Raw genomic sequence first — 115,343 nt, 5'->3', positions numbered from 1 at the left:
TCCTTTATTTCTACAAACAAGTCATAGGCTTCGGGGTGCGCAAAATGATCCTCCATGAAAATCATGATGGAATCGGGCAGCAACTCCCGCAGTTTCAGGCGCGTGCGCAACCGGCTTTCCGAGTCGTGGCTGGCCAACGCCTTGTCCAGGATCAGAATGTCGGGGCGTTTGATGCCTGCGCGCGAAAAAGCGGCACGCTCCTGAAACACGGTTGGAAGGTTGTTGCCGCCCAGCCCGGACGGAAGGTCATAAATAATGGCCGCTGCTCGACGGCGCAGACCGGCTTCGTTCATGGCCTCTGCAACGATGTCTTCGATATCTTCGGCATGGGCACCTGCCATCAAAGATATCCGGCCATAGATCGCGTTTTCCATCACGGTCAGGCGCGGCACATAGATGTCAGGCGCCACAGACATGAACAAACCGTCCATTGCACCACGCAACCGTTCAGCCTGGGTCTTGCGGATAGCAAGGATTTTTTCCTTGTATTCCTCTGGGAAATCAGGACCGATCTGTTCTGCGGTCAGAAGGAAAGGCACTGTCAGTAGCAAGGCGCGCTCCTGATCGCTCAGCGCAGCATTCCCTTTGGCTTTGCGCCGGTCCTGGATGTCAAGCAGCCGATGATACATGTCCTTGGACATGCCAAGCCGCAGAAACAGGGGATGGTCAGCCCCATCCCGCCCAAATGTCTTGCCAAGAGTATCCATGACGGCATTCGATATGCTGATCGCGTCATCTGCAAGATCATGGGTGCTGAGCAATTGTACAAACCGCGCGTCGCCAGCCAGAATGTCTGGAGAGATGTCGCGCGACGGTGCCGCGAACAACAGGTTTCCCCCAAGCGGGACAGCCGGGTTGAACTGGTTGGGATCGAACCGATAAACATACCGATCCAGTCCTTTTGCCTTCAACCGTTCAGCGATGGAGTCTCTCAGCCTGACTATTTCCTGTGCCAGTATCGGGTGTATCTCTGGATCAAACTGGGTGCGCAGAGTGCGCCGGAACATGAACTCGTCAATCCCCATGGCTTCCACCAGTTGGAACCACCAATCACGTATTCCATCAATATCGTCCAGACCGGCCAGTCCCGGATCGATCCACTCATCTTCCAGCGAGTCTGGTGGGTTACCGGCCCGAACAGACTCGATCTGACGACGGGACGGGGTTCTTATGGCATCTGCCTCGTGCTGTGGATGGGTGCGCAATGACATCATGAGGTTATCGCCCAAAGTCCCGTCAAACAGATACGGGCGTGAATAGGCATAACCGATCCGGGCCGCGATAACTGATTGGTGCAATTCGTCCAGCCTGTGGCCAGCTATGATCACATCGCCCTGAACAGGCAGAACCTCGCGGGTCAGCAACTGGCCCAATGCACTGCGTTCCGACGCATGGGTGGATTGAATCGCCACACGCGCGCCACGTGGGATAGTCAGATCAATATCCTCTAGAATGGTTTTGCCATCGCCATCGCGTACGGTCACATTGCGCAATTCGATATCACCGGTCAGATGCGGAATGGTTTCCGGCTCACCGATGAACAGCTCTTCGGGAATCATGTTGTCCGGGGCAAATCTTTCAGTAACCACTTCCCATCGCAGGGACATATCCTGTACCTGGTTGTAGTAGGTCAGAAGGTCTTTCCAGGGCCCGCTAAGGTCTTTGTACGCGCCCAACGCGGCAACCAATGCACCTACTGTCACCTCGCCCGTGATCGCCAGGTATCCGCCCACCGAATAAAACAAAAAAGGCGTCATCTGAGTGATCAGATTGTTCAGGAACTTCATAAAGAATTTCTTTTTGTAGATCTTGAACCGGATCTCGAACAAGGTTCCCAGCCTATGGCTGAACTGTGCCAGACGATACCGCCAGCCGCCATTCGTGCGCAGGTCGCTGATGCCCGCCGCGCTTTCCCCGATTTCCGAGCTCAGGCGCCGAACCTCCTGAATACGGTCCTTGTTCAGCAAATTGATCTGGCGTTGCAACTTGGGGATCAACCAGGCCTGAAGCGGGATCAGCGCGATGCTTGCCAGACCAAACCAGAGGCTTTGCATGAACAGAAAGGTGACGATTGTCATCATTTGGCCGAACTGAAACACCGGTTGCGCAATCGCATCCCCCATCAAGCCGCCCATCGGCTCGGCCTCGGATGTGATCATCGAGACCAGCTCTCCTTGGCTGGTGGTCGCGAAATAGGACTTTGGGAACCGCATCGAGCGTTGAATCAGGGTATAGCGAAGACGGCGCAGCATACGTTCGGACAAGATGCCTTTCATCGTATTGATGCGCATCTTCATCAAACCACTGGCGATCACAGTGGCCAGAAATAGAAAGCACAGTATCATCAGATACTGAACTTGAGACACTGTGATGCCCCAGACTGTCACCGTGTCGCCCGGCGCACCAATAGCGTCATTGATGATTTGTTTAGGCAGCTCCAGCGATGCATATAGAAAAGGGAAGGACAGGACCGTTAGCAGCAACAGGACAAGTTGCTGTTTTTTTGAATACTTCCAAATAAAAGAAAATAATGTGGGCTCCATAACCTGGCCTTATCGATAGCTGAACTGATGTTTGGCTGTTCTGGGGTAACCCATTTTTAGGAAACAGACGGTAAGCACTGACCCGACGTATTGCAAGAATTGACGGCATCAGCCCCCCAATCCGGCACCTATCTTTTTTACGCTTACCCACCAACCTGAAAACGTAGCGCTCAAGTAGTGTTTTTGTGATTGCGGGTTTATTCCTACTCATTTCTTTGACTAAAGAAGGACATTATCGGACGAAGAGACCATGCGCAGGATTCTGGATCGCTATATTCATCGCCGGACGCTCGGCCGCTGGAGCCGGGCTGTGCGGCAGGCGCCAGATTCGGCGCAAGCCGAGTTGCGATTGAAACGCGATCAGGCACGCAGTCTGCGTGGGCAACTGGATCGCCTGATCCAACTGGCGGATGCGCGCCTGCTCCGTCCGAAAATAGGATCAACTCAGTTTCACCGGCCTGTCGGCACCGACTGGAGCTGGCGGCCCGGACTTTGGCGCGCGCCGTTTTTGCAATCCGGCATGGCCTCTGTTCCCCGTAGAACGGTTATGGACGATCAGGTCAGCTTGTTTCACGACTGCCCATTGACCGAAATCGTCGTGCGGCAAATCCGCAACCGGGGGGCAAGTGATCTGGCTCCGTTCAGTCTGGAGGTCGAGGTCTTTGGTTTCGAGGGGTCGTTCCTGTCGGTATCGATCGACTTGCCGCGTGAGGCCGCCCGCGACCTGACACGCGAGCATCTGATCCGGTTAGAAACCCTGATTGACTGCGAAAAACCATCGGGTGTGTTCGCACGTCTCAATGTTCAGCACGGACCCAATATGGAGCAGGTTTTGCGGCAACTGAACCCTTCTGACGCCGTGAACGCAGTTGAGTTTGACTTGGCTCACCTGCCCCTGAATGAACGCAGGATCGAAAAGATCTGGCTGGATCTAATTTTTGAAAAACCGGAAATGAACCGTATGAGTGTACGAGACCTTACGTTTTGCCGTTTCCATCGCGCCGACTTGTGAGACGATCAAAGATGACACAAACATCCCTGACCTTCATTCGGTTCGAAAGCGGTATTTGGCACGGTCATGTTGAGGCCGAGCGGCAACCAGGATTGGAGGTTCTATATCTGGGGAAAGCTCTGGAGGGAGTTGAGCTTTCGCCCGCAGACAACGGATGGGACCTGAATGTTCCGGTACCCGTGACAGCCCTGTCCGAAGGCGTGCACAGCTTCGTCATAGTCGACGCAGACGGTGTCGAGAAACTTGGGAGTTTCTCCATTATTGCAGGTGAACCAGCCGCCGATGATCTCAGGGCTGAAGTGGATCTTTTGCGCGCGGAGCTGGATATGCTGAAACGCGCTTTCCGACGGGTAAGCCGAGGAGACGGCTGAAACGCTTGCGAAATCCGATGATCCATTCAGTTATGTGCACTAAGCGCGGTGCCTGCGTATTGCGCTGCTGGATGATGAAATAATATCCCGCGAGCCAGAAAGAAAAGGGCCGCGTTATACGCGGCCCATTGGTTTGGTTATTGGGACGGCCCGTGCGGGGTGAACGCTGACAAGCCTTTAAGGATGTCTATGGCATATGCCAGTTGATAATCCTCTTTCCGCAGCTCGGCCGTGGCTTCGGCCCTTGCGCGATCTTCCTCAATCTGGCGAACTTCATCCTCGCTCAGGCTGTCATTGTTCAGGCTGCCGCGCAGGTCAGCTTCGGACCGGGTCCGCAAATTACTCTCATCCTCTTCTTGTGCAGGTGCCGGGCGAGGCTGCTCAACAATGATGTCCGGGCTGACGCCAAGGGCCTGGATTGAGCGTCCTGATGGCGTGTAATAGCGCGATGTGGTCAGGCGCATGGCACCGTCACCGCGCAGTGGCATGACCGTCTGCACGGATCCTTTACCAAAGCTCTTGGTGCCCACGACGATAGCGCGGCGATGATCCTGCAACGCACCGGCCACAATCTCGGACGCCGAGGCCGAGCCACCATTGATCAGCACCACAATCGGCTTACCTTCGGCCAGATCCCCGGGGGTTGCATTGAACCGCTCACCTTCGTTCGGATCGCGGCCGCGCGTAGAAACGATTTCGCCTTCGTTCAGGAACGCGTCCGACACTTTGATCGCCTGAGTCAACAGGCCGCCTGGGTTGTTGCGCAGGTCCAGAACAAAGCCGTTCACCTTGTCGATGCCACCTGCTTCGGCAATCTGCTCCTGCAAGCCTTCTTTCAGGTTCGGGAAGGTCTGGTCGTTGAACGTGGTTACACGCAGCACGACACTGGGGCCTTCGGTCCGTGCGCGCACAGCGGTCAACTTGATTGTGTCACGGATAATAGTGACGTCGAAGGGATCAGGTTCACCCTCACGTACGACGGTGATGACAATTTCGGACCCGACCGGGCCGCGCATCAGGTCAACCGCTTTGTCCAGCGTCAGGCCCAGAATGCTTTCACCGTCCACATGGGTAATGAAATCCCCGGCTTCGATTCCGGCTGCGTCGGCGGGGGTATCGTCAATGGGTGAGACGACTTTGACAAAGCCTTCTTCCTGCGTGACTTCGATACCCAACCCACCAAATTCGCCCCGGGTCTGCACGCGCATTTGTTCGGCATCGTCAGGAGAAAGATAACTCGAATGCGGATCAAGTGATGTCAACATGCCGTCAATCGCCGCCTCGATCAGTTCTTCGGGCTCAACCTCTTCGACATACTGTGCGCGGATACGTTCAAAAATGTCGCCGAACAAATCCAGCTGTTCATAGACGCTTGCCTTGTTCTCGGCCTCCTGCGCCAGCAGGGGTCCTGCGATCTGAGTTGTTGCAAGAATACCTGCCACAGTTCCAGCCAGACCGGCCACCACAAATTTCTTCATACGCGTTTATCCATCCTTGTCGGTCCGAAACCACGATTCCGGGTCCACGGGGCGATTATCTTCTCTTACCTCTATATAGAGCGTTTCTGAGCGGTCAGTTCCAGTGCCATCACTGCTTGTTGACAAAATTGCGCCGATTTCCGGCATTTCACCGGGCATCAGGCCAACCGGAGTGCCCTCCGGGATCACCTGACCTGGCTGGCCATAGACCTCCTGCAAACCGGAAAATACGAACAAAAGACCCGATTGAGGCTCAAGGATGATTAGGTTCCCCAGGTCCAGCAGCGGCCCGCGATAGCGAATTGTCGCCGCGGTGGGCGAGGTGACCAAGGCGCGCGGGCGTGTACCCACAATCAGGCCGGGGCGCGTTACACCGGCGGCGTCCGTTTCACCGGCCTTGTGCAGCAAGATTCCCTGTACCGGCATTGATATCCGGCCTTTCCTGTCCAAGACACTGGCATCGCTGTCGAGGATCTCTCCTTCCGAGATCTCGGACAGACCACTTGCAAAGCCATCCAGTGTTTCGGTCGACGAGATCAGAATGGCCGTACGCACCGGGTCTTCCACGAAACGGCGGGGCAAATCCGTGCGGTCGGCGATTGCCTCGCTCAGACGGGTACGGGCCTCCTGAACGCCCGTCAGACCCTCTGTCAAAGTTTCCGAGGCCTTTTGCTGCAAGACACGCAATGTCTGCACTTCATTCAGGTCCTGCGCCAGTTCCTGCGCGCTGGCGTTCAGGCCAGGGGTGACCTCGGACAGCATAATACCTGCACGGGCCGCCCCCAAAGGGCCGGACGGATGTAACATCAAGACGGGTGGTTCGGTCGTTTCAATGGTTTGCAGAACACCAAGCAATCGCCGGATTTCCTTTTCGCGCGCCCGCAATTCGGCACTCAGTTGCGCCTCGCGGGTTGCCGCTTGGCGCAATCCCACCCGCATCGCGCCCAACCCGGCCTCATAGGCATGGATCGTCTCCGTAAGAGCATGGACCCGGTCCCGGGCGCTTTCAGCCTCGGATAACGCGATGGACGCCTGTTCGAGCATCTGCGCTGCGTCCAAAGCGGCCTTGGAGGCGTCTGGCTGGGCCAGTGCCGGCAAGGCTAAAAACAGACACACTGCCAGAGCAGCCATTTTCATGACAGCAGGCTTTCCCCGGTCATTTCCGGCGGCTTCGGCAATCCCATCAGCTCAAGCAGGGTCGGGGCAAGATCGGACAAACGACCTTGGCGCAATTTCGCACCTTCAGGCCCGCCAACCAGCGCCATTGGAACAGGATTGAGCGTATGGGCCGTATGCGGGCCGCCGGTCACAGGATCGACCATGACTTCGCAATTACCGTGATCGGCCGTGATAATCATCGCTCCCTTGACCTTTTCAATAGCCGCAATGACTTGCGCCAACCCCTCATCGACGGCTTCACACGCTTTGATCGCAGCATTCAGATCACCTGTATGACCAACCATATCGGGATTGGCATAATTTGTAACAATCAAGTCATACCCTCCTTCGATGGCTTCGATAAATTTCGCCGTAACCTCTGCGGCCGACATTTCGGGCTGTAGATCGTAGGTCGCCACTTTCGGCGAGCTCGGCATAAAGCGATCCTCGCCTAGTTCGGGCGTCTCCTTACCGCCATTCAGAAAGAACGTAACATGCGGGTACTTCTCGGTTTCAGCTAGTCTAAACTGCCGAAGCCCTTGCTTGGCGACCCATTCGCCCAGAGTATTCACAATCGAGCGCTTTGGAAAAACCGTGGTCATGTAAGCATTGTGCCCGTCAGAATATTCGACCATGCCCAGCAGAGCTGAAAGCTTCGGGCGCGGTCCTGTCGCAAACTCGGAAAATCCTGGCTCTCCGATGGCGCGCAGAATTTCACGGGCACGGTCGGCGCGAAAGTTCAGGCAAAAGAAACCATCGCCATCGTTAATACCGTCATACCCCGTTAATACGGTTGGTGTGACGAACTCGTCAGATTCGGACTGGTTATAGGCGTGATCAACCGCGCCATGGGCACTGCCTGCTGTTCGGCCCTGCCCGTTGACCATTGCAGCATACGCTTCACTGACACGCTCCCAGCGATTGTCGCGATCCATGGCAAAGTACCGCCCGCTTACGGTGACGATGCGTGCGTTTTCGGGCAAGCGTTCTTCCAACTCAGCGATGTAAGTCAGAGCTGACCTTGGCGCGACATCACGCCCGTCCGTCACTGCATGTAGTGCAACCGGGACACCGGCATCCGTTATGGCAGTGGTTGCGGCAACGATATGGTTCAGATGACCATGCACCCCACCATCCGAGATCAACCCCATCAGATGCGCAGTACCGCCAGCGGATTTGACGCTGACGATGAAAGCTTGCAGCGCTTCGTTTTCAAAGAAAGTCCGGTCTTCAATGGAAAGATCGATCTGGCCCAGATCCATGGCGACCACACGCCCTGCACCGATATTGGTGTGCCCGACCTCTGAATTTCCCATCTGTCCGCTTGGCAGACCCACATCGGGGCCGTGGGTGATCAGGGATGAATGCGGACACTCAGACAGGATCGCGTCAAACGTCGGCGTGTTTGCCAGATAGGGTGCGTTGGCTTTTGTGTCTTCGGACAGGCCCCAACCATCAAGAATGCACAGGACAACAGGTTTGGGGGTGGCCATTGATGTACTCCGTTTTCTGCTCTTGGGTCACCTTCTATCCTTTGGACTTCAACGGGTGAACCACCTTTGCAATGATGAACAATTTTAACCGACACAGAGTGTGTTAGTCATTTAGATAGCTCTGGAAAGGGCGCGCCTTGCGATTGCGGTATTTGACGGTCAGGTCCAACGGCGCATCGTTTTCATCATAGACGCCCAGAACAACACCCCTGCCCCGACTTTTGGTTCGCATTTCAATCAATTGCTGCTCGGACCGGGTTGTGCGCTGTGACGCCCGCCGCGTCCAGGCGAACAGGTGCTCGTACATTTCAGCGATCATACCGGCATGCTCCGCGCTGTCACCCAGGTCGTTCAACTCATCAGGGTCGTTTTCCAGATCGAACAGGATTGGCCGGTACCCACCTTCACAATGGATCAGTTTCCATTTCTTGCTTGCGGCCATGAACATCACCGCATCGCGGACCGACACGTCCAAAACATTTGCGATTGGTGAAGCCGAGTAGTCATATTCGCAGATCACCACATCGCGTGGCAATGCGTCCTTCTCCCCATAGAGAATAGGCAACAGGGAGTGACCTTCCAGAATATGCGTCGCCACTTCCCCGCCAGCCGCATCGACAAAGGTCGGTGCAAGGTCGATGGATTCCACAAGCGCATCGCTGACGGTACCGCGTGTCGCGTCCGCCTCGGGCGACGGGTCATAGATGATCAACGGCACCCTGGTGGAGGCGTTGTGGAAGAAGGTCTTTTCCCCCATCCAGTGATCGCCCAGAAAATCACCATGGTCTGATGTCAACACGATCATCGTGTTTTCCATCCGCCCGGTTCTCTCCATCCAGTCCAACAGGCGGCCCATCTGGTCATCTGCTTGCTTGATCAGCCCCATATAGGCTGGGATAACCGCCTCACGTACGTCCTGCCGCGAAAAGGTCTGGCCGATCTTTGTGTCCATGAAGGCTTTAAGCACGGGATGCGCATTCTGACGTTCCGCCTCGGATCGCACCACAGGCAGCACATGTTCCGGTCCATACATCGAGGCGTATGGGTCCGGTACGATGTACGGCCAATGCGGCTTGATAAAACTCAGATGACAGCACCACGGGCCATCATGCGTTTCCATGAACTCTATCCCGCGACCGGTCAGATAGGGCGTTTCGCTGTCTTCCTCGGCAATATTAGCGGCTTCGGGTGAATTCTTCAGAAACCAGCCTGACAGAACGTTGCCATTCGCATCCAGCCCGGAATTGGCAAAGTCATGCCAGGGATTGTCGCTCTCATACCCTTTGGCCTCTAGGAATTTGTTGTATTCCTTTGCCCCTTCCGGGTCATAATACCCATCCGGACCTTCGGGCAGCATACCGTCATCCCGTTCGTACACGTCGAACCCACATTCGGCGACGCGGGCCCCGATCAGGCTGTCAGGCTCCAAGCCCAACCTCGCCATCCCTTCGGCATCTGCACGCATATGAGTTTTGCCAACCAGCCAGCAATCCATCCCCGCCTTACGCAGGTGATCGCCCATTGTAATCTCACCGACTTTCAACGGAATTCCGTTCCACGACGCCCCGTGAGAATGCACATAGCGCCCGGTATAAGTGGACATGCGGGAGCTGCCGCAGATCGGTGATTGGATATAGGCGCGGTTGAAGCGCACGCCTTTGGCTGCCAGACGATCGATATTTGGGGTATGCAGATGCGGATGGCCGTAACAGCTCAGATAATCCCATCGCAGCTGGTCGAACATGATGAACAGGATGTTTCTTGCCTTGGCCAAGTTGACGCCCTTCCCCACAAGTCACGAGGACCTAGTTAGCCATTTCTATCCGCAGAGCGAAGCAAAACCTGCGTCAGGCCTGGCGGTCCATTTGCTCCAGCATCTTCTTGGCACGTTTGCATTGCAGCTTGTCGCGCAGTGGGCTGTCGGGGTCGATGTCTTTTTGGCAAACAACGCATTTATCCGCGCCCGAGATCGCGTTTAGACCACCGCAGCTGCCTTTGATGGTCTTGCCCATCAGCATGACACCCAATGACATGCCCACCATGACGAGAGCGAGAAGAATGAAGGCCAGAATAAAGGTACTCATCTCAGCTCCAACAGTCAGTTCGATCCCAGCGCGTCTTTGAACGCTGTGCTATGGGCAGTGATATAGGCATCTTCGCCGCCTGTCACATCCCGCGAGATGAAATACACTGCAAGTTTATGCTCCTCTGCCAGAGCTAGCCCTTTTTCCTGCCCCAAGGCCAGCATGGCTGTTGCCCAGGCATCGGCCATCATCGCGTTTTCGGCCAGCACGGTGACCGAAGTGGTGCGGTGCGTGATCGGACGGCCTGTTGTCGGATCGATGATATGCGAATATCGCACACCATCTTTTTCAAAGAAATTCCTGTAATCGCCCGAACTGGCCATGCCCCTGTCATTCAAAGAAATGATCAACTGGATGGTTTGCGAACCCGTTTCAGGTTTCTCGATACCAATGAGCCACGCTTCGCCCTTGTCATTCTTACCTTTGGCCACAAGATCGCCGCCAATTTCAACCAGATAGTTTTCGATGCCAGCGGCCTGCAAGGTTTCTGCAACAGCGTCAATTCCATAGCCTTTTGCAATCGCGGACAGGTTAATGCCCACACTGGCGTTTGACTTGGCAAGCGTACCAGCATCGGTATCGAGCGCTAGCAGGCGTTCTTGACCTACACCATTCAGCGCGGCGTTGATATCCGCATCTGATGGCACCGGGTCTTCGGGCTTGCGTGGGCCAAAACCCCAAAGTTCGATCAGAGGGCCGAGGGTTACGTCGAAAATGCCTCCGGATTTCGAGTGCACTTCGTTCGCAGCGGAAAGAACCAGCGCGAGTTCGTTGGACACAGGCATCGGATCTGTGCTGGTCGACGCGGAAATAACAGAAACTTCCGAGTTCGGATCCCAGTTGGACATCTTGGCATTCACAGCTGCCAACTTATCACTGACGGCCGCGGCCAGTGCGTCTTTGTCAAGGTCCTCGCCAATTGCGGTGATATTGTAGGTCGTGCCCATTGTCTCGCCGGACAGACGAACTTCTTCGGGTTCCTTGTCAAAAAGACAGCCTGAAAGAAGGGTGAAAAAGGCCAGTACGGGCAAAAGACGCATTGGACGTTCTCCGGGACATTCTGTGCCCGGCATATGACAGCGGTCCCCGCCAGAGTCAAATTGGCATTACAGTTTCAATGGAAGGAAACCCAACAGCAGAAGACCAGTTCCAGCCGGAATTCCGAACAACCACGCGCGTTTCCGCCACCCGGGCTTCTGTTGCTTCCACGCCATACGAAAGTTGTGACCGCACACAACAGCCGCAAAGAAGATCAGCGCGGCAACCGGGGGCGTAAGATAGAGTTCATTCAAAGGCTTAAGCTCCCTCTGCTGACCTGCGTTTGGCCAACTCGTGCAATTGTACCCTATACAGGTCGTTTAGCTGCGCTAAAGTGAAAGGGAAAGACTTTGCAAGAACCATAAGGAGATTGCCCATGGCCCCAACTTCTTATCAGTCGCCGTCGCGCGGTGACAAGGCTGACAAGACAACCTACAGCCAATCAGCGGAATCAAACCTGTCGCATTCGCAGACGACCGTGGCCAAACTGCTTGAGGGTAAAGGGGATGCGGTGTTCTCGGTGCGACCTAATGATACCATCCATTCGGTGGTGAACACGCTCAAGGACAAGCGAATTGGTGCTGTTCTGGTGACCGATCAGAACGGGGCATTGAAAGGAATTTTGTCGGAACGCGACATCGTGAGGCGCATGGCCGATACGCCGGGACAGACCCTGCCACAGTCGGTCGAAGACCTGATGACCAGGGATGTAAAAGCCTGTATGCCCGAGGATACGCTGAATGACGTGCTGAAGACTATGACCGAGGGACGTTTCCGCCATATGCCGGTTCTGCGTGATGGCAATTTGTGCGGTGTCATCACTATCGGTGACGTAGTGCATTTCCGCCTGAGGGAATTGGAGTATGAAGCGCTTCGCATGAAGCAGATGATCGTAGGCTAGTTTCAACCGGTTGAAAGAAACCCGATGCTACCGCCGTCTATTTCAACGGCAGTTAATCTGCCCGAGGCAAAGGCACCGGTATCAATCGACACAACCCGGTTTTTAACCCGGGGTTGGTTTACAATTGTATGACCGTGTACAACCCATTGCGCGTCGCTGCGTGCAAGCCGTGGAAACATCGGATGACCCCATAGACAGATTTGGCGATCCTGGGATTGAATGGATTGCCGCGGATCAAGCGCCGCGTGGACAAAGGTGACGTTGCCGCTGGTCCAGGTCAGCGGCAGATTTGCAAGCCAGTCCAGCAAGCTGTCGCCCATCTTATGCCGCAGACGCTCTGCCAGTTCAGGCAGATGCTTGCCACCGTCCAACTCGTCGGGACATTCGAGACCGAAAGATGCCAAAGTTTCCGCTCCTCCGTTATGAAACCAAAGCCTGGCGTATCGTTCCGGGTCGTTTGCAAATTGCAGCAGCATCTCTTCGTGATTGCCAAGCAGGCATTGCACCCGCCCGTCTGACGCTTCACTCAGGTGATGCAAATGCCGCAGTACCTGCGCGCTGTATGCCCCCCGGTCGATGTAATCGCCCAGAAAAACCAGCGGGCTTTGATCGTCGAGTCGTGGCAAAACCGCCTGAAGCAGATCAAGACGACCGTGAATATCGCCGACAGCTGTCACTTTTTCTGCTGGTGCCACGTCGCATGGCATCGCATTGGAGCTTTCCCTCGCCGCGGATTGGAACCGCCGTCTGATCCAGTCTTTCATCATGGCATTTGATCCCTACCCGCCCCGCTCGGTGGTCGCAATCAACAACTGTTTGAATAGGCAAAGTGTTGACCACGAGCCTTAGATTGTCCGATATGCCCGCAGGATGTTCGCAAGCAGTTGATCTGATGATAGGATCAGCCTTCCAGCCAGCGATGAATTTGCAGTGAGTTCTGAGGGTTTTATGAAACGAGTATTGATTACAGGTTCTGCCGGGTTCATCGGATTCCATCTGGCCAAGTTGCTTTTGGCAGAAGGGTTTCAGGTACACGGCTACGACGGGATGACCGACTATTATGATGTGACCCTGAAACAGCGTCGACATCAGATACTGCTTCAAACCTCAGGATTTACGGCAACTGAAGACCGTTTGGAAAACTTTGATCGGCTTGTGCAGGTCGCTGAGGAGTTTCAGCCCGATGTCATCGTACATCTGGCCGCGCAGGCTGGCGTGCGGCACAGCCTTGAATATCCCCGCAGCTATATCGAGTCGAACGTTGTGGGCACGTTCAATGTGATGGAAATTGCGCGTCAGCATAAGGTGGAACATCTTTTGATGGCGTCGACCTCATCGATCTACGGTGCAAACGAAGACATGCCGTTCATCGAAACAGAAAAAGCCGACACCCAACTGACGATCTATTCCGCCACCAAAAAGGCGAATGAGGCGATGGGGCATTCCTATGCCCATCTGTGGGATTTGCCGACCACGATGTTTCGGTTTTTCACCGTTTACGGCACTTGGGGGCGCCCCGATCTGGCCTATTTCAAGTTCGTCGCTGCAATACTGGATGGCAGACCAATAGACATCTACAATCATGGCGATATGTATCGCGACTTCACGCATGTAGAAGACCTTGTGCGCGGGATCAGGTTGCTGATCGATGTTCCACCGGTTCGCCCGATCAGCCGCGCGGATATCGAAGACGGTGACAGCTTGTCGCCAGTTGCACCGTACCGCATCGTCAACATTGGCAACGGAGACAAGGTGCGTCTGATGGATTTCATAGAAGCCATCGAAGAGGCTGTTGGCCAGAAAGCGGTCAAAAACTTCATGCCAATGCAGATGGGCGATGTTCATGCCACCTGGGCTGACAATCGGCTGTTGCAGCAGCTGACGAATTATCGCCCGCAGACCGACTTGAAGGACGGCATTGCCCAATTCGTCGCCTGGTATCGGGACTATTACGGAAAATAGGTCGACCTGGTGCCGGAATGAAAAAACCGGCGCACTCAGCGCCGGTTTCATTATTTACCCGCCAAAATCGTCGAGCATGATATCTTCTCGATCCACGCCCAGATCCAGCAGCATGTTGATAACCGACTGGTTCATGATTGGCGGTCCACACATGTAGTATTCGCAATCCTCAGGTGCCGGGTGGTTCTTGAGGTATTCTTCGAACAGAACGTTGTGGATGAAGCCGGTATAGCCTTTCCATTCATCCTCGGGCTGGGCGTCTGACAGAGCGACGTGCCATTCGAAATTTTCGAACTCTTCCGCCAGCTGATCGAAGTCCTCGACAAAGAACATCTCTTTCTTGGATCGTGCGCCGTACCAAAAACTGATCTTGCGGTCGCGGTTCTCAAGGCGTTTGAGCTGGTCAAAGATGTGGCTGCGCATCGGTGCCATGCCGGCGCCACCACCGATGAAGACCATTTCCTTCTTGGTTTCACGCGCGAAAAACTCGCCAAATGGACCCGAAATAGTAACTTTATCGCCCGGCTTCAGGTTGAAGATGTAGGACGACATCTGGCCCGGCGGAATTCCTTCTGAGCCCGGAGGCGGTGAAGCTACCCGGACGTTAAGCATGATCATGCCCTTTTCATCCGGATAGTTGGCCATCGAATAGGCGCGTTCGATCGGTTGTGTCACAACCGACTCATATTGCCACAGATTGAAGCGATCCCAATCCTCGCGGTATTCTTCCTGCACGTCGAAATCGGTGTATTTCAACTGATGAGCGGGCGCTTCGATCTGGATGTAGCCCCCGGCACGGAATTTCACGTCCTCTCCTTCGGGCAGGTCCAGAGTAAGGGCCTTGATAAAGGTCGCAACGTTGTCGTTCGAGCGAACGGTGCATTCCCATTTCTTGACGCCGAAGACCTCTTCTGGAACTTCGATTTCCATGTCCTGCTTGACCGCCACCTGACAGGACAGACGGTCGCCACAGGAGGCTTCGCGCTTTGTAATGTGACTTTCTTCGGTCGGCAGGATCGAACCGCCACCCGAATGCACTTTCACGCGGCACTGGGCACAGGTACCACCACCACCGCAGGCTGACGGAACAAACAGTTTTTCGGCCGCCAATGTTTGCAGCAGTTTGCCACCCGCCGGAACCGAGATAGTCTTTTCACCGTTGATGGTGATGTTGACGTTGCCGGTTGACACCAACTTTGACCGAGCAGCCATAATGATGGCCACCAGCGCCAGAACAATCAGGGTGAACAGGACAACGCCGAGCGAAAAGGTTTCCATTCTCTCGCCCCCCTTACAGTTTCACGCCTGAGAAGGACATAAAGGCCATCGCCATCAGCCCGGCGGTGATAAAGGTGATGCCCAGCCCCTGAAGCCCGTCCGGCACATCCGAGTATTTGAGCTTTTCGCGCACGCCCGCCATCGCGGTGATCGCCAACGCCCAACCGAAGCCGGATGAGATGCCATAGGTGGTCGCCTCGGCAAAGTTATAATCCCGTTCGACCATGAACAGCGAACCACCTAGAATGGCACAGTTCACAGTGATCAAAGGCAGGAAGATCCCCAGCGCGTTGTAGAGCGGCGGGAAATACTTATCGAGAATCATTTCGAGGATCTGAACCATCGCTGCGATCACGCCGATATAGGAAATCAGCCCGAGAAAGGTCAAATCCACATCCGGGAACCCGGCCCATGCCAATGCGCCCGGTTTCAGCAGGAAGGACAGCAACAGGTTGTTGGCGGGCACGGTGATGGCCTGCACCACCATGACCGATATTCCCAGGCCGATGGCAGTCGAAATCTTTTTCGACACGGCGATGAAGGTACACATGCCAAGGAAAAAGCTGAGCGCAAGGTTTTCGATAAAGACGGCCTTCACGGCCAGAGAGATAAGCCCTTCCATCAGTGCGCCTCTACCTGCTGGATTTTGTATTCACGTTCTTCGACCTGGTTCGGCTTCCACGTGCGGAAAGCCCAGATCAGCAGGCCGATCACAAAGAACGCCGACGGCGGCAGCAGCAACAGGCCGTTGGGTACGTACCAACCGCCATTATTGACCGTTTGCAGGATTGTCACGCCAAACAGGCTGCCCGATCCAAACAACTCCCGGATGATGCCCACCAGCATCAGGATCAGGCCATAGCCCATGCCGTTGCCAAAACCGTCGATGAACGACGCTACCGGCGGGTTTTTCATGGCGAATGCCTCGGCTCGGCCCATAACGATACAGTTGGTGATAATCAGGCCGACAAACACCGACAGGGTCTTGGAAATCTGAAAGGCATAAGCCTTGAGGATCTGATCCACCAAAATCACTAGCGAGGCGATGATCACCATCTGCACGATGATCCGGATCGAGCCCGGGATCTGGTTGCGCAAAATCGAAATGAACATCGACGAAAACGCAGTCACAAAGGTCACCGCCAGCGCCATGACAAAGGCCACCTGCAACGACGAAGTCACCGCCAAAGCTGAACAGATGCCCAGCACCTGCAGGGTGATCGGGTTGTTGTCGACAAGGGGGTCGACCAACAGCTCTTTCTTGGTCTGCGACATCAGATCTCTCCTGCTTGCAGCTTGGCCAGGAACGGAGCGTAACCCGCGTCACCCATCCAGAATCTCACCAGGTTGTCGACACCGACAGTGGTCAGGGTCGCACCTGCCAGGGCGTCGATGTAATAGTCGGGCCCGGCCGCAGGCTGCGACTTGGCGACGGTGATCTGCAACACTCCCGCGTCGTCGCGCAGCTTCTTGCCGTTCCACAACGTCTTCCAGCGCGGGTTGTCCACCTCAGCACCCAAACCCGGTGTCTCACCATGCTGATAGAATTGCAGGCCGAAAATGTCGTTGCCGTTCTTTTCCAGCGCGATGAAGCCGTAGAGCGTAGACCACAACCCATAGCCATGCAGCGGCAGGATCACCTTGTCCAACGCTCCGCTGTCGTCGCGCAGCAGATAGATGACCCGATACTTTGCCTTGCGACCAATGCCTGCGGGATCGTCGTCAAGCGCGACGCTCAGGTCCGGATCGCCGGCAGCGGCCAAATCGTCAAAGGTGGCCGGCTCGAACTGATCGTCCACAAAATCGCCCGTTGCCAGGTCCAGCACATGCGGCTCGAATGCGGCAAATGCTTCGGTGACATTGACGCCGGGTTCATACACCCCCGCCACCTGCAGGATATTTACCTGCTTGTCCTTCAGCTTGTTGGCCTCCTGCACCGGGCGCAGGCTGACCGCGGCGGCCGACACGATCATCGAGGCAACGAGACAGACCGCGACAGCAATAAAGATCGTTTTGCCAACTGAATCTGGTGAGGCCGCCAGAAACCGGGCAATCGCGCCCTTGCGTTCAGGGGATTGCGTATCAGACATGGCGACGCGCCCTCCGTTTGATGTTGGCCTGAACGACAAAATAATCGATCAGCGGTGCAAAGACGTTGCCGAACAGTATGGCCAGCATCATACCTTCGGGAAAGGCTGGGTTGATCACACGTATTAACACAACCATGACACCAATCAGGGCGCCATAGACATAGCGACCGGCATTGGTGTGGCTGGCCGAGACCGGCTCGGTCACCATGAAAGCCAGACCAAAGGCGTAACCACCCAATACGACATGCCAGTACCAGGGCATAGCGAACATCGGGTTCGTCTCGGACCCGATCAGGTTCAGCAGCCAGGTGAACGCAATTGTGCCTGCCAGACATCCCACAATCAGCCGATAGTTGGCGATCTTGGTGATCAGCAGGAAGGCTAGACCGATGATGCAGGCCAGCGTCGAGGTTTCCCCTATACTGCCTTGGATGGTGCCATAAAACGCGCTCCACCAGGTGATACCGTCAGCGGCCAGCGCCTGATAGCCTTCGGCAGCCGACACAGCCAGAGCCGTCGCACCGGAAAACCCGTCGACCGGGGTCCACACGGCATCGCCCGACATCTGCGCGGGATAGGCAAAATACAAAAACGCCCGCCCCACCAAGGCAGGGTTGAGGAAGTTCTTACCAGTGCCGCCGAAAACCTCTTTGCCGATCACGACACCAAAAATAATTCCCAGGGCAACCTGCCACAGAGGCGTAGTTGCTGGCATGATCAGGGCGTAAAGCATCGAAGTGACAAGAAAGCCTTCATTCACCTCATGCCCGCGGACCGTTGCGAAAATGACCTCGAAAATACCGCCTGCCACCAACGTGACGACATAGATCGGCAGGAAGTACATGAGCCCGTGCATGACATTAGCAAAGATGCTGTCCGGACTAAGCGAAATGCCAAAAACCTGAAGAATTGCAATTCGCCAGCCGGTTGCCGACTCTGGGCCAAGCGCGGCAATGGCCGAATTTGCCTGATAACCGGTGTTCCACATTCCCCACAGGATGCAAGGAATAGTGGCAATCACGACATATGTCATGATCCGCTTCATATCTACATAAGACCGCGCATGAGGAGCAACGGTGGTTACGGTTTTCGGAGTGTAGATGAAGCTTTCCACCATCTCGTAGATCGGAAAAAGCTTCTCGTACTTGCCGCCCTTGGTAAAGTTCGGCTCGATCCGGTCAAAGAAGTTACGCAATCCCATTCGGATCAGCCCTCCTTTTCAATCTTGTTCAGGCAGTCGCGCAGTGCCAGCCCGTATTCGTATTTCGCCGGACAGGCAAAGCCCACAAGGCCCAGATCCTCTTCGTCCAGTTCAAGCGCACCCAGTGCCTGAGCTGTATCCGTATCCATCACCAGCAAGGCCCGAAGCAATTGTGTGGGCAGGTAATCCTGCGGCATCAGCTCTTCGAACACGCCTGTCGGCACCATCGCGCGGCGGCCACCGTTCAGGTTGGACGTGAAAGCATAGAGTTTTCTGGAAAAGGCCGAGCCCAATACAGGCTGGACGGAAAACTTGGAAGGCATTGGTCGGATCCAGCCCATCGGAATCTGATCGTGATCCTCTCGGATGATACAGATTTGACGGGCAAACCGCCCCAGATATGCGGTCGGCCCGTCGGCATGTTTACCCGACAGGATCGAACCCGAGATAATGCGGGGAGTTCCGTCCACATTTACCTCATCCCGTGTCAAGTCGTCCGTGGAGGCGCCCATCACGGTGCGGATCAAGCGCGGCTGACGCGCACCGGGTCCGGTCAAGGCGATCACAACACTCGGGTCCAGATGCCCGGTCTGCATTAAGCGACCAATCGCGATGACGTCTTGATAACCGATGGTCCAGACCTGCTTTTCCCCTGCAATCGGTTCGAGGAAGTGAATATGGGTTCCTGCCAGGCCCGATGGATGTGGACCGGAAAACGCTGCGGCCTCGACACCAGCAACATCCGCGCCGGGGATCGTGTCGCCTTGTTTCTGGCAAAGATAGGTCTTGCCTTCGGCCAGCTTGCTGACCGCTGCCATTCCAGCGGCAAAGGCTTCGGGTGCCTCGGCAATGATCGTGGCGGCATCAGCCGCCAAAGGGTCACTGTCCATGGCTGTCACGAAAATCGCGTTCGGTTTGGCACCGGGTTCCGGCATTTTCGAATAAGGTCGCGTGCGGAATGAGGTCCACAGTCCAGCGGCGCACAGTTTTGCAGTGACGCCTTCGGCGCTATGCGCATCGCCCACGCTCGAAAAAACCAAGCCCGTGTCATTGGCGTCGGACACTTCGATGACGACGCTCTGCAACACCCTGCGGGCACCCCGGTTGATGGCAACAATCTTGCCAGTCACCGGTGCGACCATCATCGCGTCAGGCGCATCTTTGTGACAAAAGAGCGGTGTACCCCGCTCGACACTATCACCTTCCTGCACCAGCATCTTAGGTTTCAGGCCAATGTAATCCCCACCCAGAACGCCAACGGTCGAGTATTCCGGACCCGGATGAATGGTTTGGTCGGGAGCGCCTTCTACCGGCAGGTCCAACCCTTTTTTCAGTTTGAAAGTTTGCATGCCGCTACGTTCTTCCAAGCCTCTTTCCTGCGCCAGCCTTGCTGACACCCTTACGGGGTCATGCAATAACGCGGTTTTTTCAGGTGCCCATCGCAAAAGCGTCAGATTGGGTCCAAATTCCGCAGGCGTAATTCTGATCACGGACCCTTTACGCGCGGATGCCCGTAAACGCAAACCTGTTACCGCCAAAAGTTAAGTTCAAACCGCAAAATCTTGGAGTTTTTCCATTAAGCTGGCTAAAAAAACTGCCCAAAATTGCGTGTCGCGCTCGCTGAGCTTCCAGTGTAAGCAACCGGAATGGAAAAAGACACAGACTTCGAAATCTTTCTTGTAGCCACTCCGGGTCTTGAAGCCCCCCTCGGTGCCGAGGCGCAATCCAACGGATTCGCTCAGGTCAAAACGATGCCTGGGGGTGTCACCTGCCGTGGCTCATGGACCGAGGTCTGGCGCGCCAACCTGACCTTGCGCGGCGCAAATAAGGTCCTGGTGCGTCTGGGCAGTTTTCCAGCCGTGCATCTGGCCCAATTGGACAAACGCGCGCGCAAATTTCCGTGGGGCGAGTTCCTGCGGCCCAATGTTCCGGTCAAAGTCGAGGCCACCAGCCGCAAATCCAGAATTTATCACGCCGGTGCTGCGCGGCAGAGAATTGAGCATGCGATATCAGAAACTCTGGGTGTTCCGATATCTTCCGACGCCGAAATCAGGATCTTGCTGAGAATCGAAAAAGACATCTGCACCATATCGGTCGACAGTTCGGGAGAGCTTTTGCACAAGCGCGGCCACAAAGAGGCAATTGCCAAAGCGCCAATGCGCGAAACGATGGCAGCCATGTTTCTACGAGACTGCGGGTTTAGCGGCACTGAACCGGTGTTGGACCCGATGTGCGGCTCGGGTACTTTCGTGATCGAAGCCGCCGAGATTGCCCTAGGGCTGCACCCCGGTCGGACCCGCAGCTTTGCGTTCGAAAATCTGGCGGGCTTCGACCCTGACCGCTGGCAAGACATGCGCAGCGAGTCAAACGTCGCTGAATGTTCTCTTACATTCTGCGGCTCAGACCGCAACGCCGGAGCAATCGAAGCCGCGACAGCCAATGCAGAGAGAGCGCAGGTAAACGCCAATACTCGATTTCAACAGCTTTCCGTCAGTGACATCAAACCCCCTGCGGGACCCGCCGGGCTGGTCATTGTGAACCCTCCCTACGGGGCGCGAATTGGAGATGAAAAGCGTCTGCGCTCTGTCTACGGCGTCTTGGGTAAGTCTCTGATGACCCGGTTTCGCGGATGGCGTGTCGGGGTGGTCACCAGCGCCCCGGCCCTGGCTCGGGCGACCCGTCTGCCTTTTCTGGCACCCGGTCCGGTGGTAGACCACGGAGGCACCAAGATCCGTCTGTACAAAACGAATCCGCTGCCATGAGAGTCGCGTGGCCTGCTTAGCCCATCCGATACCGGTTCAAAGACGGAAGATTCAGATGACCGCTTCTCAAAATCCTCTTGCGCATCGGAAAAGCCCCGTATAGATCACCCGCCACGGTCGGAGTGTAGCTCAGCCTGGTAGAGCACTGTCTTCGGGAGGCAGGGGCCGGAGGTTCGAATCCTCTCACTCCGACCAGTAAAACAAGGCGCCCGAGGGCGCCTTTGTTGTTTTCAAGACAGTGATCCGAGGTTCGTTGAACCTGAGCATTAGTCGAACTCCAAGGCATTGGCAGCTCTACGTAGGTGCTCGGGGCTATAGCGTGCATAAACGGACGCGGTGATCCGAGAGTCTGAATGACCGAGAAACTGAGCGATCTCATCCATCGGAGTCTGGTTTTACGACATGAAAGCGGACGGCTATTCACTGGACGACAAGCGCACGCCACTGTTGGAAGCGGGGAAACTGGGCCCGCTGTACCCATCAAGCAGATCCAGCTGTTGCTGGTCTCCATTTTTTCACACCCGAATTGTCCCTTCGATTCACGCTCTGGCCGACCACAACAGAGCCAATAACTATGGCTGCTCCTATGGACTGAGTGAAGCTAAGCGTTTGTCCCAAGTATACCCAGCCGAGCACGACAGCTGTAAAAGGACTCATCATGCCGAGCATCGAAACTGCACTGGGCTCCAAGCGCGCTATGCCACGAAACCAAAGAGCATAGGTTGCTGCAGCACCAATCAACCCAAGCCAAACAAGGCCGGCGACGTTTGTCGCACTGAGCGCAGGTAGAGGCGGCTCAAGGAACAGTGCGACTGGCAGCAGTATCAAACCACCGGCTGTTAATTGCCACGCTGTGAAACTCAGCGCCGAGACTGGAGGTTGCCATTTCCGGCTGAGAACAGTGCCAGCAGCCATTGACGCGGCTCCTCCCAAACCCGCTGCTATACCGATCCAATCAAGTTGTGCTTCTGGTCCGATCAGCAGCAGCGATACACCGATTACGCCAGTCGCGGCGGCGCCGAGCGCACCAAGTCGGATTGGGGTTCCCAGCCATCCCCAAGCCATCAAAATCACGATCATTGCTTGCAACGATCCCAGGGTGGCGGCCACACCACCAGGTAACCTATACGCAGCAACGAAGAGGAGCACCCAGAACAGAGCGAAATTGAGGCTGCCTAAGACGAAAGTTCGACCGAGCCATTCGCGTGGTGGAACGCAGCGCGTCAATGCAAGCAACAATAAACCAGCAGGCAGAGCTCGTAACGCTGCCAGGGTAATCGGATAGCCAGCCGGGAGCGCTTCCGTAGTTACCAGATAAGTGCTTCCCCATACCGCTGGGGCGAGTGAAGTGAGCAGAATATCGGTTGAGCGTGACATGGTATGTCTCCCGGCCAAGGCGTTTGAGAATTTGAGTGAGACGTCAGAGGCGCGCGGGTTAAGCTGCTTCCGCTTGGAGGTTTGATCCAACGAGGCACGCTGCAATCCTTGCAACATGAGCGCCCTGGAACCGCGCTCCGGCAAGGTCAGTTTCGGTAGGCGTGCGGGAACCATCAGCACCGGCGATCGTTCCGGCACCATATGGTGCGCCGCCAATGATTTCTTCTGATGTAGTCTGGCCAGCAAAGGTGTAGGGCATTCCGGCAATCAGCATCCCAAAGTGTTGAAGCGGGACTTGCGTTGTCAGAAGGGTCGCCTCATGGCCACCGTGTTGCGAACCTGTTGATGCAAAAACCGCTCCGACCTTACCAACCAGTGCGTTCCTGGCCCAAAGCCCTCCAGCCTGGTCAAGGAAGGACTTTATTTGGCCAGCCATCATGCCAAATCGGGTCGGTGTTCCTAAAATTATGGCATCATAGTTTTCCAGATCTGCCGGCAAGGCGACAGGCGTATCATCCACGACATAGCCAGCCTGCTGGCGGACTTCCTCAGGGACAGTTTCGGGCACACGCCGAACGTCAACTTCAGTGCCCGGAACACTTCTGGCGCCTTCAGCTTCGGCATCGGCCAATGTGCGGACGTGGCCATAGCTTGAATAGTAGAGAACGAGAATACGTGACATAGGATACCTCTCAGGGCTGCGACTTGTTCCCTGAGAGAATGGAATTTGTTGCGCCGCCAATTAAGTCGCGCTCTTTGACATCACTCTTTACCTGTATTGAATAATGTCAGGACCTGAGAGCCGGGCGCAGATGATCAAGAAAGGCTGTAACCTTTGCGTCCATTCCCAAGCGAGATGCTGTAACGGCGAATACTTCCGGCGCGGGCAGTTCGTGGTCAGGAAGAACTCGCACCAAGGCCCCGCTGACTTCGGGAGCATCAGAGACGAACTCGGGCAGAGTCCCGATACCTTGCCCCGCTATCAGCAGATCCCGCAAAACGAGGCTGTTGCCGACGCGCACGCGCGGATCAAGCTCTAATGTTGTGACATCTTCGGCGGCCGAGAGCTTCCAGCTCGTCAAATGATCAGCAAGCAAAAAGCCGATGATCGCGTGGTTTTTCAGATCCACCGGCTGGGTCGGCGTCCCGCATCGCTCCAAATAGTCTGGAGACGCAAATATTCTTTGCCGCATCACGCCGATCCGTTGGGCAACTAGTGCCGAATCCGGCATGGCAGCACGGATACGTATTGATAGATCGAACCCGCCCTCGACCATATCGATCACCTTGTCGTCCATCGAAAGAGTAAATCGCAGATCTGGATAGGTTTCCAAGAACTCTGGAAGCATCGGTGCGATAACGGTTTGGCCGAAGGAACTTGACGCATTCACCCGAAGGTGTCCACGCATCGCTTTTGCACCTTCTCTAATGGTCTGTTCCGTTTTTTCGACCGCGTCGAGAATTTCAATTGCATCTTGGTAATAGAGACTGCCGGTGTCAGTCAGTGACATGGATCGGGTCGTTCTGGTGAGGAGGACGGTTCCCAGACTTTCTTCCAGAAGCTTGATTTCTCTGCTGAGAAGCGCAGGAGAAACACCAAGGTCTTCCGCCGCACGGGCAAAGCTACCGCGTTCAACGATACGGCGAAAAGCTTGCATGACTGACAGTTTGTCCAACTCCAGGCCCCCGAACAATTTTTTTTGAGCCGCCCAATTGGGCGTAACGAACTGCAAGTTATACAACTGCGCCCTTGGTGCGAAAGGGCGACGCGCCTAGTTTGATGAGACTAGTTTTTGAAGGATCGCTATAGATGCGGTAAAGCGAATAATACGATCAATGGAGCTTCTTTCCTGATGGTAACGTCAGAAGCTGCCTCATGATGCGGCGCAACTTGTCAGATTGCCGGTTGTGTATTTTGTTGCCAAATTATGATAATTTACTGATCTATTGAGTTAATTGTTTGCTGGAAAGTTCCTGCTGTGTCTCATAGGCGCTTTATTGGTCGTAGACATTTCATTGCTGGCAGCGCAACACTTTTTGGTGGTCTTGCTGCTCGCGCGCTGCATGGACAGCCAATACCTGCAGGCCTACGTCGCGTGGCCATTTGTATCGGGATTGATTCCTATGAGGACGGCTTAATCTCGCTGCGCGCCGCTGTTAAGGGCGCACAGGATATGTCGGAACTTTTGAGCAATGAAGGTTTCGAAGTAACACGGCTCTTGGGCAACGGCCGCGACACTGACAAAATGGTCACCGGCCAAATGGTTTTTAATGCCGTCGACCGGGCTGTAATGGACGGTAATGTGGGTCAGTTGGTGATCTACTTCTCCGGACACGGTGTTCTGACAGGCCAGACGGAATACTGGTTGCTGTCAGGCGCGCCTCGAAGCTCTAGCGAAGCGATCGCAGTCTGGCCCACCGCGGGCCGAGCACGTAATTCGGGTATATTTAACGTCGTCTTTATTTCCGATGCGTGCCGGTCACCGGCTAAGACATGGGGAACGAACCAACTCGGCAACTATAACATTTTTCCCGGTGACGTTCCTCGCGGGCGCAGTGACGTCGACGTATTTTACGCTACTGGCACAGGTGATGAGGCGGTCGAGATGTCATTGGAAGAGCGTGCGGGCGCTTATGAGGGCGTCTATACGTCAGCGTTCTTGAAAGCCTTTAGAGAACCGTTACCCGGCATGGTTGTAACTCTTCCCGATGGTCGCCGTGTGGTGCCTAATAAGCGTCTGAAAGCGTTTCTGCTCAATGAAGTTCGCGAGGCATTACGTGATCGTCCACGCTACACTCAGACGCCGGATGCATGGCTATCAGCTGATGAGCCTGTATATATAGCTCAGGTGCATCAAAACTGGTCTTCTACAGCACCATATTCAGTCTGCGACGGATCAAACCCTCCAAATTGCAGACAAGTGATACCGCCAAGTGCTTCGACTTTGCCCGAACCAAAGAGGATTTCCCTACCGGCGGCAATTCAGTCCGGCATTGAGAACGCCACACGTGGAGACGATCCATTTCCGTCGCTTCAGAATGCGGATCCGGGTGAAGCCACACTGGAGGCAGCCGCTCTCGTTGACAGATCGGTCTCCCAGCAACGGGAAGACACTGTCTTAGATTTCCCTGGCGTTGTTGTTTATGGCGACAAAATTGCGGAGGTGAAGGGACTTGGCGCAGACACCCAATTATCTGGTGATGAAGGTCAAGGGCCAGACCTGTTGAAGGTTTTTTTCAATCGTCCTGGCGCTTCGGTTGTCGTGCGTTTCTATAGTGGCACAGGCACCATCCTGCCAGTGCTGAGTCAGTTCAGCACGCACGTAGTTCTAGGGGAATCTGGCATTAGCGACATTCGCTTTAATCCGCTTGGTCTGAGTATTGAAGACGACTACCTACTGTATTTGCGCGCGTTGTCGGCGGAGGCGACCCGAGCGGGTGTTCTTCGCTTTGAAGGTAGCGCGGAGGAACGCCGCGATGCTGCGGCCAAATTTGCCGGCACTGTTCGAATGGGCAAGGGCACCGACCCGACTCTGGGGCTTTTCGCGACTTATGCGTATGCGAACGCATTAATTCCAGAGGGCGCGCGCTCGGTTCACCAAATTATGCGAGAGGATCTGAATGTTGATCTATTCGACACGGCATTCCTTTCTGGGCAGCTCGATGAAACCTGTGGCAATAGTAGTCTACTGCCACCGTTCCCGATGCTGAGGCAAGGTTGGGAACTGCTTGAGCCATTTGGAGTTAGTTTGCATCCATCACTTGTCGAAACTCGACCCAATTTGACAGAAGCGCTTTGGACAACGTTTGATGAGGAAGGCACGTCTCGGCTTTTGAGCTTAGCATCTGAAGGAGTGTTGCCATGCTGACCCGTCGTGGTGCCATGATTGCCACTGGTGCCGCTTTAGCTATGCCCTATGTCGCTCGCGCTGCGACCTCTTTGCGAATAGTGATGATCCACGGTCGCGCTCAAGAGGGGCGCGATCCGGACGAAATCTATGTGGAATGGACCCGAGCGCTGGCGGCAGGCGCCGCCGCCGCCGGGCATGATTTGCCCGACACGCTTGATATAGCTTTACCATTTTACGGCGATAAACTTGACGCGTTGACTCAGGCCTATGAAATGCCGCTGGCTCACGAGATCACGACCAAGGGCGATGCGCTGCAGGACCGCTACATTGCTTTCCAAGCTGAGGTCGCGGACGACATAAGGCGCAAGGCAGGCATAACAGATGCTGAAGTCAATGCGATTTATGGCGATAACCCTCGCCCCAAAGGGCCGCTAAACTGGGAATGGGTGCAAGCCATGATTGGGGCGATAGACGCCTGGAGTGGAGACAGCAGTCAATTTGTTATCGAACTAATGATGCGCGATGTTTTCCTTTACACGACGGCGCCAGCCATCCGGAGCGCAGTGAATGAAATTGTTCTGGAGGCGTTCGACGATCGGCCCACCGTGGTGATCGCTCATTCTCTGGGCTCGGTCGTGGCGTATGATCTTCTACGTTATGCAACCGCGCCAGAAGTGCCCTTGCTAATCACGGTCGGTTCGCCGCTTGGTATTAATGCAATTCGCCGCGAAATCCAGCCCGTGCTGCACCCTTCTACGGTGGAGAATTGGCTGAACGGATATGACGAACGTGACGTGGTCGCTCTCTTTCCGCTGGATCAAGACAACTTTGCTGTGACACCGCCGATCGTGAACATAAATGATTTGCGGAACCAGACGGACAACCGGCACGGTATCTCAGGTTACCTGGACAAGCCAGGTATTGCGGGGCCCGTTGCCGCGATGTTCTGAAACTTAGACGTTCTAACCTAAGGCGATTGTATATTTGACAAACCAGCCGGGAATTAGCTGCGGTGCCAGGCGTCCCGCATCACTGCCTTGTCTGTGGCCCTTGGACATTTGAAGGAACCTAGGCTGCAATGGGACAAAGAACGAGTGTTGGCGGGCGCGACTGCCGGACCTCCTCCTTACGATCAGCTTCCACAGTCCTTTACGCTCTAATTTGCAGCCAATCCGTCACATCGCTCACTTATCGGCGTCTCAAACACTCTCACTCACCTACGAGCCGCCTGTGTCATTCGGGGGCGTGCGCGCTCTAGGTCAGTGTATTCCGTATCTAGGGGCAATCGTCGGTTTCTGCTCTCCGGAGTAGCTCAATAGCTTTGCTGGCCTGATCCTGTGTGTTTGCTCTCTATGAAGTTTATGCTCAGGCTTACTGTGCGCTGGCCTGAATGCTGTCCGTGTTCTTTTGTGAATCAGGGGTTAGCTGGCCTGTGTATCGCTGCTGTTTGAGCGTTTCAGGCCTGTGTTTGGATATCTGTTTTCCAGATAGCCATGTTTTTTTTGGGTTTGCTTCGATCAAAGGTTTACATCTTGGTCTGAAAAAGTGGATTCCGGGTGAAATCTGTCAACTTAATGTAAACTTAGTGTAAACCTTTTGGGCTGATTTGGGGTGTCTGAGAGGTCGAAAGGTTTACATTCCGTCGACCCCGTGAGGGCGGACGTAAACCTTTGTCAACTTTATGCAACCTCTGAGGTTGCGCGAAATCCACATTACGCAGAGCAATCTGGAACGCATCTTCTTTTTTTTCGGCAATCCGGTAGCTATCAGAAAGAATAGAAAAAAGAGAATATGGCGAGCAATGATAACGAACGGTCAGGCGGAAATTTCGCGCTTTCTTGCGCGCTGCGTTTCGATTGATCTGGAGGTTGATCCTACCTCCGCCCGAATATTCGCGTTCGCCGCCACAACGCTTGAGGACTCCCGGCCAGCCTTGGTCGAAAAGAACGCCTCAACCACATCACTGTCGCAGCTCGGCGGCTATTGCGACGGGTTCGACCATGTTCTTGGTCACAACATACTGCGTCATGACCTGCATTACCTCGCCGCTGCCGCGCCCAATTTCGCGGCCTTGGCTGAAGCGCCAATCGACACGCTCTGGCTCAACCCCTTGGCCTTCCCGCGCAACCCCTATCACCACCTCGTCAAGCACTACCACGACGGGCGGCTGCAATCGGGCCATGTCAACGACCCCGAAGAAGACGCTCGTCTGGTGTTCAATGTGCTGCAGGACCAGATCGAAGCGTTTGGAAAGCTCAAGACAGCAGCACCTGACGCGCTGACCGCCTATCATTTCCTCACGAACCGCCTGCCTCGCAGTGGAGGTTTTGATGCATTGTTCGACCATGTGCGCGGCACTCGCAAGCCCGATGAACGTGACGCCTTTGCTGCAATCCGTCGCCTCCTGGAAGGGCAGGTGTGTGTGCATCGTCTGAAACAAACCCTCGAACGGTTGGAAAACCCCAACCTGGCGTGGCCCATGGCCTATGCTCTTTCGTGGATTTCCGTAGCGGGTGGCGACAGTGTCATGCCGCCCTGGGTCCGCATGCAGTTCCGCGAGGCTTCGCTGATCGTGCGTCACCTTCGAGAGACCGCCTGCGACGATGCCTCATGCCAATGGTGTGTCGAGAACAACGATCCCAAACGCGCCCTGGACCGCTGGTTTGGGTTTCCTTCCTTCCGCCCCGAACCCATGGACGAATTCGGCCAGCCACTTCAGGAACGCATCGTCGCCGACGCGATGGCAGGCAAAAGCGTTCTGGGGATCCTGCCCACCGGCACCGGCAAGTCCGTCTGTTATCAAATTCCTGCCCTGTCGCGGTTCGACAAAACCGGTGCGCTGACCATCGTTATCTCGCCCCTTGTCGCGCTCATGGCAGATCAGGTGCAGGGGCTTGCGAGAGTCGGCATATCCTCGGCCGTCACGATCAATGGGCTTCTGTCCTTGCCCGAACGGCACGACGCGCTGGACAAGGTGCGACTGGGTGATGCCGCGATCCTGTTGATTTCGCCAGAACAGCTTCGCAGCACCTCGGTTCGCAGCGTTCTTGCTCAACGCGAGATCGGGCTTTGGGTGCTGGACGAGGCACATTGCATTTCGAAATGGGGGCATGATTTCCGACCCGACTATCGTTACGTCAGCCGGTTCATCAAAGAAAGCTCTGACGAAGCCCCGGCTCCGATCCTCTGCCTGACCGCCACTGCCAAACCCGAGGTGGTGCGCGATATACGGGAGCACTTCAAAACACGGCTGGATCTGGACCTTACCCTGCTTGACGGGGGCGCCTCGCGGACGAACCTCTCTTTTTCGGTGCGCGAAACGCAGCGTTCGACCAAATTGGCAGACATACTGGATGCGATCGAAGAGGGCTTGCCGGCATCTGGGGTCTCGGGCGCCGTGGTCTACTGCGCGACCCGCAGCGCGACGGAACGCGTGGCCGAGTTCCTGAAACAACAGGGTGTCAGCGCCGAACGGTTCCACGCTGGTCTCCCTCCCGAAGAAAAGCGCGAGATCCAGGAACAGTTTCGCCTCGGCGAGTTGCGCGTGATCGCGGCCACGAATGCCTTTGGCATGGGCATCGACAAGCCCGACATCCGCTTGGTGGTGCACGGAGATGTGCCAGGGTCCTTGGAAAACTACATGCAGGAGGCAGGCCGGGCCGGACGCGATCGCGATCCCGCCAACTGCGTGCTCTTGTTCAACAACGAAGATGTCGAGAAACAGTTCAGCCTTTCCGCCCGCTCTCGCCTTGCGCGGCATGAGATCGGCGCGATCCTCAAGGCACTCCGCCGGCTCGATGTGCGCACGCGAGACGAAGGCAGAATCGTCGCCACGCCGGGTGAAATCGTGCGCGAAGAAAAAGATCGTGAGTTTCAGCGCGAAAGCACCACCGACGACACACGCGTCAAGACTGCCATCGCCTGGCTCGAGGAGGCTAGCCTGCTACGGCGCGAAGAGAACAATGTTCAGGTCTATCCTGCCTCGCTCCTTGTGCGCGACCTGGAGACGGCAGCCGCGATACTTGGAAAGGCTGACATCTCCGGCGCACGGCGCAAACAGTTTCTGGCAATCCTTCGCCATATCGTAAACGCGCCCGTCGGTGAAGGCGTTTCCACCGACAGTTTGGCCGGCGCAAGCGGGCTCTCCACCGCTGCGTTGCGCAAAGCGCTGACCGATCTGGAGGCGCTCGGGCTTGCCAGCGACGACACCAACATCACCATCTTCGTGCATTCTGGCGTGGCCGATGCCTCACAGGCGCGGCTGGAACAGGCCGCGCGGCTTGAAGAAGACCTGATCGCCCTGATGCGCGAAATGGCCCCCGACGCCGATCAGACCGAACCGATACCCCTCAACCTGTCCGCCGCCTGCCAGGAATTGCGACACCGCGGTCATGGCGAGGTGCGTCCCGATCTTGTCGAGGCTCTGGTGCGTGGCATGGCACAGGATGGGCGTGACATGGAGGGGGGTCGGGGCAACTTGTCCTTACGCAAATCGGCACGTGGAAGCATCCTTGTGCGGCTTCAGCGGTCGTGGAACGTGATCGCACAAACTGCGGAGTTGCGCCGTCAGGGCGCGCAGCGCCTGCTGTCGCATCTTCTGTCGCTTGTTCCCAAAGGCACACGCGGCAAAGACATTCAAGTTGAAACCACGCTTGGTGCGATGCTGTCGGCCATCACAGGCGACACCTTGTTGCGCAGCGCCGTGAAAGACCCGAACCGCCTAATGGACCGGGCACTTCTGTGGCAGCACGAACAGCAGGTGCTCACGCTGGGTCGCGGACTCTCTGTCTTCCGCCCTGCCATGACGATGCATCTAAGCCCCAAGGGGGGTGGTTTCACCGTCCAGCATTTCGCCCCACTTGAGGAGCACTACACCGAGCAGACCATCCAGACCCATGTGATGGCTGCCTATGCGGAAAAGGGGCTGGAAAACATCGGGACGGCGCAGCGTCTGGCAGATGACTATTTCGTGCTGGAACAGGACGCCTTCATGCGCCGATGGATGCCTGGACGCGGGACCGAGTTCCGCCGTCAGGCCACTGGTGCCACCTACAAAGCCATTGTCGACGATCTGGGCAACCCGGTGCAGCAGCAGATCGTGCGCGACGACCGCGAGCAAACCAACGTGCTGGTCTTGGCAGGTCCAGGTTCGGGCAAGACGCGCGTTCTGGTCCACCGCATTGCCTATCTTCTTCGGATCAAGCGCGAGGATCCGCGCGGCATCCTCGTTCTGGCCTACAACCGCCATGCCGCCGCTGAAATCCGTGAACGCTTGCGCCGCTTGGTCGGGGATGATGCGGCATTCGTCACCGTCTCGACTGTGCATTCGTTAGCGATGCGACTGGTCGGCGCCAGTTTCACTGGCAAGCAAGCGAATGAAAATCCCGATTTCAAAGGCCTGTTGCAACAGGCCAGCGCCTTGCTGCGCGGCGATGGCCTGGGCAAACAAGAGGCCGAAGCACTGCGCGAGACGCTGATACAAGGCTATCGCTGGATCTTGGTCGACGAGTATCAGGATATCGGACCCGACGAATATGCGCTGATCGCCGCCGTTGCGGGGCGCACGCTGGACGATCCAGACCTGCGGCTCAGTCTCTTTGCAGTGGGTGATGACGACCAGAACATTTATGCGTTCTCAGGCGCCTCGATCCGTTACATCCGCCAGTTCGAACAGGAATACGCCGCAAAGCCTACATACTTGACCGAGAATTACCGCTCCACCGGCCACATCATCGCCACAGCCAATGCGGTGATCGCGGGGGCAGCAGCACGCATGAAACTGGGTCATGACATCACCGTGGACCACGCCCGGACAAAGGCTGACCCCGGCGGCGCGCTGACCAAATGGGACCCGGTCGCGCAAGGCCGCGTGCAGATCCTGGAATGCCCTACCGGGAATGACGCTCAGGCAATGGCCGCGCTTGATGAGCTGGTTCGTCTATCTCGTCTGATCCCCGATTGGACCTGGTCACGTGCCGCGATCATCTCACGTGACTGGCGCAAGTTGATACCGGTGCGCGATTTTGCCGAAAGCCTTGGCATCCCGGTAGAAATGGCCAACGAAAACCTGCCCGGCCTTTGGCGTATGCGCGAGATGCAGGCCTTTGTCGCGGCGCTGCGAGAGACACCGACCGAGCTTTACTCGCTGGAACAACTGACAGACGTCCTGAATACCCTCCCGCCCACGCGATGGACCGATCGTATCGGCGAAGGCCTGGGTCTTTTGGCGCGCGAGGTTGGCGCACGCAGCCTTCCCGTCCCCGACCTAATCGAATGGTTCGCCGAATGGGCGCGCGACAGCTGGGGCGCGCAGCGGGGGTTGAAACTGTTAACAGCACACCGCGCAAAAGGGTTGGAGTTTGACGATGTAATCATCCTCGACGGAGGGTGGGAACGCCCTTCGCGAGCCGAAGATCAGGACGCCCCTCGCCGCCTGTTCTATGTAGCCATGACCCGTGCACGCCGCAGTCTTGCGGTGATGAGCAACGACAATCACGAATACCTACCTACTCGCGCTCCTTCGGTTCTGATCCGCCGTGTGACGCCATACCTGGCTTCCTTGCCCGGCCCCCGCCGCTATTATTTGGCGGCCGAAGCGCGAATGGTCGACTTGTCCTATGCAGGCCGCCAGCGCCCCGGCCACAAATGTCTTGATGCAATTAACGAGGCGCGCGTCGGTGATCCGTTGTCATTGGCAAAGGAAGGCGACCACTGGCTCTTGCGTGACGGAAAAGGGCGCATGCTTGGCCGCATGTCCAAGGCCTTTGCTCCGCCCCCGAACACACGCTTTGAGCGCGGCGAAATCGCAGCCATTCTAGCATGGCGCAAAGAAGACGCGGCCGAAGCCTTTCATTACACACTACGTCGGGATGCATGGGAGGTGGTCATACCAGAGCTCGTTTTCACCGTGACGAATTAGGGCATTACTAGCAACCTCGCAGTATCCAAGGGGATCTGGCGAAGCGCAGCACCGCGGCCATTCCTCACTACCGCTCCACCACCTACATCCATCAAGCCCTTCGAGGCTCACAGAGGCGCCGCAGGAGCTGCACCCGACGCAAGGTAGGCCTAGGGTCGCTATCGTTGCTCACCTCGCGCAGGAAGCGCAGCCAGGCGCGCTCGTTGGGGGTCAGATCTTCATCCCGGTCGCCCATGTTGCCTACCTCCCGAAGATCGCCTTGATCGCAGCGTGTGACCTGGTGGCCAGCCGGGGATCGGTGTTGTTGGAAGCCTCGCGGATCGCCTGAACCACATTCAGGCGGATTGTCGATCTGTGCGTGTCTGAAGATGTCCAGGCGCTGCTGATTGCCGGCGACCTGTATGACGGCAGTCAAACATCAATGAAAACTGCTCGTTTCCTCGCTCTAGAGATGGAGCGCCTAGACGCAGCGGGCATTCCGGTTTTCATTATCCGCGGCAACCACGATGCGGCGTCCAAAATCACGCGTGAGCTAGTCTTGCCGGAAAACGTGACGGTGTTCCCGGGCAAAGCACAGGTCGTCGAGACTGACTGGAACGATCATTCAGTTGCTGTTCACGGTGTTTCATTTCGTGACCCCCATGCACCCGACACTCTGTTGAACCGTTTTGGGCCACCAGTGATGGGGGCTTTCAATATAGGAATGCTACACACGTCCCTCGGCGGAGCACAGGGGCATGATCCATATGCACCTTGCACGCTGGCTGAACTTCAAGCGACCGGGTTCGACTATTGGGCGCTGGGGCACATCCACCGGCGGACCATTCACACCGGCACGACAACTGTAGTCATGCCCGGAATACCGCAGGGTCGCGACATCGGCGAGGCCGGGAACAAGTCGGTTTCGCTGGTTTCGGTGGCCGACGACGGTTTGATCGCAGCAGAGGAACGGCACCTCGCGATGGCGCAGTTCGAACGGCTCTCGGTGGAATGCCACCTATTGTCTGACTGGCCATTGCCGATGACATCATGGAAAGCTTCGACGACGACCGCACCGCCGAGGCCTTCGGCCTGCTAGCTGAGATGAGTAAAAGCGGCCAGGTGATCTACCTGACTCATCACGCGCATCTCTGCGACATCGCGAGAAAAATATGCCCATCTGTGTGTATTCACGAGTTACAGGGCTAAAAGCGTGGTGTTCAACATCTTTATTTTTTGTTGAACATACGTTATGTTCAACAAAAATAAAATCCGTTGAGCACAGTGGAAGCCAAGATGTTCACGCGCCATTCATCCACAGCACATGCCGCTTATCACGATCTCCTGCGTTCACTGCGAGACGATTCCGTTTCGGACATCCGGGGCACCCCCACACGAGTCGAACGCAACGACAGGACCTACTGGTATGACACCTACCGGGTCGGTTCCGATGTCAAAAAGCACTACTTGGGAGAGGATTGTGAGGAACTGCGCGGCAGGCTGGAACAGCACAAAACTTTGAAAGCCCAACAAGAAGACCGCCGCCGCAACCGGGCGCGCCTCGTGCGGCTCCTAAGAGCAGAAGGTTTCCTGGGTCTGGACGCTGCCACGGGCAGCCTGCTCTCTGCGATGGCAACGTCCGGCGTATTTCGTCTAGGCGGCACCATAGTGGGGACGCACGCCTTCCGCCTTTACGAAGGTGAATTGGGTGTGCGTTTCGACATGGATATGACCGCTCACACGGATGACATCGACATCGCCAGCTTTTCCAGGTTGTCGCTGGTGCTGGAGGACACTGCATCACCACCGCTGGAAGATGTGTTCCGCGATTTCGACTTCATGGCGCAGCCCAGTCTCACGGCCGGACGCACCTGGCGTTGGAAACAGACACGAGGCGACACGCTGATAGAATTCCTCACTCCATCATTTGGTGAGGATGAGGATGTGCGCGAACTGCCCGCTTTGGGAGTGGATGCGCAAGGACTGCACCATCTGAACTACCTCATCGCGGAGCCAATCAACGCTGCTGTAACCTACCGGAGTGGCGTTTTGGTGCAAATCCCGCAACCAGAACGCTATGCCATCCACAAGTTGATCGTCGCGGACCGTCGCCGTCCCGGTGAAAATGCCCTCAAAGCAGAAAAGGACAGACGACAGGCCGCGTTTCTAATAGAGGTGCTTTCTCAGGATCGGCCGGATGAATTGAATGACGCCTACGAAGATGCACTCTCTCGTGGCCCCAAGTGGCGTTCTAGGATTGAGGCCAGCCTGGACCGCATGCCGAAAACGCAGCGGCTGCTAGGGGAACTGTAGGATTAACGCGCATGTAGACAGTGCTCTTAGGTTCAATGAACCTGTCTTGCCGTGTCTTAGTTGGTTTGCTTGGTTAAATCGCCTGAAAAACAGGGCTCCTTTGACCAAAAATCAATAACTTGGCCACCTGCACCGATCTTCGGGAGGCAGGGGCCGGAGGTTCGAATCCTCTCACTCCGACCAGTAAAACAAGGCGCCCGAGGGCGTCTTTTTTAGCAGATCGACCGCAACAATATCCGCAACGCTTCGTCTGCTGGATGTACTTGGCTCTGTCGCAATCTACATCCACAACATACGGCAGAAGCAACTCGTATCTTCCAGTCTTGATCCCTGCGATATTCTTAACCTCTTCTGGACATATTGACCGATAAGGAAAGCCCGATTCACCAGTGGAAAAGATGCACACCTTTGAGGGCACCAGAGGTGCGCGATTGGATCGAAGGCAGGGAATCCAGCAGCGATTGAACATGGGGGCCAACTGGGGGCCAACTGGGGGCTAAAGCCTAATAGAATTTATAAATACTTATATTTTCAAAACTTTAGTTGATCAAAATGGTGCGGGTGGAGGGACTTGAACCCCCACGCCTTGCGGCGCCAGAACCTAAATCTGGTGCGTCTACCAATTTCGCCACACCCGCAACTCAGCGCCGCAGCGCTGGAATGAAGCGGTCAATAACAAAGCTTGCTTCCGAGCGCGAGAGGTAAAATACACGTATCGCCAAGTTTGTAGATCCTCTGATGAGATATTGAGCAACCACGGTACCTCATGAAAACGTATAGCCCTAAGAGACTTGTCAGTGGAAAACTGATGGGAACATCAGTGGCCGTGAAACCCGATATCCTGAGGGACAAAGACCACGCAATTTTGGAAGAGCTGTTCATTCCTGCCGAAGTTTAGATTTCGACCCAGATAGCCTGCGAAATATCTCGTTTACGTTGACCAAAGGCCAAAAAGACAAGCTGACAGCCTGTTGCTAGATCACCAATAGCGAATATAGAAATCATCCTTCACTGCCCTCACATGCTCATAATTGAATCCTTGGGACGAAGCGCGGGATTACCCACCCCGACACCCCAGGAAACGCATCTGCGACCCTTTCAAACTCAGAGAGAGACTTCAGGTTTCTGAAATAACAAGAATGGCTTACTCGGCTGTGGTGCCCTTCACGGCCACACAGATTATCGAATGACCTGTACCGTCAAGTGCAAGCAATTGTGTTCCGCCGGTCCCCGCTCGGTTTCACACTGTAGGTGCCGAGTGGCGCTTGCGTCATAGGCATTCCCGCGCAGGTTGAGGCATTCTCAAGAGCGCTCCACCACAAAGCTGCCACATTTCAAACGCCAAAAAATCTTATTCACGTCAAAATAAGACCGCCTTGAAGGGTCTTGTTGTTTAGCAGGAGTTAATGAGTCTTTTTTGCCACTTTGGCGCCGGTACGAGTTTCCTGCTCAACTCCAGTACAAGGTTTACTGCTGTGACCGATCTGAATCCCTCCGCTACTGCCGAGCAAGAGGCTGTCTTCTTTGCTCGTGAAAGCTTTCTTGGCGAACTCAAGATCCTGAACCGGGACCATCCGAACACGGGCTTTGGGATTTCGCTCCGAACCCATTCCGGAGACCACTACCTGCTGGCCAATGCGCGTATGCCATTGCCCGCGGTCAAATCCGAGGGTTTCCCGACCGGACGCCGCGTTGCGTGCCTTGAAAACGGCGATCGCTTCAGCTCGATCGAGGTGCTGGCTGATGCCAAGGCTTACGAAACCATCAGCCCGCGCGCCGAGGCTGACATTTTGGGCAACGCTTTGGACCTGATCGCACGTATCGACACCCTGACAGGAATTCCAACGGGCCGTCCTTCGCTTGAACCCCGCATCGCTGCTACGGGAACCGGAGGTTAAGCATGGCGCGCAATGATCACCTGTTGTCTGTAGGCAACGAAGCTCTGGCGCCGATGACTTCGGCAATGTCATCACTGACGGCGCAGATTGATCAATTGACTGAGGTGGCTGATGCGCGCTCCTCGGCACGTCTGGCAACACTCAAGACCCGGATGGAAAACTTCACCGCCAGCATCACCATGGTCGGTCAGGTAAAAGCGGGCAAATCATCGATTGTAAACATTCTCGCAGGGCGCCCATCTTTGCTTCCGTCGGATGTGAACCCGTGGACGTCGGTCGTCACAACCCTGAACATCAACACGCGCCCGCCGGGCGATACCAAGGCCAAGTTCACCTTCTTTGAGCAGGAAGAATGGGACAACCTGATGGTCGGGGGCGGCCGGTTGGGCGAGTTGGCCAACCGTGCCGGTGCAGATGACGAGATGGAGGACATTCGCCGTCAGATCGGCGAGATGAAAGCAAAGTCCGAAGAGCGTCTTGGAAAGCACTTTGACCTGATACTTGGCCAAAGCCACCAATACGACCACTTCGATGAAGAACTGATCCAAAGATATGTGTGCCTGGGCGATGAAGACGACCCGGATATCAATCCAAAAACCGGCCGGTTTGCAGATGTGACCAAGTCTGCCGAGTTGTACATGGATATCCCTCAGTACCCGATTGCGCTGAAACTCTGTGATACGCCGGGTGTCAACGATACCTTCATGGTGCGTGAACAGATTACCCTGCGCAGCCTGCGCGGGTCCGAGGTCTGTGTTGTGGTGCTTGCCGCAAGCCAAGCCCTGACCACCATGGACATGGCCTTGATGCGGATCATCGCCCAATTTGAGAACCGTCAGATCGTCCTGTTTGTGAACCGGATTGACGAGTTGTCAGACCCGGTTAACCAGGTCCCCGAAATCCGCGACCGGATTCTGGACACTCTGAAACAGAACAACATCGACGCAAAGACTAGTGTCGTGTTCGGCAGTGCCTTGTGGGCTGAGGCAGCGCTGACCGGGAACCCCGAGATTCTGAACGAGGAATCCCGCGAAGCACTTAATACTTTTTATCTCGCTGCTGGATTCGGTGATCAGGCACCCTCGCTTGACAAAATCTGGGCATTGTCCGGATTGCCTGACCTGCTGCTGGCGATAAACGAGCGTATTGCAGAAGGTGCCGGAGCGCGACTGATAGACCGGGTTCGCCATCGCGCCCGCAACATTGCCAGCCAGATTCGTGCCACCGCCGTGGCAAAGACTCTGTCAGAGGGTGAAGGCGTCGCGCGTGATCTTGATGGTGTTTCGCCGGAAGATGCGATTGCGAAGGTTTCTGCGGAATATGAAAAGAAAGCGGCCGAACTGACCAACGCATTACGCGACAAAGTACTGGAGCGCCTGAACTCGGCCGAGGCAAGTTTTGTGAAGCGCGCAACAGATTCCCTGATCGCGCATCTTGAGATGAATGGCGAGCAAGGCACCTGGCAATACGACCCGGCTGGCTTGAGGACGCTGCAAAAAGCTGCCTATTTCAGTTTTGCCCGCGCAATGCGTAAGGATGCCGGGGCGCTCTACTCAACTGCGGCTGCAGATGTCGAAGCGCTGTATCACAAAATTCTTGGCAACCATCTGGGCGAGTTCAGCATCGAAGCACCTATCGTGCCGCGTGTTCCACCACCATTGGGGATTGGCCGGACGATTGCCCTGGACTTGCAAAGTACCTGGTGGCGACGCTGGTGGCAAAAGCGCAAAGGCTTTGAGGCATACGCTGCCGATTACACACGCCTGATCGCGTCCGAGGCAAATTCGATCACCAAGGATATCGAGGAAAACCAGATAGCGGCAGTGTTGGAAAACGTCCGCGCTATTCTGGCGGACTTCATGCGGGAACAGAAGGAAACGCTGCTGAGCATCTCATCATCAGCGGACAAAAACTCCGGCCAGGCCTCGGCAGCGATGGCGGGCCTGCAACCTCAGAAATCGCGAGACGAAATTCTGGGTGACATCCTGAAAGACCTAAGCAACGAAGCGGCATAAGTAGAAAAATGGCAAAAGATTCACAAACACGCTTTGTTTCACCGAAAGCATGGGAACGTATTGAGCAGTGGTCCCGTCGCAAACCGGTTTTCGCTTTGATGGGTGAATTCAGCGCTGGCAAGTCCACACTGATGAACTTTTTACTGCGAACGCAAACCTTGCCGACGCAGGTTACCGCGACCCAGTTACCACCGGTCTGGTTTAGCTGGGGCAGTGAAACACCATACATCAAGCGGCATGACGGAAGCATCGAACCCATCGAACTGGATCAGCTTGAGACTGTTGGCGTCAACGACGCGCAGTTCGTTCGTATCTTCCTTGAGGCAGATATTCTGGAAGCCGTCGATCTGATTGACACCCCCGGAATTTCGGACCCCAAGATCTCGACAGATGTCTGGCAGCGGGCAGTCGGACAGGCAAACGGGGTCATCTGGTGCACCCACGCGACCCAAGCCTGGCGCGAAACCGAACGCGCGACATGGGTTTCGCTGCCGGACCGCTTGCAACACAACTCGCTGCTGTTGGTGACGCGGGCCGACGCACTAAACCTTAAGGATCGTCAAAAGGTTCTGCGCCGCGTCAATCGCGAAGCCGGACACCTCTTCAACCGGTCCATTCTGTTTTCCGCCCGCGATGCGATCAATGCCCGTGACAAGACGGGCGACGCCGAAATGTGGTCGCGCAGCGGTGGCGGCAAGATGATCGACAGTTTTCTGGAAATCACAGAACAGATCATGGACAATCGCGCCGATCAGCTGGCGCGGTATCAGATCGACAAAAGCCAGTCCGGCGCATTCAGGGTTCAACCGCTGCGCCCTGCCAGCAAACCAGACGACCGAGAGGCGCTGGCGGACGTCACCGAAGCTACTCCTCTGCGGCTGGTCAATCCTTTGGAAAACGAACAGCGATCAGGAGCCGACGATCATAATGTCGTAACAAGTTTCCCCATCCGGCCAGCCCGTGTAGAGCGACGCCTTGACGAAGGCGAACGGGTTCGGATCAACCCGGAAGACGCTGAACGGCTGCGGGCTGAAATGGTATCAGACCCCGAGCAGATGCTCGATGAAACCGATACCAGCGACGAGTTGCGTGCCTTCTTCAAGGATACTGCGAACGATCCGCTTGAATTGAAGAATGTCGCCGGTCTGGAAGAAGACGTGGATGAGTTCGACCTGTCCGGTGAATTCGACGATGCTGATGATGCGGACGATCTGCTGGATGAAGCTCCAGATGCTGAAACGGGCGACAAGTCCGTTGATGACGTGCTGACCTCCTTAAACACGACGTTGCGGGAAGCCTCGGTCGAAGCGGATGAAATTGAAGTTTTCACGCCGGAAGTTGAATCGCGTGATGATCGGGGTATCGAAGTCTCGGTATCCTCCATTGCGGCGCTGATGGCGGCTCAGCCAGAGAACAACGCCGAGGATTACGAACCTGAGCCTGAGACAAACGGTTTGATAGAAGTCGTGGCCTCAGTCGAGGAAGAAGCCCGCAATATCAGTCACGAACCGCGCATCAATCTTCCGGAATCCGCAATCGAGTCGCCCCTTAGCGCGTCGGATATGTGGCGGGAAATCACAAACAACGAAGAGCTGCCAAAGGACGCAGACGGGCTTCAGAACGTATTCAAGGCCTTTCTTGCCGAATTTGACCAGATCGCAGTTGAATATAGTGCGAAACATTCCAAACACGCCCTGCAAGCCATTCCAAAGTCAAAAGAAAACAGCAGTGCAGAGTGGCATGTTTTGTAAGGATGCCTTAATCAAGGCGCTGAGAAAAAGGACGATAAAGAGTTAAATGTCCATTCAGGATGCATTGAACACCGCGATTGAAACAATACCCGACTGCATCGCAGCCGGGTATATCGACATGGAGACCGGCATGCTTTTGGGCAGCAGTGTCTCTGATTCCGATTGCGCTGAATCGCTGGACACTTTGGCAATCGCAGTGGCCAATCTGTTTCAGGGGCGTGGTGTCGCTGCATTTGAAGCGCTCTTGCACGAGGCCGGAAACACTGATGAGGAAAACGCCGGGTTCGGGGAAATCGCGGTGTTTTCAAAAGACCGATTGAACATCTTTTTGCGGACCCAGGAATATCCTGATCATGTGGTCTGCTATATCTGCCGCAACAGCACGAATGTAGGACTGGCACTGACGAAATCGCATCTCAGCCTCAAGCCGGTTGCGGCCGCAGTCTGAACGGGACCAGAGGGGGTCACGGTATGATGGACACAGACATTCTCGACATGCTCGAAGATATCGGGCGGTCTTCGGTTGCGCGCCTGTCTCCGACGGTGATTGTCCCCGGTGAAACTGCAACAGCCCGTCGCGCGGCTGTACTGCGTTTCATTCGCGGAACAATATTACCCCGGCGACTGGAGCTGACCGCGGCAAACGGAAGCTGCCTGAAGATCGAAGTGAACAGCTCCCGGATCACGGATGTGTTTCAAGTACCGTCAGGGCAGATTCCTGATTTCGAATCAGAAACACGTACCGCGCTGGTCGATAAACTGGCCCAACTGGTTTCTGACATTTCAGCCGCCCCTGCCCCGCTGGAACTGATGTCTGGAAAGCCCGCCTCGTCGCTGGAGGCTGATGATGTTGGTATCACCTTGAGTGAGATCGAGAATGCCTGCGCCGGAATTGAGCTTTCCTCTGAGCCCATCGTGTCTGTCGTTCCCGATGTTGAAAAATCTTCAGACAACAGCCCTGCCCCGGTAGCAGAGTCGGGCAACTCCTTGGCACAACAGTTTTTTGACGGGGCTGCACGCTTTGCCACAGGTCGTGTCCTTGTGGATAGTATGGAAAACACTGCGCTGGCTTTCGAAGGAACCTGCAAACCTTCCGAGGGAATGCACCCCAATCAAGAGATTTTGACACGTTTTGTTTCGGATCTTGCTGGTTGGAACAACGACACCCGGGACGAATTCGAAGGCCCACATCTGATCGTCATACGGCCATCGGGTGGTAAGGGTGCGGGCATGGCAGTTCTGAGCGATAACGAGCAGATTGCTGTGGCCATCCACGATGCCCGCAAACTTGGTGCGGTCATTAATCTGTGGACATCTTTGGGGGAGGTTGAGGAATGACTACCCCTAAAGCATTCAAATTTTCGACTAATTCAATGCGTTGTTTTTTTGTAGTCAGGGTAAAGAGTAATGAGTGAAACACATCGTCGCGAGCTTATTCGCATCGCAGAAGACATGAACGGGACGAGCAATGACGAAACACGTCAGTTCATATCGCGCATCATTGGTGATCTGGGGAAACTGAAACCGTCAGTTGCCTTTGTAGGACAAATCAAAGCAGGAAAGTCGCGCTTGATCAACGGCTTCACCGGTCAGGCAGAATACCTGCCGTCGGATGTGAACCCCTGGACGACCGTGATCACCGACATGCATTTCGGGCACCCGAACGGTCGAACCGAAGGAGCCGAGTTCCATTTTTTCGACAACTATCAGTGGCAATCACTGATCGCCGAAGGCGAAGAGTTGCGCAACATGTTCCCGGATGACGAGGACAGCTACAAGCGCGAGATGATCGAAGAGCAGGTCGAAGCCATGAAGACCCGGGCGCGTCGGCGACTGGGGGACAGTTATGAACAGCTGTTGGGTCAACATCACGATCTGGATCAACTGACATCCGATGATCTGGCGCGTTACGTGTGCGCTGGGGACGACCCCGCAGAAGATGGGACAGTTGACCCCGGCAGTGATCGCGGACTTTACAGCGACATCACGCGCAAGGCCGAGGTCTATTTTGACATCGGACATTTCCCATTCCCTCTGACCGTCACCGATACGCCCGGAGTAAATGACCCCCTGCTGATCCGTGAGGAGATTTCCCGCCAGTATCTCAAAGAATCCGATTTCTTTGTGGTGGTTCTGTCAGCGCATCAGGCGTTGTCGCGTGCGGACCTGAAACTGTTCCGGCTGATGCAGGCACTGGAACTTGGACAGATCGTTGTCTTCATCAATCGTGTCGATGAATTGGGCGGCGGGGCCGAAGATGCGGCAAAGGTGCGTCTGGATGTTGTAGACGGGCTGGAAAAAGCGTTGGGTACTTCGAATATCGATGTCCTGATGGGCAGCGCACAATGGGCGCATTATGCGCTGACTGGCGATGAAACCGGTGTGAATCACGATCATATTCTGGCGTGGTTGCGGGCGCACCCGGAACAGATGCAACAATACCTGAACGGTGTGGCAGAGATCAAACAAGGACCGGGGCCCATCAGCCGTGAGGCTGTCTTGCGGTTTGCCGCTATGATCGCGTCAGGCTTGCCCGATTTACGACGCCATGTCACTCAGGCGTTGACGGAGGGGCCGATAAACGAACAGTTGCAGATGGCGTGGCAGCATCTCGACAGCTTCGCGCGTGGCGAACTGGAGCGATCCCAGGTACATCTTCGTGCTCTGCAAGATGAAGGCAGCGCGGGTGCGCACAGCGCTGAGGACAGCGACAAGACGCTGGGCAATCTGCGCAAACTGATTGCGGACAAAACGCAGGACATTGTCAGGGACATGGACGACGTTCTGTCAAACCTGCGTGGGGTTATGGATGACACGGTGTCCGAGTCTGTCTTTGTTGTGGTGCGCGGGCCTGAAGGACAATCCCCATTGCTTGCCAAGGGCGGCGCGACCGAGTTGAATTTCTCACCACTGCGCGAACACATGCGCGAGCTGGTGCAAGGCGCGTCGCAAGTGGTTCGCCAACGCATGCTAAGCGAACTTTACGCGATCGACATGCAATGCAACGCCGCTTTACGGGCACTGCCGGGGTGGCAGGAGCCGGTCGACAATCGCATGAACACAAGTGCGGTACGTTGGTTCCGCCCGGACACCACTGCGCTAACCCGTGGCATTACGGTTGAGCTGCGTGTAAACTGGTTGTCGCGTCTGATATCGCGCAACAGTGTTGTGACGCGGGCCGAGCGCATGATCGTGCAGGAATTCGAGTTGATTGGCGATGACCTGATCGACACAACACGCGAAAACCTGCTGGACCGGTTGAAAACCGTTCTGGATCATTACTTGGCTCTTTTGGCAGGCCATCTTGAGCACCGTTCCGGGGCGGGTGAGTTGAATGCTCAGGCGAAAGCACAAGCTGCGTTCGAGCGGGCGCGCCGTATTACCGACGAGTTGGAAAGTGTCTTTGGAACAAACAACGTGGACGAACGACAGGCAGAGGCTGCGGAATGATTGAGTTTCCCGGAACCGAACAGGAAGTGCGGCAGCTGGAGCGCTTTCTGACAGCGACAGAAAAATTGTCGTCGGACCCGAAATTGGAGGATATGCGCACGCGGGCCCTCGCCCACGCAGAACGCCTGTCCAACGCGGTCAACATCGGTTTCGCCGGGGAGTTCGGAGCAGGCAAGTCAAGCCTTGCGAATATGCTGGCAGGGGCGGATATCCTTCCAACCGGGCCGCAGCATCTGAAGCTGCCGCTTGTCATCGTTGCCTACGCGGATACGCCCGAGACGACTGTCGGCTGGTGGAACAGGGAACCCAAGACATACTCTGGCATCGCGCTGGAAAAGGCCGCTGCGGATGAGCCGGATTTTATTTCGGTTGGATTGAACACACCTGCTCTCAAAGAGATATCGCTGTTCGATCTTCCCGGCTCTGGCGCATTGGATGATACATACAAACAGACACTGGACCTGCTGAAATTCGTCGACTGTGCCATCTGGTGCACCAATGGCACAAGCGCATGGCGCGAAACCGAACGGCATTTGTGGGCGCAGGTGCCACCCGAGCTAAGAGACAACAGCCTGCTGGCGGTCACACATGCTGATCTGCCCCCGGTGCAGGCCGCTCTGGATCGGGTACTGGCCCGATTGAACAAAGAGAAAGAGGGACTGTTTCGCGCTGTGGTCCCAATTGGCACGCCCGTCGCGGTGCGCGCCATGGCTCAAGAGCCGGAACCAGATTTCGATCTTTGGGAAAACTGTGGTGGCCAGGAACTCGCGGAAAAGGTCCTTGATGCGGCGTCTGACCGGCGGCGCAGTGACCTTGGCGCTGCCCGGAAGGATCTGAAGCACGAGTTTCTGCCATTCCTGGAAACATTGAAAGGGCCAGAGCCGGAACCGACCGTCAACGATGCTGCGTCAATGCAGTCAACGCTGGGGTCTGCCCTTCCGCCACTGAACAACCCCATTCTTGAAGACTGGCTGGCAGCTATTGCCAGCATTTATGAAGATCTGCGTGACACCGCTGCCATCGAACCCGCGGCCTTTTTGCAAAGCTGCCAGGAAATCGTCGAAGATTTCGCGGAACGGTTGGACCAAGGTGGCGAAATCGATCCGGATGCTGACTGGATTCCGGCCGAGTTTGAAAAAGCGACTGACTTGTTATTGTTGCTTCAGTTTGAAAGCGGCGATGCGCCTTTGAAAGACGCAATCAACATACTTGTGCAGCTTGGTGATAACCTTGCCTGGGCTGGCAGTACCGTTGCCGCAGCACAATCCAAAACCGGGACCTAGCACTTTCCATCAGGATTGAAGCGATTCGAAAGGCCGAAGAATCGGCCCTTTATTGTTTCGAATTCGTAGACCAACAGACCTGTTTGGGGTCATCAGTTTTCGTTTTCCCCAACCCTTTAGCCAATATGTAGTATTTGCATGTAGTAGACATACTATATATGCCATATTCAAAAAAACGATCCTTAGTGAAGCCATCAGGCGGCCCCATTAAAGTCAAATTTGAAACGTCTAACCGTTCTTAAGTGTCCTGCGGTTGTTTTTTGGTTGTGAGTTCGTGGGCTGCCGGCCCTGTTAAATAAAGCCGCAAAATGAGTAGAACGGGCGGATTGAAATGAGCCACAACCAGGCTGTCGGTGCAACGCACGACGAACCAAAGATTGAAGGACTGCAACCGGGCGCAAAGCTGTTGCGCGGTCAGTACGAGATTATCCGGTATCTCAGCAATGGCGGATTTGGGATCACCTATCTTGCGCGCGACAGCCTTGAGCGCGATGTCGTGATCAAGGAATGCTTCCCCGGTGCATTGTGCCGTCGCAACGGGGACCAGGTTGAGCCGAACGACCCGTCTTACAAAGACGATCTGCGCGCCATTATCGACCTGTTTATTCAGGAAGCCCGCAATCATGCACGTCTGGTGCACCCGAATATTGTCGACGTGCATCAAGTGTTCGAAGACAACGATACCGCCTATATCGCGATGGATCTGATCCGCGGTTGCGACCTGCTGGACTATGTTGAAAATCCGGAAAACGTCGGCGGCCCTGACTTTATAGTGCAGGTAACGGAAAAGATGCTGTCCGCGGTGTCGTTCATCCACCAAAGCGGGATGCTGCACCGAGACATTTCTCCCGACAACATCCTGATTGACGAGAACGGAAACCCGGTTCTGATCGATTTCGGTGCCGCGCGTGAGCAAGCCGCAAACAAGTCGGCCGCATTGTTGACCCTACGCGTCATAAAAGACGGGTATTCGCCGCACGAGTTTTACGTCCGTGGTGCCGAACAAGGGCCCAGCAGTGACCTCTATGTTTTGGCTGCAACCCTTTACCATGCGATCAGTGGCGAACGCCCGGTCGACGGTCAAAGCCGCCTGAATGCGTTCAACAACGGGCAGGACGACCCTTATGCACCCTTGGCGGGCCGCTTTGACGGATACCCCGATGGATTCCTCGAAGCAATCGACAAGGCAATGGAAGTGCACGCAACGGACCGTTTGCAGACAGCCTTGGATTGGCTGCGCATGTTCCGCGGACCTGGCGTGATGTTCGATACATTCGCCTATCGCCCGGTTTCTGTGATTGTCGGCATGGATCGCATGGACAAGGAAGAAGAAAAGGCGCGGATCAAGGCCGAAAGCGAAAATGCCGAAGCGGTTGTGACGGCTCTGCTCGCCGGGAACTCGGACATTGTTCTCGAAAACGAAAAAAAGAATGAACCCGAGATGGCAAAGATTTCTGCAAAAGCGGAAACACCGGTCGCAGTTGATACCGTGGTTCAGAGCGGATCCGGTGGCAGCGGCAAGATGATCGCTGGTGCAGCAGTGCTTGTGGCAGCGTTGGCTGCAGGCGGTTTCTTCGTGATGTCCGGCGACAAAGGTGAAGAACAAGCTGAGGTTACGGCGACGCTACCTGAAGCAACCACACAAACTGCCGAAGCAGAACCGCCCGCGGTGGAAGAACCCGTGGCGGAAACACCTGAACCCGAAGTCGCGGTCGCTTCAGAGCAACAACCTGAACCAGAAGAGCCTGTCGAGCAGGCGCAAGTTGAACCTGCGGAACCAACCGCCACAGAAATAGCGTCCGAATCTACCGAGACGGCCGGTGTTCAGGAGCAGCCTGCAGAACAAGAGATTGCGGCGGCTGTTGCCGAACCAGATGCTGACGTTGCTTCCGGCACTCCAGCCGAACAACAGGTATCTTTTCACCATTGGGATGTTGAAATCCCCTTCCAGACGTCCCGCCGCCGCACCGCAACAGGTGCAACTATTGCGGTTACCGGTGTGGACGCCAATCAGGACATGAGCGTTATCGGCGAGTGGGTGGAAACCGGAGTTGTGATCTTTACTCTGAACGGCAACCCGGTTCGTCAGGACATCTCTTTCGCAGCGCAAGTCCTGGACAAGCTGAGCGTCGACCCAGATGGCTTTACACGGGTTGCAGCCCGCTACCGGCCGCTTGGAAAGACCCGCGCGCAGAATGGCCTGCTGGCATTGCCTGTGCTGCGCTCGGTAGGATTGGAGAACGGTTACTCGTTCACAGTCAGCAACTCGGGAAGTGAAGGGTGGCAAACAAAAGTGAGCTCGGTTCCGGCCGAGGCGACGGGTAGCCTGCGAAAAGGCGATGTTCTGTTGAGCGAAAGCCAGACCGGCATGACATTGGATGAGTCCGAAAGCATTGATGGCATGCTGGCTGCGCTGGTTTCCGACAGTCAGCCAGAGGCAAAGCTGACCGTGTTGCGCAACGGTGCTGAAGTAGCTGCGACCATGCAGCTAGCGCAGGAGTGATCTGACCGGTTCATTTTTGATCTGCCAGTGTGTGTTTACTGAGGGCGGCGTTCAGTTTGCCGCCCGGCGGGAACCGGCCCGCCGCAGAGAGTACCAGTTTCCATGTTTTCAATTGAGTGTCTCTGCGTTGTTCCACGCAGGGTTAGGTAGCAGCCCCATGGCACAAAAGGTCCGTGCCAACAATTCGAAGGTGTCGACACCATGTTCAAATACAAAAGCCCTCTGAGCCGGCTTCTCGAAGGTGCCGGCAAATCCAAAGAAGATGATGTAGCTGAAAATGCTCATGCAGCAGACAGCGCTGTGCCTGAAACGGTAAAGCAGGAGCCTATCGCGGACTTCAACGCGCTGCGCGCCGCACTGGCCGGTGGAAACATGACGTCTGACTCTTACGAAGAAACAGACGAGCTTATCCCTGAAGAGAAGATGCCGGAATTCGACGAAGTTGCGGCTGAAAACGCGGAAGAACCGGTTGAAGTGTCCATCTTCGTTGAAGATGCAATTGACGAGGACGACCAAGATACCAAGAACTTGATGGCCGACCCCGACGATGACGAAATCTCGGACGATCATATCATCACTTTGCATGTAGCCGACGAACCTGCCGAAACACCGGATGAAGATACGCTGCCTCTGGATGTAGTGGAAATGAGCGCGCCGGAAGCGGTGGAAGCTGAGGTTGCAGCCCCATCCGTGCAAGAACCGGCATTGGTAGAAGAGGTTGCCGTACAGACTCAACCCACGCCTGCCGCCCCGGCCGAAGACCGTCGCTCGCGGGTCAAAACAACGTTCCTTGGGTTTGAGCGTGCGGACACGCATGTTCAGGAATTGATTGAAACATCAGAACCCGTCTCAAAAACCGAAGCCGCTCAGGAAACATTCCCGGTTGGTTGGCTGGTGGTGACGGCAGGTCCCGGACGGGGCGCCAGCATCACCCTGACCGAAGGCCTGATGCAAATCGGTCGAAACGATGACCAGGCGATCCAACTGGATTTCGGCGACACAGGTATTTCACGTTCGAACCACGCCGTTATTGCTTATGACCCCGAAGATCGAAAATGCTATCTGGGGCATGGCGGAAAAGCCAACCTTGTTCGCCTGAATGGTAAACCCGTTCTGAGCACAATCGCGCTCTCCAGCGGTGATCTGATCCGCATCAGTGAAACCTCAATCCGATTTATGGCCTTCTGCGATGAAGGTTTTGATTGGCGGGATTCCTGATAGATGCTGGCGACTCCGGCATATGATGTTGCACTGATCCTGAACCAGGGTCAGCGGGAAACGCAGGAAGACGCGATTGCTGCGCGCATGTTCGATGCATCGGACGCGGGCTATATTGCGATCGCTGACGGTATGGGTGGCCACGAGGCGGGCGAAGTGGCTTCAGAAATGGTGATTGCCGCCTGGCGGAACGCGCTGGATAGCGAGCTAGAAGCCGATACCTTAAACGAAGGAGCCGCAATTGACGCGCTGCCGTTGGCAGCCATGCAAGCCAATGCAGCGATATCCGACCATAACGAGGCACAGGGCCAGGGTTTCAACATGGGCTCCACCTTGTTGGGTGTCCTCTTTCTGGGTCAGCGTGTGTTCAGGATATCGATCGGAGACAGCCCCCTTTACCTGTTCCGCGAAGGCAGGTTGACACAGGTGAACGAAGACCACTCGATGGCCCCCGTGATCGACGCAAAACTGGCCGCGGGTGAGCTTTCGGAAGCTGAAGCACGGGGATTGGACAGAAACCAACTGACGTCGGTGATCATGGGGGGTGCCATTCCAAAAGTGGATTGCCCAGAAGACCCGCTGATCGTGTCACCCGCTGATATTCTGATCCTTGGCAGTGACGGGCTTCAGTATCTCAGCGACGCTGAGATTCAGGAAATTCTGCGTGAACACCAGCAAGATCTGGCACAGGAAATCGCCGAAGCCTTGCAACTGGCTGTCCAGGCCAAGGACGATCCCGATCAAGACAATCTGTCGATCGCAGTCGCGAAACTTACCAGAAAATAACCAGGCAAAGCAACAGGACCCATGAGAAAACACCTTATCATATCAAGCCTTGCCCTTGCCGCCGCCACCGGCGCGGCGTCAGCGCAAGAGGCATGTTCAAGCTACGAGATTCAGCGCGGCGACAGCCTGCGGGAATTGGCAATCCGAGTTTACGCGACCGAAGATTTTCGGCCAATCTACGATGCGAACCGGGATGTTATCGGCACAAACCCCAATATCATTCGTATTGGTGACGTTTTAAATCTGCCATGTCTGGAAGATGTCGGGCGCGCACCTGAGCTGCCCGACACGGAAGCCGGACGCCTGGCAGCGGAAATGGCCTCGGAACTGGTAAAAGCTGCCGAAGAACGCGCGGAAAAAGCCGTGGCCGAAGCGGAAGCGCGCGTTGCAGCGGCAGAAGCTGAGGCAAAGAAGGCGAGTGAAGATGCGGTCGTGGCTGCACGTGCCGCAGCAAAAGAAGAGATTGAGGCAGCCCGCTCGGAAGCCGCCGCACTGATCAGAAATGCTAACGCTGAAACGCGCCCTGAAATTCGTGATCGTCAGTTGCTGTTGATCACCGGCGGCAATTACGCTCCGTTTACAGACGAAGCGCTGCCCAACCGGGGGCTTTATACGCAACTGGTTGAGACAGCGATGCTGCGGGCCGCGCCAGAACAAGCGTATAAAATTCAGTTCGTGAACGATTGGTCGTCGCATCTGGATCTGTTGATGCCAACACTTGCTTTTGATGGCACTTTCCCCTGGTCGCGCCCAAATTGCGAAGATGCAGAAGCGCTGTCCGAAAGCGACCGCAACCGGTGTGAGACCTACAATTTCTCGAACCCGTTCTACGAGGTCGTGGATACATTCTTTGCTCGCGACGGATCGGGGTACGAACAAACGTTGACATATGCAGACTTTGCCGGAACAACGATCTGCCGCCCGGAAGGCTGGTCGCTGTCTCATATGGATGCGGTGAGCCTTTACGAACCCGTCATCAAGTTGCTGCGGCCCACGTCGCCCGACGACTGCTTTCACGCTGTGATGAACGGAACCGCCGATATCGTGGCAATCGAGGCGCATCTGGCCGAGGAAGCCATCGCGCGGCTTGGCTATAAACACCGGATTATCGAAAACCCCAACCTGGCGGCGATCAAGTCGCTTAATGTCATGACCCATAAAGATAATCCTGATGGGGAAGCGATCTTGGAGACGCTGAATCAGGGTCTGGCAATCATGCAGCAGTCTGGCGAATGGCGCGACATCGTTTCGACCGCCCTGCGCCATCAAATGGAAAATGGATAAGGCCATGTTTGGCCTGACAAACAAAAGTCTGGAGGAAGTGGAAATGTTTAACGAGAAGATTAAGAAACTAGTGCTGTCGGCAACCGCCATCACAGCTCTGAGCGCGGGTGCTGCCGCTGCACAGGAAGCGTGTACAAACTATACAGTGCAAGACGGCGACACGTTGGCAACCATCGCCATCGCCGCCTATGGCACCTCGAACTACCAGCCGATCTTCAACGCGAACAGGAACGCTATCACAAACCCAGGGTCTCTTAATCCTGGGCTGGTGCTGGCCCTACCCTGTGAAGACGGCAGCCTGCCGAACGGCCAAAGCGCGCAGGAAATCATCGCTGCTGAAGAAAAGCGCGCAGCCAGCGTCAAGCGCTCGAATGTCTATGCGCCGCCGATCAAGATGGTGGCGGGTAACGGATGGGAACCGTTCACAACCGAATCTCTGAACGGCGGGGGCATCATGACCCGCCTGGCAACGACCAGCCTTCAGCGGGCCGGAAACAGCCGTGAGTATTCAGTCAGCTTTGTCGACGACTGGAGTTCGCATCTGGATACACTGTTGCCGCTTGGTGCCTTCGATATTTCAATTGCATGGACCGTTCCGGATTGTACCAATCGTACATACGAATGGTCCCCGGAAACCGAAGCTCGCTGCACTCAATTCGTAGCTTCCGTCCCGGTTTACGATATCGTCGGTGGCTTCTTCACACTGCCGGAAAGCGAATACGCAAGCGCGACCAGCTTCAAGGACCTAGAAGGTTCGACTATTTGCCGTATGGCAGGCTGGAGCATGGTTGTTCTGGAAGAACAGGGACTGAACCGCGAGAACACGACTGTGGTTCAACCGAGCTCGGCCCGTGATTGCCTTGACGCTGTATTGACCGGAACCGCAGATGTTGCGGCATTCGAAGTTGATCTGTTCGCATCGACAATGAAAGACATGGGTTTGACTTCGGCTGACATCGTTGAGAACCCCTATGTGTCTACACTGTCTTCGATGAGCTTCCTTGCGCATCGCACCAACCCGTTCGCGCGCGAATACATCGCGATGATGAACAAGGGTCTGATCGAAATGCGTCAATCCGGTGAATGGTACGCGATCATCTCGGATACCCTGCGTGAGCAAAACGCAAAGTTGAACGCAGCTTCGAACTGATCCCTCGGTTCAGCTGAAACTTTGGGGCCGGTACTTGAACCGGCCCATTTTTTTTGAATTATCAGGGCGTTTCAATCGGATGCCAAAATTCGGCCATTTATCTGCTTCAGAAATGCCTCATGCGCGCAGCATCTTGGGAATGAAGTGCAATTTTCCTTCAAATGACACACCCGAGCGAGCTTGAGTTACGTATGATACAGGCTGCCTTGAAATTAAGAAACGGATCTCTGACACGGGCGTCATGGCCGGGGCTGGAGGTTGCTGTTATCTTACCGTGTTACAATGAGGCGATTGCCATTGGTGAAACTGTCAAGCAGTTCCGCGCCGCCCTGCCGGAGGCGGTAATCTACGTATTCGACAACAATTCCACGGACGGCTCAGCCAGAATGGCGCAAGACGCTGGCGCGCTGGTCTATTCTGAAACATATCAGGGTAAAGGCAACGTTGTCCGCAGGATGTTTGCTGACGTAGATGCGGATGTCTACGTTATGGCAGACGGGGATGCGACCTACGACAGTATGGCAGCACCTGACATGATTAATCTGCTGGTCTCGCAAAACCTTGATATGGTAAATGGCGCGCGTGTTAACGAGGACATTCAAGCCTATCGTAGGGGTCATAAGTTTGGAAACGCCTTGTTCAGCGGACTGGTGAAATTCTTCTTTAACAGCAAAATCAACGACCTGCTGTCCGGTTATCGTGTTTTCAGCAGACGCTTTGTCAAAAGCTTTCCAGCGGTTTCCAACGGTTTCGAAATTGAAACTGAACTTACAGTGCACGCGATGCAGATGCGTATGCCGATTGGAGAAGTAGAGACAAAATATGTCTCACGGCTTCCGGATTCGAACTCCAAACTGGCCACATATTCAGATGGGTGGCGAATTCTCAAAATGATTGGCCTTTTGATCAAAGACGAAAAGCCAATCGCGTTCTTCCTGTCTTTGGCATTGTTGATATTCTTACCTTCGCTGTCCGTATTCGTATCGGTTTTCCGCGAGTTTTTGGAAACTGGCTTGGTTGACCGAATTCCGTCCTTGGTTGTCGCGGTATCCGGTTTTGTCGGAACCATGCTGTCAATCGTGTGCGCGCTGATCCTGGAATCTCTGGCACTTGCCCGGCGTGAGGCGCGTCGCCTGTCTTATCTGCGACACAAAGGTGTTGCAGCGTACGGAACGAAAAGAACACAGACGCCGATTGCCAACCCAGAACCCCGGCGCGTTGGCTAAGACCCAATCTCCAGTATAATTGTGAGCACTCGATATAGTGTTCGTGTTCAACCATGGTTGAACTGCTTGGCTGCCCAGAAAATTCTGAGAACCAAAATGAAATGACCAGCACCCCAAATGCTGGTCATTCTCTGAGTGAGTGATAAGGCCCTGAGGCATCACCAGTGAAATTCTGTGTTATCCAAGGTTTAAAACAGTCAGAGCTGCCGTGCTATTAGGGGAATCCCGTAAGTACAAACAAATTCATTATAAAGCATTGTAAATGCATAATACTTTTCTCAGCCCACTTTCCGTGACAGTGTCGACGATACAAAAAAGGGACCGCACAACTGTGCCGGTCCCTTTCCGTGTTTTGAACAGGCAAAGGATCACCTGTTTTGCCGTTAGCGATTAGCCGATGATTGCGTTCAACGTTGTGCTGGGCCGCATAACCGCTGCCGTTTTGGCCGGATCGGTGTGATAGTAACCGCCCAAATCCGCAGCTTGACCTTGCGCTGCGGCCAACTCCGACAGGATTTGCCCTTCGTTGACGGCCAGATCCTTGGCCAGCGATGCAAACTCGGCAGCCAGTTCCGTATCTTCGGACTGGGCGGCCAAAGCCTCAGCCCAGTAGCGTGCAAACCAATAGTGGCTGTCGCGATTGTCCGGCTGATCAACTTTGCGGCTGGGTGAGCGGTTGTTGTCCAGAATACCCTGCGTCGCCGCTTCGGCCGCTGCACCCAGAATGCCCGCTTTTTCGTTGCCATTGCTATCGGCAAGGAAGTTCAGAGATTCACCCAATGCACAGAACTCACCCATCGAATCCCAGCGCAGATGGTTTTCCTCGACCAACTGCTGCACGTGTTTGGGCGCCGAACCACCAGCTCCAGTTTCGAACAAACCGCCACCGTTCATCAGTTTGACGATGGAGAGCATCTTGGCCGAGGTACCCAGTTCCAGGATTGGAAACAGGTCAGTCAGATAATCCCGCAGCACGTTGCCGGTGATGGCAATCGAGTCATTACCTGCTGTGATCGTCTCCAACGACTGACGAGTCGCTTCGCGTGGGGCCATGATCAGGAACTTGTCGGCCACGCCAGCGGCCTCAAGCGCCGGTTTGACATATTTGATAAGCTCTGCGTCATGGGCCCGGTTTGCGTCCAACCAGAAAATCGCCTCGGAACCGGTCAGACGCTGACGGTCCATGGCCAACTGAATCCAGTTCTCAATTGGCGCCTTTTTGACGGTGCAGGCGCGCCAGATATCGCCGGCCTCGACACCGTGGCTGTGCAACGTTTCACCATTGGGCAGAACGATGCGGATTGTACCATCCGCCGGTGCCTCGAAAGTTGTCGGGTGCGAACCGTATTCCTCGGCTTTCTGAGCCATCAGGCCCACGTTCGCCACGGCTCCGGCAGTGGACGGGTTCAACGCGCCATTGGCTTTGAAGAACTTAATGGCCTCATCATAGACGGTCGCGTAGCAGCGATCAGGGATCACACAGTTGGTGTCACCTTTGGCACCCGTCTCATCCCAGCCCTTACCCCCGGCGCGGATCACTGCAGGCATTGAGGCATCAATGATTACATCCGATGGGACATGCAGGTTCGTGATTCCGCGGTCCGAATCCACCATATACATGGACGGGCGGTCCGCCTTGATCGCGTCGATGGCCGTCATGATGTCGGCGTGACCCTGTACGCGCTCCAGCAATGCACCCAGGCCTGAATTTGGGTTCACACCCAACGCATCCAGTTCCGCGCTGAATTTTTCAAACACGGGGGCCAGCCACGCTTTGACCGCATAGCCAAAGATGATCGGGTCTGAAACCTTCATCATCGTGGCTTTCATATGCAGCGAGAACATGGTCCCGTCTTTCTTGGTGTCCTCAATGGCATCTGCAAGGAACGTAGACAGTGCCTTGACCGACATGAAAGTCGCGTCGGCGATGGTCCCTTCTTCCAGCGACCAGCCGTCTTTCAGAACGGTGACGTCACCATCCTTGCCTTCAAATTCGATTGTCGCATCGCCTGCTTGTGCTGCGGTGATGGTGGCCGAAATCTCGTTTGCATAGAAATCATTGGCCGGCATGGACGACACTTTGGTCTTGCTGTCCGACGCCCATTCGCCCATCGAATGCGGGTTGTTCTGGGCATAGTTTTTCACGGCACGCGCCGCACGGCGGTCACTGTTCCCTTCGCGCAGAACCGGGTTAACAGCGGAACCTTTGATCGCGTCATAACGAGCGCGGATCGTCTTTTCCTCATCCGTTGCAGGCTCTGCCGGGTAAGTCGGAATGTCGTAACCCTGCGATTGCAGTTCTTCGATGGCCGCAACCAACTGTGGAACCGAGGCAGAGATATTCGGCAGCTTGATGACATTGGCATCAGGTGTCTTCACCAGCTCGCCCAAATCAGCCAGATCGTCGCTTACCCGCTGATCGTCAGTAAGGTTCTCGGGGAATGCTGCCAGAATGCGTCCCGCAAGGGAAATATCTTTGGTGCCAACGCGAACGCCCGCAGCAGATGCGAACTTGCGGATGATGGGCAGGAACGAGGCGCTGGCCAGTTCTGGCGCTTCGTCTACAATGGTATACAATATGTCGAAGTTCGATTTATCTGCCATATTCTTTTACCTTTTTTAAGCCTTTCGGGGCGTGCTATCCAAGAGTTGCAACCACAATTGCGTGGCGCGAGAGGGGCGAAATCACGATACAGCCCCTGGGTGACTCTGTTTTGACAGGGCTTCCCTTAAATCACGTTTGACTAGGAATCAATCACATCTGCCCGCGCGTTTTGCCACGGGTCAGATTATGTGTCGTGAAACTCTTGGGACTGGGAGGACTGCCCTTGGGCTGGAAGGTCGTGATTAACGAAACCGTTGCCCGGTCTCTGGATCAAAAAACATCACACGCTCTGGCTGTAGGGCGATGCCGATCCGGTCCCCGGTTCTGCTTCGCTGATCGTCCCGTTCCTCAACGATCAGCTTATCACCATTTGGTGTCCGTAAATAGGAATAGGACACGCCGCCCAAAGCTTCGGTCAGGTCCACGGTGCAAGTATCGGCCGAACGGTCAATCTGAATATGTTCGGGCCGCATGCCCAATGTCACCTTGGTCCGACCGGAGGGGATAGTCGCAGAAACGGGCAACGGCTTGCCTAGCGCGGGATGGGAGACATGGCCATCCCCATAATCACATTCCAGAAAGTTCATTGCAGGCGAACCGATGAAGCCTGCGACAAACCGGTTGTCGGGATCACGGTACAAATCCATCGGAGCCCCGACCTGTTCAATACGACCATCTCGCAGCACGACGATCTTGTCGGCCATGGTCATGGCTTCGACCTGATCATGGGTCACGTAAATCATTGTCGCGCCGATTTCCTGATGAAGGCGCGCGATCTCAACACGCATTTCCACGCGCAACTCGGCGTCCAGATTGGACAAGGGTTCGTCAAACAGGAAAACGTCGGGGCCCCGAACGATGGCGCGGCCAATAGCAACCCGCTGCCGTTGCCCACCAGACAGAGCCTTGGGTTTGCGTTTGAGATACTGGTCAAGTTTCAGAATGTTCGAGGCTTCCTGCACTTTTCTGGTGATCTCGGCCTTTGGGACACCGTTCATGCGCAGCCCAAAGCCCATATTTTCCGCCACGGTCATATGCGGATAAAGCGCATAGGTCTGGAAGACCATCGCCACACCGCGTTTGGCCGGGTCCATATGGGTAACGTCCCGCGCTCCAATGTGGATCTTGCCTTCCGACGTTTCTTCCAAACCTGCGATCATCCGTAGCAATGTGGATTTGCCACATCCCGAAGGGCCAACGAAAACACAGAACTCACCATCTTCGATCTGCAAGTCGATTCCGTGAATGACTTGCGTCTGGCCGTACCGCTTTATTGCTTGGTTCAGGGTTACACCTGTCATGTCGCTTGCATCCTGTCATTGCCGAGGTCTGGTCGCGTTTCAGGGAAACGCCATGCCTGCGCCTCGGTGCTGATTTGTTCAGCCACCCGCCGCACACGAGGCACCCATGCCTCGAGTTGTTCAAAATCCATTCGCTGGGTCGAGCCGGTTACTGAGATTGCGCCCAGGACACGGCCGTTTGTTGTAAGAACAGGGCAGGCGACGCAAATAATTCCGGGTTCATGTTCTTCGTCATCAACGGCAAAACCCTTGCTGCGAATTCGATCAAGATCCGTGCGCAGGTCATTGTCGGACGTCAGGGTCTTGTCGGTAAAGCGATGAAAACTCTGCTGCGAAATTGCCCGGTTAAGGTCACTTTCATTCAGAAAGGCAAGCATCGCCTTGCCGACACCCGTGCAGTAGGCCGGGCCCACCTTACCCGCCTGAGAATACATCTCAATCGGTTGCGCTGCGTTGCGTTTGTCTACGTATAGAACCTGACCAGCATCGAGCTGCGCCAAATGCACAGTCTCTCCAGTTTCCTGGCTTAGAATATCGAGGAACGGACGTGCGATAGGGGCCAGTGAGCTTTGGGTCCAGGCTGCATGCGCAAGCCGTACCAAACGCATACCCGGCGCGTAGGTTTGGCGCTCGGGGTCGTAACATAGCATTCCCTGATTGGTTAATGATTGCAAAAACCGATACAATGTTGCTTTCGGAAAATCGCTGCCGTCCAGCAACTCCGAAAATCGCACAGGGCGCTGAAATGCGGCGACCTGATCCAGCACGTCACATGCTTTGCCAATAGTTCCGTCACCTGACACGGGCGTCCGTTCTCCTCCGCTTGCCCATCGCAGTTCGCACGAGGGTCTTGACAAGACTAACCGAGTCGATGTGTAGTTTTCAATATATAAAACATTGTTTCATTATTTGGAACTTTTGTGGAAACAACAGGGAGGAAACCATGTATTCCACTTTCAAGCGCACAACCGCTGCGCTGGCACTTGGCGTTGCTATGGCGGCACCGGTGGCTGCTGACCTAAATGGAGAGCTTCGGATATTCCTGGACACGTCTAACCCGGCCCCGCGCGCAACGATGGAAGCGATGATCGAGCGGTTTGCAGCGCAGCACCCCGGCCTAGAGATCGAAACCACGGTTATCGACCGCGAAGCGTATAAGACCCAGATCCGCAACTTTCTGACGGCTGACACACCTGACGTGGCCACTTGGTACGCCGCCAACCGTATGAAACCATATGTTGAGGCCGGTCTGTTCGAAGACGTCTCGGATCTTTGGGCGGAACCTGAAATTGCTGAAAACCTGGCATCAACCAAAGGCGCGATGACCATCGATGGCAAACAATGGGGCGTCCCCTACACTTACTACCAGTGGGGCGTTTACTATCGTAAAGATATCTTTGACGAATTGGGCCTCAGCGAACCGACTACCTGGGAAGAAGAGCTGGCAAATTGCCAGAAGATCGTCGATTCAGGCCGTGCTTGCTATACCATCGGGACCAAGTTCCTGTGGACCGCTGGCGGTTGGTTTGACTACCTGAACATGCGCACCAACGGGTTCGACTTCCACAATCAACTGGCCAATGGTGAAATCAGCTGGGAAGATGACCGGGTCAAGCAGACCTTTGCAAACTGGAAGCAGTTGATCGACATGGGGGCTTTCATTGACAACCATCAGACCTATAGCTGGCAGGAGGCTTTGCCGTTCATGGTCAATGGAGAAGCCGCTGCGTATCTGATGGGAAATTTTGCAGTCGCGCCTTTGCGTGAAGCAGGGCTGACAGATGATCAGTTGGATTTCTACCAATTCGTGTCAATCAACCCTGATGTCGAATTGGCTGAAGACGCACCGACCGATACGTTCCACATCCCGGCGAACGCCTCGAACAAAGAAGCCGCACGAGAGTTCCTGCGCTTTGTTGTCTCGTCGGATGAACAGACCGAGATCAACAACGGATCGAACCTCGGTCAGTTGCCGGTGAACGCGCAATCCTCAGTAGACGATGACAAATTCCTGCAGCAGGGCTTTTCGATGCTCTCGACCAACAGCCCCGGCGGAGTGGCTCAGTTCTGGGACCGCGACGCGCCGGCTGAAATGGCCAAAGTGTCAATGGAAGGTTTCCAGGAATTCATGGTTAAACCAGACAATGCTGACCGTATTCTGGCCAAGCTGGAACGCGCGCGAGAGCGTATCTACGACAACTAATCAGGCTTGGGCCGGGCTCGGGCCCGGCCTACCTCGCCACAGAATGTAAGGTGGTTTCAACCCGCCTTACCCAAACAAACCCAGGACACCCATGACCACTGTCGCCGACGCCCCTGATCAGGAGAACTGGTTCCACAGAAACCAACAACGCATCGCCCCGTGGCTATTCCTTGCTCCGGGCCTGCTGTTCTTCATGGTCTATGTGATCATTCCGGTCTTCCAGTCCTTCAACCTGTCACTGTACGAGTGGGATGGGCTGGGTGCCGCCGAATATGTCGGCATGCGAAACTATGAAGATTTGTATTGGGAATGGGTTGACCGGGACGCATTCTATATCTCGCTCAAGAACAACCTGATCTGGCTGATCCTGTATCTTCTGGCCATTCCGGCGGGCCTTTTCATTGCTTTGTTTCTGAACCAGACGGTCTGGGGTATCCGCCTTTACAAATCGCTGTTTTTCTTTCCATTTGTCATCTCTCAGGTTGTTGTTGGCCTTGTATTCACGTGGTTTTATGACCCGACATTTGGTCTTCTGAATGAGTTTCTCGGCTTTCTCGGAATGGGTCCATTGAACGTGCTGGGCGACGAGCGTTTGGTCACCTACGGCATCATCGTCGCGGGCCTTTGGCCGCAAACCGCCTATTGCATGATCCTCTACCTCACCGGTCTGAATGCCGTCGACCCCGAACAGATCGAGGCCGGACGCTTGGACGGTGCCAAAGGCTTGAGAATGCTGTGGCACATCATTCTGCCACAGTTGCGCCCGGCCACTTTCATTGCATTCGTCGTGACAATCATCGGGGCGCTGCGCAGTTTCGACCTGATTTCGATCATGACACAGGGCGGGCCATTCGGATCCTCCCGCGTGCTGGCCTATTACATGTTCGAGGTCGCACTGTCTGAGTACGGTTTCCGCATGGGGTATGGCGCGGCTATCGCTGTGGTGCTGTTCCTGATCATGCTCGGCTTCATCGCCTATTTCCTCTGGTCGATGTATCGCGAAGAACGGGGGCACTGAGATGTTTCCCAAACCCATCAAAAAACAATCTCGTGCCGCGCAGATCACCTATCAGGCGATGCTGCCACTTGCCTTGTTGCTGTGGCTAGGGCCCCTACTCGCGGTGGCTCTGTTTTCGGTCAAACCAGCGGCGGATTTCACCAACGCCAACTATTGGGGCCTGCCATCCAGTTTCGAGGGCGCAGTCAACTACGGGCTGGTATTCTTCAACTCTGACATGCCGCGATACTTGCTGAACTCTTTCATGATCACCATTCCTACGGTGATCGGTGCCGTTGCCCTCAGTTCCATGACCGGCTTTGCTTTGGGCATCTACAAATACAAATCGAACCTGTGGATCTTCTTCATGTTCGTTGCCGGCAACTTCGTGCCATTCCAGATCCTGATGGTGCCTGTGCGCGACCTGACACTTGATATGGGCCTCTACAACACAAAAACCGGCCTCGTCTTGTTCCACATCGCCTTCCAGACCGGCTTTTGCACATTGTTCATGCGCAACTTTATCCGGGCCCTGCCCTTTGAATTAATCGAGGCCGCGCGGGTCGAGGGTATCAGCGAATGGCGCATCTTCTGGTATGTGGTCTTGCCGTTGATGAAACCCGCAATTGCCGCACTCAGCGTGCTGATCTTCACTTTCATCTGGAACGACTATTTCTGGGCGGTCGTCCTGACTCAGGGCGCGGAAAGCCAGCCTGTCACAGCAGGCATAACCAGTTTCAACGCCCAGTTCCGCGCCGCCTACCAACTGATGAGCGCGGGCTCGATCGTAGCAGCGCTGCCGCCGGTTGCCATGTTCTTCCTGATGCAAAAGCACTTTATCGCGGGCCTGACCCTCGGAGCTGTAAAATGACAAAGATAACTTTCATCGGAGCAGGTTCGACAATTTTCATGAAGAACATCGTGGGGGATGCTTTGCTGACCCCCGCTTTGGCGGACAGTCACTTTGCGCTGATGGATATCGACCCCGTACGCCTGACAGAAAGCGAAGCTGTAGCCCGCGCCATGATCCGTTCGGTCCGGTCAAACGCGACAGTATCCACACATACAGACCGACGCGCGGCACTCGATGGTGCCGATTTCGTTATTACCGCCTTTCAGATTGGCGGGTACCAGCCCTGTACCGTCACAGATTTTGAAATCCCCAAGCAATACGGGCTGCGCCAGACCATCGCGGATACGCTGGGCGTCGGCGGCATCATGCGTGGGCTGCGCACTGTGCCAGTCTTGTGGGACGTGGCGCATGACATGATGCAGCTATGCCCTGATGCGACATTGCTACAATACGTCAATCCGATGGCCATCAACACCTGGGCACTGGCCGAGAAATACCCATCATTGAAGCAGGTCGGCCTGTGCCACTCGGTTCAGAACACGGTCGCGGAACTGGCAAATGATCTGGACCTGCCAAAAGACGACATTCGCTACAAAGTCGCGGGCGTCAATCACGTCGCCTTCTTCCTGCGGCTTGAGCATCAGGGCCATGATCTTTACCCCGCCCTTAGGCAAGGTTATGTCAGCGGCAGGATCCCCAAGGCGCCGCTGCTGATGCCGCGCTGCCCCAACAAGGTGCGCTACGAAGTGATGGATCACCTTGGCTTTTTCTGCACCGAAAGTTCTGAGCATTTGGCAGAATACGTGCCATGGTTCATCAAAGACGGGCGGGCGGACCTGATCGAGAAGTTCTCAATCCCACTCGATGAATACCCGACCCGCTGTGTAGAACAGATGAGCAACTGGAAAGAGCAGGCCAAAACCCTGACCGACGGGCGCGACATTGCCGTCACTCACAGCCATGAGTTTGCGGCAGACATAATGAACGCAATCATCTCTGACACCCCCTACGTGGCATATGGCAATCTGCCAAACACCGGCCAGATACCTCAGCTGCCGATGGGGGCTGCTGTCGAAACACCGTGTCTGGTTGATGCAAATGGCATTCAACCTTCTGTCATCGCAGACATCCCACCGCAGCTGATCGCCCTGATGCGTAGCCAGATCAACGTTCAGGAACTCACAGTCAGGGCATTGGTCGACCAGAACCCCGAGCATATCTTTCATGCAGCCATGATGGACCCGCACACCGCCGCCGAGCTGGACCTGCGCCAAATTCGAAATCTGGTGAACGACCTTCTGTCTGCCCATGCCGACTGGCTGCCAGATTGGTGCCGCCCATCTCGCGCTGCTTGAATTTCACCTTTTTACAAATACTCAAATCCACCCAGACCTAAAAAAGCATCACAGAACAATGTCAAAACGCCGCTCACAGCACTGGTACGGGAAACTCGACAAGGATGGGTTCATCCATCGATCCTGGATGAAAAATCAGGGTTTTCCTGATCACGCCTTCGATGGGCGGCCAATTATTGGAATTTGCAACACGTGGTCGGAGCTAACCCCTTGCAATTCCGGCCTCCGCGATCTGGCCGAAGGGGTAAAGCGCGGTGTGTGGGAGGCCGGGGGCTTTCCCGTCGAATTCCCGGTCATGTCGCTGGGCGAGACCCAGATGAAACCCACAGCCATGCTGTTTCGCAACCTTCTGGCCATGGATGTCGAAGAGTCGATCCGCGCATATGGCATTGACGGTGTGGTTCTGCTGGGCGGGTGCGACAAGACCACGCCGGGCCAACTCATGGGCGCGGCCTCGGTCGACCTGCCGTCGATCGTTGTCAGCTCCGGCCCTATGCTGAATGGAAAATATCGCGGTCAGGATATTGGCTCAGGAACCGATGTGTGGAAGTTCTCCGAGGCCGTGCGTGCCGGAGAGATGACCCTTCAGGATTTTATGAACGCGGAATCCGGGATGTCCCGCAGTGCCGGGGTTTGCATGACCATGGGGACGGCCAGCACCATGGCGTCTCTGGTCGAAGCGATGGGCATGAGCCTGCCCACCAATGCCGCCCTGCCCGCCGTTGACGCCCGCCGCATGGCCCTCGCCCATTTGACAGGCAAGCGGATTGTCGAAATGGTCGACGAAGACCTGAAACCATCCGACATTCTGACCAGAGAAGCCTTCGAGAATGCAATCCTCGCCAATGCGGCCGTTGGGGGATCGACCAATGCCGTTGTTCATCTACTGGCGCTCGCAGGTCGCGTGGGCGTTGACCTGACGCTCAAGGACTTTGAAATCGGATCAGAGATTCCCCTTCTGGTGAACTGCATGCCCTCAGGCAAATACCTGATGGAAGATTTCTGTTACGCGGGCGGTGTGCCGGCTGTGCTGAGCGAACTCAAACCTTTCCTGCGCCCGGCCAGAACGGTTCTGAACAAGGACATCTCGGCCCACTACGAAGGTGCTGAATGTTTCAACCGCGACGTCATTCGCCCTTTCAACGATCCGGTGAAGCCCGCTGCTGGCCTTCGTGTTTTACGCGGCAATCTTGCGCCCAACGGGGCCATCGTCAAACCTTCTGCCGCAACAGATGCCCTTCTTGAAACCGAGGGTGAGGCGTTTGTTTTCGAAAATATCGAAGACCTGAAAGCCAATATCGACCGGGTTGATCTGCCCGTCACATCCAAGAGCATTCTGGTGCTCAAGGGATGTGGACCCAAGGGTTATCCCGGGATGCCCGAGGTGGGAAACATGCCGATTCCGGCGAGATTGGTGAAGGAAGGCGTTCGCGACATGATCCGTATCTCGGATGCCCGCATGTCCGGTACAGCCTATGGCACCGTCATCCTGCATGTCAGCCCCGAGGCACAGGCGGGCGGCACACTGGCGCTGGTGAAAACCGGCGACCGCATCCGCGTCTCGGCCAGCGCTGGAAAGCTTGAGCTGTTGGTGGACGAAAAAGAACTGGACGCGCGCCGAGCCCAATGGAAACCAGATAAGCCACATTATTCCCGCGGGTATGCCAAACTTTATGTCGATCACGTGTTGCAGGCCGATCAGGGGGCCGACCTGGATTTCCTCGTCGGCAAAGACACCCGCCTTGTGACCAGAGAGAGCCACTGATGACCCAACCAGCGACATTTCATGACCTGAACGGGTCATCCGTCTATATTACCGGCGGAGGCTCGGGCGTGGGCGCAGCATTAACGGATGGGTTTTTGGCTCAGGGGGCCAATGTGGCTTTTATCGGCAGATCGGACGCCAGCGGTTTTGTCGAAGAGATGCGCGACAAACACGGCCGCGCACCTCTGTTCATGCAGGGCGATATGACCGACACTCAGCTTCTTCACACGACAATGGCCAAAGCCGCCGAAGCCCACGGCCCCCTAGACGTTTTGGTTAACAACGCGGCCAATGACCAGCGCCATACACTTGAGGAAACCACGACCGAGTTCTGGGACTGGATGATCGACGTAAACCTGAAAGCCTACTATTTCGCCTGCCAGGAAGCGGCCCGGCAAATGAAGGAAGGCGGCGTTATCATTAACTTCAGCTCGATCAGCTACATGATGGGCAATGCAGGCTATCCGATCTATACGACGTCAAATGCGGGCATTACAGGGATGACGCGGTCTTTGGCCCGCGAACTGGGGCCAAAGAACATACGTGTGAATGCGCTGGCTCCCGGTTGGGTTTTGACGCAAAAACAGCTGGATAAGTGGGCCACGCCCGAAGATTTGGCCGCGCATTTGGATCGACAATGCCTGAAAGAACATTTGACGCCCGAAGACATGGTTGCACCGACATTGTTCCTGGCATCCAACGCCAGCCGGGCGATGACCGGTCAGTGTATGGCGGTTGATGGCGGCGTCGTAGTTTCAGGGTGAAGCAATGAATACCGACTGGATCGCCGTTGATTGGGGCACATCTCACCTGCGGGTCTGGGCCATGCAGGGGGCAACGGTGCTGGACTGCGCGCAGTCCGACAAAGGTATGGCACGTATCGGAGCCGACGGGTTCCAGACCGCCCTGTTGGAACTTGTTGAAAACTGGCTGAAGGATGGCCCCATAGATGTGATCGCCTGCGGTATGGTCGGTGCACGCCAAGGCTGGGTCGAAGCACCTTATTCTACCGTTCCGTCGCAACCCTTGCCGCAAGTACCGGTCCGTGTTCCCAGCACAGACTCGCGCATCCGGGCCTTCGTCATACCCGGATTAAAGCAACTGAGCCCACCAGATGTGATGCGGGGCGAAGAAACACAAATCGCGGGATTTTTGGGAACTCGCCAGAACTGGGATGGTGTCCTCTGCCTTCCAGGAACCCATACGAAATGGGTTCAGGTCAGCGCAGGTGAAATCGTGAGCTTTCGGACGCTCATGACCGGAGAGCTTTTTGATTTGTTAAGTGCGCAATCTGTTCTGCGGCATTCTATAGGTGGAGGATGGGATGAAGATGCCTTTGCAGATGCTGTGGCGGATACATTGTCCAAACCCGAACAGTTGGCTGCGCGCCTGTTCGGCTTGCGGGCTGCAGACCTGCTGCACGATCAGGACAAAGACATCGCGCGCGCACGGCTGTCCGGACTGCTTATCGGTGCTGAATTGGCCGCCACTCGTCCATATTGGCTGGGCCAACAACTGGCTATCATCGGCGCAGAAGCCGTATCGCGGGTCTATGCGGCAGCGCTGAGACAACAGGGCGCTTTTGTTGAGACTGCAAACGCCACCGAAACAACCCTGGCCGGGCTGGCGCTGGCGCGCAACATGACAAGGCAAATCGCATGAGCCGCCCCATCATCGCCATTCTGCGTGGTCTGCAACCACAGGAAGCCGAGGCGGTTGGCAGAGTTATCATCGATGCAGGGATCGACCGGATCGAAGTTCCACTCAATTCGCCTGATCCGCTCGACAGCATTTCCATTCTGGCCGAAGCTTTCGAAGATCGCGCCCTGATTGGCGCTGGTACTGTACTAACGGTTGATCAGGTGGACGCAGTTCGGAATGCCGGCGGCAAGCTGATCGTGTCACCCAATTATGATGCTGATGTGATCAAACGGTCTGTGGCGTTGGGGATGCAAAGCTGGCCGGGCGTTTACACGCCGACCGAAGCGTTTGCCGCTCTCAAAGCAGGGGCCACAGGATTAAAGCTGTTTCCTGGTGTCATGGCTGGCCCTTTAGGGCTCGCAGCACTTCGCCCCGTCTTGCCCAAGGAAACATGCGTCTTTGCCGTCGGCGGTGCCGGGCCCGAAAATTTCGACCAATGGATCAAAGCCGGTGCCGATGGATTCGGGATTGGATCGGCGCTGTACAAACCCGGCATGGACACAGTCGAAGTCGCAGAACGCGCGGGGCAAATCGTGGCAGCCTTTGACAAGGCGGCAGGATGAGTACGGTCTTTGACGACCGCCCATGCGCGTTGGGCGAAGGTCCGCTGTGGCACCCCGCTCGGCAACAGCTTTTCTGGTTCGACATTCTCAACAAACGCATGATGACGCGCGAAGGCGAAAATCAGATAAGCTGGGATTTCGATGAACATGTGTCTGCCGCAGGCTGGGTGGATCGTGACACATTGCTTTTGGCGTCAGAAACGGGTCTTTGGCAGTTTGACTTGAAGTCCGGCCATCGAGCACTGGTCGCGCCGCTCGAGGCAGACAACCCAATCACCCGCTCGAATGACGGTCGCGCTGATCCCTGGGGCGGTTTCTGGATCGGTACGATGGGCAAACAGGCTGAATCCGGGGCCGGATCAATCTATCGGTTCTGGAAAGGTACACTCAGATGTCTCGTGCCGGATGTGACGATTTCCAATGCAATCTGTTTTGCCCCAGATCGATCCGTGGCCTATTTCTGTGACACGGCAACCCGGCAGGTCAGGCGCTGGAGCTTGAATGCAGAAAGCGGATGGCCCGAAGGGGAAAGCACGGTATTTCTGGACCTTCGCAAAGAAGACCTGAACCCGGATGGTGCGGTGGTTGATGCTGACGGCAACATCTGGATCGCGCAATGGGGGATTGGACGTGTTGCGGCCTACACGCCCGAAGGTCATTTCCTGAAGGCCACTTCTTTCGAAGCGTCACATACGTCCTGCCCGGCCTTTGGTGGCGACAGCTTAGGCACGCTGTTCTGCACCTCGGCACGGCAGGGGTTGAGCAACGCAGATATTGAATCCCAACCCACCAATGGCATGACGTTTGCAATGCCAAACGCGGGACGAGGGCAGGCAGAACACAGGATCATTTTATGAAGCCGGAACTTGGTGTGTGTTACTACCCTGAACACTGGCCCGAAGCGACGTGGGCGGAAGACGCCGCGCGCATGGTGGACACCGGCATCTCGTGGGTACGCATTGGAGAGTTTGCGTGGAGCCGGCTGGAGCCTTACCCCGGAACCCTGCAATTTGAATGGCTGGATCTCGCGGTTAAAACACTTGGCGAGGCGGGAGTGAAAGTCGTGCTTGGCACACCGACAGCAACGCCACCGCGTTGGATGCTGGACAAACATCCGGACATGCTGGCTGTGGATACGGATGGAAACACGCGCAAATTCGGGTCACGGCGGCATTACTGCTTTAGCCACCAGGGCTATGTCGATGAATGTCGCCGCATCGCACGGGTCTTGGGAGAGCGCTATGGTCATAACCCGTATGTGGCGGCTTGGCAGATCGACAATGAGTATGGGTGTCACGACACAACAGTCAGCTACAGCACCCCGGCACTGAATGCATTCAGGCGCTGGCTGGCTGTTCGATACGGCTCAATTGAACAACTGAACAAGGCCTGGGGAAACGTGTTCTGGTCGATGGAGTACCGCAACTTCGATGAGATTGAACTACCCAATCAAACTGTGACCGAGCCAAACCCCGCTCATGTACTGGCATTCCGTCGGTTCAGCTCAGATCAGGTTGTGGCATTCAACAAAGCTCAGGTCGATGTATTGCGAGCTTTGACCGATGCGCCGCTGTTGCATAACTACATGGGTCGTATTCTGGATTTCGACCATTTCGAGGTTGGCGCAGATCTGGATATTGCGACTTGGGACAGTTATCCGATCGGATTTCTATCGGACCGATTGGAAGATGACGAAGCCCACAAGACCGCCTTTCTTCAGCAAGGCGATCCGGACATGCAGGCGTTTCACCATGATCTTTACCGGGCAGTGGGCCGTGGCCGATGGTGGGTGATGGAACAACAACCCGGTCCGGTGAATTGGGCACCCTATAACCCGGCACCCATGCCCGGAATGGTGCGGTTGTGGTCGCTTGAGGCTGTCGCCCACGGTGCTGAGGTTGTGAGCTATTTTCGATGGCGGCAAGCCCCCTTTGCGCAGGAACAGATGCACGCAGGTTTGCTGACACCGGACAATCGCCCCGCCCCTGCATTACACGAGGCCCGTCAGACAGCGGAAGAGCTATCCACATTGGGCGAGGTGCATCAGGTGCAATCCAAGGTTGCGATACTGTTTGATTACCCCTCGGACTGGGCCTGGACATCGCTACCGCAAGGAGCAGGCTTTGACTATTTCCGGTTGGTCTTCTCAGCTTATCGTGCATTGCGCCGCGTGGGGCTGTCGATTGATTTTGTTTCGCCCAATGACCTGTCCACGCACTATGCGCTGATCCTTGCCCCCGGACTGGCAACGATTGACCCGGATTTGGAGCGTAGGTTAGCGGACAACTCGGATCTTGCAATCCTCGGCCCACGCAGCGGCGCAATTACCCGTGATTTCCAGATCGCCGCCGCCGGTCGACCTGGCCTGAAAGGGTTGGACTGCAACGTCGATTTGGTCGAAACACTGCCCCCTGCTGTCAACCGGGCTGTCCGTGGCGGCGGCGCGGCACAGCATTGGATCGATCGCCTTTCAGGATCTGCTGAAGAAATTCTGAGTTTTGAAGATGGAGCGCCTGCGCTAATGGCAAGGGACGGGTTCTGGTATCTTGCCGGCTTCCCAAACGAAGCATTATGGGATCGCGTCATCGGCTTGGCTGCGGAAGAAAGCGGTTTGGGCCTGAAACCGATGCCGCCAGGACTTCGACTGCGTGAGACAGCCGACCACATGTTCCTGATCAACTATAACGCTGAACCGGTGGTCTGGAACGGATCGACCATCGGCGGCTGTGACGTGAAGATCCTGAAGCGCAATCTGCCCGGACAGACTTGAATCCTATCCGGGCAGATGCGTTGGTTGCCGCTTGGCACAGCGATTAGTCGCTTTTTAGGCTGTTGGGGTCAAACACCCCTCCGAAACCGCCGTTGTTGGATGGCTCACCCTCGGTTTGAGAAGCACCTTCGTTGCTTTCATTCTCGCTGCCATCCAGCGAGTTCGGAGCGAAGACATTACCAAAACCGCTGTTATTTGACGGCTTTGGCGCGGTTTGGGCATCACCCTGCCCGGCTTTTTCCGCTTCTTGCTGTTTGCGGCGCTCCTCACGCTGCTGACGCAGTTCCTGAATGCGTTGTTCCGCTTCCAACTGCTTTTGCTCGCGAACGTCGGCAATGCACTGCGCCGGACTGTAGGTCGCCGCTGTGCCTATAACGGTGATCGTTACAACCGCAAATGCGACCAGCAACACGGCGGCCATATTACCGGCAAAGAAACTCGGCAGCTTGATCTTGCCAGCCAGTTCCTCGACCGTTGCGTTTTTACGCGCCGCGGCTACCAGTTCCTGACGTTTCAGCTTGGCTTCGTTCAGCAGAGCGAAGAAAACCGTCAGCGCAACGATGATAAACGCCAGCGCCGAGATCGCGGGCGTGATGCCGTAGCGAACCTTCTGAGCCAGCTCAATCGTCAGCGTCGGGTATTCGCCAAAAGTGAAAGTGGTGGTGTTGTAGTTCTCGAAAGAAGCGAGGAATGCCAAAACCGCCGCCGAGGCAATCGCCGGGCGCATGAACGGCAGCAGGATTTTGCGGAAAGCCTGAGCGTGGCTGGCCCCAAGGTCCAGTGCCGCCTCAGTCAGGGCGACATCATAACGCTGCAACCGCGCCACCAGCACCAGCATACAGTAACTGGCAATAAAGGTGGACTGGCCGATCACTGTCAGGAAGATGCCGTTTGACAGGAAACTGTCGGCCCCCAGCCCCAGCATCCGGTTGATCCGGTCCCAGAAGACCAGCGTCGAGATACCAAGAACCACACCGGGGATCAGGATCGGTGCGATAATGACCGTATAGTAGGTCGCGCGAAGCTTCGGCCAGATCTGGGTCAGCATCAGCGCGCCTGCCAAACCCATCGCCACGGACAGGATGACCGTGCCGATTCCGATGATCAGCGAGTTCTTGATCCCGTTCAGGATACGCTGATCCTGAAACAGCTCGCCAAACCATTGGAATGTCAGACATTCCCATGGGCTCATTCGGGGGAACCCGGACGAGTTGAACGCGGTGACGGACATGATCACCAGCGGGCCCAGCAGATACAGGAAGAAGATCGCCAGATAGACCCAGATGCTTATGCGGAGGAAGGAATTGTTCATTTCCCTATATCCCCCATGTTCACTTTGAACAGGCGCATCATGGCCAGCACGAACAGAATACAAGTGACCAGCAGAACGATTGCGTAGGCGGCGCCCTGTGGCCAGTCGTTGTTGTCATTGAACTGCTGATAGATCAGTTGGGTGAACCACAGACTGGACGGCCCGCCCAGAATTTGCGGCGCAGCCAACGCACCGGCGGACAACATGAAGACCATAGTACAGCCCGAACTGATCCCCGGCTTGGCATAAGGAATGACCACTCGCCAATGTATCCGCCACCAAGGCGCCCCAAGGTCGCGTGCTGCTTCGATCTGGTTTTTGTCCAGACTTTCAATCACGTTATACATCGGGAAAATCATCAGCAGGATATAGGCGTATCCCAGACCCGCATAGAGCGCGATGTCATTGCGAATGAAGTCGAACGGTGTATCCCAGATGCCCAGACCCGTGAACAACGTGTTCAACACACCTGTTTCCCCAAAGATGATGCGCAGCGCAAAGGCGCGCAGGATCTCGTTGATCCAGTAAGGGATGATTAGCATGATCGCGAAGATACGAATATGGCTGCCCTCGGCCTGACCTAGGTAATAGGCAATCGGATAGCAGATGATCAGGTTGAAAACCGTCACAAAAACCGCGGCCACAAGAGTTCGGAAAAACACCCTCAGATCAACAGTGTTGTAGTCCTGACTGCCACCTTCGGGGCCGTAGACCAGATATTTGTAGTTCTCTAGCGTATATACGTCTTTGGGTCCGCCAATCTCTGGCGGTGGCAGATTCGGACGGAACGAGAAGTCCAACATCGACAGCTGCGGAAGGATGATCAGGCCGATGGTCCAGAACAGAACCAGACCCAGGATCGCCACTCCCATGCCGGTGCCGTTGCGATTGAAGAAGTCTTTCAGAAACTGGGGCATGAGTTAATCCCCTTATTCTGCAGCCAGTTCACCCGCAGGAACGATGACGGCGTTATGCGTCTTGTATTCCAACGTGATGTTCTGTCCGGTGTGGTCCTCGAAGGATTGTCCATGGTTCGGGATCGACACTTTGATCTCTTTTCCACCTTCACCTTCGGTAAAGATGTTGAAGACGTTGCCTTCAAATTCTTCGTGGTTGACCCGCGCGGTAACAAAATGGTCACCCGAAGCCCCCTCGGGCGCAATGGCGAAGGCTTCGGGGCGAATGAACAACATTGCACTATCGCCTTCTTTCATTTTGCCTTGATTGGCGGTCGATATCCGTGCAACCAGATCGCCCGAGCGGTTGGTCGAGATCAGCGCCTCGTTGCCCATGACCTGTTTGATCTTGCCACGGAATACATTGTTTTCGCCGACAAATGAGGCCGCGAAAGCCGTGTTAGGATCATTGTAGATGGTTTTCCCATCGGCAATCTGGTCAATCACACCTGCACGCATGACGGCGATATTATCTGACATGGTCAGCGCCTCGCCCTGGTCATGGGTAATGTAGATAAAAGTAATGCCCACACGCTGTTGTATCTCTCGCAGTTCCGTTCGCATGTGCTGGCGCAGTTTGAGGTCAAGTGCTGACAGAGGCTCATCAAGAAGCAATACATCCGGCTCGGCGCAAAGGGCACGAGCGATGGCCACTCGCTGACGTTGGCCACCAGACAATTCGCTGGGAAGTTTGTCGCCTTGCTCCGGGAGCGCGATCATGTCCAAAAGCTCGTCAGCGCGCTTGCGGCGCTCGGCAGCACTGGCGCCTTTGATTTCCATCGAGAACGTGATGTTTTCCCAAACCTTCATCAAGGGAAACAACGCTAGGTTCTGAAAGATCAGAGCTGTGGGGCGTTTGTTGGGCCCAATCCCGCGCATGTTTTTGCCGCCGATCAGAACATTGCCTTCGCTGGGCTCGAGAAAGCCGGAAACAGCCCTTAAGATCGTTGTTTTGCCGCAACCCGAGGGTCCGAGGAATGAAAAGAAATCTCCCCCGTTAATTGTGACGTTTGCATCGCGCACGGCGACGAAGTCACCGAAACGGATCCACAGGTTTTCCAGATCGACTCCGACCCCTGCACTCATTTTTGGTATCTCCCTGAGGTGTGCACTGTCACCACACCACATAGCTTTCCGTTACGCCGGAGCGGCGCACAGATTGTGGCCCCTCGCAGAACGCGAGGGGCATGGTTTCAGATCGCTTATGCGCTCTTGAACTTGTTGACGAACTCGGTCCGCGTTTCAGCATACCATGGGGCTTCGGCCGGCCACGGATTGAGGTTGGCCAGCGAGTCGCCCGGATAGGCCTCGGCAAAGTTCTTCTTGTAGGTGTCGCCTGAATACTGATCCGCCCCCAGAACAGGAGAGTTGTACCCATGGCTGTCGATGGCAACACCGGCAGGTTTGGCCTGATAGGCGAAGTCGATGAAGGCATAGATCTGGTCGATATTCGCCGCGCCAGACGGAATCGACATTCCGTCAACCCATGCCATCGCCCCTTCGATGGGCGCTTGATAGTGCACTGGTTCACCAGCCGATTTCAGTGCCAGTGGCGGGCCGTCCCAGGTCTGACCGACAACAACACCTTCATTCAGAAGACCGTTCTTCTGTGTATCGGCATCGTTCCAGATCAGCTTGATGCGATTCTTACGTGCAATGCACCAGTCAGTGATCTGACCCCAGACCTTGCGCATGGTTTCTTCGTCACCATAAGCGGCCCAGACCGAACCCGGCTCCATCTCGCCGGAACGCTCCATGTAGAGACCAGCGCCAAGCATCATCGAATGCGCGCGGCCCATGGTCTTGCCTGCGTTTTCTTCTGACCAGACGTCGCCATAGGATGGCGCGTCCCCAGCCGGCAGCCACAAGTCGGTGCGGTATGCAATACCTTCGGTGCCCCAGATATGCGGCAACCAGTGGACCCCGGCGCCGCCAAAGTTCCAAGCATCCGTACCGATTTTAGCCATGGCTGGGTTCACCAGGTCGACCGGAACCTTGTTCATGTCAAAGGGTTGTAACAGCTCCAGCGGCTCCCATTGCAACGAGCGGTTGTTGGTCGGTGAGACGATGTCAAAGCCCTGACCTTTGGTCGCCTTCATCTTGTTGATGATTTCTTCGTTTGAGCCGATCCCGGTGTAGTTCACCTTGATGCCGGTAAGGGTTTCAAACTCTTCAATAAAGCTGGGCGGCAGGTAATCCGACCACATCAGGATGTTGATTTCACCGGACGACGCCAGAGCGCTCTTGCTATAAAGAGGCGCGGCAAGTGCCGCGGCACCCGCTCCTTTCAAAACAGTGCGTCTGGAAAGTGATGACTTGGTAACCATTAGTGTTCTCCCGTTGTTGGACTCGATTTTTTTTGTTTTCTATTCATAGGACTTTCTGCGCCCATCCGTCAGTCCAAAAGTGACAGTTTTCGAAATTCTTATGTCCAGTTTCACGATTTGACACGTCTAAGCTGAATTATGAGGCGCCGCATTCTCCCGCCAAACGGTAACGTCCCTTGGATTGACCGGATCTGAACCAAGCAAAATTTGACGAGCACGATCAACAGGCAAAGGTTTTGAAACGTCACTGAAATTGAACGCGTAGTAGGTCGAGCCGCGTTGGGTTATGCGCATATCGGGGTCGCAAGGCGTTGCATTTATCCCAGCCCAGTTCAGTACCTCACCGACAATCGCCTGCAAAAGCTCATTTCGCGGAACCATTGCCAGATAGGTCGTGCGGTCAGAACGGATGACCGCTGGGCTGGCATCACAATAAGCGCTCTTGAAGCGGGCCAATACGTGCTCTTTGGTCTCGATGATTTCACGCCAGCCGGTGAATTCAAATTGCTGCCCATCGTGAAGAACTACAGCCTCCTGCGCAAATGAAGGGAGTGATTCGACGCGCGTGACACGGATACCTGTTAACTTTGCCAGTTCGCCCGGAGCCAGATTGGAAGGAGTGTTCATCCCGGATGTCTTGCTGCCGGAACGGGCACCTATCAGTATCTTGGCTCCCGAAGCGTCAAGCTTGTCTGCAAGGTCAGCCGTCACGATCATGCTTTGCGGTAATACGATGAGGGCATAGCCGCTCAGTTCATCTTCAGGGCCAACAAAATCAAGATCGACCCCAAAACCACGAATAGCAGTGTGCCACTCGCGAAAAATCTGGACATTGGGGAAATCCCTGTCATGCGGCAGGATATCCGCCGCCCAGATCGAGGTATAATCCAGCAGCATTGCAACCCGCGCTTTTGCCCGCCTCTCGGGTGGCAAAATGGCGCGATCCTTTACGATCTCAGCCAATTCAACAGCGGCCTGATCCAGGCTGCCATCTGACCGCAATATCGCTGTATGGTATTGTTCTTGAGCAGATTTTGCCTGTCGCCAGCGAAAGAACATCACGGCTTGCGCGCCATGTGCATAGGCCGCCCAGGTCCAAAGCCGAACCATCCCCTCTGCCGGAGAGGGGTTCTTATCGGCCCAATCTACCGGACCCGGCTGCTGTTCCAGAACCCACATCCGACCGCGCCCCTGACTGCGATACAAATCACAATGAAATCCCTGATAGTCCGGTGCGCCGGTGCGCAGATAACGGCGCTTTTCTTCATCCGAAAGGGAAGAGCCCAATAGGTTCCCCAGCGGGTAACTGTCGAACCCGACAATATCCAGATCAGCAGCCACGACGTGGTGATCGAACTCGAAACTGCCTGCCATAAAGTTATGGGTGATATCCCGGCCCGGCGCATATTTGCGCAGAACATCCACCTGCGTTTTGTTGAACAGACGAACTCGATCGGAAGAATAGCGCGCGAAATCCAGCGCGTGGGCTGGATTGGGCATGGCGACCAGCCCGTTGGGCAGTTCGATCTGACCAAACCGTGAGTAAAGCGACCCCCAGAAAACGGTTCCCCACGCGTCGTTCAATACGTCGATTGCATCATATCGTTCCTCCAACCAGTTCTGAAAACCAGTCCGCGCGGCATCGGAATAGCTGAGAACTGTATCGTGGTCGTTATACTCATTGTCGATCTGCCACGCTTGTACATACGAATTCTGACCATATCTGCGAGCGTATTCAGTTGCGATCCTTTGCGCCTCGGCCAGATAGACCTCACTGGAAAAACAATAATGCCTGCGCGAACCGAACCCTCTGACCCGACCATCCGGCCCTACAGGCAGGATTTCGGGGTACTCATCGATCAACCATTTGGGGGGGGCGGCAGTTGGGGTGGACATCATAACCCGCAGACCGGCTTGCCCCAAAATCTCAATCACCTCATCCAGCCAGTCCCAGTGGAACTGACCGCGCGCGGGTTCGATCAGGCCCCAGGTGAATTCAGCAATCCGCACCCAATCCAACCCCATATCTGCCATTCGGGCGGCATCGTCTCGCCATTGCAAAGGGTCCCACTGTTCGGGGTAGTAACAAACCCCAAGTTCCAGCGCGCTCATCGTGTGTCCTTTGCCGTGCGTCGTTCGATCCACTTCAGGAAACTGGCGCAGCCGAGTGTGAGAACGACATACAGGATTGCTGCCGTGTTGAAGGGGGCAAAGGGCAAAAAGCTAGCCGCCTGAAATTCGCGCATCCTCTGGGTCATGTCGCGGACGGACAGGATAGACAGCAATGACGTGTCCTTGATCATCGCGATGAACTCGTTGCCAAGCGGTGGAGTTACAATCCGAAGGGCTTGCGGCAGAACAATAAGCCGCGCCGTATGCCATCGCGACAAACCCAGAGAGCTGCCCGCTTCCAATTGGCCTTTCGGTATCGCCTCGATCCCGGACCGGAAAATTTCGGCCATATAGGCGGAATAACCAACCGAGATCGCGATGATCCCCCGTGTCATATTGGTCATATCGATTCCACCGCCGGTAACATCCTTGACTGCGCCCGCCAGCGGCAAACCGATATAAAGAATGATTACCAGCATCGGAATGCCGCGTATCGTATCCACGAAAAACTCGGCCCCGACCGCCAGCGGGTGCAGTTTATGCTGAGCCCCGCCGATGGTCAGTGTCAGCAACAAAAACCCGAGCACGGCAAATGCCAGGGCCGGATTGCGGTACTTATCGGGTAGAAATCTTGTTTGCCACAGGACCGGATAACCTTGTGTATGGGCATCGGCCGGGACAAAAGCGCCCGAGACACTGTCGACCGTTTCGATCTGTTCAAGCGCGGCAGTGGCATCGGTTGCGCTGCGGATGCGATATTGCTGACCGTCGGCCCCTTCGAACTCACCAAACCGGATAACGTCAGCCTGCGCCTGCGGCGTGCCGCGCACAACCGCGATACGCCCTTCGGTGCTGCCCACCAGAACAAAGCTGACCTGCGGCTGCATGAAGAAAAAGGCTGAGGCTGCAAGCAATGCCAAACTGATCGAACCATAGACGACCGTCGTACGCGCCTTTGGTTTAAACGATTGCAACCCGACCCAGACCAAACCAAGAATGGCCGCGAAGATATAGGCAAATATGGCCGCGCGGAATGTAATGGCCACCCCGGTCGCGAACTGCCAATGAGCCATGAACATGAGATAAAACAGAACCGCGCCTGTGAGACACTCCAACCCCAACAAGACGCGCCCGCGCCAGGGCGGCTGCAAACGTGCCGAAATTAGGCATAGTGCGACGACAGCCGCGTAAACCGCCAGGAAAACTTGTAATCCCGTCTGAACCTTGGCGATCACGCCCGGAAACAGTACCCAGGTCTGACTGGATCGATCGATAAGGGGTGATGTGTTTTCGCTGAGCGCATGGAAGAAGACCGACTCGGCAAATGGCATCAGAAGCAGCGGAGAAACAAAGCTGATGACCAAAAGCGCCGCAGAAGCTGGGAACGCGGCAAGCGCGCAGAATCGCAACCAGCCGGGGGAGTTTTGTGAAAACCGCACGTAGCGTGCGCAAAGATATCCAAGGATCGCAACGGTCGCAATCAGCAGAAATCCAACAAAGATGGGCCCCGCGTCGGTGCCGATCCCCAGAATTGCGACCAGAGACCGCAAGTATTTTGAGGATGTGGCGAACAGGTAGATAATAAAGGGCGCTGCTGCGAGCAACACCAGGTTACTCGGGCGGATCGTGCTGAGGCGCAACATGGAACTTCTCCGCTAAGACAAGGCCCGGCAGCGCTGGCCGCCGGACCGGAAGGGCGCTAATGGATCAATTGGTGCCCCAGTATTTGGCTGTCAGTTCGTCCAGCGTTCCATCCTCCTGAATGGCTTTCAGACCGGCGTTAATCGCATCCACCGTCGGATCGCCTTCTTGAAACACGATACCCAATGGATCGGATTGCAAGCCTGTGATGCCAACAGTCAACTCGCCCGCAAATTCCTGTTCATAGGCCGCTGCCGATGTGCCATCGATGATCACGCCCTGCACGTCCGCGTTCTGAAGCGCCAGAATGGCGGCCGAGAAGTTGTCGTAAAGGCTGACATTCTCGCGCCCAACAAGCTCTTCCGCCAATTGGGCGTTGGTCGTCGCAGTTTGCGCGGCCAGTTTCTGGCCACCGGCTTTGAAATCCTCAAGTGTCATGTCAGCATTATCGACCTGCAACAGAATGGCCTGGCTGACAACGATGTAAGGCTCGGAAAAGTCCATGGTTTCTTCGCGTTCCGGTGTGATCGACACGCCCGAGATAACCAGATCGAACTCACCCTGCTGAAGGGCCGCAAAGATACCATCCCAGGCGGTGTTTACGAAATTGGGGACGCAATTGACCTTCGCGCAGATTGCATTCATCACATCGACGTCAAAGCCCACGATCTCACCGGTTGTTTCATCCACGGTTTCCATCGGTGGGTATGTCGCATCGGTTCCGATTTTCAGAACACGACCTTCCAGGTCGGCAGCAAAGGCCGCTGGAGCCATCAGTGTTGTGAGTGTTGCAGCGGCAAGTAGGTTTTTAAACATTTTCAGGTACTCCTTTGTTGGATCAGGTGGTTTGCGCCGCATCGGGCGCCGGGGTGTCAGGTTGCCGCTCGATCAATGAGGCCCTGATCTTTTTCTGAATCTCGGACGGATCGACCCCGTCCAAAGCTTTCAACATGAACTCACCCAGCAGACGGCTTGTTTCAGCAATCGGCAAGTAATAAGTGCTGGGTGGCGGTACAAAATACTGGCTGAGCTTCAAGTCGTCGTTCGAGATGACCACAACGTCCCTTCCAACCTGCACTCCGGCTTTATCGGCAGCTGACAGCGCCCCAAGGGTTATGGCCTCATTAGCGCAGATGATGGCGCTCGGCGGTTTCGGCAACTCCATAAGCGTAGCAAATTTCTGCTGACCGGATTCCGCGGTGGTCGGGCCGGTGGGAACCAGTGTCGGGTCGAACTCCACACCGCATTCTGACAGCGCATCAGCATAACCCCTGCGGCGTTGCTGCGCATAGATCAGGTCATCCGGCGGGTTTATCAAAGCGATGCGGCGATGCCCCAGCCCAAGCAGCCTGGCGGTGGCATCATAAGCCGCTGCCTGACTGTCGAGATCCACATAAGGATGCGGTTGGGGGCTGTCGCTCATGCCGTATGTGACAAAAGGAAAGCCCTGCCCCTGCAGATACGCGACGCGTTCATCATGAACACGCGTGCCGGAAAAGATCACGCCATCAGCCTGCCCTTCCTGCACGATGGACTTCAACGTCTGCACCGCAGCCTCGCCATCACATGTGCTGAATACGCTCAACTGATAGCGCGTTCCTATTAGCGCATTGGATATTCCGGCCAGAATACGCGTAAACTCTACACCTTCCCACTCTTCCGCAGCATCGTTCGAAACACTGACCATGACCCCGATTCTATAGGATTTATTGGTGCGCAGCTTCAGGCCATCCAGATTCACCCGGTATCCCAGATCCGACGCAACTTTCTGAATCTCTTCCCGGGTTTCCCGTTTCACCGATACGGAATCCCGCAAAGCATTCGAGACTGTGCCAACGGAATACCCAGTACTTCTGGCAATCGATTTTATCGTCGCCCGCGCCATCACCCAAACCCTGCCAATTGTTCCGTCAAAAATGACCGACCCGTTTGCAGGGTGCGCACGTGATCATCGGTTTCGTCATGTTCGACAAACAGGTCCGTGCAGTTGGTCGAGGCAAGCGCACGCAGGGTTGCGTTCCAGTCAACTACGCCTTCGCCCAAATCGCGCCAGCGCGCGTCACCTGTTCCGCCTGCTGGGTCGATATCCTTTGCATGCACGGACAGGATTCGATTGGCGTGGCGGCGGATCGCGTCCGCCGGATCCAGACCAGCCGCAACCAGCCAACCGATATCTGGTTGCCAAAAGACATCTCCGCCGGCAAGGATCAGGTCAAGAGGTGTGTCACCAGCCTCACCGCTAAGATCAAAATCGTGATTGTGATACGCCAGGCTGATATCATGATCTGTCAGCTGATTTGCCCATTTGGACAACTGGCCCGACACCACCCTCCATCCCTCGGCAGTGTCGGGCCGCACCTGGGGCGCCAGCCAAGGCATGACAGCCACCCGGCATTCCATTAGGTTTAATACTTCGACGATATCCGAAAATCGCCCTTCGAACTCTTCCCAATCAAAATGTGCAGACCGAACATTAAGGCCTGACCCGTAAATAGTGCCCGCCATCTGAGCTGGGGTCAGGCCGTGCAAGCCAGTGGTTTCGACATCTGAAAAACCGCAGGCCGCAACCAATTGCAGCTGATCTGCAAGATCACCGCATTGCCGCACTGTGTAGAGTTGGGCAGAAACTCGCATCCCTCACCTTTGAAACGTTTCAAATATGGTGAATTACGAGCTGTATCCTTGTCAAGCGCCGTATTGATTCGATCCGTACGCCAGCTTTGAATAAGGCTCCGAGCCTTTGCCTAAAACCCAGATGGGGTGGGAAATCGAGCCATTTCCCGCAACCGATTTCTGATCCGAACAATGAAGGGCTATACGAGCGAGCCACCAATCTGTATCACCAAAAACGGTATGGCGCGCGCAGAACGTCTTCAGAATGATAATCGCATGGATTATCTCGACCGACACCTGGCTGCCGTAAGGGACGTTTTGGCACAAGATGTTCTGGTAAAGGGCTGTTTTGTTTGGTCACTACTGCGACAAATGCGAATGGGCCTTCGAATGTGGAAAAAGGTTTGGACTGGTGGACGTGAATTTTGAAACGCTTGAGAGAACACCCAAAGCGTCTTTCATGGCGCTAAAGTCTGCCCATTCCGGGGGTCAGAACGTCTCTCAGCCGTTAGCGCAACCATTCGGTGCGGTGCATGAGCATTGGAATCTGGTTGCTGACATAGGGGGCACCAACACGCGGCTGGGCGTGGTTACGAACGGAGAGCTGACAGACCTGCGCAAGCGCCCAACGGGGACACTGGAAGATCTGCTGGAAGCGTTTCACGCGCTTCGGGATGAAATCGGAACAAATCCACAGGCGGTCGTGGCGGCGGGCGCAGGCCCTGTCCGGAACGGCACGATTCGGCTGACAAATGCCAATCTGGACCTGTCCGAGGCCGAATTGGCAAAAGCCACCGGTGCCAGCCATACGTTTGTAATCAATGATTTCACCGCTGCCGCGTGGTCGGTGGCAGAAGTAACCCAGAAAGATGTTGCCGTCTTGCAAGGTCACGCGACACCGCCCGCAGGCACGCGATTGGTGGTGGGTCCTGGCACCGGGCTTGGCGTGGGAGCGTTGCTGTTTTCCGAGGGCCACTATCACACAGTCTCCGGAGAAGGTGGGCATGTGGGTCTGTATCCGCGTCACCGCGACGAAGTTGACATCTTTGAAGCAGCCCGCAGCATTGCGCCTGAGTGTTTTTTTGGTGACAGCCTCGCACTGGAAGCTGAGATGTTCCTGAGCGGTACGGGCTTGCCTATCCTATATCAAGCGATCGGGCTGGCGGCAGGCCATATACAGACACCAACGCGCTCGGCGAAAGACATTCTGCTCGATGCCCGCGACCGTTCTGACCCCATCGCGGTACAAGCCGCTCGGATGTTCAACACCCATCTGGGGGCTTTGATGGGCGACATGGCTGTCACACTGATGCCTTCGGGCGGAGTGTTTCTTGTTGGCGGCGTCGCGGAAAAGAATCGCTGGTTATTCGGCGAAGAGTTCCGGGAAGCGTTCAACGGCGGTGGCCGTTTCAGCGAGCTGCGCCGCTCGTTGAACCTGTATGTCTCCGAGCAAGCAGAGTTCGGCATTATCGGGGCGAACAATTTCTGCAAGAACGCTTTGATGCGATAACAAGTCTCCCTGACAAAATACTCTGAAAAGGACTACGAAATGATCCTGTGCTGTGGTGAAGCCCTGATCGACATGATTTCCGAGCCGACAGTGTCGGGCGAACAAGGATTTGTACCGCACACAGGTGGGGCGATATTGAACACGGCGGTCGCAGTCGGTCGTCTGGGTGTTTCCGTCGGAATGCTAACCGGCGTGTCGTCTGACATGTTTGGCCAACAAATTACAAAGACGCTGAATTCAAGCCATGTTGACACGTCACATGTGATTATCTCTGACCGCCCCACGACCCTTGCCTTCGTACAGCTAAAAGACGGTCACGCCACTTACAGCTTTGTCGATGAAAACACCGCCGGACGAATGCTGCAACCCGAGGACATGCCGGACCAGCTAACAGCCGTGTCCGCCCTGTATCTTGGGGGTATCAGCCTGGCATGTGAACCCTGCGCGGATGCCTATGCCTCACTTCTGAATCGCCACGGAGCGGATCGCGCAGTGATGTTGGACCCGAATATCCGACCGGGATTCATCAAGGACCAGACCCGGTATCGGACCCGCCTGAACCGCATGATCGCACAGTCCGATATTGTGAAGGTTTCAGACGAGGATCTTGACTGGATCATCCCGGGAGCCGAACCCGAGGGTGCCAAAGCGTCTCTTTTGTTGCAAACCGGCCCGTCAGCCCTCATCGTGACCAGGGGTGGCGACGGAGCGAATGGGTACCTGGCCGATGGTTCCAAGGTTTCGGTTCCGGTGAAACCTGTTCAGGTTGTCGACACAATCGGCGCGGGCGACACCTTTAATGCTGGGGTTTTGACCGAACTCAACCGCGCAGGGAATTTGACAAAGCAGGGGCTGCGCAATCTGACCTCCGAAAGCTTGCGGGCGGCCATGACGTTGGGCGCAACTGTTGCCGCAGTAACAGTATCACGCGCCGGGGCAGAACCGCCCTGGGCACACGAAATTTGATTGTCGGCAAAAACCCGAAAAATCGAACTGGTGACAATCGCATCAAGTCCGAGGGCCGTGGCTGCGGAGTTTGCGACCGCCTGGCAGGCTCACAAATTACGTTAGGCCACGGCAGAAAAGTATCTATCGCTTCCGGGCAATGATCCACACGGGATGATATGTCAGCGAGACCCCGCGATCCGTGCCGAACTCCTTAGCGTATACGTTTTCGAACCGAGCCAGCGTGGACTTGGTCCATGTTCCTTGCGCCCTGCCGTTTACACCTGTTCTTCGCAAATACCTAAGAACCTCGCGAGGCGTATCGAAGTAGGTTCGCCTCAGGCTTTCACCAACGGCCAATTTCTGCATCGGGCCGTCGACAGCAGCGGCAAGAGCAGCCGGAGTAGTAAGACCCGGTGCACGCGCAGCTGATCCGATCGCGCTAAGCTCTCGATATTGCTGAGGGCCAAAACCCGAAACCGCCAACCACCCGCCGGGCTCCAGCGCGTCCATCGCTCTGTGAAGCAATTGCAACGGGCTTTCCATCCATTGGATCATCGAAGCCGAGACGATCAGATCAATCCGGGAGGGCCAGTGAACTTCACGCGCATCACCGGCAATGAACGTGGCCTTTTCCGCATCCGCTGTTGCCTGAGCCTGTGGTGCGATGTCGTTCAATATGAAGTTTGGCAGGTGAAAGCTTTGTCGCATCAGACGGGTCAGATGCCCTGTGCCACATCCCAGCTCGAAGACAGTTTCAAAGCGGTCCGGAGCTCCGGCACGACGCAGTTCAGACACCAGCTTGCCTGCGACCCAGGCTTGTTGACTTGCTGTGTCGTGGTAGGTTTGAAAGCTTCTGCTAAAGCTCCGCTGCACCCTGTCTGCCAGTTGCGCTGTCATGATACCCAACTCGCCCAACTTTGCCCCGGTAGGAATGGTACGTGCGGCGCCGCCACACGCTCGACGCGGGCCGAGGTTGAGGCCCATGCGGCTTCTTGGGCCGTAGTCGGAATGATCCGGTCGTTTGTGGGTATCCACACCCTGTCAAAACCCGGATCAGGGGCAGGCCCGCGCTGGATCACGGAAAAAAGCTCTTGCTTCGCCGCGACTATATCGAGTTCCGGGGGCTCACTTGGCAAACCTGCACGGCGGCAGAACTTGGCGAAGCTGCGCTCGGAAAGCTGAGCCGCTGTTGCCTTGATCATGTCGGGCGCAATACCACGTTCCGGGCACGCAGGGTGCAAAGTGCCGCTGATGGCGATCAATCGGTCGGGACGAAAGCCCGAGCACGCCAGCCAATGCGCAGCCGACGAGACACCGAAGGAAAAGGCCAGCATATCAATGTGATCGAAACGGGCGAGATCAGGCAGGGGATCATCGAGACTGATGTAGCCTTCCACCAACAGAGTATTTCCGCCCCCCGTAAGACCCCGGAACGGAGCATCGCCCAGTGCCCATCCACCAAACACAAGGGTCAGAGTACTGTCATCTGATTGCGCCAGCCAACGGCTTTTCATTTCTGCCCCCCAGCCAGAGCAAGCATCGCGGACGTTACCCTGCTCAGTTCGTCAGGTGAAATAACATAGGGAGGCATGCAATAAATATTGCGAGCAAACGGGCGCAACCACACACCGGTTTCCGTAGCCAACCCATGTGCGATGGAGGGGTCGACCCGCTCATCCATCTCGATGACGCCAATTGCGCCGAGCACGCGCACATCTGTAACACCGGGCAAATTGCGTGCGGGCGCGAGTTCGGCCTTCATCTGCTGCGAGATTGATGCAACTTCCTGCTTCCAGTTTCGCTGTTGCAACTGGTCGAGGCTCGCCACCCCTGCCGAACAAGCCAGAGGGTTGGCCATGTAGGTGGGACCGTGCATCAAAACTCCGGCCTCACTTTCACCGATCCCGCGAGCGACGGCCTCAGTCGCGATAGTGGCGGCCAAGGTGATATGCCCACCGGTCAGCGCCTTGCCAAGACACAGGATATCCGGAACCACCCCGGCGTGATCCATTGCAAACATCTCGCCGCTGCGTCCGAAACCGGTCGCGATCTCATCGAAGATCAGCAAAACGTCATGCGCATCACACAAGGCACGCGCCCCACGTAACCAAGCGGGGTGATAGAAATACATCCCACCTGCGCCCTGCACCACCGGTTCAAGGATCAGTGCGGCTATTCTGTTCCCTTTGTCGTTCAGCAGCGCCTCCAGCGCCTCCAACCCGTTCTCGGAAGGATCGTCGAGCCACACATCGCCAAATTGAATGTGAGGGCGTGGCAGAAAGTGCTGGATCGACAACGCACCGCGAAACAGGCCATGCATCCCGTTGACGGGATCACAAACGCTCATCGCCTTCCATGTGTCGCCATGATAGCCACCACGGATCGTGGCAAATTCAGACCGTTCGCCCCGGTCTTTGGCAATCTGGTACTGGACTGCCATCTTCAACGCGACTTCGATCGCGACCGAGCCGCTGTCACTGTAGAAAATGCGATCCAGCCCAACTGGCAGAAGGTCGACCAACCTGCGGCCAAGTTCCACGGCGGGTTCGTGGGTCAGACCGCCAAACATCACATGCGGCAGTGTATTCAGCTGCTTTTGCATCGCATCTATGATGGCCGGGTGCCTGTGCCCATGCACCGTACACCACCAGGACGACATTGCGTCGATCATTCTGACGCCATCAGCACGTGTCAGCCAGACACCTTCTGCCCCGGTAATCAGGTGCATCGGGCCAGGTTCAAGCACATGTGTATAAGGGTGCCACAGATGGCGCGCATCAAATTCCAACGGGGTCACAGGAACCTCCGAATGGTCGCCACATCAATTGCCGAAAATGCACTGTTCAGGCTCTGCGGTGTCAGGTCGCTCAGAAATGGCAGGCGTCCCAGATGATGCACTTTACACATCTCGACGATGGTTTGCTCCACGTCCGGCACGGGGTCACCCACGAATGCGACGCCGACTACCTCGCAGCCAACAGCCCGAAGCGCCATCAGAGACAATGTGGTGTGGTTGATCGTTCCCAAGGCGGTGCGCGCAACAAGAACAACCGGAGCCTGCCATCCGGCAATCAGGTCCAGAAAGAACGACTGGCGGTTCAGCGGCACCATAAGGCCCCCTGCGCCTTCGACAACAAGAGGCCCGTCCACTTTCGGAATTTCAAGACGCGAGAGGTCAATCTCAATACCCATGTCTTCGGCAGACAGATGCGGTGAAGCGGGCATGTTCAGCCGGTACGCTTCGGGCAGGACCTCGGCACCGCTCAGCGCGCTGACGGTTTCAGTGTCCGTAGCATCCTCAAGACCAGACTGAACAGGCTTCCAGTACCGGGCCTGCAAAGCTGCCGCCAGACCAGCCGAAAACACGGTTTTTCCAACACCTGTGTCGGTTCCGGTAACGATCAGCGCGCTCATGCGGCCTCCGACTGACAGATTGCGATGGTTGAAAACAGGGTCGAGATATCCTGAAGGGTGACATTTCCGGTAATCGAGACGCGCAAACGGGATGTGCCTTTTGGGACAGTGGGCGGGCGGATGCCCCGAACGTCAAAACCCTGCTGCTGCAAAGTGGCCGCCATCGCCATTGTGCGCTCGTCATCTCCCAGTACAACCGGGATGATCTGGCTGTTCAACGCGGCTGCGGGCAACCCCAGTTGCCGTGCGGCGTCATGGGCATGGCGCATACGTTCATGCGCGCCTTCAATCAGGCTGACATCCTCGGCCAGTTCCCGTAGCGCAGCACGAACCAGAGAAGCGTTCAAAGGCGACGGAGCGGTCGCAAAGATGAAGGGACGAGCGCGGTTGATCAGGGTATCAATCATCACGCGCGGACCGCAGATCAGCCCGCCTGAGACACCAAGCCCTTTACCGCAGGTATGCAATGTCAGCAGATCAGCGTTCAGGTCATGCGCGAGACCCCTGCCTCGCTCTCCGAAAACGCCGGTTGCGTGGGCCTCATCAACAACCAAAACCGCATCAGCTTCGCGCGCAAGTACGGACAGGTCTTCCAGCGGCGCCAGGTCACCTTCCATGGAATACACGCTTTCGACGGCAATCCAGACCTGACCCGAACCGCCTGTAGATTGCCAGTCGCGCAATACGTTGCGTGCATCCGCAACGTCATTGTGGCGGAAGGCACGCAGGTCTGCACGGCTGGACCGCATGCCTTCATGGGCGCTCGCGTGAACCAGGGCGTCATATAGGACCAAATCCTCAGCCGCTGGCAACGTGGAGAAGATCGCCTGATTGGCCTGAAACCCGCCTCCCATGAACAGCGCGGCCTCAGCTCCAAAGAATGCGGCCGCTTCCCGCTCCAGCGCTTCATGTTCAGGGTGGTTGCCCCGCAACAGACGCGAACCTCCCGAACCTACAGGCACACCCCGCGACAACGCATCATGCGCCGCACGTTGTAACACTTGAGAACCGGCAAGACCCAGATAGTCATTCGACGCGAAATCCAGCCCTTGCGTCGGGATCAAGGCCCGGCGGCGGTGCCGGGCTTGAAGCGCATCAAGCATCGATTCCAGTCGGTTGACTGCTTTCATTCGGCAGCTTCCGTGCAGTTTCGCGTTTCGGCTTTTTCGGCCTGAAGACCAAGTTTCGCAAACAGGACCGCGTCGGTGTCTTCTTCGGGGTTTTCTGCTGTCAAAAGCGTTTCGCCAACAAAGATCGAGTTGGCACCGGCGAAAAAGCACATCGCCTGCATCTCGTCACTCATGTCGCTGCGCCCGGCAGAAAGCCGCACATAGGACTTGGGCATCAGAATGCGGGCCGTTGCAATGATCCGCACAAAGTCGATCGGGTCAATCGGCTCGGCGTCGGCAAGCGGGGTATCAGCCTGCGGCATCAACATATTGATCGGCACCGAGTCAGGTGGAGGCGTCATGTTGGCCAATGTCAGCAACATGTCGATACGGTCGCCAGTATGTTCACCCATCCCCAGAATGCCACCCGAGCAAACCTTGATCCCGGCTTCCTGTACCCGGTTCATCGTGTCAATCCGATCCGCAAAAGTACGGGTGGTGATGACTTCGGAGTAATAGCGTTCCGAGGTGTCAATGTTGTGATTGTAATAGTCCAAACCGGCGTCGCGCAGCTGAACCACCTGGGTGTCGTCGAGCATACCCAGCGTCATGCAGGTTTCCATGCCCAGTTCCTTGACGCCCTCGACCATCGCGACCAGCGCATCCATGTCACGCGCCTTTGGCTCGCGCCACGCCGCCCCCATGCAGAACCGGGTCGCGCCACCATCGCGGGCTTTCTTGGCCTCGGTCAGAACGCGCTGAACCTCGATCAGCTTCGATGCGGGCAAGGTTGATCCATTGCGGGCTGATTGCGAGCAATAGGCGCAATCCTCGGCGCAGCCACCAGTCTTGATCGACAATAGCTTCGAGGTCTGGATCTGGTTCGGATCAAAGTTTTCGCGATGCACGGTCTGCGCACGAAACAAAAGATCCATCAGCGGAAGATCGTGAATAGCTTGCGCAGTTTTACGGGTCCAGCCGGAGTGTGGGATGATCATTTTATCTATAAAACTCTTTGCAGCTTGCGTTGCTGTGGATTTATTATCGATAAAACTTGAATACGCAACTGTGTTGGCGCAAACGATCTTAAATCAAGCGGAAATGCCGCGCCTTCAGAAATCGAGCCCCAGATCGACGGTGCGGGCAGAATGCGTCAAGGCACCGGACGAGATGTAATCCACCCCTGTCGCCGCGATCGATGCGACCCGTTCCAAGGTCACGTTGCCGCTGGCTTCGGTCTTCAACCGCCCACCCACCATGGCAACCGCTTCGCGCAGCATGTCATTGTCCATGTTGTCCAGTAAAACAACCGAAGCCCCGCCAACGTCCAGCACTTCGGCAAGCTGGTCCAGTCGATCAACCTCAATCTCGACCGCCATCATGTGACTGACCTTTGCCTTAGCGGCTTCAAGAACCTTACGGATGCCGCCTGCCGCAGCAATGTGGTTGTCCTTGATCAGGATCGCATCTGACAAGGAATAGCGGTGGTTGAAACCGCCACCGTGCAGCACGGCCTGTTTTTCCACGATGCGCAGACCTGGCGTTGTCTTGCGTGTACAGGTCATACGGGCTGTTGTGCCGTTGGTCTGCTCCACAAATGCGGCTGTCATTGTGGCAATACCCGTCAGGCGACCGGCAAAGTTCAGAGCGACACGTTCGCCGGACAGGATCGATGCGGCAGAGCCCTTGATGGTCATCAGCGTATCACCGCGTGCGCAACGCGAACCATCCTTGATCCGCACGTCAACCTCAAGCGACGGATCCACAAGCCGGAACGCGATTGCAGCAACTTGCATCCCCGACACAACAGCGTTTTCGCGTGCGTTCAGGCTGGCTGTATAGGTTGTTTCCTGTGAGATCACAGCGCGGGTTGTCACATCACCGTAGCTTCCCAGATCCTCCATCAGCGCAGCGCGGACCACGGGTTCGAGAATCAGATCCGGCAGGATTGCATATGTCATGACAGTTCCTCGCAGGCTTTGGCCCGAATGCTCATTGCTTCGGACAAATACATCCGGGACCGCTCTCCGGGCCCATCATTGGCTTTTGGAAAGTCGGATCGCTTGTGCGCACCGCGGCTTTCTTCGCGCTGCAAGGCTGCGGCAGCGATCAAGGTCGCGGTTGCACACATGTTGCGAAATGACGGGCAGGCATCGTGCTGCGCCTCCAACTGCGCTATAGTTTGCAGAGCACGGATTAGGCCCGCCCGGTCCCGGACAACGCCCACGTCGCGCGTCATGGTTTCGCGCAACTCCTGGATAGATTTTGTTGTGTCCGGGGACATTACCTGAACAAACTGCAATGCAACGGGGTCGGCATTTGACACCACCGGAACGGATGCCCCGATACTTTCGGCGCAGATGCGTGCAAAGACAAGCGCCTCAAGCAACCCGTTCGAGGCCAACCGGTTGGCACCGTGAAGGCCTGTCGAAGATGCCTCGCCGCAGACCCAAAGCCCGTCAAGTGTCGCGCGACCGTCAGTGTCGGTGGCAATACCGCCCATGTGATAATGCGCTGCCGGTGCGACCGGAATCGGTTCGTTGACCGGGTCGACGCCGTTGCGCGCGCAGTATTCAGCAACTGCCGGGAACAGGTCCGTTATCTTCGAGCCCAATGCGGTGCGGGTGTCCAGCTTGGGTCGGTTACCTGCCTGCACTTCGGCAAAAATTGCACGCGCGACGACGTCTCGCGGGGCGAGTTCTGCGTCCGGATGAACGGATAACATGAACCGCTCACCCTTATTGTTGATCAGGGTCGCCCCTTCGCCGCGCAACGCTTCGGTTGCCAGCGGTGCCGGATCTTCACCAACATCCATTGCCGTCGGATGAAACTGAACGAATTCGGCGTCAGCAATAAGTGCACCAGCACGCGCGGCCATCCCGATGACCTGCCCGCGAATGCGCGCCGGGTTGGTCGTCAAGGCATACAACCCGCCAGAGCCACCCCCGGCAAGCAACACAGCAGGCCCGCAGAGCGTAACGGGCTCGGACCCCGTTTCTGATGCGTCCTGAACCGTGACACCAGTCACCCGACCGTTGGATACGTCCAGCGCCGTGGCAAGGACACCTTCCAACACCTGAACCGAGGGCGTTTCATGCACCCGTTCGATCAGGGCAGCCATGATTTCACTACCTGCCTGATCCCCTTTCACCCGTACGACACGCGCGAAGCTATGCGCCGCTTCGCGTGACAACACATAACTGCCATCCTTGGTGCGATCGAATGGCGTGCCCAATGTCGTCAGGTCGAGGATATATTGACGCGCCTCGCGCGTGACCAGATCGGCAACAGCCGGAACGACTATGCCAGCGCCAGCCATTACGGTGTCCAGGCTGTGGCTTTCCGGGCTGTCCGACAAATCCATTGCTGCGGCCACACCACCTTGCGCCCATGAGGAACTTGCACCTTCACCCAAAACATCGGGTGAGATTACAACCACTGGTCGCGGCGCGAGCTTCAGTGCTGCATAAAGCGCACCGATGCCAGCCCCCACAATAATGACGCGATCCGTGGTGACTTTGGTCATTTCAGATCAAATGCCAAGCTTGCGGGACAGATCGATCATCGCCTGAACGGATTTGCGCGCATTTTCAGCCACATCTTCGGCGACCTCGACCTGCCCTTCCATCGTGTGCAGGGAGTAGAGGATCTTTTCAAGCGTGATCTTCTTCATATACGGGCACATGTTGCATGGCCCGACAAATTCGACCTCGGGCAATTCATCGGCAATGTTGGATGCCATCGAACACTCGGTGATCAGCATCGCCTTTTTCGGCTTTTCATCGTGCACGTATTTGATGATGCCGCTGGTCGAGCCGGAATAGTCTGCCTCGGCCACCACATCCGGCGGGCATTCAGGATGCGCGATCAGCCGTGTTCCCGGGTTCCATTCGCGGAAGTCGCGCAGGTCCTGTGCCGTGTATTGTTCATGCACAATGCAAGAGCCGGGCCAATACACCACGTTCTTGTGGCTTTGATTGGCAACATTTCGCGCCAGATACTGATCCGGTGTCATGATGACCGTATCACTTTCCATGGCGTTGACGATCTGAAGCGCGTTCGAAGAGGTGCAGCAGATATCCGAAGCTGCTTTGACCTCGGCAGTGGTGTTTACATAGGACACAACCGGCGCGCCGGGGTATTTGGCGCGCATTTCATCGATTCCCTCAGCGGTAATCGATTCTGCCAATGAACAACCGGCTTCCATGTCGGGCATCAGAACAGTCTTCTGAGGGCTGAGGATCTTCGACGTCTCGGCCATGAAATGAACACCGGCCTGAACGATCACATCTTCTTCGACCTCACTAGCCTTGATCGCAAGCTGCAAACTGTCCCCAACGAAATCGGACACACCGTGAAAAATCTCGGGCGTCATGTAATTGTGACCAAGAATCAAGGCGTTACGTTCTTTCTTGAGCGTATTGATGGCCCGCACGTAAGGCGCGTAGATCGCCCAATCCGGTGGGCTGACCACGCGATCCATGCGGGCAAACGTGTCTTTCATCTCATTGGCCAGAGAGGCCGATGGGGCAAGGTCATAAACGCCCGAAATCACCGAGCGGACATGTGCAATATCGAGCAACGGGTAGCCACCTTTGTCAGTTGCCTTCAACCCCTCGGGGCTGCTGAACGGCTTAGCCCTAGCCGAAACAGTACCGGTTCGAAACCGGAAAATGTGACGTTAGCGCTAAGGCAAACCGACAAAACAAAGGTTGGCGTGGTAGTCAGCCCAAAATGCCCGGCAATCGCAGCCCATGTTCACGCGCGCAGGCTTTCGCGTCCTCGTACCCTGCGTCCGCGTGACGCCAGACACCTGACGCGGGATCATTCCAGAGCACCCGTTCCAATCGCTTGGCCGCGGCATCTGTTCCGTCTGCACAGATGACGACGCCCGCATGCTGGCTGAAGCCCATACCAACCCCGCCACCATGATGCAGCGAAACCCAGGTCGCACCCGACGCCGTATTGACAAGCGCGTTCAGCAGCGGCCAGTCCGAAACAGCATCCGAACCGTCCTTCATCGCCTCGGTCTCGCGGTTGGGTGAGGCAACAGAGCCACTGTCGAGATGGTCTCGGCCGATGACGACCGGAGCTTTCAATTCGCCGTTTCTAACCATCTCGTTGAACGCCAGCCCAGCCTTGTGGCGATCTCCCAGCCCGATCCAGCAGATCCGCGCTGGCAAGCCCTGAAACGCAATACGCTCCTGCGCCATGTCCAACCAGTTGTGCAGATGGGTATTGTCGGGGAACAGTTCCTTCATCTTGGCGTCGGTCTTGTAGATATCTTCAGGGTCACCGGACAACGCACACCAGCGGAAGGGTCCGATACCCCGACAAAACAGCGGGCGAATATAGGCGGGCACGAAGCCGGGGAAGGCAAAGGCGTTCTCCAACCCTTCATCCTGCGCAACCTGTCGGATGTTGTTACCGTAATCCAACGTCGGCACGCCCGCGTTCCAGAAGTCCACCATTGCAGCGACGTGCTGCTTCATCGAAGCACGTGCAGCCTTTTCGACCGCCTTCGGTTCACTTTCGCGCTTGTCTTTCCATTGCGCCATGGTCCAACCAAGCGGCAGGTAGCCATTTACCGGATCGTGGGCACTGGTCTGATCCGTGACAATATCGGGGCGCATCCCGCCAGCTTGCATCCGAGCGTATATTTCCGGGAAGATTTCAGCGGCATTTCCCAACAGACCAACAGATTTCGCTTCGCCCGCCTTGGTCCAGCGATCAATCAATGCCAGCGCTTCATCCAGCGTCTCGGCCTTCTCGTCCAGATATTTAGTGCGCAAGCGAAAGTCGATGCTGTCCGGGTTGCATTCCACGGCCAGACAACAAGCCCCTGCAAAGACAGCGGCCAGAGGCTGCGCGCCGCCCATTCCACCCAGCCCCCCGGTCAGGATCCACTTACCTGTCAGGTCACCGCCATAATGCTGACGCCCGGCCTCGGCAAAGGTTTCATAAGTGCCCTGCACGATGCCCTGTGTACCAATATAGATCCACGAGCCAGCGGTCATCTGGCCGTACATCATCAGACCTTTCTTATCGAGCTCGTTGAAGTGGTCCCAATTGGCCCAGTGCGGCACAAGGTTCGAGTTTGCAATCAATACGCGGGGTGCATCGCTATGGGTGCGAACAATGGCAACCGGCTTGCCGGACTGGACGACCAGAGTTTCATCCTCTTCCAGATCTTTCAGGCTGGCAACGATGGTGTCAAAATCCTTCCACGTCCGTGCCGCGCGGCCAATCCCGCCATAGACCACCAGCTCATGCGGGTTTTCGGCCACGTCAGGATGCAGGTTATTCATCATCATCCGCAACGGCGCTTCGGTCATCCAGCTTTTGGCGTTCAGTTCAGGTCCGGTGGGTGGAAAGATGTCACGGGTGTTTTTGCGAGGATCGGTCATCGGGCAAGCTCCAATGCTGTGTCATTGAGGACGTCTAGAATGTCTTTCAACCAACGCCGGAGACGGGTGGCTTTGGCGGTGTCAAAAGTCCAGGGTGGCGTTTCTGATGTCAGGTAGGTCGACTGCGCCAACTCCATCTGGATCGCGTGAATACCGTTATCCGGGCGTCCGTAGTGCCGTGTCGTCCACCCGCCCTTGAAGCGCCCGTTCAAAACGGTGCTGTAAGGGGATGAAGAGGCGAATTCATGAGCAATTGTTTCGATTTCCGGTGCACAGGTCATCCCGTTATTTGTGCCAATGTTCATGTCGGGCAAAACGCCGTCGAACAGAAAAGGAATGTGACTGCGGATTGAGTGGCAATCATACAGCACAGCGATTCCGTGGATCGCCTTCACCCTTTCCAGTTCGGCCAGCAAAGCGGCATGATATGGCGCATGAAATGCGTCACGTCGTTCAATGGTATCTTTTTCAGTTGGAAGGATGTCCCAGATATCCTGCCCGTCGAAATCCGTAAGCGGCACCAAGGTCGTCGTGTTTTGGCCAGGGTAAAGAGAAGTACCGCCTGGGTCACGATTGGCATCGATCACATAGCGATGAAAGGTGGCCCGCACCGTGGTAGCACCGGGCAAAAGCCCGTCGTAGAGCATGTGGATGTGCCAATCCGTATCTGTCAGCGCCCGACCCCGAGCATTCAGTTTGGCATCAATCGCCGCAGGCACATAAGTGCCCGTGTGAGGCAGGCCCAAAACAATTGGACTACCACCCTGAACTACCTCGACCGGATCAGTCATGCGCCAAGCTCCGGCATGGCGACACCGGTGCTTTCGGCAATCTCACCGCTTGCAATAAGGGCCGAGGCTGCTTCTATGTCATTTGCCATGTATCTGTCATCTTCTAACGCCGGTACAACCGAACGCAGGCGCGCCATGACACCTTGAAGGCTTTCACTGGTTGGCAGCGGCGCGCGATATTCAACCCCTTGCGTTGCACACAGCAACTCGACCCCAAGGATACGCTCCAGATTGGTCACCATTTGCCCCAGCCGCCGCGCACCATGGGCGGCCATTGACACGTGATCCTCCTGATTGGCCGAAGTTGGTGTTGAATCTGTGACGCAAGGATTGGCCAGATGCTTGTTTTCGCTCATCAGCGCGGCTGTCGTGACTTCGGCAATCATCAGGCCAGAGTTCAATCCGGGGTTGGGTGTCAAAAAGGGAGGCAAATCAAAGCTGAGTACCGGATCGACGATCAGCGCGATACGCCGCTGCGCAATCGCCCCGATCTCGGCCACCGCCAGAGCAATCATGTCGGCGGCAAATCCGACCGGTTCTGCATGAAAGTTTCCGCCTGATACGATCAACCCGGCCTCGGCCAGAACCAGAGGGTTATCGGTGGCGGCGTTGGCCTCGGTTTCCAGGGTTACTGAAGCCTGACGCAGCACATCCATCGCGGCGCCAACAACCTGCGGTTGGCAGCGGATGCAGTACGGGTCCTGAACCCGCGTATCACCGTCCCGGTGGCTCTCGCGAATGACCGACCCAGCCAGTAGCGCGCGCATGGTTGCGCCCGCTTCGATCTGGCCTCGGTGACCACGCAAGGCGTGAATTTCGGGTTGCAAAGGCGCGGTAGACCCCATGATCGCATCAGTTGTCAGGGCTGAAGTGACCAAAGCGCTTTGCGCCGCCCGCCACGCGCCGAAAAGCCCCGCCAGCGCAAACGCCGTGGAAAACTGAGTGCCGTTGATCAGTGCCAACCCTTCCTTGGGGCCAAGTTCGACCGGGGTCAAACCTGCCGCTGCCAGTGCGTCGCCGCCAGGCATGGCTGTACCGCCAAACTCAGCTTCACCCTCGCCCATCATGACGGCTGCCATGTGCGACAGTGGTGCCAGATCGCCCGAAGCACCAACAGACCCCTGTGCCGGGATCACCGGTGTCACGCCTGCGACAAGCATCGCTTCCAGCAGGTCAATCAGCTCCAACCGCACACCCGACGCGCCACGTCCGAGGCTGAGCAGTTTGAGCGCCATCATGAGCCGCGCAACAGCACGCGGGATCGCTGGTCCAACGCCACAGCAATGGGACAAGATCAGGTTGCGTTGCAGCGTCGCGGTATCCTCGGCCGCGATCTTGACGCTTGCCAGTTTTCCAAAACCCGTATTAACCCCGTAAACGGCGGCTTTACCAGTCGCCGCCTCAATAATGCGAGCGTGCGCCGAGGCTATGGCGGGCCTGCAAACCGGGTCCAGCCGAACGGCGCATTCCTGGCGGAATACCTGTTCCAGCTGCGCCAGAGATACAGCACCGGGAGTTAACGTCAGAGTGGTCAAAATGCGCCTCCGAATATGCGGGCGTGAAGGGGATTAAAACCGATGCGGTAGGCAAGCTCGGCCGGGTGGGTGACATTCCAGACGGCCAGATCCGCCCGCAGGCCCTGAAAGATCCTGCCGCAGTCTCTCAAGCCCAGTGCACGCGCGGCATTCACAGTGACACCTTTCAAAGCTTCCTCAGGTGTCATTCGAAACAAGGTGCACCCCATGTTCATTGCAAGCAAAAGCGATGTCATCGGAGCCGAACCCGGGTTGCAGTCGGTCGCAAGGGCCATTGGCACTTCGTACATGCGCAACAGGTCAACAGGCGGTTGTTGCGTCTCGCGCAGGGTGTAGAAAGCCCCAGGCAGGATCACGGCCACCGTGCCTGCCGCTTCTATGGCTTTGACACCGCTTTCGTCCAAATACTCGATATGGTCGGCAGAAAGCGCGCCATAGCTTGCAGCAAGTTTCGCGCCACCCAGGTTGGACAGTTGTTCGGCATGCAATTTGACCGGCAGTCCTAGTTCCTTGGCAACGTCAAACAGTGGCACCAGTTGGTCGGGCAGGAAGGCAATCCCTTCGCAAAATGCGTCAACTGCGTCTACCAAACCCTCGGCATGAGCCGCGCGAAGCGTCGGAATGCAAATCTCAGCAATGTACGCCTCGGGCCGGTCTTTATACTCGGCGGGTACAGCATGAGCGCCCAGAAAGCTGGTCGCTATGCGCACCGGGCGGCTTTCCTGCAGGGCCCGCGCGGCGCGCAGCATGGTCAACTCAGTTTCTTGATCCAGCCCATAGCCCGATTTGACTTCGATCACCGAGACCCCTTCGGCGATCATCGCGTCCACGCGCGGCAGAGCCTGCGCGATCAAATCCTCTTTACTGGCCGCACGTGTGGCTTTCACGGTCGAAATGATCCCTCCGCCTGCGCGGGCCACCTCTTCATAGCTGGCACCGTTAAGGCGCATCTCGAACTCAGCCGCGCGGTCGCCGCCATGCACCACATGGGTATGGCAATCGATCAGAGCCGGCGTCACCAGCCGCCCGTCCAGCGAGGTTTGAGAGAACGTCGCGTATTCTTCCGGTAACTGCGTCTTCGGACCGACCCATGAAATCCGGTCGCCACGCACGACAATCGCCGCGTCTTCGATCAATCCGTATGCATCCGTACCAACCATTGTAGCGGCGTGCAGATCTGTAAACAGATGATCGTGGGTTTGCATTCGAATCCCTCTTCGGTGCAATTCTCTCTTTTCTGGTACAGGTCTTTATGGCATATGTCTATTCATAAAACCGGAGGTGGGAATGACGGTCATATTCGCAAAACGGGCCTTTCTGGCAGCCGGCTGGGCAGAAAACCTGCGAGTCGAGATCAAGAATGGTCGTATCGCGCATCTGACAACCGACGCGGTCGCGCAAAACGGCGACACCTGCGTTGACACTCTCCTGCCCGCTTTGGGCAACCTTCACAGCCATGCCTTTCAGCGCGCCATGGCGGGAATGACCGAATATCGGTTGGCTGGCCGTGACAGTTTCTGGACTTGGCGCGATCTGATGTATCGTTTCACAGCCCACCTGAGCCCTGACCAAATTCAGGCCATCGCCGCGCAAGTCTATGTTGAGATGCAGGAGGCCGGGTACGCGTCGGTCGGGGAATTCCATTATCTGCACCACCAACCGGACGGGCAGCCCTATGACAGGCTTTGCGAACTCAGCGACCGGATCATGGCCGCCGCCGCCGAGACCGGAATTGGCCTGACCCATCTGCCCGTTCTGTACAGCTATGCAGGAGTTGGAGAAAAACCGCTGGAGGCCGGGCAGCGACGCTTTGGCAATGATGTGGGCCGTTTTTGCGAACTTGTCGCTCAGGCGCGGGAAGCGCTCGGCAATCTTCCCGACGACTGTCGCGTCGGCATCGCGCCACATTCCCTGCGCGCCACGTGTCCGCGCGATATAGCGCAGGTGGTGGCATCACAAAATTCCAGTCCGATCCATATCCACATTGCTGAACAACCCAGAGAGGTTGAGGAAGTGCAGGCTGGCCTTGGCGCGCGTCCGGTCGAATGGCTGCTGGATAATGCCCCGGTTGATTCCAACTGGTGCCTGATCCACGCAACCCATATGACCGACGAAGAGACTCGCGCCATGGCCCACAGCAATGCCGTTGCCGGTCTGTGCCCGGTGACAGAAGCCAACCTGGGCGATGGGCCTTTCAATGGCCCTGTCTATTTGAATGCAGGCGGCGCTTTTGGCGTGGGATCAGACTCCAACGTGTTGATTTCCATGACCGAAGAGCTCCGCACACTCGAATATTCGCAACGACTGCGCGACCTGTCACGTAACGTGCTGGTGGTTGGTGAAGGTTCTGTCGGACAAACCCTTTACCGCGGCGCAGCTATTGGCGGCGCGCAGGCGCTAGGCCGCAATGCGGGGCAAATTGCCGAAGGAATGCTGGCTGACCTTGTCGCCATTGACAGCCAAGCCCCTGCCCTTTTCGCATTACAGCCCCACCAACTGCTGGATGGTCTAGTCTTTGCCGCCAAAGATAGTGTCGTAACTGATCTTTGGTCCGCAGGCCGACACCAGGTTCAAAACGGGCGTCACTTCCTGCGGGACAAGGTCGCGCGTAACTACAAACGGGCAACAGGTGAACTTCTGGCTGAGCTTTAGCTGGGGGTCTTATTGAAACTCACGCGAAGGATCTTAGAGCCCACAGCCGGACTGACCGTAACGGCGGCGTTCAGCGTCATTGCGTCTCCGGCCACCAGAGGCGTTTTGTCTGACATATGGGCCATTCCCGAGGCGACAAAGATAAACTCGCCCGCTGTCGCCTCGAATTCCTGATCATTTGCAAAAACGTTCACTACCACAACGACGTCCTTTGGATCGTAGATCACATTGAACGCACGACACGGCCCGTCCAACAGCCGCGCATTCAGCGCGAGCGCCCCGTCGAACGAAAGCGGCAGCAAAGGGCGTGCCGTTAAAACGCCGCTATCGCCGAGCAAATCAAGCCCTGCCCCTTCGATGATCGTGTGTACGCGCGAAATCCCTGGAAATCGGGAAAATGGCCCATCCCGATCGATCCGGGCCACACTAATACGCCAGGCGACGTGCTCGCCGACCCGCTTCGCGGCAAGTTCGGTAGTTACACCGCCACCATTGGCCCATGGCGTAACCGCGCAATCCTGCAATCTGATAAGGTTCTGGGTCAAATTCTTTGCATCTCACCGTTAACCTAGACATAATACTAATAAGTTCAAAAAATATAGTGAGCACAATGTGAACGAGCAGAAAAACGTCGGCTTCCAGGATGTCCGCGATGAAGTTCTGAATCGCATCCAGACCAGAATCTGGCCGCAAGGCAGCTTGCTGCCTACCGAACTGGAGCTTGCCGCCGAGTTCGGTTGTGCTCGTGCAACTGTCAATCGCGCTCTGCGTGAACTTGCTGATCAGGGTATTGTCACACGGAAACGCAAAGGCGGCACGCGTGTGGTCACAACACCGGTCAAACAAGCCCGACTGCCTATTGCAGTAGTCCGGCAAACCATTGAAGATATGAATGCCGAATACCGATATGCGTTGGTCAACCGTACGCTGATAGATTGTCCGGCATGGCTACAAGCCAAACTCGGACTGCCCGAGGGTACGCAAATTCTGCATTTGCGCTGTATGCACCATGCCGACAATCGCCCCTTCCAGTACGAGGAACGATGGATCAATACCGCCGCAGTACCGCACGTCATGGATGAAGACTTTCTGACCACCGGTCCTAACGAATGGTTGCTGGCCGAGGTTCCTTTTTCGAACGCGGAAATTGCATTCTCAGCTGTTCCGGCAACCGGTCCGCTTCAGGATTTTCTTTCCGTTCCGCCCGGCACCCCTTTGTTCCAGTTGGAGCGGACAACGTGGTTTCGAAAAACCCCGGTCACCTTTGTGCGCATGACCTTTCATCAGGGTTATCAAATGCGGACTACGTACTGAGGCCGTATTCGTTATTGGTGATCCCGCCGAATGCCAAAATCTCGATCCGCTACCCCTGCTTGTTTCAAGTACGCACTACATCAAGTGCATGTGCATTCGGGTGGCCAGACTGCCCAGAACCCAGATGGTGCCAAGGATCATGATCATCAGAACCAGTGTCGAAAACAGCACCAGGTGCAGATCTTCGCGGCTGCTGCGCCGACGGTCGATATGCAGGAAGTAGACAAGCTGCAACACAAGCTGTGCCAATCCAAGCAACCCGATGGTCAGGTAAACACCAACCGTTTCAATCCCATAAACCTGCGCCACGCCAAACATCGCCAAGGTCAGCAAAAGTGAGCCACCATACCCGATCACATAGCGCCGACGCTCGCGACGATGCATTTCAGAGCGCCTATCCATAGGTCAGACCTCCGAAATACACGATGGTAATGATCCCAATCCAGATCAGATCGAGAAAATGCCAGAACAACGCCAGTCGCACCACGCGCGAGATAACCACATCCGTCATACCCTTGACGCGCAGCTGGATACCCAAAACGATCAGCCAAAGGCATCCAGTCGCAACGTGCAGACCATGCAGTGGGACCAACCCGAAAAAAGCCGACAGAAAACCGCTGCGCTGCGGAATGCCGCCTTTATCCGCCATGGCCATGAAGTCACGCACTTCCAGCACCAGAAAACCAAGCCCCAGCACAAGGGTGACGCCAAACCATAAGACAATGCGACCGCGCGGCAGATTGTACTTCAACGCCAGCATGGCAAGACCCACTGTCAGGCTGCTGGTCAGCAGCATCAGGGTCTGCGCAAAGACACTTTTCAGATCAAACAACTCGTGCGGGCCGGGGCCACCTGCCTGCGCATCGATCATCGTTATGTAAATCGCAAACATCAGGCCAAAATAGACCAGATCACTCATCAAGAAGATCCAGAACCCAAAGGTGACAACCTCGGTTGCCTTGTGGGCACTGGCGTGATGTTCCCCAAGATTGATACCGGGATAGCTGTGAGTGGGCGCGCGCCTCATGTCGCCACCTCCAGATCCGGGCGGGCAAGGCCGCGGTTTTCCGGAGAAGTTTCATAATCGCGATCAACCGCCGCTTCGCTGTGGACCAATGCCAGCCAGGCTTCGTGGTCCCTTCGCACCTCTTCCGCGGGGATGGTGAGTTCTGTACTGTCGTCGAATGTCCAGATGATCACCACAAGGATCATCAAAACCGTCATTAACGCCGCAAGCCACCAGATCCACCAGACCAGCGCAAACATCCATATGCCACTGAGAACGCACAGAACAAAGCCAATTCCCGTGTTTCGGGGCAGTTCGATATCTTCATAAGCGTCTGGTGTTGGATAGGCCGTTCCTTTTGCCTTCTGTGCAGTGAATTCATCCCGATCCGTAACCTTGGGGATGATCGCAAAGTTATAAGCAGGAGGCGGTGAAGGGATAGACCATTCCAATGTGCGACCATCCCAGGGATCCCCAACCGGAACACGGGTTTGGTCGCGGTCACGAATGCTGACCCATAGCTGGATCAGGACCGAGAACAATCCACAGGTAATAACAATCGCTCCGATGATGGCCACGATCATGAAAGGGTGGAAAGACGGATCGCTATAGCTGAAAGATCGGCGCGGCATGCCCAACAGCCCGACGAAGTAGAGAGGCATGAATGTCAGCAAAAACCCCCCGGTCCAGCAATAAACAGAAACCCGGCCCCAGAATTCGTTCAGTCGGAATCCAAAGGCCTTGGGGAACCAGTAATTGTATGCCGCCAACAATCCGAACAACACGCCAGGCAATAACGCGTTGTGGAAATGAGCTACCAAAAACAGCGTATTGTGAACCTGGTAGTCTACGGTTGGATTTGCCAGGATCACGCCGCTCAGCCCGCCGATGGCAAACAGCATCAAAAATGACAACCCATAAAGCATCGGCACCGAGAACCGAATGCGTCCCCGCCACAACGTCGCCATCCAGTCATAGACTTTCACGCCGGTTGGGATGGCAATCAGCATGGTCGCGATACCAAACACCGCGTTGATCAGCGCGCTTTGACCCATGGTGAAAAAGTGGTGCAGCCAGACTGTGAACGACAACACGGCGATCGACATGGTCGCGATGACAAGCGAGTTGTAGCCATAAAGCCGTTTGGCCGAGAAGGTCGCAAACACCTCGGAATAGATGCCATAAGCAGGCAAAACCAGCAGGTAAACCTCGGGGTGGCCGAACAGCCAAAACAGATTGGCATAGTTCATCATGTTGCCACCGAGGTCGTTTGTGAAAAAGTGGAAATCAAGATAGCGATCAGCGGCAAGCATCAGCGCGGCGACACTCAAAGGCGGCATAGCAAAGACGATCAAGATCGAACTGCAAATGATTGTCCAGCAATACATCGGCAGCCGCATGAACGTCATGCCCGGCGCGCGCAACTTGTAGATCGTTACAGCAAAATTGATACCGGTCAGTGAGGTGCCAATGCCCGAAACAACGATTGCCCAGATCCAGTAATCCGGTCCAACACCGGGATTGAACGCCGCGCCGGTATACGGTGGATAGGCTGTCCAGCCGCCGGTCGAAAACTCTCCAATCACCAGCGACACCATCAGCATCATGCCTGACGAAACCGTAAGGCCCAGACTAATCTGGTTTAGTCGCGGGAATGCCACATCGCGCGCGCCGATCATCAGCGGGACAATGTAATTCGCAACACCAAAGACAAAGGGAACGGCAACAAAGAAGACCATGATTGTGCCGTGAGTGCTGAAAAGCTCGGCAAAATGTTCGGCTTCGAGGAAACCGTCGCCGGGCCCGGAAGCCTGCTGCGCGCGCATGACAACGCCTTCAAGCACACCGCGTGCCAGCATCACGATGGCAAAGACGATATACATGACACCGATCTTCTTGTGATCGACGCTGGTCAGCCAATCGCGCCACAGGGGTGTCCACAGACGAAACCAGCTCAGCAATCCTACGACAACAACAACGCCAATAATCACAACAGCTGCGGCTGTATTGGCCACGATCTCATTAGTATTTGGGTTCTGGATCAACCCGGCAATCGGAAAAGCGTCCCAACTCAGACGCCCGAAGAAACCTGTCTCGGTCGGCGTCATTTTTGCGCCTCCTGCCCAAATGATGCAGTTCCAGGCTGTAGCTCGATCGGTAAAGGCTGACCGCTGTGGTAGCGGCTCAGGATACTCCGGAACAGGTCGTCTTCTATTGAGAAGTAGAGCGCATCATCCGGCATCCGAGATGTTCCCAAAGCGGCCTGTACTTCATCCCTGTCAGTCCGCATGGCCAGTTTCCGATACGTTTCCTTGTCTAGTTGAATGCTGTTGTTACGCACTTCTTCGACCCAAGTGGCGAAATCCTCACCACTCATTGCGATGGTGCGGAACTTCTGCTTGGTAAAGCCCCGTCCGTTGTACTGAGTGTTTTCACCTTGCATAACTTCCGGCGCATCCGCGACAAGATGTAACTGGGTGGTCATGCCCGGCATCGCATAAATTTGCCCAGCCAGCGCGGGTATCATAAAAGACTGCATTACGGTATCGGTCGTCAGCGTCAATGCAATTTGCCGCTTTGTCGGAATTCCAAACTCTCCCACTACGGCGATCCCGAGATCTGGGTACAGAAACAGCCATTTCCAATCCAGACCGACAACCTGAACCCGCAGCGCCGGATCCTCACCAAACGGTGCCGAATACGGGTCAAGCCGATGCGTCGCCTTCCAAAGATAAAAGGACAGCAGGGCCACGATTATTACAGGTAAGCCCCACATGACAAATTCCAGCTTGGCCGAGAAATCCCAATCCGGTGCGTAAGGCGCAATGCGGTTGCTTCGGCGGCGATACCGAAACGCTATTATCGGGACCAGCACCAATACCGGGATAACGGCCAGCAGGATCAATACGGTCGCGCGAAGCAAATGCGTCTTCTGAACTGCCGCTATTGGGCCTTGCGGGTCCATAAAGCTGTCGCTGGCCAAAGCTGGTTGCGCCGAAGCGATCAACAGGAACACAGCGGCAAGTCTGAGCAAGGATGGATTGGACGAAACGACTTGTGCCACAGCTGACTGTCCTCTCCTCATCTCGATCCCATCCAACTATCGGCAAGTGGGTGAAATTTCTCAAGAGTTTTCCGAACCACAAATTGCCATCCTCAGCTTTCTTTCAACTTTGGGTATAAACAGCGACGGGTCGCGCGGCATCTTCCCGTTGACTTGCAAGGCCAGTCGGGACAGAAAAATCGTCAATGCGTACTTTGCTTGTCACTCTAGGATTGATCCTTCTGTCCCAGACCGCACTGGCACAGGATCGTGCAGCAATTGAACTCCAGTTTCAGTCGTGGCTGTTGGAGACGATCTGGCCCAAGGCGCAGGCCAAAGGTGTTTCACGCAACACACTGCAACAGGCGTTTTCCGGTGTTACTCTGAACTGGGACCTGCCGGATCTGGTTCCGCCCGGACATAAACGCAAAACGCCCAAGGCGCAAAAACAAGCCGAATTTGGCTCGCCCAGCCGGTATTTCAATACGGGGTCAATTCAGGGTGCAACGTCTGTCGGGCGCAGGATGGCAAAGCAACACTCTGCGATTCTTGCCAAAGTCGAAAGCAATACTGGCGTTCCTGCTCGTATCATTCTGGCAATCTGGGGCAGAGAAAGCGGCTATGGGCAGGTGCCAATCCGCCATGATGCGTTCAGGGTTCTGTCGACCAAGGCATTCATGAGCACACGCGCGGAATACTTCACGGCCGAGCTTATCGCAGCTCTGCAAATCGCAGAAGCGGGGCCCCTGCCAGCCCGGCAAATGAAAAGCAGTTGGGCAGGCGCGTTAGGGCAACCCCAGTTCATGCCATCAAGCTATTTGGATTACGCCGCAGATGGCAACGGCGATGGACAGGTCGATATCTGGGGGTCATCCGATGATACAATCACTTCGATTGGCAACTACCTGAAAAAGCACGGCTGGATCGCCGGGCGTGACTGGGGTTTCGAAGTGTCTGTGCCGGCAACCGTTTCATGTACATTGGAAGGACCCGACCAGGGGCAGTCAATTCAGCAGTGGGAAGCGATGGGCATAAACCGGGTCTCTGGCAAACCTTTCCCAGCCCACGAGATGAAGGGGGTAGGTTACCTGATGATGCCAGCAGGACGATTTGGTCCTGCTTTTCTTGTCACTCCGAATTTTTACGTTCTGAAGGAATACAACAAAAGTGATCTGTATGCTTTGTTCGTCGGCCATGTCGGTGACAGAATCCAATTTGGAAGCGACGATTTTGCAGGGCGGTGGGGCAAGGTCGGCGGTTTGTACCGTTCTGACATCGCAAAGATGCAGGGCGCGCTGGAAAGCTTGGGGTACGATGTCGGAGGCGTTGACGGCTTGCCAGGTTTCAAAACCCGCCGATCAATAGGCAGATGGCAGGAAACGATGGGTGTTGCACCTACCTGCTTTCCTGAAGCCTCGATGACAACGAAACTGGCCCGATAAGGCACCAAGCATGCGTTGAACGGTCGCTCTCGACTTGCTTAAGCATCTTATCGCCGGTCGCAACAGACCGCATTTATCATCAATATTAATGATTTCGACCATATTGTTGCTCTTTCAAAAACGGACTTGATGCGTCAGATCATGTATTTCCAAGAAGCTCGGATGTTTGCCGACGGGTTACTTGTGCCCTTAAGACACGTTACTTGACGCAACTTGCGACTAAGTGAGCCGTGTTAATTCCAGTTAAGTAATCCCTTCCATCTGAGTTCTTTTTGACCGCGCAGTCCAAAACTACTTGTCATAACAAGGCGATATGCCCATCCAAAGAAAGGCACGCGGAACTCCGTTCGGGGGCTTTTCAAGGCAAGTGATGCTGCTCCAAAATATCAACTTTCCGTGATCGACAAATCGTCGCCAGATTTTTGGCACAGAGTTGTAAGGGAAGGGTCGCTGGGAACTGTCGTTCGGGCCTTGTATACAGGAAACAACGGAGTCGGCTTTTGACTCGTCTGGACCAAGGTGGCACGATTTGGTCAATAACAGCCGGCACACTGGGCATGATTGATTGACACGGTTTTGAAGACTAAGAGGACATTCCGGATGTTTTCTGTTTTACCGGCCAAGTTTTGATTTGAGAGGCACCATGACACGCAAAGTCACCAAAGCAGTTTTTCCAGTGGCGGGAATGGGAACCCGGTTTTTGCCGGCAACCAAGTCCGTTCCGAAAGAGATAATGACGTTGGTGGACCGCCCCCTGGTGCAATATGCAATCGATGAAGCCCGCGCCGCTGGGATCAAAGAGTTCATCTTTGTGACGTCTCGCGGGAAATCCGCGCTTGAAGATTACTTTGACCATAACCTCGTCCTCGAACAGGAACTAATGGCCAAAGGGAAAAACAAGCTTCTCGATATCCTGAACAAGACCAATATGGAAAGCGGCGCGATCGCCTATATCCGCCAACACAAAGCCTTGGGCCTGGGCCACGCCGTTTGGTGCGCGCGCCGCTTGATAGGCGATGAACCTTTTGCCGTTATGTTGCCTGACGATGTGATTGCTGCAGACAAACCATGTCTGCAACAAATGGTCGAAGCCTATGAGGAAACGGGCGGCAACATGGTGGCAACGATGGAGGTTCCGCCAGAAAAGACAAGTTCGTATGGCGTGCTTGATGTTGTCGACAGTATCGGCCCGGTCATTCCGGCCAAGAGCATGGTTGAAAAGCCTGAACCATCGAAAGCGCCATCCAATTTGGCCGTTATCGGGCGCTATATTCTTCGACCTTCCGTGTTGAACAACCTGAACGCAATGAAAACCGGAAGCGGCGGTGAAATCCAACTGACTGATGCAATCGCCGAAGATATCGCATCCGGCGTGCCCGTTTTTGGCTACAAGTTCGACGGGCAGCGTTTCGACTGCGGCTCAAAATCCGGTTTTCTGCAAGCAACCGTTTCCTTTGCCCTTGCCCGTGACGACCTGCGTGATGACCTGAGCCAGTATCTGAATGACATCGTTGCAACTGGAAAAGCGGCCCAGTAGCCAAGGGATCACTCATTCCACAAAAAGAACTGAAAAATATCGTTGGTCATCAGCAATTCAGGGGCACGCGTATGAACAGAACGGTCTATCCAGTCATCCTGTGTGGTGGTTCAGGAACGCGTTTGTGGCCCCTGTCGCGCAAAAGCTATCCCAAGCAATTCGTCCCACTTGTCGGCAAAACCAGTCTTTTACAAGATTGTGCCGACCGTATGCTTGGGCCCTCGCATGCGCCCTATGCCAAACCACTGGTTCTAACCAACGATGCCTTTCGGTTTATTGTCCCTGAACAGTTGACAGCTGTGGGGATCGCCCCCGGCCCGATCCTGATTGAGCCTGAAGGGCGCAACACGGCCCCTGCCGTACTGGCGGCTGCGTTGTACCTTGCCTTACATGATCCGGATGCCATCATGCTGGTTGCACCTTCAGATCATGTGCTTCCAAACAAGGCGGCTTTTCATCAGGCAGTCGACATAGGCGTGCGCGCAATTGCCGAACGAGGCGATCTGGTGACATTTGGCATCACGCCCACTCGGCCCGAAACCGGGTATGGCTACTTAAAGCTGAACGACGCCCCAGACGCGTCCGAGGGTGCAGTTCGCCTGGATCGGTTCGTGGAGAAACCGGATCTGGAAGCGGCGCAGGCGATGATGAAAGATGGCAGTTACCTGTGGAACTCCGGCATCTTCCTGTTTGCGGCACGTGACATCGTTGCCGCATATGAAAAGTACGCTAGCAACCTTGTTGCACCTGTCCAAAAGGCCGTCGACAGCGCCAAGACAGATTTGGGGTTCCTGAGATTGGATCCTTCAGCTTGGGCTGACGTCGATGACATATCGATCGACTATGCGGTCATGGAAAAAGCTCCCAACCTCAGCGTGGTTCCCTATTCCGCAGGTTGGTCTGATGTTGGCAGTTGGACGGCTGTTCAAGAATTGTCAGATCCTGATGAAAATGACATAGCGACACATGGGGAAGTAACCACAATCGACTGCCGCAACGTTCTGATACGATCAGAATCGCCAGCGCAGGAAGTGGTGGCAATGGGGCTTGAGAACGTTATCGCAGTTGCGATGCCAGATGCTGTGCTGGTTGCCAGCATGGAAAAAGCCCAGGATGTCAAGCAGGCTGTTGCTGCCTTAAAGGCAAAAGGGGCCAAACAGGCAGATACGCTTCCGGTCGATCACCGCCCCTGGGGCTGGTTTGAGAGCCTCGTGATCGGTGACAGATTTCAGGTCAAGCGAATCCATGTGCATCCTGGCGCAGCGCTCAGCCTGCAGTCCCATCACCACCGGTCCGAGCATTGGATTGTGGTAGAGGGCACCGCCAAGGTCACAATCGATGATCAGGAACGGTTGGTCAGTGAAAACCAGTCAGTTTATATCCCGCTGGGTGCTGTGCACCGGATGGAGAACCCTGGCAAGGTGCCCATGGTATTGATCGAAGTGCAGACCGGCACCTATTTAGGCGAAGATGACATCATTCGATATGAAGACATTTATGCCCGGGATTAAGCGGCGACATAGTTCTCCACAGGCCATACTCGGGTCGGCTTATCCCCGGAGATACTCGGGTTAACAGATCATTTCCTGTGCGGTCGGCCAGGTCAGACGAGATTGACGCGCCTTACGGCAGGGTGGCGCGCAACCGACTTTCGGACCGACAGCCACAGGAGGCCCCCCGTGTCACAGATCTCACCCAGACTGCACTTGCCTTTTCTGCAGCCTTCGCAGGCCCAAAAACACGTCACCCACAATGAAGCACTGCGACAGCTTGATCTGGTCGTTCAGCTTTCAGTGCAAACGACCAATGCCAGCACCCCGCCCGTAGTCCCCGAGCAGGGCGATATCTATGCTCTGGGCGCCACCCCCACCGGGGACTGGGCCGGGCATGCAAGAGAGCTTGCCGCATGGCTGGACAACGCCTGGCATTTCTTGACCCCGTATGCGGGCTGGCGTGCCTGGGACGAAGCCACTGGTGAACTGAAGTTCTGGAATGGGTCTGACTGGCTGCCCTTGCCCGTCAATACTCAGAACCTGGATGGTATCGGGGTGGCGACAAGTTCGGACGTTACGAATCGCTTGTCTGTCCGAAGCCCGGCCACGCTTCTGAGCCACGAGGGCGGCGGGCATCAGCTGAAGATCAACAAGGCGGGTGCCAGCGATACGGCATCGCTGGTGTTTCAGTCGAACTGGACCGGCCACGCTGAAATGGGGTTATCCGGAAGTACGGGGTTCTCAATTAAAGTGTCCCCTGACGGAGGTACCTGGACGGAAGCTCTGACTTTTGACCCTACGACCGGAACAGCGGCTGGTGCAGCTATTCAGGGTAATATGACGGATACCACTCCGGGTCGCCTGATGCGTGCCGACTACGGCTATGGGCCGGGCAACCTTCTGGGGGCGGTATCAGAAGTTGGCGGCACACCGACCGGTGCGGTCATAGAGCGCGGAAGTAATGCCAGTGGCGATTTCACGCGTTTTGCTGATGGAACCATGATTTGCACCGCCGTGTTGCTTCCTGTCGCATGTACGACCGCTGAAGGCGCATTATTCGCAAGCGCTGCAATGACGTGGGACTACCCAGCGCCATTCTCCTCTGCGCCAAGCGTTAGTGGCAGCGCTGGGGCTAATAATCGCTTCATCGGGTTTGATGTGCCCGGAAACACTCAAGTTACCTGCAAAGCCCTCTCCTCAACTTCGGATGCAGTCGCTTTTTCACCAAGTGTCATCGCCATAGGGCGCTGGTTCTGAGTACAGCTGCCGCCTGAACTGTGGTTCAGGCGGTTTTTTTGTGTAGTCGACCCATTTCTTTAGCGATCACCGATTTCATTGGACCCGCCACAGACGCCTTGCTCCGGTCGAAAAGCGAGCGACGCAACACCACACGCCTGGTGGCTGTTTATTACTGATCCATGCCCAGAATTGTATCTTCTCAGCTGACAATGGCCGTGATTCAACAGTTTCTGCGCTGCACGACGGACTTTAGAAACTCCTTTCCAGCACTTATTGCCTCAAAAACAACAAGAAAACGTGGGAACTCAACAGCCATACCTGTAAATCATTGAAACCGGCTCTGGATTCTTCGATTGTGCCCGCGCCGTTGATAGTAATTGGTAAAAAAGGATTTGGCAGATGCGCATTGCAATGATCGGCACAGGTTATGTGGGCCTTGTGTCCGGTGTGTGTTTCTCGGACTTCGGTCATGATGTGATTTGCGTTGATAAGGCTGAGCAGAAGATCGATATGCTCAAAGCCGGACAGGTGCCTATTTATGAACCGGGTCTGGACGTGCTGATGGCACGAAACGTCGCGGCTGGCCGTCTGAGCTTTACAACCGATCTTGCAGCCGCAGTGGACGGCGCGGATGCTATCTTTATTGCAGTTGGAACGCCAACCCGGCGTGGAGACGGCCATGCGGATCTGACCTATGTGATGGCAGCGGCGGAAGAAATCGCTCAGGCTGTCACCGGGTATACCGTTATCGTCACAAAATCGACTGTGCCCGTCGGAACAAACAGAAAAGTGCAGGAAACAGTCAAGGCCGCCAACCCCCAGGCCGAATTTGACGTGGCTTCGAACCCTGAATTTCTTCGCGAAGGCGCGGCAATCGACGATTTCATGCGCCCGGACCGCGTCGTGGTCGGCGTGGAAAACGACCGCGCTGCCGAAGTGATGGCAGAAATATATCGCCCTCTGTATCTGCGCGACTTCCCGATCCTGACCACCGATCTGGAAAGTGCCGAGATGATTAAATACGCCGCCAACGCGTTTTTGGCGACCAAGATCACCTTCATAAATGAAATCGCAGGACTGTGCGAAAAAGTTGGCGCGGATGTTAAAGAAGTTGCGCGCGGCATCGGCCTTGACGGGCGGATCGGCAACAAATTTCTGCATGCAGGACCCGGCTACGGTGGTTCATGTTTTCCAAAAGACACGGCCGCGTTGGCGCGGATCGGGCAGGACCACGCGCATCCAATGCAGATCACCGAGACCGTCATCCGCGTTAATGACGAAATCAAGAAGCGGATGATCGAGAAAATTCGTGACGCATGTGACGATCATTTCAACGGCAAGACCGTGGCAGTTCTGGGTGTTACGTTCAAACCCAACACAGACGATATGCGCGACGCACCATCACTGTCCATCGTCCCCGCCCTAATAGGCGGAGGCGCAAAGGTGCGTGTTGTTGACCCACAGGGAAAATCTGAAGGGGAGGCGCTCTTGCCGGGCGTCGAATGGTGCGACGATCCGTATATCGCCGCGCGGGGCGCGGATGTTGTTGTGCTGCTGACGGAATGGAATGAATTCCGCGCGCTGAACCTTTCCGAAATTGCGGCGTCAATGAAATCAGCCAGGATGGTTGACCTGCGCAACATCTACTCGAAAACTACGGCGCTGAAGTCAGGATTTGACACCTATGTCGGCGTTGGGCGCTGAAAGCGTGCTTCCCGCCGCACGCATCTTCAAGTGGTTGACGGATCATAGTGCGGCAGTCCAGACCCGGTAACGGCCTTGGCCGGTGACTTCACGCACCAGACCTCTCCGGGTGAACAGGTCAAAATTCCGCTGAACCGCCGCGCGCGAAGAAATGGTAAGTTCTTCCGCAAGCGGGGCCGAGACCATGGGCCACGCCGCCAGAGCATCAATCAGACGCGGGGGGGTGCGACCGCTCAAATCATGCGTTGCGTCGCGCGCCTTGCCCTCCCAGGCACTGATCCGGTCGAGGTGCAGCAAGGCCGCAAGAACGGCTTGCCCGGCGCCCTGTATCCAAGACCCTAACTTTTCCGTCGGCCCACCCGTTCCGCGCAACGCACCCGGACCAGACAGCGCCAGTGGCATGAACGTTGCGCCGCCGCGCCCCATCGAAGCCGCGTGCCGCGCTGCGATGATTGCCGCCTCGGTGTCGTGTCCGACGCCCTGCGATATAGCTCGCCAAGCATGAAACGCGATCGCCGATTGTGTTACTGGGTGCAACCTTTCAGCATTCTGCATGACTTCGGCCAGATCAACGATCGCTTCGGGCGTCGCACCAGAGCCCTGAGCCAGACGGTCGAGAAACGCTGTCAACCCGCTTTCCCACCCGCCTGTAGCCGGGCCTGCGCCTGAGCTCAGACGGCGCACGGCCCAACCTGCCCGAAACAGCGCCTGCACGTCATCGTGGGTCGCGCCGATCCTCAGACCCGTCCACAAAGCCAGGCGGTCTACGCTGACCCGATCCCCTGTCCACCACCCCAGATCGGACGTTTCCATAAGTGCCAAACGGTGCGTCCACCCCTCAGGCCCCGAACGCAGCCGCTCATCCAGAGCGCCAAAGGTCAGGGCAAGATCAGCAAGCTCTGCCGACAATTCTGATTGTGCCGAATGCCAATCGCGCGGATCGAACAACGGGCGCTGATCTGATCGGGGACCAGGCAGAAATAAATCTTCCTCCACGTCCTGGTCCGGGGGCAAAAACCAAGGGTCGTCCTCTTCTGCCGGATCGCCGTCATAGATACTGGCTGGGCCAAGATCATCGACCTCGTCTTCTGGAAGGGGCATGGTTTTCTTCGACGTCATACCCGGCATTCTTCGGGCATTTGCAACTGTTCACAAGGGTTTTCCATCAGCCCGAGAATGTACGGGCCAACACTTCCAGTTCGGCGCTTAAATCTGTATGCGGGGAACTGCCCAACAGCATATATCCATAACCGCCCTGCTCCCATTTTGCAGTTGCCAAACCGCTCAACACCGATTGTTGGACTTCGGTACTTGGGGCATTCGGTCCTTGGCGAATAACACAGAAGGCAAGTGGTTGACCCTGATCATCAGCAAAAACCACTTGGATCAAGGGCTTGCCTTTGAATGAAAGAACCTGCGCCCGCTTCAGCTCCAACCCTGGCAACGCTTCCAGTGTTTCCTGATTCAGTGATCGTCCCAGCTTGGCTTCGGCCATTGCAAATTGCTTGGCCAGCGACGCGTCCGAACTGTCCAGCGATGCAATCGTTTCCGGCACGTAAAGTGATTGATAGATCGCGGCCTGCTGGGCCCAGCTTAAATCTGCTGGCCGGGTGGCCCAGAATGTTACGGCGACGGCTGCAAACGCCGCGCTGGCAGCCACCGCAACAAGACGCAGAAACCCGTTAATGCCGGGCCGTGTCGTTTTTTCCGGCAGGTCCACCTTCGGCGCTTCAGCGGGCAGGTTCTCAAAAACGTCCCGAACAACTGGCGCAAACGGATCCAGCGCCATCAGACGATGTTCCAACGTAGCGTCATCTTCAACCGCAGCCTCAATAGCGCGGGTCTGAGCCTCGTCCAGGCTGCCTTCCAGATACGCTAGAAGCGTCTCGTCGGAAAACGTCATTTGCCACTCCGTCGCGCGGTGTCCGCTGCATCAATCTGCATCACGGTTTTAAGTTTCTGCCGGGCATTCGAAAGCCGGCTCATGATCGTGCCAATTGGAACCTCCAACAAGGCGGCGGCTTCGCGGTAACTGTACCCCTCAACGAAGACGAGCATAACCGTTTCGCGCTGTGCCTCTGGCAACTGCATCACTTGAGTAAACACTTCAGCCGCAAAAATATTCGTTTCTGTGTCTGGTCCCGTTGCAACCAGATCCGCTTCGGGGGTCACCGACAGCGCCTGCGCGTTCCGAACCGACCGCGAACGCAGCTCATTCAGCCAGATCGACCGGCAGATTGTCATCAACCAGCTGTCCAGACGGTTATGCGACGTCACCTGATGATGTCGTTCAAGCGCGCGCAAACATGTGGCCTGCAACAAATCGTCGGCTACATCCGAGGCACCCGATAATGCCAGCGCAAACCGCCAGACACGCTTCGAATGCGTCTGAACCGCATCGCGGACTGCTTGTTCAGAAGTCATCTCAGCTCTCATCGAATGATCGCGACCTGCTTGTGTTTCTCAATCGCGGATCAGACCCGCAAGGGCAGAATTGCCATATTTAGCAGTGAAATGAAACGAAACTCCTGCTCCAAGCAGTCACGTTTGCGTCTGTAATTGTTGCAGCGCCTGTTTCTGCAACCAACTGGGTGTTGGATACTGGCCATTTGCGGCAGTTGTATTGGTTTCAACCAAAGGCATGGTGTTCCAAAGCACATTAGCCGTTCGATTGCGGTTATGGATTGCTTGAGTATTTGGTATTGGTTGCGGGTTTGGTGGTTAGGTCTTATTTAGCGTGTTTGGATGTTG

93 protein-coding genes and 2 tRNA genes (1 of these 95 running past the window's edge) are annotated in these 115,343 nt (G+C 55.9%); 44 read left to right on the top strand and 51 right to left on the bottom strand.

Annotated elements, in window-relative coordinates; translation table 11 throughout:
* Positions 1 to 2,543 carry the 5' portion of an ABC transporter transmembrane domain-containing protein gene (locus tag ACR0NZ_RS14765; RefSeq protein WP_480519904.1) on the bottom strand. It extends 565 nt beyond the left edge of the window, so only the first 2,543 of its 3,108 coding nucleotides appear in the window; it begins with the start codon at positions 2,541 to 2,543; the stop codon falls past the left edge of the window.
* A 250-nt stretch (positions 2,544 to 2,793) separates the two neighbouring features.
* Here ACR0NZ_RS14765 and ACR0NZ_RS14760 point away from each other — a divergent pair, with 250 nt between their 5' ends.
* Positions 2,794 to 3,555, top strand: coding sequence for a DUF6478 family protein (locus tag ACR0NZ_RS14760; protein ID WP_480519902.1), 762 nt, complete (start codon positions 2,794 to 2,796; stop codon positions 3,553 to 3,555).
* An 11-nt stretch (positions 3,556 to 3,566) separates the two neighbouring features.
* On the top strand, positions 3,567 to 3,926 hold the full coding sequence (locus ACR0NZ_RS14755; protein ID WP_480519900.1) for a hypothetical protein: 360 nt from the start codon (positions 3,567 to 3,569) through the stop codon (positions 3,924 to 3,926).
* Positions 3,927 to 4,063: 137 nt separating this feature from the next.
* Here the strand turns inward: ACR0NZ_RS14755 and ACR0NZ_RS14750 are convergent, their stop codons facing one another.
* The 6 genes from ACR0NZ_RS14750 to ACR0NZ_RS14725 form a co-directional block, all read right to left on the bottom strand.
* Positions 4,064 to 5,404, bottom strand: coding sequence for a S41 family peptidase (locus tag ACR0NZ_RS14750; RefSeq protein WP_480519898.1), 1,341 nt, complete (start codon positions 5,402 to 5,404; stop codon positions 4,064 to 4,066).
* Between the two features lie 6 nt (positions 5,405 to 5,410).
* Positions 5,411 to 6,541 (bottom strand): murein hydrolase activator EnvC family protein, encoded by a 1,131-nt coding sequence (locus ACR0NZ_RS14745; RefSeq protein WP_480519896.1) that lies wholly within the window; start codon positions 6,539 to 6,541, stop codon positions 5,411 to 5,413.
* Positions 6,538 to 8,055: a 2,3-bisphosphoglycerate-independent phosphoglycerate mutase gene (gene gpmI, locus ACR0NZ_RS14740; RefSeq protein ID WP_480519894.1), complete on the bottom strand. Its 1,518-nt coding sequence runs from the start codon at positions 8,053 to 8,055 to the stop codon at positions 6,538 to 6,540. Before gpmI ends, ACR0NZ_RS14745 begins: the two co-directional genes overlap by 4 nt.
* A gap of 103 nt (positions 8,056 to 8,158) precedes the next feature.
* Positions 8,159 to 9,829, bottom strand: coding sequence for a sulfatase-like hydrolase/transferase (locus tag ACR0NZ_RS14735; RefSeq protein WP_480519892.1), 1,671 nt, complete (start codon positions 9,827 to 9,829; stop codon positions 8,159 to 8,161).
* Between the two features lie 73 nt (positions 9,830 to 9,902).
* Positions 9,903 to 10,139 carry a (Na+)-NQR maturation NqrM gene (gene nqrM, locus ACR0NZ_RS14730; protein WP_267366293.1) on the bottom strand — a complete coding sequence of 79 codons (237 nt, stop codon included), beginning with the start codon at positions 10,137 to 10,139 and terminating at the stop codon, positions 9,903 to 9,905.
* 14 nt (positions 10,140 to 10,153) lie between these two features.
* A complete protein-coding gene (locus ACR0NZ_RS14725; protein ID WP_480519890.1) occupies positions 10,154 to 11,179 on the bottom strand; it encodes an FAD:protein FMN transferase in 1,026 nt (341 codons plus the stop codon).
* Positions 11,180 to 11,553: 374 nt separating this feature from the next.
* Here ACR0NZ_RS14725 and ACR0NZ_RS14720 point away from each other — a divergent pair, with 374 nt between their 5' ends.
* Entirely contained in the window at positions 11,554 to 12,078 is a 525-nt protein-coding gene (locus ACR0NZ_RS14720; protein WP_480477180.1) for a CBS domain-containing protein, read from the top strand.
* Between the two features lie 2 nt (positions 12,079 to 12,080).
* On the opposite strand, the gene ACR0NZ_RS14715 is transcribed toward ACR0NZ_RS14720, so the two are convergent.
* Complete coding sequence (locus ACR0NZ_RS14715) at positions 12,081 to 12,845, bottom strand: metallophosphoesterase family protein (RefSeq protein ID WP_480519888.1); 765 nt, start codon at positions 12,843 to 12,845, stop codon at positions 12,081 to 12,083.
* Positions 12,846 to 13,026: 181 nt separating this feature from the next.
* On the opposite strand from ACR0NZ_RS14715, the gene ACR0NZ_RS14710 reads away from it, so the two are divergent.
* A complete protein-coding gene (locus tag ACR0NZ_RS14710; RefSeq protein ID WP_480519886.1) occupies positions 13,027 to 14,040 on the top strand; it encodes an NAD-dependent epimerase/dehydratase family protein in 1,014 nt (337 codons plus the stop codon).
* 54 nt (positions 14,041 to 14,094) lie between these two features.
* Here ACR0NZ_RS14710 and nqrF read toward each other — a convergent pair whose 3' ends face one another.
* Genes nqrF through ACR0NZ_RS14680 form a run of 6 tightly spaced genes read right to left on the bottom strand, consistent with a single transcriptional unit; the run spans position 14,095 to position 19,958 of the window.
* Positions 14,095 to 15,318: an NADH:ubiquinone reductase (Na(+)-transporting) subunit F gene (gene nqrF / locus ACR0NZ_RS14705; protein ID WP_480519884.1), complete on the bottom strand. Its 1,224-nt coding sequence runs from the start codon at positions 15,316 to 15,318 to the stop codon at positions 14,095 to 14,097.
* A 13-nt stretch (positions 15,319 to 15,331) separates the two neighbouring features.
* Complete coding sequence (gene nqrE / locus ACR0NZ_RS14700; protein WP_209507136.1) at positions 15,332 to 15,940, bottom strand: NADH:ubiquinone reductase (Na(+)-transporting) subunit E; 609 nt, start codon at positions 15,938 to 15,940, stop codon at positions 15,332 to 15,334.
* Positions 15,940 to 16,593: an NADH:ubiquinone reductase (Na(+)-transporting) subunit D gene (locus tag ACR0NZ_RS14695; RefSeq protein ID WP_480477172.1), complete on the bottom strand. Its 654-nt coding sequence runs from the start codon at positions 16,591 to 16,593 to the stop codon at positions 15,940 to 15,942. The genes nqrE and ACR0NZ_RS14695 overlap by 1 nt, the downstream gene beginning before the upstream one ends.
* Positions 16,593 to 17,408, bottom strand: coding sequence for a Na(+)-translocating NADH-quinone reductase subunit C (locus ACR0NZ_RS14690; RefSeq protein WP_480519882.1), 816 nt, complete (start codon positions 17,406 to 17,408; stop codon positions 16,593 to 16,595). Before ACR0NZ_RS14690 ends, ACR0NZ_RS14695 begins: the two co-directional genes overlap by 1 nt.
* A complete protein-coding gene (locus ACR0NZ_RS14685; RefSeq protein ID WP_480477168.1) occupies positions 17,401 to 18,609 on the bottom strand; it encodes an NADH:ubiquinone reductase (Na(+)-transporting) subunit B in 1,209 nt (402 codons plus the stop codon). The genes ACR0NZ_RS14690 and ACR0NZ_RS14685 overlap by 8 nt, the downstream gene beginning before the upstream one ends.
* A 5-nt stretch (positions 18,610 to 18,614) precedes the next feature.
* Positions 18,615 to 19,958 carry a Na(+)-translocating NADH-quinone reductase subunit A gene (locus tag ACR0NZ_RS14680; protein ID WP_480519880.1) on the bottom strand — a complete coding sequence of 448 codons (1,344 nt, stop codon included), beginning with the start codon at positions 19,956 to 19,958 and terminating at the stop codon, positions 18,615 to 18,617.
* Between the two features lie 297 nt (positions 19,959 to 20,255).
* On the opposite strand from ACR0NZ_RS14680, the gene ACR0NZ_RS14675 reads away from it, so the two are divergent.
* Both ACR0NZ_RS14675 and ACR0NZ_RS14670 read left to right on the top strand, forming a co-directional pair.
* Positions 20,256 to 21,371: a THUMP domain-containing class I SAM-dependent RNA methyltransferase gene (locus ACR0NZ_RS14675; protein ID WP_480519878.1), complete on the top strand. Its 1,116-nt coding sequence runs from the start codon at positions 20,256 to 20,258 to the stop codon at positions 21,369 to 21,371.
* A gap of 118 nt (positions 21,372 to 21,489) precedes the next feature.
* A tRNA-Pro gene (locus ACR0NZ_RS14670) sits at positions 21,490 to 21,566 on the top strand.
* Between the two features lie 285 nt (positions 21,567 to 21,851).
* Here ACR0NZ_RS14670 and ACR0NZ_RS14665 read toward each other — a convergent pair.
* The 3 genes from ACR0NZ_RS14665 to ACR0NZ_RS14655 form a co-directional block, all read right to left on the bottom strand.
* Entirely contained in the window at positions 21,852 to 22,748 is an 897-nt protein-coding gene (locus ACR0NZ_RS14665) for an EamA family transporter (RefSeq protein WP_480519876.1), read from the bottom strand.
* 58 nt (positions 22,749 to 22,806) lie between these two features.
* Positions 22,807 to 23,430, bottom strand: coding sequence for an NAD(P)H:quinone oxidoreductase (gene wrbA / locus ACR0NZ_RS14660; RefSeq protein ID WP_480519874.1), 624 nt, complete (start codon positions 23,428 to 23,430; stop codon positions 22,807 to 22,809).
* 106 nt (positions 23,431 to 23,536) lie between these two features.
* Positions 23,537 to 24,424 (bottom strand): LysR family transcriptional regulator, encoded by an 888-nt coding sequence (locus ACR0NZ_RS14655; protein WP_480519872.1) that lies wholly within the window; start codon positions 24,422 to 24,424, stop codon positions 23,537 to 23,539.
* 303 nt (positions 24,425 to 24,727) lie between these two features.
* Between ACR0NZ_RS14655 and ACR0NZ_RS14650 the strand changes: the two genes are divergently transcribed.
* From ACR0NZ_RS14650 to ACR0NZ_RS14630, 5 genes are all read left to right on the top strand, one after another.
* Positions 24,728 to 26,617: a caspase family protein gene (locus ACR0NZ_RS14650; RefSeq protein WP_480519870.1), complete on the top strand. Its 1,890-nt coding sequence runs from the start codon at positions 24,728 to 24,730 to the stop codon at positions 26,615 to 26,617.
* Entirely contained in the window at positions 26,611 to 27,549 is a 939-nt protein-coding gene (locus ACR0NZ_RS14645; protein ID WP_480519868.1) for an alpha/beta hydrolase family protein, read from the top strand. The genes ACR0NZ_RS14650 and ACR0NZ_RS14645 overlap by 7 nt, the downstream gene beginning before the upstream one ends.
* A gap of 851 nt (positions 27,550 to 28,400) precedes the next feature.
* The gene (locus ACR0NZ_RS14640) at positions 28,401 to 33,518 is read left to right on the top strand and encodes a RecQ family ATP-dependent DNA helicase (RefSeq protein WP_480519866.1); all 5,118 of its coding nucleotides are present in this window, start codon (positions 28,401 to 28,403) and stop codon (positions 33,516 to 33,518) included.
* A 343-nt stretch (positions 33,519 to 33,861) separates the two neighbouring features.
* A complete protein-coding gene (locus tag ACR0NZ_RS14635) occupies positions 33,862 to 34,596 on the top strand; it encodes a metallophosphoesterase family protein (RefSeq protein ID WP_480519971.1) in 735 nt (244 codons plus the stop codon).
* Between the two features lie 197 nt (positions 34,597 to 34,793).
* On the top strand, positions 34,794 to 35,810 hold the full coding sequence (locus ACR0NZ_RS14630; RefSeq protein WP_480519864.1) for a nucleotidyltransferase family protein: 1,017 nt from the start codon (positions 34,794 to 34,796) through the stop codon (positions 35,808 to 35,810).
* A gap of 553 nt (positions 35,811 to 36,363) precedes the next feature.
* On the opposite strand, the gene ACR0NZ_RS14625 is transcribed toward ACR0NZ_RS14630, so the two are convergent.
* Positions 36,364 to 36,448: transfer RNA gene (locus ACR0NZ_RS14625), tRNA-Leu, on the bottom strand.
* 837 nt (positions 36,449 to 37,285) lie between these two features.
* Between ACR0NZ_RS14625 and ACR0NZ_RS14620 the strand changes: the two genes are divergently transcribed.
* The 13 genes from ACR0NZ_RS14620 to ACR0NZ_RS14560 all read left to right on the top strand — a co-directional run bounded on the left by ACR0NZ_RS14620 (position 37,286) and on the right by ACR0NZ_RS14560 (position 54,374).
* Complete coding sequence (locus tag ACR0NZ_RS14620; RefSeq protein WP_480519862.1) at positions 37,286 to 37,708, top strand: hypothetical protein; 423 nt, start codon at positions 37,286 to 37,288, stop codon at positions 37,706 to 37,708.
* 2 nt (positions 37,709 to 37,710) lie between these two features.
* A complete protein-coding gene (locus ACR0NZ_RS14615) occupies positions 37,711 to 39,723 on the top strand; it encodes a dynamin family protein (protein WP_480519860.1) in 2,013 nt (670 codons plus the stop codon).
* 8 nt (positions 39,724 to 39,731) lie between these two features.
* Positions 39,732 to 41,474, top strand: a complete 1,743-nt coding sequence (locus ACR0NZ_RS14610; protein ID WP_480519858.1) for a dynamin family protein — start codon at positions 39,732 to 39,734, stop codon at positions 41,472 to 41,474.
* Positions 41,475 to 41,520: 46 nt separating this feature from the next.
* Positions 41,521 to 41,922, top strand: coding sequence for a hypothetical protein (locus tag ACR0NZ_RS14605; protein WP_480519856.1), 402 nt, complete (start codon positions 41,521 to 41,523; stop codon positions 41,920 to 41,922).
* A gap of 23 nt (positions 41,923 to 41,945) precedes the next feature.
* Positions 41,946 to 42,812 carry a hypothetical protein gene (locus ACR0NZ_RS14600; RefSeq protein WP_480519854.1) on the top strand — a complete coding sequence of 289 codons (867 nt, stop codon included), beginning with the start codon at positions 41,946 to 41,948 and terminating at the stop codon, positions 42,810 to 42,812.
* A 69-nt stretch (positions 42,813 to 42,881) separates the two neighbouring features.
* Entirely contained in the window at positions 42,882 to 44,924 is a 2,043-nt protein-coding gene (locus tag ACR0NZ_RS14595; protein ID WP_480519852.1) for a dynamin family protein, read from the top strand.
* A complete protein-coding gene (locus ACR0NZ_RS14590) occupies positions 44,921 to 46,207 on the top strand; it encodes a dynamin family protein (RefSeq protein WP_480519850.1) in 1,287 nt (428 codons plus the stop codon). Before ACR0NZ_RS14595 ends, ACR0NZ_RS14590 begins: the two co-directional genes overlap by 4 nt.
* Before the next feature lie 331 nt (positions 46,208 to 46,538).
* Positions 46,539 to 48,710: a serine/threonine-protein kinase gene (locus ACR0NZ_RS14585; RefSeq protein WP_480519848.1), complete on the top strand. Its 2,172-nt coding sequence runs from the start codon at positions 46,539 to 46,541 to the stop codon at positions 48,708 to 48,710.
* A 201-nt stretch (positions 48,711 to 48,911) separates the two neighbouring features.
* Positions 48,912 to 49,928 (top strand): FHA domain-containing protein, encoded by a 1,017-nt coding sequence (locus ACR0NZ_RS14580; protein WP_480519846.1) that lies wholly within the window; start codon positions 48,912 to 48,914, stop codon positions 49,926 to 49,928.
* Positions 49,929 to 49,931: 3 nt separating this feature from the next.
* On the top strand, positions 49,932 to 50,714 hold the full coding sequence (locus ACR0NZ_RS14575; RefSeq protein WP_480519844.1) for a PP2C family protein-serine/threonine phosphatase: 783 nt from the start codon (positions 49,932 to 49,934) through the stop codon (positions 50,712 to 50,714).
* Positions 50,715 to 50,735: 21 nt separating this feature from the next.
* On the top strand, positions 50,736 to 51,998 hold the full coding sequence (locus tag ACR0NZ_RS14570) for a type 2 periplasmic-binding domain-containing protein (protein WP_480477122.1): 1,263 nt from the start codon (positions 50,736 to 50,738) through the stop codon (positions 51,996 to 51,998).
* Positions 51,999 to 52,041: 43 nt separating this feature from the next.
* A complete protein-coding gene (locus ACR0NZ_RS14565) occupies positions 52,042 to 53,148 on the top strand; it encodes a peptidoglycan-binding protein LysM (protein WP_480494212.1) in 1,107 nt (368 codons plus the stop codon).
* A 206-nt stretch (positions 53,149 to 53,354) separates the two neighbouring features.
* Positions 53,355 to 54,374: a glycosyltransferase family 2 protein gene (locus ACR0NZ_RS14560; protein ID WP_480519842.1), complete on the top strand. Its 1,020-nt coding sequence runs from the start codon at positions 53,355 to 53,357 to the stop codon at positions 54,372 to 54,374.
* Positions 54,375 to 54,764: 390 nt separating this feature from the next.
* Here the strand turns inward: ACR0NZ_RS14560 and ACR0NZ_RS14555 are convergent, their stop codons facing one another.
* The 3 genes from ACR0NZ_RS14555 to ACR0NZ_RS14545 form a co-directional block, all read right to left on the bottom strand.
* The gene (locus ACR0NZ_RS14555) at positions 54,765 to 56,978 is read right to left on the bottom strand and encodes an NADP-dependent isocitrate dehydrogenase (protein ID WP_480519840.1); all 2,214 of its coding nucleotides are present in this window, start codon (positions 56,976 to 56,978) and stop codon (positions 54,765 to 54,767) included.
* A gap of 243 nt (positions 56,979 to 57,221) precedes the next feature.
* The gene (locus ACR0NZ_RS14550; RefSeq protein WP_480519838.1) at positions 57,222 to 58,280 is read right to left on the bottom strand and encodes an ABC transporter ATP-binding protein; all 1,059 of its coding nucleotides are present in this window, start codon (positions 58,278 to 58,280) and stop codon (positions 57,222 to 57,224) included.
* Positions 58,277 to 59,083, bottom strand: coding sequence for an IclR family transcriptional regulator (locus tag ACR0NZ_RS14545; RefSeq protein WP_480519836.1), 807 nt, complete (start codon positions 59,081 to 59,083; stop codon positions 58,277 to 58,279). Before ACR0NZ_RS14545 ends, ACR0NZ_RS14550 begins: the two co-directional genes overlap by 4 nt.
* A 140-nt stretch (positions 59,084 to 59,223) precedes the next feature.
* On the opposite strand from ACR0NZ_RS14545, the gene ACR0NZ_RS14540 reads away from it, so the two are divergent.
* The 10 genes from ACR0NZ_RS14540 to ACR0NZ_RS14495 all read left to right on the top strand — a co-directional run bounded on the left by ACR0NZ_RS14540 (position 59,224) and on the right by ACR0NZ_RS14495 (position 70,487).
* A complete protein-coding gene (locus ACR0NZ_RS14540; protein ID WP_480519834.1) occupies positions 59,224 to 60,483 on the top strand; it encodes an ABC transporter substrate-binding protein in 1,260 nt (419 codons plus the stop codon).
* Positions 60,484 to 60,574: 91 nt separating this feature from the next.
* The gene (locus ACR0NZ_RS14535) at positions 60,575 to 61,501 is read left to right on the top strand and encodes a carbohydrate ABC transporter permease (protein ID WP_480519832.1); all 927 of its coding nucleotides are present in this window, start codon (positions 60,575 to 60,577) and stop codon (positions 61,499 to 61,501) included.
* A gap of 1 nt (position 61,502) precedes the next feature.
* Positions 61,503 to 62,351 (top strand): carbohydrate ABC transporter permease, encoded by an 849-nt coding sequence (locus tag ACR0NZ_RS14530; protein ID WP_480519830.1) that lies wholly within the window; start codon positions 61,503 to 61,505, stop codon positions 62,349 to 62,351.
* Complete coding sequence (melA, locus tag ACR0NZ_RS14525; RefSeq protein WP_480519828.1) at positions 62,348 to 63,688, top strand: alpha-galactosidase; 1,341 nt, start codon at positions 62,348 to 62,350, stop codon at positions 63,686 to 63,688. The genes ACR0NZ_RS14530 and melA overlap by 4 nt, the downstream gene beginning before the upstream one ends.
* A gap of 58 nt (positions 63,689 to 63,746) precedes the next feature.
* On the top strand, positions 63,747 to 65,453 hold the full coding sequence (locus ACR0NZ_RS14520) for an IlvD/Edd family dehydratase (protein WP_480519826.1): 1,707 nt from the start codon (positions 63,747 to 63,749) through the stop codon (positions 65,451 to 65,453).
* Complete coding sequence (locus tag ACR0NZ_RS14515) at positions 65,453 to 66,217, top strand: SDR family NAD(P)-dependent oxidoreductase (protein ID WP_480519824.1); 765 nt, start codon at positions 65,453 to 65,455, stop codon at positions 66,215 to 66,217. The genes ACR0NZ_RS14520 and ACR0NZ_RS14515 overlap by 1 nt, the downstream gene beginning before the upstream one ends.
* A 4-nt stretch (positions 66,218 to 66,221) precedes the next feature.
* On the top strand, positions 66,222 to 67,115 hold the full coding sequence (locus tag ACR0NZ_RS14510; RefSeq protein WP_480519822.1) for a 2-dehydro-3-deoxygalactonokinase: 894 nt from the start codon (positions 66,222 to 66,224) through the stop codon (positions 67,113 to 67,115).
* Positions 67,112 to 67,717 carry a 2-dehydro-3-deoxy-6-phosphogalactonate aldolase gene (locus ACR0NZ_RS14505; RefSeq protein ID WP_480519820.1) on the top strand — a complete coding sequence of 202 codons (606 nt, stop codon included), beginning with the start codon at positions 67,112 to 67,114 and terminating at the stop codon, positions 67,715 to 67,717. Before ACR0NZ_RS14510 ends, ACR0NZ_RS14505 begins: the two co-directional genes overlap by 4 nt.
* Complete coding sequence (locus ACR0NZ_RS14500; protein WP_480519818.1) at positions 67,714 to 68,574, top strand: SMP-30/gluconolactonase/LRE family protein; 861 nt, start codon at positions 67,714 to 67,716, stop codon at positions 68,572 to 68,574. Before ACR0NZ_RS14505 ends, ACR0NZ_RS14500 begins: the two co-directional genes overlap by 4 nt.
* The gene (locus ACR0NZ_RS14495; RefSeq protein WP_480519816.1) at positions 68,571 to 70,487 is read left to right on the top strand and encodes a beta-galactosidase; all 1,917 of its coding nucleotides are present in this window, start codon (positions 68,571 to 68,573) and stop codon (positions 70,485 to 70,487) included. Before ACR0NZ_RS14500 ends, ACR0NZ_RS14495 begins: the two co-directional genes overlap by 4 nt.
* Positions 70,488 to 70,530: 43 nt before the next feature.
* Here the strand turns inward: ACR0NZ_RS14495 and ACR0NZ_RS14490 are convergent, their stop codons facing one another.
* The 9 genes from ACR0NZ_RS14490 to ACR0NZ_RS14450 form a co-directional block, all read right to left on the bottom strand.
* Complete coding sequence (locus ACR0NZ_RS14490; RefSeq protein ID WP_480519814.1) at positions 70,531 to 71,799, bottom strand: ABC transporter permease; 1,269 nt, start codon at positions 71,797 to 71,799, stop codon at positions 70,531 to 70,533.
* The gene (locus ACR0NZ_RS14485; protein ID WP_480477089.1) at positions 71,796 to 72,716 is read right to left on the bottom strand and encodes an ABC transporter permease; all 921 of its coding nucleotides are present in this window, start codon (positions 72,714 to 72,716) and stop codon (positions 71,796 to 71,798) included. Before ACR0NZ_RS14485 ends, ACR0NZ_RS14490 begins: the two co-directional genes overlap by 4 nt.
* Before the next feature lie 12 nt (positions 72,717 to 72,728).
* Positions 72,729 to 73,841 carry an ABC transporter ATP-binding protein gene (locus tag ACR0NZ_RS14480; RefSeq protein ID WP_480477087.1) on the bottom strand — a complete coding sequence of 371 codons (1,113 nt, stop codon included), beginning with the start codon at positions 73,839 to 73,841 and terminating at the stop codon, positions 72,729 to 72,731.
* Positions 73,842 to 73,957: 116 nt separating this feature from the next.
* Positions 73,958 to 75,082 (bottom strand): extracellular solute-binding protein, encoded by a 1,125-nt coding sequence (locus ACR0NZ_RS14475; protein WP_480477085.1) that lies wholly within the window; start codon positions 75,080 to 75,082, stop codon positions 73,958 to 73,960.
* Positions 75,083 to 75,208: 126 nt separating this feature from the next.
* A complete protein-coding gene (locus ACR0NZ_RS14470) occupies positions 75,209 to 77,194 on the bottom strand; it encodes a beta-galactosidase (protein ID WP_480519812.1) in 1,986 nt (661 codons plus the stop codon).
* Complete coding sequence (locus tag ACR0NZ_RS14465; RefSeq protein ID WP_480519810.1) at positions 77,191 to 78,837, bottom strand: amino acid ABC transporter permease; 1,647 nt, start codon at positions 78,835 to 78,837, stop codon at positions 77,191 to 77,193. The genes ACR0NZ_RS14470 and ACR0NZ_RS14465 overlap by 4 nt, the downstream gene beginning before the upstream one ends.
* A 64-nt stretch (positions 78,838 to 78,901) precedes the next feature.
* On the bottom strand, positions 78,902 to 79,651 hold the full coding sequence (locus ACR0NZ_RS14460; RefSeq protein WP_480483651.1) for a basic amino acid ABC transporter substrate-binding protein: 750 nt from the start codon (positions 79,649 to 79,651) through the stop codon (positions 78,902 to 78,904).
* Positions 79,652 to 79,673: 22 nt separating this feature from the next.
* Positions 79,674 to 80,720 carry a LacI family transcriptional regulator gene (locus ACR0NZ_RS14455; protein WP_480494227.1) on the bottom strand — a complete coding sequence of 349 codons (1,047 nt, stop codon included), beginning with the start codon at positions 80,718 to 80,720 and terminating at the stop codon, positions 79,674 to 79,676.
* On the bottom strand, positions 80,720 to 81,469 hold the full coding sequence (locus tag ACR0NZ_RS14450; RefSeq protein ID WP_480519808.1) for a sugar phosphate isomerase/epimerase family protein: 750 nt from the start codon (positions 81,467 to 81,469) through the stop codon (positions 80,720 to 80,722). The genes ACR0NZ_RS14455 and ACR0NZ_RS14450 overlap by 1 nt, the downstream gene beginning before the upstream one ends.
* Before the next feature lie 171 nt (positions 81,470 to 81,640).
* Between ACR0NZ_RS14450 and ACR0NZ_RS14445 the strand changes: the two genes are divergently transcribed.
* From ACR0NZ_RS14445 to ACR0NZ_RS14435, 3 genes are read left to right on the top strand one after another with little or no spacing between them, the layout of a single operon-like run.
* Positions 81,641 to 81,877 carry a family 1 glycosylhydrolase gene (locus tag ACR0NZ_RS14445; RefSeq protein ID WP_480519806.1) on the top strand — a complete coding sequence of 79 codons (237 nt, stop codon included), beginning with the start codon at positions 81,641 to 81,643 and terminating at the stop codon, positions 81,875 to 81,877.
* Positions 81,861 to 82,958 (top strand): glucokinase, encoded by a 1,098-nt coding sequence (locus ACR0NZ_RS14440; protein ID WP_480519804.1) that lies wholly within the window; start codon positions 81,861 to 81,863, stop codon positions 82,956 to 82,958. The genes ACR0NZ_RS14445 and ACR0NZ_RS14440 overlap by 17 nt, the downstream gene beginning before the upstream one ends.
* Positions 82,959 to 82,997: 39 nt before the next feature.
* Positions 82,998 to 83,924, top strand: a complete 927-nt coding sequence (locus ACR0NZ_RS14435) for a carbohydrate kinase family protein (protein WP_480519802.1) — start codon at positions 82,998 to 83,000, stop codon at positions 83,922 to 83,924.
* A gap of 123 nt (positions 83,925 to 84,047) precedes the next feature.
* Here ACR0NZ_RS14435 and ACR0NZ_RS14430 read toward each other — a convergent pair whose 3' ends face one another.
* From ACR0NZ_RS14430 to hutI, 13 genes are all read right to left on the bottom strand, one after another.
* Positions 84,048 to 84,803 carry a methyltransferase domain-containing protein gene (locus ACR0NZ_RS14430; protein ID WP_480519800.1) on the bottom strand — a complete coding sequence of 252 codons (756 nt, stop codon included), beginning with the start codon at positions 84,801 to 84,803 and terminating at the stop codon, positions 84,048 to 84,050.
* A complete protein-coding gene (locus ACR0NZ_RS14425; RefSeq protein ID WP_480519798.1) occupies positions 84,800 to 85,420 on the bottom strand; it encodes a pimeloyl-ACP methyl esterase BioG family protein in 621 nt (206 codons plus the stop codon). Before ACR0NZ_RS14425 ends, ACR0NZ_RS14430 begins: the two co-directional genes overlap by 4 nt.
* Positions 85,417 to 86,703, bottom strand: a complete 1,287-nt coding sequence (bioA, locus tag ACR0NZ_RS14420; RefSeq protein WP_480519796.1) for an adenosylmethionine--8-amino-7-oxononanoate transaminase — start codon at positions 86,701 to 86,703, stop codon at positions 85,417 to 85,419. Before bioA ends, ACR0NZ_RS14425 begins: the two co-directional genes overlap by 4 nt.
* A complete protein-coding gene (gene bioD / locus ACR0NZ_RS14415; protein WP_480519794.1) occupies positions 86,700 to 87,320 on the bottom strand; it encodes a dethiobiotin synthase in 621 nt (206 codons plus the stop codon). The genes bioA and bioD overlap by 4 nt, the downstream gene beginning before the upstream one ends.
* On the bottom strand, positions 87,317 to 88,450 hold the full coding sequence (locus ACR0NZ_RS14410; RefSeq protein ID WP_480519792.1) for an 8-amino-7-oxononanoate synthase: 1,134 nt from the start codon (positions 88,448 to 88,450) through the stop codon (positions 87,317 to 87,319). Before ACR0NZ_RS14410 ends, bioD begins: the two co-directional genes overlap by 4 nt.
* Positions 88,447 to 89,427: a biotin synthase BioB gene (bioB, locus tag ACR0NZ_RS14405; RefSeq protein ID WP_209507670.1), complete on the bottom strand. Its 981-nt coding sequence runs from the start codon at positions 89,425 to 89,427 to the stop codon at positions 88,447 to 88,449. Before bioB ends, ACR0NZ_RS14410 begins: the two co-directional genes overlap by 4 nt.
* 114 nt (positions 89,428 to 89,541) lie before the next feature.
* Positions 89,542 to 90,390, bottom strand: coding sequence for a carboxylating nicotinate-nucleotide diphosphorylase (gene nadC / locus ACR0NZ_RS14400; RefSeq protein WP_480519790.1), 849 nt, complete (start codon positions 90,388 to 90,390; stop codon positions 89,542 to 89,544).
* Entirely contained in the window at positions 90,387 to 91,955 is a 1,569-nt protein-coding gene (locus tag ACR0NZ_RS14395) for an L-aspartate oxidase (protein ID WP_480519788.1), read from the bottom strand. The genes nadC and ACR0NZ_RS14395 overlap by 4 nt, the downstream gene beginning before the upstream one ends.
* Before the next feature lie 6 nt (positions 91,956 to 91,961).
* Positions 91,962 to 93,011 carry a quinolinate synthase NadA gene (nadA, locus tag ACR0NZ_RS14390; protein ID WP_480519786.1) on the bottom strand — a complete coding sequence of 350 codons (1,050 nt, stop codon included), beginning with the start codon at positions 93,009 to 93,011 and terminating at the stop codon, positions 91,962 to 91,964.
* Between the two features lie 142 nt (positions 93,012 to 93,153).
* On the bottom strand, positions 93,154 to 94,836 hold the full coding sequence (gene hutU / locus ACR0NZ_RS14385; protein ID WP_480477051.1) for a urocanate hydratase: 1,683 nt from the start codon (positions 94,834 to 94,836) through the stop codon (positions 93,154 to 93,156).
* Positions 94,833 to 95,627: an N-formylglutamate deformylase gene (hutG, locus tag ACR0NZ_RS14380; protein ID WP_480519784.1), complete on the bottom strand. Its 795-nt coding sequence runs from the start codon at positions 95,625 to 95,627 to the stop codon at positions 94,833 to 94,835. The genes hutU and hutG overlap by 4 nt, the downstream gene beginning before the upstream one ends.
* Positions 95,624 to 97,162, bottom strand: a complete 1,539-nt coding sequence (gene hutH, locus ACR0NZ_RS14375) for a histidine ammonia-lyase (RefSeq protein ID WP_480519782.1) — start codon at positions 97,160 to 97,162, stop codon at positions 95,624 to 95,626. Before hutH ends, hutG begins: the two co-directional genes overlap by 4 nt.
* Positions 97,159 to 98,367: an imidazolonepropionase gene (gene hutI, locus ACR0NZ_RS14370; RefSeq protein WP_480519780.1), complete on the bottom strand. Its 1,209-nt coding sequence runs from the start codon at positions 98,365 to 98,367 to the stop codon at positions 97,159 to 97,161. The genes hutH and hutI overlap by 4 nt, the downstream gene beginning before the upstream one ends.
* Before the next feature lie 82 nt (positions 98,368 to 98,449).
* On the opposite strand from hutI, the gene ACR0NZ_RS14365 reads away from it, so the two are divergent.
* Positions 98,450 to 99,814: a formimidoylglutamate deiminase gene (locus ACR0NZ_RS14365; protein WP_480519778.1), complete on the top strand. Its 1,365-nt coding sequence runs from the start codon at positions 98,450 to 98,452 to the stop codon at positions 99,812 to 99,814.
* Here ACR0NZ_RS14365 and ACR0NZ_RS14360 read toward each other — a convergent pair.
* Positions 99,811 to 100,359 carry a HutD/Ves family protein gene (locus ACR0NZ_RS14360; RefSeq protein WP_480519776.1) on the bottom strand — a complete coding sequence of 183 codons (549 nt, stop codon included), beginning with the start codon at positions 100,357 to 100,359 and terminating at the stop codon, positions 99,811 to 99,813. The genes ACR0NZ_RS14365 and ACR0NZ_RS14360 overlap by 4 nt on opposite strands.
* A 67-nt stretch (positions 100,360 to 100,426) precedes the next feature.
* Between ACR0NZ_RS14360 and ACR0NZ_RS14355 the strand changes: the two genes are divergently transcribed.
* Complete coding sequence (locus tag ACR0NZ_RS14355; RefSeq protein ID WP_480519774.1) at positions 100,427 to 101,128, top strand: GntR family transcriptional regulator; 702 nt, start codon at positions 100,427 to 100,429, stop codon at positions 101,126 to 101,128.
* Positions 101,129 to 101,203: 75 nt separating this feature from the next.
* Here the strand turns inward: ACR0NZ_RS14355 and ACR0NZ_RS14350 are convergent, their stop codons facing one another.
* The 4 genes from ACR0NZ_RS14350 to ACR0NZ_RS14335 are packed head-to-tail and all read right to left on the bottom strand — an operon-like array spanning position 101,204 to position 105,198.
* Positions 101,204 to 101,530 (bottom strand): cytochrome o ubiquinol oxidase subunit IV, encoded by a 327-nt coding sequence (locus tag ACR0NZ_RS14350; RefSeq protein ID WP_480519772.1) that lies wholly within the window; start codon positions 101,528 to 101,530, stop codon positions 101,204 to 101,206.
* Entirely contained in the window at positions 101,523 to 102,155 is a 633-nt protein-coding gene (locus tag ACR0NZ_RS14345) for a cytochrome c oxidase subunit 3 (protein WP_480519770.1), read from the bottom strand. The genes ACR0NZ_RS14350 and ACR0NZ_RS14345 overlap by 8 nt, the downstream gene beginning before the upstream one ends.
* Entirely contained in the window at positions 102,152 to 104,242 is a 2,091-nt protein-coding gene (locus ACR0NZ_RS14340; RefSeq protein ID WP_480519768.1) for a cbb3-type cytochrome c oxidase subunit I, read from the bottom strand. The genes ACR0NZ_RS14345 and ACR0NZ_RS14340 overlap by 4 nt, the downstream gene beginning before the upstream one ends.
* Positions 104,239 to 105,198, bottom strand: a complete 960-nt coding sequence (locus ACR0NZ_RS14335; protein WP_480519766.1) for a cytochrome ubiquinol oxidase subunit II family protein — start codon at positions 105,196 to 105,198, stop codon at positions 104,239 to 104,241. The genes ACR0NZ_RS14340 and ACR0NZ_RS14335 overlap by 4 nt, the downstream gene beginning before the upstream one ends.
* A 185-nt stretch (positions 105,199 to 105,383) precedes the next feature.
* Here ACR0NZ_RS14335 and ACR0NZ_RS14330 point away from each other — a divergent pair, with 185 nt between their 5' ends.
* The 5 genes from ACR0NZ_RS14330 (at position 105,384) to ACR0NZ_RS14310 (ending at position 112,592) form a co-directional block, all read left to right on the top strand.
* Positions 105,384 to 106,619: a lytic murein transglycosylase gene (locus ACR0NZ_RS14330; RefSeq protein ID WP_480519764.1), complete on the top strand. Its 1,236-nt coding sequence runs from the start codon at positions 105,384 to 105,386 to the stop codon at positions 106,617 to 106,619.
* 643 nt (positions 106,620 to 107,262) lie between these two features.
* Complete coding sequence (gene galU, locus ACR0NZ_RS14325; protein WP_480519762.1) at positions 107,263 to 108,156, top strand: UTP--glucose-1-phosphate uridylyltransferase GalU; 894 nt, start codon at positions 107,263 to 107,265, stop codon at positions 108,154 to 108,156.
* Positions 108,157 to 108,227: 71 nt separating this feature from the next.
* Positions 108,228 to 109,667, top strand: coding sequence for a mannose-1-phosphate guanylyltransferase/mannose-6-phosphate isomerase (locus ACR0NZ_RS14320; protein WP_480519760.1), 1,440 nt, complete (start codon positions 108,228 to 108,230; stop codon positions 109,665 to 109,667).
* Between the two features lie 168 nt (positions 109,668 to 109,835).
* On the top strand, positions 109,836 to 110,906 hold the full coding sequence (locus ACR0NZ_RS14315) for a DUF2793 domain-containing protein (protein WP_480519758.1): 1,071 nt from the start codon (positions 109,836 to 109,838) through the stop codon (positions 110,904 to 110,906).
* Positions 110,907 to 111,287: 381 nt separating this feature from the next.
* Positions 111,288 to 112,592 carry a UDP-glucose dehydrogenase family protein gene (locus ACR0NZ_RS14310; protein ID WP_480519756.1) on the top strand — a complete coding sequence of 435 codons (1,305 nt, stop codon included), beginning with the start codon at positions 111,288 to 111,290 and terminating at the stop codon, positions 112,590 to 112,592.
* Between the two features lie 42 nt (positions 112,593 to 112,634).
* On the opposite strand, the gene ACR0NZ_RS14305 is transcribed toward ACR0NZ_RS14310, so the two are convergent.
* The 3 genes from ACR0NZ_RS14305 to ACR0NZ_RS14295 all read right to left on the bottom strand — a co-directional run bounded on the left by ACR0NZ_RS14305 (position 112,635) and on the right by ACR0NZ_RS14295 (position 115,016).
* Entirely contained in the window at positions 112,635 to 113,693 is a 1,059-nt protein-coding gene (locus ACR0NZ_RS14305; RefSeq protein ID WP_480519754.1) for a helix-turn-helix domain-containing protein, read from the bottom strand.
* A 64-nt stretch (positions 113,694 to 113,757) separates the two neighbouring features.
* The gene (locus tag ACR0NZ_RS14300; RefSeq protein WP_480519752.1) at positions 113,758 to 114,495 is read right to left on the bottom strand and encodes an anti-sigma factor; all 738 of its coding nucleotides are present in this window, start codon (positions 114,493 to 114,495) and stop codon (positions 113,758 to 113,760) included.
* Complete coding sequence (locus ACR0NZ_RS14295; RefSeq protein WP_480519750.1) at positions 114,492 to 115,016, bottom strand: RNA polymerase sigma factor; 525 nt, start codon at positions 115,014 to 115,016, stop codon at positions 114,492 to 114,494. The genes ACR0NZ_RS14300 and ACR0NZ_RS14295 overlap by 4 nt, the downstream gene beginning before the upstream one ends.
* Positions 115,017 to 115,343 lie beyond the last annotated feature (327 nt).

This window comes from Ruegeria sp. AE3 (assembly GCF_056542225.1).
The sequence above is the reverse complement of the archived record's forward strand: the minus strand, read 5'-3'. Positions and strand labels throughout refer to the sequence as shown.

Bases quoted from the DNA above. Each gene is read 5' to 3' on its own strand.
- ACR0NZ_RS14760 (WP_480519902.1), top strand. From the start codon at position 2,794: ATGCGCAGGATTCTGGATCGCTATATTCATCGCCGGACGCTCGGCCGC.
- ACR0NZ_RS14755 (WP_480519900.1), top strand. From the start codon at position 3,567: ATGACACAAACATCCCTGACCTTCATTCGGTTCGAAAGCGGTATTTGG.
- ACR0NZ_RS14750 (WP_480519898.1), bottom strand. From the start codon at position 5,404: ATGAAGAAATTTGTGGTGGCCGGTCTGGCTGGAACTGTGGCAGGTATT.
- ACR0NZ_RS14745 (WP_480519896.1), bottom strand. From the start codon at position 6,541: ATGAAAATGGCTGCTCTGGCAGTGTGTCTGTTTTTAGCCTTGCCGGCA.
- gpmI (WP_480519894.1), bottom strand. From the start codon at position 8,055: ATGGCCACCCCCAAACCTGTTGTCCTGTGCATTCTTGATGGTTGGGGC.
- nqrM (WP_267366293.1), bottom strand. From the start codon at position 10,139: ATGAGTACCTTTATTCTGGCCTTCATTCTTCTCGCTCTCGTCATGGTG.
- ACR0NZ_RS14725 (WP_480519890.1), bottom strand. From the start codon at position 11,179: ATGCGTCTTTTGCCCGTACTGGCCTTTTTCACCCTTCTTTCAGGCTGT.
- ACR0NZ_RS14720 (WP_480477180.1), top strand. From the start codon at position 11,554: ATGGCCCCAACTTCTTATCAGTCGCCGTCGCGCGGTGACAAGGCTGAC.
- ACR0NZ_RS14715 (WP_480519888.1), bottom strand. From the start codon at position 12,845: ATGATGAAAGACTGGATCAGACGGCGGTTCCAATCCGCGGCGAGGGAA.
- ACR0NZ_RS14710 (WP_480519886.1), top strand. From the start codon at position 13,027: ATGAAACGAGTATTGATTACAGGTTCTGCCGGGTTCATCGGATTCCAT.
- nqrF (WP_480519884.1), bottom strand. From the start codon at position 15,318: ATGGAAACCTTTTCGCTCGGCGTTGTCCTGTTCACCCTGATTGTTCTG.
- nqrE (WP_209507136.1), bottom strand. From the start codon at position 15,940: ATGGAAGGGCTTATCTCTCTGGCCGTGAAGGCCGTCTTTATCGAAAAC.
- ACR0NZ_RS14695 (WP_480477172.1), bottom strand. From the start codon at position 16,593: ATGTCGCAGACCAAGAAAGAGCTGTTGGTCGACCCCCTTGTCGACAAC.
- ACR0NZ_RS14690 (WP_480519882.1), bottom strand. From the start codon at position 17,408: ATGTCTGATACGCAATCCCCTGAACGCAAGGGCGCGATTGCCCGGTTT.
- ACR0NZ_RS14685 (WP_480477168.1), bottom strand. From the start codon at position 18,609: ATGGGATTGCGTAACTTCTTTGACCGGATCGAGCCGAACTTTACCAAG.
- ACR0NZ_RS14680 (WP_480519880.1), bottom strand. From the start codon at position 19,958: ATGCAAACTTTCAAACTGAAAAAAGGGTTGGACCTGCCGGTAGAAGGC.
- ACR0NZ_RS14675 (WP_480519878.1), top strand. From the start codon at position 20,256: ATGGAAAAAGACACAGACTTCGAAATCTTTCTTGTAGCCACTCCGGGT.
- ACR0NZ_RS14665 (WP_480519876.1), bottom strand. From the start codon at position 22,748: ATGTCACGCTCAACCGATATTCTGCTCACTTCACTCGCCCCAGCGGTA.
- wrbA (WP_480519874.1), bottom strand. From the start codon at position 23,430: ATGTCACGTATTCTCGTTCTCTACTATTCAAGCTATGGCCACGTCCGC.
- ACR0NZ_RS14645 (WP_480519868.1), top strand. From the start codon at position 26,611: ATGCTGACCCGTCGTGGTGCCATGATTGCCACTGGTGCCGCTTTAGCT.
- ACR0NZ_RS14640 (WP_480519866.1), top strand. From the start codon at position 28,401: ATGATAACGAACGGTCAGGCGGAAATTTCGCGCTTTCTTGCGCGCTGC.
- ACR0NZ_RS14630 (WP_480519864.1), top strand. From the start codon at position 34,794: ATGTTCACGCGCCATTCATCCACAGCACATGCCGCTTATCACGATCTC.
- ACR0NZ_RS14615 (WP_480519860.1), top strand. From the start codon at position 37,711: ATGGCGCGCAATGATCACCTGTTGTCTGTAGGCAACGAAGCTCTGGCG.
- ACR0NZ_RS14610 (WP_480519858.1), top strand. From the start codon at position 39,732: ATGGCAAAAGATTCACAAACACGCTTTGTTTCACCGAAAGCATGGGAA.
- ACR0NZ_RS14605 (WP_480519856.1), top strand. From the start codon at position 41,521: ATGTCCATTCAGGATGCATTGAACACCGCGATTGAAACAATACCCGAC.
- ACR0NZ_RS14600 (WP_480519854.1), top strand. From the start codon at position 41,946: ATGATGGACACAGACATTCTCGACATGCTCGAAGATATCGGGCGGTCT.
- ACR0NZ_RS14595 (WP_480519852.1), top strand. From the start codon at position 42,882: ATGAGTGAAACACATCGTCGCGAGCTTATTCGCATCGCAGAAGACATG.
- ACR0NZ_RS14590 (WP_480519850.1), top strand. From the start codon at position 44,921: ATGATTGAGTTTCCCGGAACCGAACAGGAAGTGCGGCAGCTGGAGCGC.
- ACR0NZ_RS14585 (WP_480519848.1), top strand. From the start codon at position 46,539: ATGAGCCACAACCAGGCTGTCGGTGCAACGCACGACGAACCAAAGATT.
- ACR0NZ_RS14580 (WP_480519846.1), top strand. From the start codon at position 48,912: ATGTTCAAATACAAAAGCCCTCTGAGCCGGCTTCTCGAAGGTGCCGGC.
- ACR0NZ_RS14575 (WP_480519844.1), top strand. From the start codon at position 49,932: ATGCTGGCGACTCCGGCATATGATGTTGCACTGATCCTGAACCAGGGT.
- ACR0NZ_RS14570 (WP_480477122.1), top strand. From the start codon at position 50,736: ATGAGAAAACACCTTATCATATCAAGCCTTGCCCTTGCCGCCGCCACC.
- ACR0NZ_RS14565 (WP_480494212.1), top strand. From the start codon at position 52,042: ATGTTTAACGAGAAGATTAAGAAACTAGTGCTGTCGGCAACCGCCATC.
- ACR0NZ_RS14555 (WP_480519840.1), bottom strand. From the start codon at position 56,978: ATGGCAGATAAATCGAACTTCGACATATTGTATACCATTGTAGACGAA.
- ACR0NZ_RS14550 (WP_480519838.1), bottom strand. From the start codon at position 58,280: ATGACAGGTGTAACCCTGAACCAAGCAATAAAGCGGTACGGCCAGACG.
- ACR0NZ_RS14540 (WP_480519834.1), top strand. From the start codon at position 59,224: ATGTATTCCACTTTCAAGCGCACAACCGCTGCGCTGGCACTTGGCGTT.
- ACR0NZ_RS14535 (WP_480519832.1), top strand. From the start codon at position 60,575: ATGACCACTGTCGCCGACGCCCCTGATCAGGAGAACTGGTTCCACAGA.
- ACR0NZ_RS14530 (WP_480519830.1), top strand. From the start codon at position 61,503: ATGTTTCCCAAACCCATCAAAAAACAATCTCGTGCCGCGCAGATCACC.
- melA (WP_480519828.1), top strand. From the start codon at position 62,348: ATGACAAAGATAACTTTCATCGGAGCAGGTTCGACAATTTTCATGAAG.
- ACR0NZ_RS14520 (WP_480519826.1), top strand. From the start codon at position 63,747: ATGTCAAAACGCCGCTCACAGCACTGGTACGGGAAACTCGACAAGGAT.
- ACR0NZ_RS14515 (WP_480519824.1), top strand. From the start codon at position 65,453: ATGACCCAACCAGCGACATTTCATGACCTGAACGGGTCATCCGTCTAT.
- ACR0NZ_RS14510 (WP_480519822.1), top strand. From the start codon at position 66,222: ATGAATACCGACTGGATCGCCGTTGATTGGGGCACATCTCACCTGCGG.
- ACR0NZ_RS14505 (WP_480519820.1), top strand. From the start codon at position 67,112: ATGAGCCGCCCCATCATCGCCATTCTGCGTGGTCTGCAACCACAGGAA.
- ACR0NZ_RS14500 (WP_480519818.1), top strand. From the start codon at position 67,714: ATGAGTACGGTCTTTGACGACCGCCCATGCGCGTTGGGCGAAGGTCCG.
- ACR0NZ_RS14495 (WP_480519816.1), top strand. From the start codon at position 68,571: ATGAAGCCGGAACTTGGTGTGTGTTACTACCCTGAACACTGGCCCGAA.
- ACR0NZ_RS14490 (WP_480519814.1), bottom strand. From the start codon at position 71,799: ATGAACAATTCCTTCCTCCGCATAAGCATCTGGGTCTATCTGGCGATC.
- ACR0NZ_RS14485 (WP_480477089.1), bottom strand. From the start codon at position 72,716: ATGCCCCAGTTTCTGAAAGACTTCTTCAATCGCAACGGCACCGGCATG.
- ACR0NZ_RS14480 (WP_480477087.1), bottom strand. From the start codon at position 73,841: ATGAGTGCAGGGGTCGGAGTCGATCTGGAAAACCTGTGGATCCGTTTC.
- ACR0NZ_RS14475 (WP_480477085.1), bottom strand. From the start codon at position 75,082: ATGGTTACCAAGTCATCACTTTCCAGACGCACTGTTTTGAAAGGAGCG.
- ACR0NZ_RS14470 (WP_480519812.1), bottom strand. From the start codon at position 77,194: ATGAGCGCGCTGGAACTTGGGGTTTGTTACTACCCCGAACAGTGGGAC.
- ACR0NZ_RS14465 (WP_480519810.1), bottom strand. From the start codon at position 78,837: ATGTTGCGCCTCAGCACGATCCGCCCGAGTAACCTGGTGTTGCTCGCA.
- ACR0NZ_RS14460 (WP_480483651.1), bottom strand. From the start codon at position 79,651: ATGTTTAAAAACCTACTTGCCGCTGCAACACTCACAACACTGATGGCT.
- ACR0NZ_RS14455 (WP_480494227.1), bottom strand. From the start codon at position 80,720: ATGGCGCGGGCGACGATAAAATCGATTGCCAGAAGTACTGGGTATTCC.
- ACR0NZ_RS14450 (WP_480519808.1), bottom strand. From the start codon at position 81,469: ATGCGAGTTTCTGCCCAACTCTACACAGTGCGGCAATGCGGTGATCTT.
- ACR0NZ_RS14445 (WP_480519806.1), top strand. From the start codon at position 81,641: ATGAAGGGCTATACGAGCGAGCCACCAATCTGTATCACCAAAAACGGT.
- ACR0NZ_RS14435 (WP_480519802.1), top strand. From the start codon at position 82,998: ATGATCCTGTGCTGTGGTGAAGCCCTGATCGACATGATTTCCGAGCCG.
- ACR0NZ_RS14430 (WP_480519800.1), bottom strand. From the start codon at position 84,803: ATGACAGCGCAACTGGCAGACAGGGTGCAGCGGAGCTTTAGCAGAAGC.
- ACR0NZ_RS14425 (WP_480519798.1), bottom strand. From the start codon at position 85,420: ATGAAAAGCCGTTGGCTGGCGCAATCAGATGACAGTACTCTGACCCTT.
- bioD (WP_480519794.1), bottom strand. From the start codon at position 87,320: ATGAGCGCGCTGATCGTTACCGGAACCGACACAGGTGTTGGAAAAACC.
- ACR0NZ_RS14410 (WP_480519792.1), bottom strand. From the start codon at position 88,450: ATGAAAGCAGTCAACCGACTGGAATCGATGCTTGATGCGCTTCAAGCC.
- bioB (WP_209507670.1), bottom strand. From the start codon at position 89,427: ATGATCATCCCACACTCCGGCTGGACCCGTAAAACTGCGCAAGCTATT.
- nadC (WP_480519790.1), bottom strand. From the start codon at position 90,390: ATGACATATGCAATCCTGCCGGATCTGATTCTCGAACCCGTGGTCCGC.
- ACR0NZ_RS14395 (WP_480519788.1), bottom strand. From the start codon at position 91,955: ATGACCAAAGTCACCACGGATCGCGTCATTATTGTGGGGGCTGGCATC.
- hutU (WP_480477051.1), bottom strand. From the start codon at position 94,836: ATGACCGATCCTCGCAAAAACACCCGTGACATCTTTCCACCCACCGGA.
- hutG (WP_480519784.1), bottom strand. From the start codon at position 95,627: ATGACTGATCCGGTCGAGGTAGTTCAGGGTGGTAGTCCAATTGTTTTG.
- hutI (WP_480519780.1), bottom strand. From the start codon at position 98,367: ATGCAAACCCACGATCATCTGTTTACAGATCTGCACGCCGCTACAATG.
- ACR0NZ_RS14365 (WP_480519778.1), top strand. From the start codon at position 98,450: ATGACGGTCATATTCGCAAAACGGGCCTTTCTGGCAGCCGGCTGGGCA.
- ACR0NZ_RS14350 (WP_480519772.1), bottom strand. From the start codon at position 101,530: ATGGATAGGCGCTCTGAAATGCATCGTCGCGAGCGTCGGCGCTATGTG.
- ACR0NZ_RS14345 (WP_480519770.1), bottom strand. From the start codon at position 102,155: ATGAGGCGCGCGCCCACTCACAGCTATCCCGGTATCAATCTTGGGGAA.
- ACR0NZ_RS14340 (WP_480519768.1), bottom strand. From the start codon at position 104,242: ATGACGCCGACCGAGACAGGTTTCTTCGGGCGTCTGAGTTGGGACGCT.
- ACR0NZ_RS14330 (WP_480519764.1), top strand. From the start codon at position 105,384: ATGCGTACTTTGCTTGTCACTCTAGGATTGATCCTTCTGTCCCAGACC.
- galU (WP_480519762.1), top strand. From the start codon at position 107,263: ATGACACGCAAAGTCACCAAAGCAGTTTTTCCAGTGGCGGGAATGGGA.
- ACR0NZ_RS14320 (WP_480519760.1), top strand. From the start codon at position 108,228: ATGAACAGAACGGTCTATCCAGTCATCCTGTGTGGTGGTTCAGGAACG.
- ACR0NZ_RS14310 (WP_480519756.1), top strand. From the start codon at position 111,288: ATGCGCATTGCAATGATCGGCACAGGTTATGTGGGCCTTGTGTCCGGT.
- ACR0NZ_RS14305 (WP_480519754.1), bottom strand. From the start codon at position 113,693: ATGCCCCTTCCAGAAGACGAGGTCGATGATCTTGGCCCAGCCAGTATC.
- ACR0NZ_RS14300 (WP_480519752.1), bottom strand. From the start codon at position 114,495: ATGACGTTTTCCGACGAGACGCTTCTAGCGTATCTGGAAGGCAGCCTG.
- ACR0NZ_RS14295 (WP_480519750.1), bottom strand. From the start codon at position 115,016: ATGACTTCTGAACAAGCAGTCCGCGATGCGGTTCAGACGCATTCGAAG.